At 55.5% G+C, this 113,026-nt stretch carries 116 protein-coding genes, 3 tRNA genes, 1 other RNA gene and 1 other annotated feature (2 of these 121 only partly in view); of the genes, 58 read left to right on the plus strand and 62 right to left on the minus strand.

Going from position 1 to position 113,026, the window contains the following annotated elements:
• From astA to spy, 5 genes are all read left to right on the plus strand, one after another.
• A protein-coding gene (gene astA, locus HFD87_RS04025) for an arginine N-succinyltransferase (RefSeq protein ID WP_033757454.1) crosses the window boundary here: on the plus strand, positions 1-142 show its final stretch. 890 nt of this gene lie to the left of the window's left edge; the window shows 142 of its 1,032 coding nt (coding positions 891-1,032); its start codon lies off the left edge, out of view; it ends in the stop codon at positions 140-142.
• Complete coding sequence (gene astD / locus HFD87_RS04030; protein WP_045140422.1) at positions 139-1,608, plus strand: succinylglutamate-semialdehyde dehydrogenase; 1,470 nt, start codon at positions 139-141, stop codon at positions 1,606-1,608. Before astA ends, astD begins: the two co-directional genes overlap by 4 nt.
• On the plus strand, positions 1,605-2,933 hold the full coding sequence (gene astB, locus HFD87_RS04035; RefSeq protein WP_167422977.1) for an N-succinylarginine dihydrolase: 1,329 nt from the start codon (positions 1,605-1,607) through the stop codon (positions 2,931-2,933). Before astD ends, astB begins: the two co-directional genes overlap by 4 nt.
• 50 nt (positions 2,934-2,983) lie before the next feature.
• Complete coding sequence (gene astE, locus HFD87_RS04040; protein ID WP_022625762.1) at positions 2,984-3,979, plus strand: succinylglutamate desuccinylase; 996 nt, start codon at positions 2,984-2,986, stop codon at positions 3,977-3,979.
• A gap of 308 nt (positions 3,980-4,287) precedes the next feature.
• Positions 4,288-4,782, plus strand: coding sequence for an ATP-independent periplasmic protein-refolding chaperone Spy (gene spy, locus HFD87_RS04045; protein ID WP_010245731.1), 495 nt, complete (start codon positions 4,288-4,290; stop codon positions 4,780-4,782).
• A 73-nt stretch (positions 4,783-4,855) separates the two neighbouring features.
• Here the strand turns inward: spy and cho are convergent, their stop codons facing one another.
• The 5 genes from cho to HFD87_RS04070 form a co-directional block, all read right to left on the minus strand.
• A complete protein-coding gene (gene cho, locus HFD87_RS04050) occupies positions 4,856-5,716 on the minus strand; it encodes an excinuclease Cho (RefSeq protein WP_010245728.1) in 861 nt (286 codons plus the stop codon).
• 67 nt (positions 5,717-5,783) lie between these two features.
• Positions 5,784-6,674 carry an aromatic amino acid DMT transporter YddG gene (gene yddG, locus HFD87_RS04055; RefSeq protein ID WP_163639477.1) on the minus strand — a complete coding sequence of 297 codons (891 nt, stop codon included), beginning with the start codon at positions 6,672-6,674 and terminating at the stop codon, positions 5,784-5,786.
• 60 nt (positions 6,675-6,734) lie between these two features.
• A complete protein-coding gene (gene nadE, locus HFD87_RS04060; protein ID WP_010670018.1) occupies positions 6,735-7,559 on the minus strand; it encodes an ammonia-dependent NAD(+) synthetase in 825 nt (274 codons plus the stop codon).
• A 118-nt stretch (positions 7,560-7,677) separates the two neighbouring features.
• Entirely contained in the window at positions 7,678-8,880 is a 1,203-nt protein-coding gene (locus HFD87_RS04065) for a multidrug effflux MFS transporter (RefSeq protein ID WP_167422978.1), read from the minus strand.
• 46 nt (positions 8,881-8,926) lie between these two features.
• Entirely contained in the window at positions 8,927-9,133 is a 207-nt protein-coding gene (locus tag HFD87_RS04070) for a hypothetical protein (RefSeq protein WP_167422979.1), read from the minus strand.
• Positions 9,134-9,182: 49 nt separating this feature from the next.
• Between HFD87_RS04070 and osmE the strand changes: the two genes are divergently transcribed.
• Complete coding sequence (osmE, locus tag HFD87_RS04075) at positions 9,183-9,518, plus strand: osmotically-inducible lipoprotein OsmE (protein ID WP_010245718.1); 336 nt, start codon at positions 9,183-9,185, stop codon at positions 9,516-9,518.
• A 66-nt stretch (positions 9,519-9,584) separates the two neighbouring features.
• On the opposite strand, the gene HFD87_RS04080 is transcribed toward osmE, so the two are convergent.
• From HFD87_RS04080 to hxpB, 6 genes are all read right to left on the minus strand, one after another.
• Positions 9,585-9,977, minus strand: coding sequence for a DUF6515 family protein (locus HFD87_RS04080; RefSeq protein ID WP_167422980.1), 393 nt, complete (start codon positions 9,975-9,977; stop codon positions 9,585-9,587).
• Positions 9,978-10,165: 188 nt separating this feature from the next.
• The gene (locus HFD87_RS04085) at positions 10,166-11,557 is read right to left on the minus strand and encodes an L-cystine transporter (protein WP_010670021.1); all 1,392 of its coding nucleotides are present in this window, start codon (positions 11,555-11,557) and stop codon (positions 10,166-10,168) included.
• Positions 11,558-11,708: 151 nt separating this feature from the next.
• Positions 11,709-12,299, minus strand: coding sequence for a metal-dependent hydrolase (locus HFD87_RS04090; RefSeq protein ID WP_010245708.1), 591 nt, complete (start codon positions 12,297-12,299; stop codon positions 11,709-11,711).
• Positions 12,300-12,439: 140 nt separating this feature from the next.
• Positions 12,440-13,201: a 2-dehydro-3-deoxy-D-gluconate 5-dehydrogenase KduD gene (gene kduD / locus HFD87_RS04095; protein ID WP_010245706.1), complete on the minus strand. Its 762-nt coding sequence runs from the start codon at positions 13,199-13,201 to the stop codon at positions 12,440-12,442.
• A gap of 16 nt (positions 13,202-13,217) precedes the next feature.
• Entirely contained in the window at positions 13,218-14,054 is an 837-nt protein-coding gene (kduI, locus tag HFD87_RS04100; RefSeq protein ID WP_167422981.1) for a 5-dehydro-4-deoxy-D-glucuronate isomerase, read from the minus strand.
• A 173-nt stretch (positions 14,055-14,227) separates the two neighbouring features.
• On the minus strand, positions 14,228-14,896 hold the full coding sequence (gene hxpB, locus HFD87_RS04105; RefSeq protein WP_010670023.1) for a hexitol phosphatase HxpB: 669 nt from the start codon (positions 14,894-14,896) through the stop codon (positions 14,228-14,230).
• A gap of 146 nt (positions 14,897-15,042) precedes the next feature.
• Between hxpB and HFD87_RS04110 the strand changes: the two genes are divergently transcribed.
• Positions 15,043-15,579 (plus strand): YniB family protein, encoded by a 537-nt coding sequence (locus tag HFD87_RS04110; RefSeq protein WP_167422982.1) that lies wholly within the window; start codon positions 15,043-15,045, stop codon positions 15,577-15,579.
• Between the two features lie 12 nt (positions 15,580-15,591).
• Here the strand turns inward: HFD87_RS04110 and HFD87_RS04115 are convergent, their stop codons facing one another.
• Complete coding sequence (locus HFD87_RS04115; protein ID WP_033757473.1) at positions 15,592-16,485, minus strand: fructosamine kinase family protein; 894 nt, start codon at positions 16,483-16,485, stop codon at positions 15,592-15,594.
• 78 nt (positions 16,486-16,563) lie between these two features.
• On the minus strand, positions 16,564-16,881 hold the full coding sequence (ghoS, locus tag HFD87_RS04120; RefSeq protein ID WP_167422983.1) for a type V toxin-antitoxin system endoribonuclease antitoxin GhoS: 318 nt from the start codon (positions 16,879-16,881) through the stop codon (positions 16,564-16,566).
• Between the two features lie 350 nt (positions 16,882-17,231).
• Here ghoS and HFD87_RS04125 point away from each other — a divergent pair, with 350 nt between their 5' ends.
• The 15 genes from HFD87_RS04125 to HFD87_RS04195 all read left to right on the plus strand — a co-directional run bounded on the left by HFD87_RS04125 (position 17,232) and on the right by HFD87_RS04195 (position 31,036).
• Positions 17,232-17,993 (plus strand): YdiY family protein, encoded by a 762-nt coding sequence (locus HFD87_RS04125; protein ID WP_010245689.1) that lies wholly within the window; start codon positions 17,232-17,234, stop codon positions 17,991-17,993.
• A gap of 246 nt (positions 17,994-18,239) precedes the next feature.
• Positions 18,240-20,168, plus strand: coding sequence for a threonine--tRNA ligase (gene thrS / locus HFD87_RS04130; protein ID WP_010245687.1), 1,929 nt, complete (start codon positions 18,240-18,242; stop codon positions 20,166-20,168).
• A gap of 3 nt (positions 20,169-20,171) precedes the next feature.
• Entirely contained in the window at positions 20,172-20,723 is a 552-nt protein-coding gene (gene infC, locus HFD87_RS04135) for a translation initiation factor IF-3 (protein ID WP_029519030.1), read from the plus strand.
• A 99-nt stretch (positions 20,724-20,822) separates the two neighbouring features.
• On the plus strand, positions 20,823-21,020 hold the full coding sequence (gene rpmI, locus HFD87_RS04140) for a 50S ribosomal protein L35 (protein ID WP_010245683.1): 198 nt from the start codon (positions 20,823-20,825) through the stop codon (positions 21,018-21,020).
• Between the two features lie 42 nt (positions 21,021-21,062).
• Positions 21,063-21,419, plus strand: a complete 357-nt coding sequence (rplT, locus tag HFD87_RS04145; RefSeq protein WP_003853267.1) for a 50S ribosomal protein L20 — start codon at positions 21,063-21,065, stop codon at positions 21,417-21,419.
• A gap of 117 nt (positions 21,420-21,536) precedes the next feature.
• Positions 21,537-21,662: a sequence feature (Phe leader region), on the plus strand.
• On the plus strand, positions 21,542-21,586 hold the full coding sequence (pheM, locus tag HFD87_RS04150; protein ID WP_106120997.1) for a pheST operon leader peptide PheM: 45 nt from the start codon (positions 21,542-21,544) through the stop codon (positions 21,584-21,586). It overlaps the preceding feature by 45 nt.
• Before the next feature lie 71 nt (positions 21,663-21,733).
• A complete protein-coding gene (gene pheS / locus HFD87_RS04155; RefSeq protein ID WP_010245680.1) occupies positions 21,734-22,717 on the plus strand; it encodes a phenylalanine--tRNA ligase subunit alpha in 984 nt (327 codons plus the stop codon).
• A gap of 14 nt (positions 22,718-22,731) precedes the next feature.
• On the plus strand, positions 22,732-25,119 hold the full coding sequence (pheT, locus tag HFD87_RS04160) for a phenylalanine--tRNA ligase subunit beta (RefSeq protein ID WP_163637134.1): 2,388 nt from the start codon (positions 22,732-22,734) through the stop codon (positions 25,117-25,119).
• Positions 25,120-25,123: 4 nt separating this feature from the next.
• Positions 25,124-25,426, plus strand: a complete 303-nt coding sequence (ihfA, locus tag HFD87_RS04165; protein WP_003853259.1) for an integration host factor subunit alpha — start codon at positions 25,124-25,126, stop codon at positions 25,424-25,426.
• Between the two features lie 179 nt (positions 25,427-25,605).
• Complete coding sequence (gene btuC, locus HFD87_RS04170; RefSeq protein WP_167422984.1) at positions 25,606-26,589, plus strand: vitamin B12 ABC transporter permease BtuC; 984 nt, start codon at positions 25,606-25,608, stop codon at positions 26,587-26,589.
• Positions 26,590-26,639: 50 nt separating this feature from the next.
• Complete coding sequence (locus HFD87_RS04175) at positions 26,640-27,185, plus strand: glutathione peroxidase (protein ID WP_010670029.1); 546 nt, start codon at positions 26,640-26,642, stop codon at positions 27,183-27,185.
• A complete protein-coding gene (gene btuD / locus HFD87_RS04180; RefSeq protein ID WP_167422985.1) occupies positions 27,186-27,935 on the plus strand; it encodes a vitamin B12 ABC transporter ATP-binding protein BtuD in 750 nt (249 codons plus the stop codon).
• Positions 27,936-28,003: 68 nt separating this feature from the next.
• Positions 28,004-28,462, plus strand: coding sequence for a C40 family peptidase (locus HFD87_RS04185; RefSeq protein ID WP_010245666.1), 459 nt, complete (start codon positions 28,004-28,006; stop codon positions 28,460-28,462).
• A 295-nt stretch (positions 28,463-28,757) separates the two neighbouring features.
• Positions 28,758-29,504: an EAL domain-containing protein gene (locus HFD87_RS04190; RefSeq protein ID WP_061704014.1), complete on the plus strand. Its 747-nt coding sequence runs from the start codon at positions 28,758-28,760 to the stop codon at positions 29,502-29,504.
• A gap of 80 nt (positions 29,505-29,584) precedes the next feature.
• Positions 29,585-31,036, plus strand: a complete 1,452-nt coding sequence (locus HFD87_RS04195) for a YdiU family protein (protein WP_167422986.1) — start codon at positions 29,585-29,587, stop codon at positions 31,034-31,036.
• A 7-nt stretch (positions 31,037-31,043) separates the two neighbouring features.
• Here the strand turns inward: HFD87_RS04195 and HFD87_RS04200 are convergent, their stop codons facing one another.
• Positions 31,044-32,090, minus strand: coding sequence for a 3-deoxy-7-phosphoheptulonate synthase (locus tag HFD87_RS04200; protein WP_010670032.1), 1,047 nt, complete (start codon positions 32,088-32,090; stop codon positions 31,044-31,046).
• Between the two features lie 151 nt (positions 32,091-32,241).
• Complete coding sequence (locus HFD87_RS04205) at positions 32,242-33,069, minus strand: pyruvate, water dikinase regulatory protein (protein WP_010245652.1); 828 nt, start codon at positions 33,067-33,069, stop codon at positions 32,242-32,244.
• 437 nt (positions 33,070-33,506) lie between these two features.
• Here HFD87_RS04205 and ppsA point away from each other — a divergent pair, with 437 nt between their 5' ends.
• Complete coding sequence (gene ppsA / locus HFD87_RS04210; RefSeq protein ID WP_010245649.1) at positions 33,507-35,891, plus strand: phosphoenolpyruvate synthase; 2,385 nt, start codon at positions 33,507-33,509, stop codon at positions 35,889-35,891.
• 69 nt (positions 35,892-35,960) lie between these two features.
• Here ppsA and rprA read toward each other — a convergent pair.
• An RNA gene (gene rprA, locus HFD87_RS04215) (antisense sRNA RprA) lies at positions 35,961-36,068 on the minus strand.
• A 292-nt stretch (positions 36,069-36,360) separates the two neighbouring features.
• Entirely contained in the window at positions 36,361-37,479 is a 1,119-nt protein-coding gene (ydiK, locus tag HFD87_RS04220; RefSeq protein WP_033771631.1) for an AI-2E family transporter YdiK, read from the minus strand.
• A gap of 205 nt (positions 37,480-37,684) precedes the next feature.
• Here ydiK and HFD87_RS04225 point away from each other — a divergent pair, with 205 nt between their 5' ends.
• The gene (locus HFD87_RS04225; RefSeq protein WP_010670034.1) at positions 37,685-40,738 is read left to right on the plus strand and encodes an FAD-binding and (Fe-S)-binding domain-containing protein; all 3,054 of its coding nucleotides are present in this window, start codon (positions 37,685-37,687) and stop codon (positions 40,736-40,738) included.
• A 33-nt stretch (positions 40,739-40,771) separates the two neighbouring features.
• On the opposite strand, the gene HFD87_RS04230 is transcribed toward HFD87_RS04225, so the two are convergent.
• A complete protein-coding gene (locus tag HFD87_RS04230) occupies positions 40,772-41,176 on the minus strand; it encodes a hypothetical protein (protein WP_010670035.1) in 405 nt (134 codons plus the stop codon).
• Positions 41,177-41,564: 388 nt separating this feature from the next.
• Between HFD87_RS04230 and sufA the strand changes: the two genes are divergently transcribed.
• The 7 genes from sufA to HFD87_RS04265 are packed head-to-tail and all read left to right on the plus strand — an operon-like array spanning position 41,565 to position 48,227.
• Entirely contained in the window at positions 41,565-41,939 is a 375-nt protein-coding gene (gene sufA / locus HFD87_RS04235; protein WP_010245637.1) for a Fe-S cluster assembly scaffold SufA, read from the plus strand.
• Between the two features lie 7 nt (positions 41,940-41,946).
• Positions 41,947-43,440 carry a Fe-S cluster assembly protein SufB gene (sufB, locus tag HFD87_RS04240; RefSeq protein ID WP_010245634.1) on the plus strand — a complete coding sequence of 498 codons (1,494 nt, stop codon included), beginning with the start codon at positions 41,947-41,949 and terminating at the stop codon, positions 43,438-43,440.
• Positions 43,441-43,482: 42 nt separating this feature from the next.
• The gene (sufC, locus tag HFD87_RS04245; protein WP_167422987.1) at positions 43,483-44,229 is read left to right on the plus strand and encodes a Fe-S cluster assembly ATPase SufC; all 747 of its coding nucleotides are present in this window, start codon (positions 43,483-43,485) and stop codon (positions 44,227-44,229) included.
• Entirely contained in the window at positions 44,204-45,484 is a 1,281-nt protein-coding gene (gene sufD, locus HFD87_RS04250; RefSeq protein ID WP_052271702.1) for a Fe-S cluster assembly protein SufD, read from the plus strand. The genes sufC and sufD overlap by 26 nt, the downstream gene beginning before the upstream one ends.
• Positions 45,484-46,707 (plus strand): cysteine desulfurase SufS, encoded by a 1,224-nt coding sequence (sufS, locus tag HFD87_RS04255; protein WP_167423093.1) that lies wholly within the window; start codon positions 45,484-45,486, stop codon positions 46,705-46,707. Before sufD ends, sufS begins: the two co-directional genes overlap by 1 nt.
• A gap of 21 nt (positions 46,708-46,728) precedes the next feature.
• Positions 46,729-47,145 (plus strand): cysteine desulfuration protein SufE, encoded by a 417-nt coding sequence (gene sufE / locus HFD87_RS04260; protein WP_010245623.1) that lies wholly within the window; start codon positions 46,729-46,731, stop codon positions 47,143-47,145.
• A gap of 56 nt (positions 47,146-47,201) precedes the next feature.
• A complete protein-coding gene (locus HFD87_RS04265) occupies positions 47,202-48,227 on the plus strand; it encodes a L,D-transpeptidase family protein (protein ID WP_010245620.1) in 1,026 nt (341 codons plus the stop codon).
• Between the two features lie 81 nt (positions 48,228-48,308).
• On the opposite strand, the gene HFD87_RS04270 is transcribed toward HFD87_RS04265, so the two are convergent.
• The 6 genes from HFD87_RS04270 to HFD87_RS04295 form a co-directional block, all read right to left on the minus strand.
• On the minus strand, positions 48,309-48,545 hold the full coding sequence (locus HFD87_RS04270) for a major outer membrane lipoprotein (RefSeq protein WP_003853216.1): 237 nt from the start codon (positions 48,543-48,545) through the stop codon (positions 48,309-48,311).
• Between the two features lie 304 nt (positions 48,546-48,849).
• Positions 48,850-50,262: a pyruvate kinase PykF gene (gene pykF, locus HFD87_RS04275; protein WP_010245613.1), complete on the minus strand. Its 1,413-nt coding sequence runs from the start codon at positions 50,260-50,262 to the stop codon at positions 48,850-48,852.
• Positions 50,263-50,606: 344 nt separating this feature from the next.
• Positions 50,607-50,683 (minus strand) — tRNA-Val (locus tag HFD87_RS04280).
• A gap of 11 nt (positions 50,684-50,694) precedes the next feature.
• Positions 50,695-50,771: transfer RNA gene (locus tag HFD87_RS04285), tRNA-Val, on the minus strand.
• Between the two features lie 3 nt (positions 50,772-50,774).
• A tRNA-Val gene (locus HFD87_RS04290) sits at positions 50,775-50,851 on the minus strand.
• Between the two features lie 152 nt (positions 50,852-51,003).
• Positions 51,004-52,377 carry an MATE family efflux transporter gene (locus HFD87_RS04295; RefSeq protein ID WP_022625743.1) on the minus strand — a complete coding sequence of 458 codons (1,374 nt, stop codon included), beginning with the start codon at positions 52,375-52,377 and terminating at the stop codon, positions 51,004-51,006.
• A 202-nt stretch (positions 52,378-52,579) separates the two neighbouring features.
• On the opposite strand from HFD87_RS04295, the gene HFD87_RS04300 reads away from it, so the two are divergent.
• A complete protein-coding gene (locus tag HFD87_RS04300; protein ID WP_010245607.1) occupies positions 52,580-53,239 on the plus strand; it encodes a riboflavin synthase in 660 nt (219 codons plus the stop codon).
• A 336-nt stretch (positions 53,240-53,575) separates the two neighbouring features.
• Here the strand turns inward: HFD87_RS04300 and cfa are convergent, their stop codons facing one another.
• Both cfa and punC read right to left on the minus strand, forming a co-directional pair.
• Entirely contained in the window at positions 53,576-54,724 is a 1,149-nt protein-coding gene (gene cfa, locus HFD87_RS04305; protein ID WP_167422988.1) for a cyclopropane fatty acyl phospholipid synthase, read from the minus strand.
• A 310-nt stretch (positions 54,725-55,034) separates the two neighbouring features.
• On the minus strand, positions 55,035-56,237 hold the full coding sequence (gene punC, locus HFD87_RS04310; RefSeq protein WP_033771637.1) for a purine nucleoside transporter PunC: 1,203 nt from the start codon (positions 56,235-56,237) through the stop codon (positions 55,035-55,037).
• A 107-nt stretch (positions 56,238-56,344) separates the two neighbouring features.
• Here punC and punR point away from each other — a divergent pair, with 107 nt between their 5' ends.
• A complete protein-coding gene (gene punR / locus HFD87_RS04315) occupies positions 56,345-57,250 on the plus strand; it encodes a DNA-binding transcriptional activator PunR (RefSeq protein ID WP_010245598.1) in 906 nt (301 codons plus the stop codon).
• On the opposite strand, the gene purR is transcribed toward punR, so the two are convergent.
• Positions 57,247-58,272 (minus strand): HTH-type transcriptional repressor PurR, encoded by a 1,026-nt coding sequence (purR, locus tag HFD87_RS04320; protein WP_010245595.1) that lies wholly within the window; start codon positions 58,270-58,272, stop codon positions 57,247-57,249. The genes punR and purR overlap by 4 nt on opposite strands.
• A 281-nt stretch (positions 58,273-58,553) precedes the next feature.
• On the opposite strand from purR, the gene HFD87_RS04325 reads away from it, so the two are divergent.
• Positions 58,554-58,643 (plus strand): YnhF family membrane protein, encoded by a 90-nt coding sequence (locus tag HFD87_RS04325; RefSeq protein WP_010245592.1) that lies wholly within the window; start codon positions 58,554-58,556, stop codon positions 58,641-58,643.
• 45 nt (positions 58,644-58,688) lie between these two features.
• On the opposite strand, the gene HFD87_RS04330 is transcribed toward HFD87_RS04325, so the two are convergent.
• A complete protein-coding gene (locus HFD87_RS04330) occupies positions 58,689-59,486 on the minus strand; it encodes a C40 family peptidase (RefSeq protein ID WP_010245589.1) in 798 nt (265 codons plus the stop codon).
• Positions 59,487-59,851: 365 nt separating this feature from the next.
• Here HFD87_RS04330 and HFD87_RS04335 point away from each other — a divergent pair, with 365 nt between their 5' ends.
• On the plus strand, positions 59,852-60,187 hold the full coding sequence (locus HFD87_RS04335; protein ID WP_170933470.1) for a Grx4 family monothiol glutaredoxin: 336 nt from the start codon (positions 59,852-59,854) through the stop codon (positions 60,185-60,187).
• Positions 60,188-60,230: 43 nt separating this feature from the next.
• Here HFD87_RS04335 and rnt read toward each other — a convergent pair whose 3' ends face one another.
• The 4 genes from rnt to HFD87_RS04355 all read right to left on the minus strand — a co-directional run bounded on the left by rnt (position 60,231) and on the right by HFD87_RS04355 (position 63,288).
• Positions 60,231-60,899, minus strand: coding sequence for a ribonuclease T (gene rnt / locus HFD87_RS04340; RefSeq protein WP_010245582.1), 669 nt, complete (start codon positions 60,897-60,899; stop codon positions 60,231-60,233).
• A 120-nt stretch (positions 60,900-61,019) separates the two neighbouring features.
• Entirely contained in the window at positions 61,020-61,427 is a 408-nt protein-coding gene (gloA, locus tag HFD87_RS04345; RefSeq protein WP_010245580.1) for a lactoylglutathione lyase, read from the minus strand.
• 116 nt (positions 61,428-61,543) lie between these two features.
• On the minus strand, positions 61,544-62,641 hold the full coding sequence (locus HFD87_RS04350) for an alkene reductase (RefSeq protein WP_167422989.1): 1,098 nt from the start codon (positions 62,639-62,641) through the stop codon (positions 61,544-61,546).
• A gap of 50 nt (positions 62,642-62,691) precedes the next feature.
• On the minus strand, positions 62,692-63,288 hold the full coding sequence (locus HFD87_RS04355) for a TetR/AcrR family transcriptional regulator (protein WP_010245576.1): 597 nt from the start codon (positions 63,286-63,288) through the stop codon (positions 62,692-62,694).
• A gap of 174 nt (positions 63,289-63,462) precedes the next feature.
• Here HFD87_RS04355 and HFD87_RS04360 point away from each other — a divergent pair, with 174 nt between their 5' ends.
• From HFD87_RS04360 to HFD87_RS04375, 4 genes are all read left to right on the plus strand, one after another.
• Positions 63,463-63,702, plus strand: coding sequence for a DUF1289 domain-containing protein (locus HFD87_RS04360; RefSeq protein WP_010245573.1), 240 nt, complete (start codon positions 63,463-63,465; stop codon positions 63,700-63,702).
• Between the two features lie 68 nt (positions 63,703-63,770).
• Entirely contained in the window at positions 63,771-64,667 is an 897-nt protein-coding gene (locus HFD87_RS04365; protein ID WP_033757493.1) for an aldo/keto reductase family oxidoreductase, read from the plus strand.
• A gap of 84 nt (positions 64,668-64,751) precedes the next feature.
• Positions 64,752-65,270 carry a superoxide dismutase family protein gene (gene sodC / locus HFD87_RS04370; protein WP_010245567.1) on the plus strand — a complete coding sequence of 173 codons (519 nt, stop codon included), beginning with the start codon at positions 64,752-64,754 and terminating at the stop codon, positions 65,268-65,270.
• A 130-nt stretch (positions 65,271-65,400) separates the two neighbouring features.
• A complete protein-coding gene (locus HFD87_RS04375; protein ID WP_010245563.1) occupies positions 65,401-65,868 on the plus strand; it encodes a hypothetical protein in 468 nt (155 codons plus the stop codon).
• Here HFD87_RS04375 and HFD87_RS04380 read toward each other — a convergent pair whose 3' ends face one another.
• The 3 genes from HFD87_RS04380 to HFD87_RS04390 are packed head-to-tail and all read right to left on the minus strand — an operon-like array spanning position 65,869 to position 68,965.
• Positions 65,869-67,869 (minus strand): FUSC family protein, encoded by a 2,001-nt coding sequence (locus HFD87_RS04380; RefSeq protein ID WP_167422990.1) that lies wholly within the window; start codon positions 67,867-67,869, stop codon positions 65,869-65,871. It abuts the gene before it with no gap.
• Entirely contained in the window at positions 67,866-68,723 is an 858-nt protein-coding gene (locus tag HFD87_RS04385; protein ID WP_033771647.1) for an HlyD family secretion protein, read from the minus strand. The genes HFD87_RS04380 and HFD87_RS04385 overlap by 4 nt, the downstream gene beginning before the upstream one ends.
• A gap of 5 nt (positions 68,724-68,728) precedes the next feature.
• A complete protein-coding gene (locus tag HFD87_RS04390) occupies positions 68,729-68,965 on the minus strand; it encodes a DUF1656 domain-containing protein (RefSeq protein ID WP_010245554.1) in 237 nt (78 codons plus the stop codon).
• A 150-nt stretch (positions 68,966-69,115) separates the two neighbouring features.
• Here HFD87_RS04390 and slyA point away from each other — a divergent pair, with 150 nt between their 5' ends.
• Entirely contained in the window at positions 69,116-69,553 is a 438-nt protein-coding gene (gene slyA, locus HFD87_RS04395; protein WP_010245551.1) for a transcriptional regulator SlyA, read from the plus strand.
• Positions 69,554-69,593: 40 nt separating this feature from the next.
• Here slyA and slyB read toward each other — a convergent pair whose 3' ends face one another.
• Positions 69,594-70,061 (minus strand): outer membrane lipoprotein SlyB, encoded by a 468-nt coding sequence (gene slyB, locus HFD87_RS04400; RefSeq protein WP_010245548.1) that lies wholly within the window; start codon positions 70,059-70,061, stop codon positions 69,594-69,596.
• Between the two features lie 282 nt (positions 70,062-70,343).
• Between slyB and anmK the strand changes: the two genes are divergently transcribed.
• Positions 70,344-71,465 (plus strand): anhydro-N-acetylmuramic acid kinase, encoded by a 1,122-nt coding sequence (anmK, locus tag HFD87_RS04405; protein WP_167423094.1) that lies wholly within the window; start codon positions 70,344-70,346, stop codon positions 71,463-71,465.
• Positions 71,466-71,511: 46 nt separating this feature from the next.
• Here the strand turns inward: anmK and HFD87_RS04410 are convergent, their stop codons facing one another.
• The 3 genes from HFD87_RS04410 to HFD87_RS04420 all read right to left on the minus strand — a co-directional run bounded on the left by HFD87_RS04410 (position 71,512) and on the right by HFD87_RS04420 (position 73,808).
• Entirely contained in the window at positions 71,512-71,745 is a 234-nt protein-coding gene (locus tag HFD87_RS04410) for a DUF4060 family protein (RefSeq protein WP_010245542.1), read from the minus strand.
• A 229-nt stretch (positions 71,746-71,974) separates the two neighbouring features.
• Positions 71,975-73,186 (minus strand): diguanylate phosphodiesterase, encoded by a 1,212-nt coding sequence (locus tag HFD87_RS04415; protein ID WP_132498541.1) that lies wholly within the window; start codon positions 73,184-73,186, stop codon positions 71,975-71,977.
• A gap of 100 nt (positions 73,187-73,286) precedes the next feature.
• The gene (locus HFD87_RS04420) at positions 73,287-73,808 is read right to left on the minus strand and encodes a GNAT family N-acetyltransferase (protein ID WP_061901480.1); all 522 of its coding nucleotides are present in this window, start codon (positions 73,806-73,808) and stop codon (positions 73,287-73,289) included.
• A 289-nt stretch (positions 73,809-74,097) separates the two neighbouring features.
• Between HFD87_RS04420 and HFD87_RS04425 the strand changes: the two genes are divergently transcribed.
• Positions 74,098-74,331, plus strand: coding sequence for a hypothetical protein (locus tag HFD87_RS04425; protein ID WP_010670048.1), 234 nt, complete (start codon positions 74,098-74,100; stop codon positions 74,329-74,331).
• A gap of 151 nt (positions 74,332-74,482) precedes the next feature.
• On the opposite strand, the gene HFD87_RS04430 is transcribed toward HFD87_RS04425, so the two are convergent.
• Genes HFD87_RS04430 through HFD87_RS04440 form a run of 3 tightly spaced genes read right to left on the minus strand, consistent with a single transcriptional unit; the run spans position 74,483 to position 76,329 of the window.
• On the minus strand, positions 74,483-75,631 hold the full coding sequence (locus HFD87_RS04430) for a nitrate/nitrite transporter (RefSeq protein WP_167422991.1): 1,149 nt from the start codon (positions 75,629-75,631) through the stop codon (positions 74,483-74,485).
• Positions 75,628-76,167, minus strand: a complete 540-nt coding sequence (locus HFD87_RS04435) for a TetR/AcrR family transcriptional regulator (protein ID WP_010670050.1) — start codon at positions 76,165-76,167, stop codon at positions 75,628-75,630. The genes HFD87_RS04430 and HFD87_RS04435 overlap by 4 nt, the downstream gene beginning before the upstream one ends.
• Before the next feature lie 3 nt (positions 76,168-76,170).
• Positions 76,171-76,329: a hypothetical protein gene (locus tag HFD87_RS04440; protein ID WP_022625733.1), complete on the minus strand. Its 159-nt coding sequence runs from the start codon at positions 76,327-76,329 to the stop codon at positions 76,171-76,173.
• Between the two features lie 380 nt (positions 76,330-76,709).
• Here HFD87_RS04440 and HFD87_RS04445 point away from each other — a divergent pair, with 380 nt between their 5' ends.
• The gene (locus tag HFD87_RS04445; protein WP_010245525.1) at positions 76,710-76,982 is read left to right on the plus strand and encodes a hypothetical protein; all 273 of its coding nucleotides are present in this window, start codon (positions 76,710-76,712) and stop codon (positions 76,980-76,982) included.
• A gap of 114 nt (positions 76,983-77,096) precedes the next feature.
• Here the strand turns inward: HFD87_RS04445 and HFD87_RS04450 are convergent, their stop codons facing one another.
• The 4 genes from HFD87_RS04450 to treZ form a co-directional block, all read right to left on the minus strand.
• Complete coding sequence (locus HFD87_RS04450) at positions 77,097-77,861, minus strand: SDR family NAD(P)-dependent oxidoreductase (protein ID WP_010245522.1); 765 nt, start codon at positions 77,859-77,861, stop codon at positions 77,097-77,099.
• Between the two features lie 126 nt (positions 77,862-77,987).
• Positions 77,988-80,063 (minus strand): glycogen debranching protein GlgX, encoded by a 2,076-nt coding sequence (gene glgX / locus HFD87_RS04455; RefSeq protein WP_010245519.1) that lies wholly within the window; start codon positions 80,061-80,063, stop codon positions 77,988-77,990.
• Positions 80,064-80,122: 59 nt separating this feature from the next.
• Entirely contained in the window at positions 80,123-82,651 is a 2,529-nt protein-coding gene (gene treY, locus HFD87_RS04460; protein ID WP_167422992.1) for a malto-oligosyltrehalose synthase, read from the minus strand.
• Positions 82,648-84,432 carry a malto-oligosyltrehalose trehalohydrolase gene (gene treZ, locus HFD87_RS04465; RefSeq protein WP_010670053.1) on the minus strand — a complete coding sequence of 595 codons (1,785 nt, stop codon included), beginning with the start codon at positions 84,430-84,432 and terminating at the stop codon, positions 82,648-82,650. The genes treY and treZ overlap by 4 nt, the downstream gene beginning before the upstream one ends.
• Before the next feature lie 425 nt (positions 84,433-84,857).
• Between treZ and HFD87_RS04470 the strand changes: the two genes are divergently transcribed.
• Positions 84,858-85,154, plus strand: a complete 297-nt coding sequence (locus tag HFD87_RS04470) for a hypothetical protein (RefSeq protein WP_167422993.1) — start codon at positions 84,858-84,860, stop codon at positions 85,152-85,154.
• Positions 85,155-85,208: 54 nt separating this feature from the next.
• On the opposite strand, the gene HFD87_RS04475 is transcribed toward HFD87_RS04470, so the two are convergent.
• Positions 85,209-86,465: a mechanosensitive ion channel family protein gene (locus tag HFD87_RS04475; RefSeq protein WP_010670055.1), complete on the minus strand. Its 1,257-nt coding sequence runs from the start codon at positions 86,463-86,465 to the stop codon at positions 85,209-85,211.
• Between the two features lie 222 nt (positions 86,466-86,687).
• Here HFD87_RS04475 and HFD87_RS04480 point away from each other — a divergent pair, with 222 nt between their 5' ends.
• Entirely contained in the window at positions 86,688-88,346 is a 1,659-nt protein-coding gene (locus HFD87_RS04480) for a methyl-accepting chemotaxis protein (protein WP_010670056.1), read from the plus strand.
• A gap of 68 nt (positions 88,347-88,414) precedes the next feature.
• On the opposite strand, the gene katE is transcribed toward HFD87_RS04480, so the two are convergent.
• Positions 88,415-90,679, minus strand: coding sequence for a catalase HPII (gene katE, locus HFD87_RS04485; protein ID WP_010245500.1), 2,265 nt, complete (start codon positions 90,677-90,679; stop codon positions 88,415-88,417).
• A 389-nt stretch (positions 90,680-91,068) separates the two neighbouring features.
• Between katE and zinT the strand changes: the two genes are divergently transcribed.
• Both zinT and HFD87_RS04495 read left to right on the plus strand, forming a co-directional pair.
• Complete coding sequence (gene zinT, locus HFD87_RS04490) at positions 91,069-91,716, plus strand: metal-binding protein ZinT (protein WP_167423095.1); 648 nt, start codon at positions 91,069-91,071, stop codon at positions 91,714-91,716.
• Positions 91,717-91,820: 104 nt separating this feature from the next.
• The gene (locus tag HFD87_RS04495) at positions 91,821-92,105 is read left to right on the plus strand and encodes a helix-turn-helix transcriptional regulator (RefSeq protein WP_010245485.1); all 285 of its coding nucleotides are present in this window, start codon (positions 91,821-91,823) and stop codon (positions 92,103-92,105) included.
• Positions 92,106-92,210: 105 nt separating this feature from the next.
• Here HFD87_RS04495 and HFD87_RS04500 read toward each other — a convergent pair whose 3' ends face one another.
• The gene (locus tag HFD87_RS04500) at positions 92,211-92,576 is read right to left on the minus strand and encodes an MmcQ/YjbR family DNA-binding protein (protein ID WP_010245482.1); all 366 of its coding nucleotides are present in this window, start codon (positions 92,574-92,576) and stop codon (positions 92,211-92,213) included.
• Positions 92,577-92,677: 101 nt separating this feature from the next.
• Between HFD87_RS04500 and HFD87_RS04505 the strand changes: the two genes are divergently transcribed.
• Positions 92,678-93,688 carry a UV damage endonuclease UvsE gene (locus tag HFD87_RS04505; protein WP_033767127.1) on the plus strand — a complete coding sequence of 337 codons (1,011 nt, stop codon included), beginning with the start codon at positions 92,678-92,680 and terminating at the stop codon, positions 93,686-93,688.
• Here the strand turns inward: HFD87_RS04505 and HFD87_RS04510 are convergent.
• The 3 genes from HFD87_RS04510 to HFD87_RS04520 all read right to left on the minus strand — a co-directional run bounded on the left by HFD87_RS04510 (position 93,681) and on the right by HFD87_RS04520 (position 96,004).
• Positions 93,681-94,544, minus strand: coding sequence for a glucose 1-dehydrogenase (locus HFD87_RS04510; protein ID WP_167422994.1), 864 nt, complete (start codon positions 94,542-94,544; stop codon positions 93,681-93,683). The genes HFD87_RS04505 and HFD87_RS04510 overlap by 8 nt on opposite strands.
• A 64-nt stretch (positions 94,545-94,608) precedes the next feature.
• Positions 94,609-95,457, minus strand: coding sequence for a manganese catalase family protein (locus HFD87_RS04515; protein WP_132498555.1), 849 nt, complete (start codon positions 95,455-95,457; stop codon positions 94,609-94,611).
• A 289-nt stretch (positions 95,458-95,746) separates the two neighbouring features.
• Entirely contained in the window at positions 95,747-96,004 is a 258-nt protein-coding gene (locus HFD87_RS04520) for a biofilm development regulator YmgB/AriR family protein (protein WP_022625723.1), read from the minus strand.
• A 541-nt stretch (positions 96,005-96,545) separates the two neighbouring features.
• On the opposite strand from HFD87_RS04520, the gene HFD87_RS04525 reads away from it, so the two are divergent.
• Positions 96,546-96,770: a hypothetical protein gene (locus HFD87_RS04525; protein ID WP_010245468.1), complete on the plus strand. Its 225-nt coding sequence runs from the start codon at positions 96,546-96,548 to the stop codon at positions 96,768-96,770.
• A 109-nt stretch (positions 96,771-96,879) separates the two neighbouring features.
• On the opposite strand, the gene HFD87_RS04530 is transcribed toward HFD87_RS04525, so the two are convergent.
• Positions 96,880-97,131, minus strand: a complete 252-nt coding sequence (locus tag HFD87_RS04530; protein ID WP_010670062.1) for a hypothetical protein — start codon at positions 97,129-97,131, stop codon at positions 96,880-96,882.
• A gap of 335 nt (positions 97,132-97,466) precedes the next feature.
• Here HFD87_RS04530 and umuD point away from each other — a divergent pair, with 335 nt between their 5' ends.
• From umuD to HFD87_RS04550, 4 genes are all read left to right on the plus strand, one after another.
• Complete coding sequence (gene umuD, locus HFD87_RS04535; protein WP_010245460.1) at positions 97,467-97,886, plus strand: translesion error-prone DNA polymerase V autoproteolytic subunit; 420 nt, start codon at positions 97,467-97,469, stop codon at positions 97,884-97,886.
• A gap of 2 nt (positions 97,887-97,888) precedes the next feature.
• The gene (gene umuC / locus HFD87_RS04540; protein ID WP_010245457.1) at positions 97,889-99,157 is read left to right on the plus strand and encodes a translesion error-prone DNA polymerase V subunit UmuC; all 1,269 of its coding nucleotides are present in this window, start codon (positions 97,889-97,891) and stop codon (positions 99,155-99,157) included.
• Between the two features lie 151 nt (positions 99,158-99,308).
• Complete coding sequence (locus tag HFD87_RS04545) at positions 99,309-99,584, plus strand: hypothetical protein (RefSeq protein ID WP_033767133.1); 276 nt, start codon at positions 99,309-99,311, stop codon at positions 99,582-99,584.
• A 185-nt stretch (positions 99,585-99,769) separates the two neighbouring features.
• Positions 99,770-100,384, plus strand: a complete 615-nt coding sequence (locus tag HFD87_RS04550; RefSeq protein WP_167422995.1) for a TetR/AcrR family transcriptional regulator — start codon at positions 99,770-99,772, stop codon at positions 100,382-100,384.
• A 551-nt stretch (positions 100,385-100,935) separates the two neighbouring features.
• On the opposite strand, the gene HFD87_RS04555 is transcribed toward HFD87_RS04550, so the two are convergent.
• The 4 genes from HFD87_RS04555 to HFD87_RS04570 form a co-directional block, all read right to left on the minus strand.
• Positions 100,936-101,208, minus strand: coding sequence for a hypothetical protein (locus HFD87_RS04555; protein ID WP_022625718.1), 273 nt, complete (start codon positions 101,206-101,208; stop codon positions 100,936-100,938).
• A gap of 443 nt (positions 101,209-101,651) precedes the next feature.
• A complete protein-coding gene (locus HFD87_RS04560; RefSeq protein WP_010245445.1) occupies positions 101,652-101,882 on the minus strand; it encodes a YgdI/YgdR family lipoprotein in 231 nt (76 codons plus the stop codon).
• Between the two features lie 15 nt (positions 101,883-101,897).
• Positions 101,898-102,131, minus strand: a complete 234-nt coding sequence (locus HFD87_RS04565; RefSeq protein ID WP_039391948.1) for a YgdI/YgdR family lipoprotein — start codon at positions 102,129-102,131, stop codon at positions 101,898-101,900.
• Between the two features lie 373 nt (positions 102,132-102,504).
• Positions 102,505-102,708 (minus strand): hypothetical protein, encoded by a 204-nt coding sequence (locus HFD87_RS04570; protein WP_003848989.1) that lies wholly within the window; start codon positions 102,706-102,708, stop codon positions 102,505-102,507.
• 189 nt (positions 102,709-102,897) lie between these two features.
• Between HFD87_RS04570 and HFD87_RS04575 the strand changes: the two genes are divergently transcribed.
• The 4 genes from HFD87_RS04575 (at position 102,898) to pdxY (ending at position 106,226) form a co-directional block, all read left to right on the plus strand.
• The gene (locus HFD87_RS04575) at positions 102,898-103,212 is read left to right on the plus strand and encodes an MliC family protein (protein WP_010245432.1); all 315 of its coding nucleotides are present in this window, start codon (positions 102,898-102,900) and stop codon (positions 103,210-103,212) included.
• 25 nt (positions 103,213-103,237) lie between these two features.
• Positions 103,238-103,894 (plus strand): pyridoxamine 5'-phosphate oxidase, encoded by a 657-nt coding sequence (gene pdxH / locus HFD87_RS04580; RefSeq protein ID WP_010245431.1) that lies wholly within the window; start codon positions 103,238-103,240, stop codon positions 103,892-103,894.
• Positions 103,895-104,034: 140 nt separating this feature from the next.
• The gene (gene tyrS, locus HFD87_RS04585; RefSeq protein ID WP_010245429.1) at positions 104,035-105,309 is read left to right on the plus strand and encodes a tyrosine--tRNA ligase; all 1,275 of its coding nucleotides are present in this window, start codon (positions 104,035-104,037) and stop codon (positions 105,307-105,309) included.
• 56 nt (positions 105,310-105,365) lie between these two features.
• Positions 105,366-106,226 carry a pyridoxal kinase PdxY gene (gene pdxY, locus HFD87_RS04590; protein WP_010245428.1) on the plus strand — a complete coding sequence of 287 codons (861 nt, stop codon included), beginning with the start codon at positions 105,366-105,368 and terminating at the stop codon, positions 106,224-106,226.
• Between the two features lie 32 nt (positions 106,227-106,258).
• Here the strand turns inward: pdxY and gstA are convergent, their stop codons facing one another.
• Both gstA and dtpA read right to left on the minus strand, forming a co-directional pair.
• Positions 106,259-106,864, minus strand: a complete 606-nt coding sequence (gstA, locus tag HFD87_RS04595; protein WP_033757533.1) for a glutathione transferase GstA — start codon at positions 106,862-106,864, stop codon at positions 106,259-106,261.
• A 151-nt stretch (positions 106,865-107,015) separates the two neighbouring features.
• Positions 107,016-108,512, minus strand: a complete 1,497-nt coding sequence (gene dtpA / locus HFD87_RS04600; RefSeq protein WP_010245419.1) for a dipeptide/tripeptide permease DtpA — start codon at positions 108,510-108,512, stop codon at positions 107,016-107,018.
• Positions 108,513-109,181: 669 nt separating this feature from the next.
• Here dtpA and HFD87_RS04605 point away from each other — a divergent pair.
• A complete protein-coding gene (locus HFD87_RS04605) occupies positions 109,182-109,877 on the plus strand; it encodes a CTP synthase (RefSeq protein WP_050680533.1) in 696 nt (231 codons plus the stop codon).
• 39 nt (positions 109,878-109,916) lie between these two features.
• Here the strand turns inward: HFD87_RS04605 and HFD87_RS04610 are convergent, their stop codons facing one another.
• The 3 genes from HFD87_RS04610 to HFD87_RS04620 all read right to left on the minus strand — a co-directional run.
• A complete protein-coding gene (locus tag HFD87_RS04610) occupies positions 109,917-111,260 on the minus strand; it encodes an enolase C-terminal domain-like protein (RefSeq protein ID WP_158149340.1) in 1,344 nt (447 codons plus the stop codon).
• Positions 111,238-112,581, minus strand: a complete 1,344-nt coding sequence (locus HFD87_RS04615) for an MFS transporter (RefSeq protein WP_022625714.1) — start codon at positions 112,579-112,581, stop codon at positions 111,238-111,240. The genes HFD87_RS04610 and HFD87_RS04615 overlap by 23 nt, the downstream gene beginning before the upstream one ends.
• A 257-nt stretch (positions 112,582-112,838) precedes the next feature.
• Positions 112,839-113,026 carry the 3' portion of an HPP family protein gene (locus HFD87_RS04620; protein ID WP_010670074.1) on the minus strand. The gene runs 532 nt beyond the window's last position, so the window shows 188 of its 720 coding nt (coding positions 533-720); its start codon lies beyond the right edge, outside the window — the gene reads right to left on this strand; it ends in the stop codon at positions 112,839-112,841.

Consider the following 113,026-nt stretch of genomic DNA (forward strand, 5'->3'; position numbering starts at 1 on the left):
CCAGTTCCGTGTGGCGCTGATTCCGGCAAAGGCTGACAGCGACAGCGTGCAACTCACGGATGAACAGATGCAGGCGCTCCATTGCCAGCCGGGCGACAGCCTGCGCGTGGTGACGCTCTGCAAAGAGGAGAAAACAGCATGACACATCTGATAAATGGACAATGGCTGGACGGTGACGCTGAGATTCTGACGAAAGCGGATCCGGTCAGCGGCGAGACGTTATGGCAGGGCCAAGCGGCCTCAGCCGCTCAGGTCACCGCAGCCTGTGAGGCGGCGCGCGACGCATTTCCAGCCTGGGCCAGACGCCCGCTGGCGGAACGGCAGGCGATCGTTGAGAAATTTGCCGCCGGGCTTGAGGCGCATAAAACGGCGCTGGCGGAAACCATTGCCCGTGAAACCGGCAAGCCGCGCTGGGAAGCGCTGACCGAAGTGGGCGCGATGATCAACAAAATCGGCTTTTCGGTGAAGGCATACCATAGCCGCACCGGTGAACAGCATGAAGGCGAAAGCTCCCTGCGCCACCGCCCGCACGGGGTGCTGGCCGTGTTTGGTCCCTATAACTTCCCGGGACATCTGCCAAACGGCCATATTGTTCCGGCGCTGCTGGCGGGCAACTGTGTGGTATTTAAACCCAGCGAACTGACGCCGCTGACCGCCGAAAAAACCGTTGAGCTCTGGCTGGCTGCGGGCCTGCCTGCCGGCGTGCTGGCACTGTTACAGGGCGGACGTGAGACTGGTCAGGCGCTGGCCAACTGTCAGCAGATTGATGGCCTGCTATTTACCGGCAGCGCCCATACCGGCTATCAGCTGCATCGCCAGTTTGCCGGTCAGCCTGAAAAGATGCTGGCGCTGGAGATGGGCGGTAACAATGCCCTGATTGTTGAAGATCCGGCGGACACTGATGCGGCTGTCAACATCACGTTGCAGTCAGCCTTTATAACCGCCGGTCAGCGCTGCACCTGCGCGCGGCGTCTGCTGGTCAAACGCGGCGATGCAGGGGATGCGTTTCTGCAGAGGCTGGTGGAGGTGGCGGGGCGACTGCAACCCGCCGCCTGGAATACTGAACCGCAGCCGTTTATGGGCAGCGTGATCTCCACCGGCGCAGCAGAGAAGATTATGGGTGAGTGGCAACGGCGGGTTGAGGCGGGCGGCGAGGTGCTGCTGGAAATGCGCTGGCCGGATCGCCACAGTGCCATCCTGACGCCAGGTATTATCGATTTAACCGGCGTGCAGGGCATTCCGGATGAAGAGGTCTTTGGTCCGCTGTTAGGCATAGTCCGCTATGAGACATTTGAAGAGGCGATAGCGCTGGCTAACCAGACCCGTTATGGCCTGTCGTGTGGATTGATCTCGCCTTCACGCCAGCAGTTTGATCAGCTGCTGCTTGAAGCGCGTGCCGGTATCGTCAACTGGAACAAACCGCTGACCGGCGCAGCCAGTACCGCACCGTTTGGCGGCATTGGTGCCTCGGGCAACCATCGCGCCAGCGCCTGGTATGCGGCGGACTACTGCGCCTGGCCGATGGCCTCGCTGGAGACGCCTGACCTGACGCTGCCCGCCACGCTGTCGCCGGGCCTCGATTTCTCCACCCAGGAGACGACGTCATGAAGGCAACCGAGGCCAACTTTGATGGGCTGGTGGGGTTAACACACCACTATGCCGGGCTGTCGTTTGGCAACGAAGCCTCGACCCGCAATCAGCTGCAGCCGTCGAACCCCCGTCTGGCGGCAAAGCAGGGGTTGCTCAAGATGAAAGCGCTGGCCGATATGGGCTACGTGCAGGGGGTGATCCCGCCGCATGAGCGGCCCAATATTGCGGCGCTGCGCCAGCTCGGCTTTGGTGGCAGCGATGAGCAGGTGCTGGCTGCGGCCGGGAAAAATGCGCCGGGATTACTCTCCGCCGTCAGTTCAGCCTCGGCGATGTGGGTCGCCAATGCTGCCACGGTCTCACCGTCAGCGGACAGCCTTGATGGCCGGGTTCACCTGACGGTGGCGAACCTTAACAACAAATTCCACCGTGCGATAGAAGCGCCGGAAACGGCCTGGCTGCTGCGTTCCATCTTCCGCGACGATCGCCATTTTGCGGTGCATGATGCCTTGCCGCAGGTGGCGATGTTTGGCGATGAAGGGGCGGCGAACCATAACCGACTGGGTGGCGCTTATGGTGAGCGCGGCGTGCAGCTGTTTGTCTATGGCCGCGACAGCAGCCATGAGGGCAAAACCCCGCAGCGCTATCCGGCACGTCAGACCCGGGAAGCCAGCGAGGCGGTCGCCCGTCTGCATCAGCTCTCACCGGAAAGCGTGCTGTATGCGCAGCAGAATCCTGCGGTGATCGATCAGGGCGTGTTCCATAACGATGTGATTGCGGTAAGTAATCAGCAGATGCTCTTCTGTCACCAGCACGCCTTTGTTAATCAGCCTGAACTGCTGGCGCAGCTTCGGTCGCGCGTTCCCGGTTTTGTGGCACTGGAAGTGCCGGAAAATCGGGTGTCAGTGAAAGATGCGGTAGAGACCTATCTGTTTAACAGTCAGTTGCTGAGCCGTCCCGATGGCACCATGATGCTGGTGCTGCCGGAGGAGTCACGTCAGCATCCGGGTGTCTGGCGCTATCTCTGTGAACAGGTTGAGGCTGACACGCCACTCAAAGCCCTGAAGGTGTTTGATCTGCGCGAAAGCATGTATAACGGGGGTGGTCCAGCCTGCCTGCGTTTGCGGGTGGTGCTGACACCACAGGAGCAGCAGGCAGTGAATCCGGCGGTGCTGATGAACGATCGGCTCTTCAGCACGCTGAATAACTGGGTTGACCGTCATTACCGCGATCGCCTGACCCAGGCCGATCTGGTCGACCCAGAATTGCTGCGTGAGGGACGCGACGCGCTGGATGAACTGACGAAGCTGCTAGACTTAGGAAATGTATATGCATTTCAGCAGTGAAGGAGGGGGCAGCACAGGCTGCCGCCTGCTCAGGGCGAAAAGGAGGAACGATGCAGGACTTTTTACAGCAAACGCTCTCCGGCGAGGTGCCGCGTAAGCGTAGTGGTGAAACGGCGCATCTTCGCTGGCAATGGTTGTATCACGGCATACTGTTGATGGAGCCGACGGTGCCGGTTAAACAGGCGCTGGTGCTCTCTGCCGGGATCCACGGCAATGAAACAGCCCCGGTAGAAATGGTGAACCAGCTGGTTAATCCGCTGCTGCGGGGCGAAAAGCCATTACAGCAGCGCATGCTGGTGATTCTGGGTAATCCCTCAGCGCTACGCGCCGGTAAGCGCTATGTGCGTTATGACATTAACCGGCTGTTTGGCGGACGCTGGCAGCAGATTGATGATGGTGATGAGGCACGCCGCGTGCTGCGGCTGGAGCAGGCGCTGGAGACCTTCTGGCAGCTGGGCGAGTGCGATGAGACGCGCTGGCATCTCGACATGCACACGGCTATTCGTGGCTCTTATCATCCTCAGTTCGGCGTAATGCCGCACAATGAACGGCCCTGGCCGCCCGCGTTTCTTGACTGGCTCGCCGCTGCCGGGCTGGAAGCGCTGGTGTTCCATCGCTCGCCGGGCGGCACCTTTACCCACTTCAGCTGCGAGCACTTCGGTGCGGCCAGCTGTACCCTGGAGCTGGGCAAAGCGCTGCCGTTTGGCGAAAACGATCTCAGTCAGTTCAGTGCGGCACAGCAGGCGCTGGCGTCTTTACTCTATGGCGAAGCGCTGCCTGCGGCGGCGGTTAGACCGCGTCACTATCGGGTCGCGCAGCAGATCACCCGACTGAGTGAGCACTTTACGCTGCATATGTCGCCGGAAACGCTGAACTTTACCGCGTTTCCACAGGGGACGTTGCTGGCGGAAGATGGTAGCACCCGCTATTACGTGCAGCAGGCGCGGGAATATGTGCTGTTCCCTAACCCCAACGTGGCCGCCGGGCTGCGTGCCGGACTGATGCTGATTGAAGAGAGCGAACAGACCCAGGCGCTGCCGGTCTGATAGCGGTTGTTAACAGCGCAGACCATCGGCGCTAAAAAACCGACAGGAAAAGTGGAAGATCGGCTTCCGCTTTCCTGTCGTAACCCTTACACTCCTCCATGATTTCTGCCAAATTCGCTTTAAATTCATAAACATTTTCAATTCCTCACGCCTTTCTTCTTATTCTCTTCATGATTGCCCGATTTTTATCTTTTATGCTTTCACGGCTTTACTCAGGCTCTGAGTAGTTGACGTTCAGCGTCGTATGCTTGTTTCCGAAGACGCGACAGAGTGCTGTCGTCATTATCATGAATTATAAGGACACTATTATGCGCAAACTGACTTCCCTTTTACTGGCTTCTTCGCTGGCGTTTGGTGCAGCCAGCGCCGTCCATGCAGCCGCTGACAACCTGACTCCACCGCCAGCAGGCAGCGAAAAAGCGATGCACAAGCCGCCAATGCGCCACGGCATGGAGATGATGTTTAAAGGTCTGAACCTGACCGACGCGCAGAAAACTCAGATGCGCGACATCATGAAAGAGAGCCACAAAGATATGAAACGCCCGTCACTGGACGAGCGTCGTGCGGCCCACAGCATTATTGCCTCTGACAGCTTCGACCAGAGCAAAGCAGAAGCACAGGCAGAGAAGATGTCCGCCAATGCCAAAGAGCATGCGCTGAAGATGCTGGAAACCCAGAACAAGCTCTATAACGTGCTGACGCCGGAGCAGAAAAAACAGTACAACGCTAACTTTGAAAAGCGTCTGACTGAGAAAGGCCCGCACGAGGGCAAAATGGCACCGCCAGCAGAACCGGCTGAATAACACTCGTTAAGCGAACGGTCTGAGACCGCCGGCGCTGTCCACTGAAGGTGAGTGGGCAGCGTCGGCGGTTTTTTTATAGCGGCAGAATAGGGTAGGCACCTGACAGAATCGGGCGGCAGAGGATTTTGTAGCCGTCGTGATCAAAACCGCCTTTGGGCCGCTGCAGTTTTCTGGCCTCATCCATGCTGCTGACCGAACCGAGATAGAACCAGTGGTCGATAACGTGGATCTGCGTCATCTCTTTGCCTTCCTCCACCAGCCCCACGGCACCCTGCCATGGCCAGCAGAACACCCGCACGTTTTCCAGCGCCTCCAGCAGTCGATCCTGATGATCGCTGACCGGCTCTTTTCCACAGCAGGCCCCGGCGCAACGGCGCAGTGCCGAGCGGAAGCAGCCTCGCCCCGCACTCAGCGCTTCCAGACCCAGCAGGCCATGACAGAGCTGATACTCATCCGCGAGCTGCTTGAGCCGTTCCAGCGCGGCGAAGCGACTGCGATAGAGCCCAAACAGGTTGGGGGACTGGCTGAAATCGAGGTCTTTTGCATAGACCACATTCGGTTTGCCGTCGGTAATCTGCAATGAACAGAGCTGCCGGTTTTTGCGCAGTCGCTTATTGAACAGCGGCTGCTGGGTTTTGATCATCTGCGCTTCCAGCAGCAGCGCGCCGAGGTCGCCCGCGGTAGGGATCCAGCTTACACGCCGCGACTGGCGCAGCATTTTCGCCTCATCCGGGGTGCGGAAATGGGACATCACCCGCGAACGCAGATTCACACTTTTACCGATATAGAGCGGCAGCGACTCACTTTCGCCATGAAAGGTATAGACGCCAGGATGATTTGGCAGGCCTTCCAGCCACTCACGCAGGTGTTCGGGATATTGATAAATTGCATTCGCGTCGGGTTCGGGGCGAAGTATGGCAGAACGTCTGACCAAGATGGACTCCATTTACTGGTTGTCCATACAGCATAACAGGCAGGTGAAATGATCGCCAGCCGTCTGGTTACAGAGACCGTGTTGCCCGCCAGCAGATCAGCGAGCCGAGCGTGATCATCGCCACGCCCTGCCAGAAGGCCAGCGGCGGCGTCAGGCCCAGCCACAGCGAACCCATCAGGGCCGACAGCACCGGCGTAAAATAGGAGGCGGTGGCCAGCAGCGTCAGATTGCCCTGCTGAATTCCGTGATTCCAGGCGGAATAGGCGATGGCGGTGGAGAGCCCGACAAACAGCACCTCCAGCAGCGGCACCAGCGTAAAGGTCATCGGTGCAGTGTGATCGCTGAAGGCATATTTCAGCCACAGCGCCAGTGCAGTCAGGATAAAAAACAGCGTGACGCCATTAGAACCACGGGCAAAGCGGCGGGTGAGATTGTTGTAAAGCGCCCAGGTCAGGGCGGCGATAAAGGCCAGTGCATAGGCGACCGGGTTGCGCAGCATATTCTGCCACAACAGCGCGGGCGATCCGCTGCCGCTGCCTTTCATTACCCAGACGATCCCCAGCAGCGACAGCAGCAGTCCTGGCCATAGCCAGACACGGAAACGCTGCTGATTAAACGGGATGGCCAGCACGATGGTCAGGCAGGGCCAGAGATAGTTAATCATCCCCAGCTCCAGCGACTGGCTGCGATCGCAGGCCAGCCCGATGGCCAGCGCCAGACAGATTTCATAGCCGACAAAGAGTACACCGCCCAACCACAGGTAGATGGCGGGCATTGCGCCGGGTCTGGGTAGACCCCGGGTAAGGCAAAGGAGACACGCCGTAGTGGTGTAGATCAGCGCCGCGCCGCCGGTGGCGCCAAAGGCTTCACTGACGCTGCGCAGCAGGCCAACGGTCGTACTCCAGAGCAGAATGGCGACAAGCCCGATGAGGGTCGCGCGCGAAACGGTGGCAGGCATGCAGCGATCAACAAAGTCAGTGAGAGAAGCCTCCCTTGCCGCGACAAGGGAGGGGCAGGATTACTTCCAGAAGTCGTCGAATACCGTGATCGGCGGACGACGTTTGTGCTCGGTTTTCTGATACCAGCCTTCGATGATGCGGGCGCTGTCAGGATTGATGCTTTTGCCTTCCAGGTAGTCATCAATCATCTCATAGGTGACGCCCAGCGCCACTTCATCCTGCAGGCCTGGACGATCATCTTCCAGATCGGCAGTCGGTTTCTTCAGATAGAGATGCTCCGGGCAGCCAAGGTGTTTCAGCAACTGCTTGCCCTGACGCTTGTTCAGGCGGAACAGGGGATTGATGTCCGTGCCGCCATCGCCATACTTGGTGAAGAAACCGGTCACGGCTTCAGCCGCGTGATCGGTGCCGACCACTACGCCTTTGGTCATGCCGGCGATGCTGTATTGCGCTTTCATCCGCTCACGGGCTTTTTCATTGCCGCGGACAAAATCGGAAAGCGTAATACCCGCCTCTTTCAGCGCGCGCTCACTGGCCAGCACCGACTCTTTGATGTTTACCACCAGCGAACGGTCGGGTTTGATAAAGGCCAGCGCGTCCTGACAATCCTGCTCATCCGCCTGCACACCATAAGGCAGACGCACGGCAATAAAGGTGTAGTCGTTATCACCGCTCTCCTGACGCAGTTCGGTGATCGCCCGCTGTGCCAGCGCGCCCGCCAGGGTTGAATCCTGACCGCCGCTGATCCCCAGCACCAGCGTTTTCAGGCCGCTGTGGCGTTTCAGGTAGGCTTTAAGAAAATCGATGCTGACGCGCACTTCCTGGTCGGCGTCGATAGTGGGCTTCACACCCAGGGCTTCAATAATTTCCTGCTGCAGTGACATGAACTTCTCCTCAGGTCAGTGGCCTGTCGGCTCGATGCGAACGTTTTATTAAAGCTAACGTGCCTTTGCGAAAACAACAAGCCAAAGCGGTAACTGATTGCCGTGAAACGTTGCGAAATCAGTGAGTTTTTACCTCCGGCAGCGGTTTTTTCGCCAGCACGTTAAACATCAGAATCGCCGTCATAAAGCAGCCAAAAATGGTGGCGCACATGCTCAGCACCGAGGTGCCGCCGATGCCGGTAATCGGCACGGTAATCGCACCCAGCGTGAACATCGTAACGCCTATCACTGCAGAGGCGCTGCCAGCGCGATGGCCCTGACTCTGCATCGCCAGGGACGAGGCGGTGGTAGCGATAACGCCGTTGCTGGCAATGGTAAAGAACAGTGCCACCAGCAGCAGCGCTAAGGGAGCATGCAGCAGCGCGGCCAGCAGCAGCAGACTGGAGGCGACAAAGGCCAGCGTCAGTCCGCCTTTCAGCACCCGATATTCGCCCCACAATGGACAGAGGCGGGCGCTGGTCTGTGAAGCAATCACCAGGCCAAACCCGTTGGCCGCAAAGCAGAAGCTAAAGGCCTGAGGCGAAAGACCATAGAGTTGCTGCAGCACGAACGGCGAGGCACCGATGTAGGCGAACATGCCGGACATCATAAACCCCTGGGTCAGGCAGAAGCCCATGAAGGGGCGATGGGTAATCACCTGACCCAATGCCGCGTAGGCGGAGAATATTGATCCTTTACTGCGGCGTACCTCAGGCAGGGTTTCATGCAGCTTCCAGCGCGCCAGCAGGATCAGCAGAATGGCAATGCCGCCCAGCACCATGAAGATGCCGCGCCAGTTTAAAATCGTCATCAGCACGCCGCCTAATACCGGTGCGCCGATCGGTGCCAGACCGTTGACCAGCATCAGCAGAGCGAAGAACCGCGTCAGCTCGTGGCCGCTGTACATATCGCGTGCAATTGCCCGTGACAGCACCGCACCGCCCGCACCTGCTAACCCTTCAAATAGCCGCGCCAGCAGCAGCTGGTTAATATCCTGCGCCAGCGCACAGCCCATCGAGGCGATAAACAGCAACACCAGTGACAGAGTCAGCGGGCGCAGGCGGCCGAACTTATCGCTCATCGGGCCAAAGAGCAGCTGGCCAAAGCCGAGACCTAACAGGCCAGCGGTCAGACTCAGCTGCGCGGTAGCGGTTTCGGTATGCAGATCCTGGGCCATTTGTGGCAGTGCAGGCAGATAGAGGTCGATGCAGAGCGGGCCCAGTGCGGCCAGCAGGCCCAGCGTAATGGCATAAACCAGGCGATTGGAGTGTACAGGGGTCATTTATCCTCGGGATTGTCAGCGATGGGGTAAACAGAAAGCGGGTAAGTCAGTGAAAAACAGCGTCCGGTAACGTGACATTTACGTCAATCTGCGACTGCGCGGATGACGGTGCGGTCTCTGAAAACGGGGCGCTATCGGGTGCCTGTTTTGCCGGGCAGTATACGTCTGCGTTGACAGCAAAACAGCCTTCTTTACGAAATCCTGACATTTGACAGGCCACTAATTGTTCGTCATAAACTTGATAAATCAGCATTTATGTTCCAGGCTTGTTTCCACATGGACAATAAATGAGGAACAACAAGATGAATAAAGTGATGGGATGTATCGCTGCGGCGCTGACGCTGGCTGCACTGTCTGGTTGTACGACTTACGATCGTGCGGAAAGCTACGTGACTAAGCCAGTGGTAAAGGATGTTAAAAAGGGTATGACCCGTGATCAGGTTCGTCAGATCGCCGGTACGCCTTCTACTGAAATCACCATGGTTCACGCGCGCGGCACCTGCCAGACTTATGTGCTGGGTCAGCGCGACGGTAAAGCTCAGACTTACTTCGTGAGCTATAACGACACCGGCCGTGTCATGAACTACGGCTTCCAGAGCTGTGCGGAATATGACACCGATCCGCAGGTTCAGCAGTAACTCATAGCACCCCTGAATAGCAAACGGCCCGTCATTATGACGGGCCGTTTTTCGTTGTGGCGCTGACTACAAACCTGCCGGACGTGGCACCTCAACATAATCGCCATCTATCTGCCGCTGGTAGAAGTGGCCAGCCTGCACATAGAAGCGTTTGCCGTTAAAGTCGAGTACCCGCATTTCACTGCTGACCCGCGACTCTGCAGGCGGCTCTGTCACCACATACTCATCGCCGTGACGCTGATAATAATTGCCATTGAGCAGATAGTAGGTCAGTCCGCCTGTCAGCACCGCGGTTGCGGCTTCAGGCAAAAAGCGCACCGGCTCGGGTCCGCCCCAGTGTGGCCCGTGGCCGCCATGGCGATCCCATCCACCCGGCGGGCCCCAGTCGCCAGGATGGGCGAAAGCCAGAGCGGGTGTCAAAAGCGTCAGCGTCAGAAGCGAGGCGATTATCTTTTTCATCAGGTGTTCTCCTCATAAGACTGGCTGCAGAATTCGCTTTTTATCGGGCAAAGACAAGCACTAAAGCGGCGATTTTTCGCCTGTTTACCATGCTTAACGCTTTCTTAACGGCGTCGCCATTAATGGGGGAGATTATGGAGAAGAAGGGCGGGAATAACCTGGCGCGGGCGCGCCAGGTTCAGAGCAGATTAGCGGTGCGCCAGTTCGGCGTTGTCGTCGCTTTCCAGGACGCGCTTATCGGTCAGACCTAACCAGCGGCTGGTCAGGGAACCGGCGGTCATGGAACCGTTGACGTTCAGGGCAGTACGACCCATATCGATCAGCGGCTCAATGGAGATCAGCAGCGCCACCAGGGTGACCGGCAGGCCCATCGCAGGCAGGACAATCAGCGCCGCGAAGGTTGCACCACCGCCGACACCGGCAACGCCTGCTGAGCTCAGCGTCACGATCCCGACCAGCGTCGCAATCCACAGCGGGTCAAACGGGTTGATCCCGACGGTTGGCGCAACCATCACTGCCAGCATGGTTGGATAGAGACCGGCACAGCCGTTCTGGCCGATAGTGGCACCAAAAGAGGCCGCGAAGCTGGCAATCGACTCAGGCACGCCAAGACGACGGGTCTGGGTTTCCACGCTCAGCGGAATGCTGGCTGCGCTGGAGCGGCTGGTAAAGGCGAAGGTAATAACCGGCCACACTTTACGGAAGAAGCGCATCGGGTTGATACCATTTACCGACAGCAGCAGGGCGTGGACTCCAAACATGATGGCCAGACCGAGGTAAGAGGCGACCACAAAGCTGCCCAGCTTGATGATGTCCTGCAGGTTAGAACCGGCAACCACTTTGGTCATCAGCGCCAGCACACCATAAGGCGTCAGCTTCATCACTAAACGCACCAGCTTCATGACCCAGGACTGCAGCGTATCGATCGCGACCAGCACGCGCTGACCTTTAACTTCATCATCTTTCAGCAACTGCAGTGCAGCCACGCCCAGGAAGGCGGCGAAGATGACGACGCTGATAATCGAGGTCGGACTGGCTCCGGTCAGATCGGCAAACGGGTTTTTCGGGATAAAGGAGAGCACCAGTTGCGGCACGGTCAGGTCAGCCACTTTGCCGACATAGTTGCTCTGGATCGCACTGAGACGCGCAGTCTCCTGCACGCCCTGAACCAGACCTTCAGCGCTCAGGCCAAACAGGCCGGTCACGAAGACGCCGACCAGCGCCGAGATCGCGGTGGTAAACAGCAGTACGCCAATCGTCAGTACGCTGATTTTTCCCAGCGACGAGGCGTTATGCAGACGGGCAACCGCACTCAGAATGGAAACGAACACCAGCGGCATTACGACCATCTGCAGCAACTGGACATAGCCATTACCGACGATATTAAACCAGCTGATAGACTCTTTGACCACTGCGCTGTTTTCGCCGTAGATCAACTGCAAAACCAGGCCGAACAGTACGCCGATTACCAGACCGGTCAGCACTTTTTTCGACAGGCTCCAGTTCTGACGGCTGAAGCGAGAGAGCAATACCAGCAGCACCACAAAGGCTACGATATTAAGCGTAAGAGGAAGGTCCATACTGAAACTCCAGAGTAATGCGGCCTTTCGCTCTGGAAAGGCCGCATAATGTTAATCACGAATTAAGACAGCAGGAATGGTAACAGCAGGCGAAGAGGGTGCCTTATATCCAAATGGCATGGTTTATAACTTAAAGGCGTTTTGTGCTGATTTATTGCGCAGTATGACTGGAAATCAACCGTCCGACGCCATTTTGTAGCGTATCGAACAGCTGTGACGGCCAGCCGTTTGCACCAAAAGATGGCATGCCCACCGGAAACCAGAGCGCATATCCCACCAGTCCCAGGCACAATGCCCGCTCAAGCTGGTTGCCTTTCTGGCTGCGCAGAATCGGCAGCCGGAAGCGCCAGCGGCAGGGCCACAGCAGTGGAACCCCGGCAGGCGTCAGCATATCGGCCACAATATGGCTAAGGTAGCCCAGCGTCAGACCCTGTAAGACATCAGGCGGTATCGGCGACGACTGGGGCAGGTTTATCTGAAAAAGCCATAAACCGGCGGCTATCGCCAGCAAACTGTGGGTAAAGCCGCGATGGCCGAACGCGCGCGCAATTGGATGAGAGAGCCAGCGCAGTCGCTGTCCCAGCAGAGATTTAGGGTGATCGATATCGGGCAACAGACATGTCAGCAGGGCTGAGGGAACAAGATGCCACCAGTCGGCCTGCGCCAGCACCGGTGTCAGCTCAGCACGCTTCGCAAAGATAGCGCTGGCAATGGCAAAAATGATGTGGCCTTCGCCCGTCATGATAGAACCTGGTTGCAAAGAAAACTGTCGATGCATCCAGTATAGGGATTTATCCAGTAAATGAGAACATGTGACGCTGTAACGAAGCATGAATATTATTAACAAGGCGGACAGCGATGAAACACTGTCCGCCAGTAAGATTAACGCGCCAGCCAGCCGCCATCCACCGCCAGGGTGTAGCCATTCACGTAGTCAGACGCGGAAGAGGCCAGGAAGACTACCGGGCCCATCATGTCATCCGGCACGCCCCAGCGGCCTGCCGGAATACGGCCCAGAATCTCTTCACTACGCGACTCATCATTACGAAGCTGTTCCGTATTGTTGGTGGCCATGTAACCGGGAGCGATGGCATTGACGTTAATGCCATGTTTTGCCCACTCGTTCGCCATCAGACGGGTCAGTCCCATCACGGCACTTTTCGACGCCGTATAAGAGGGCACCCGGATACCGCCCTGGAAGGAGAGCATGGAGGCGATATTGATGATCTTGCCGCCATTACCCTGCGCGATAAACTGACGGGCAACCTGCTGCGACAGGAAAAACAGGCTCTTGCTGTTAAGGTTCATCACGTCATCCCAGTCCTGCTCGCTGAAATTCAGTGCGTCCTCACGGCGGATAATGCCGGCATTGTTGACCAGAATGTCAATTTTACCGGCAGCGGCCAGCGCCTGTTCAACCACTGAGGCCACCACGCTGGTCTGCATCAGATCGGCCTGCACCGGCCAGAACCGGCGACCCAGCGCCTCCACTTTACTTTGGGTATCATCCGGGCCATCACGGTTAACGCCGACGATATCACAACCCGCCTGGGCCAGACCCAGCGCCATACCTTGCCCTAAACCGGTATTACAGCCGGTCACCAGCGCGACTTTACCTTCCAGGTTAAACGTACTCAGTACCATGGTATTTCTCCTCTGCTCAGCGCAGTTCACTGATTTTGACGTGGTCCATGTCATCAAAGACCTGATTCTCACCCACCATGCCCCAGATAAAGGTGTAACGCTGGGTGCCGACACCGGCGTGAATTGACCAGCTGGGTGAGATCACCGCCTGCTCGTTGTGTACCAGCAGATGGCGGGTTTGCTGCGGTTGCCCCATCATGTGGAAGACGGCGCACTCTTCGCTCATATCGAAGTAGAAATAGACTTCCATGCGGCGTTCGTGGGTGTGGCAGGGCATGGTGTTCCACAGGCTGCCTTCATCCAGTTTGGTTAAGCCCATGGTGAGCTGACAGGTGGGCAACACATCCGGCACGATAAATTTGTTAATGGTGCGGCGATTGGAGGTCGCGGCATCACCCAGCGTCGCGGTGGCGGCTTCCTGCAGCGTGATTTTCTTGTCCGGGAAGGTGCTGTGTGCTGGCGCACTGTTGTAATAGAATTTGGCCGGCTGCGCAGGGTTCAGGCTGCGGAACTGCAGGTTGCGCGCACCTTTGCCGATGTAAAGTGCCTCTTCGTGACCGATTTCCCACGCTTTACCGTCAACTTCTACCAGACCCGGGCCGCCAATATTGATCATGCCCAGCTCGCGGCGTTCAAGAAAATAAGCGACGCCCAGCTGTTTTCCCATCTCATTACCGATAGTGACCGGATTATTCACCGGCATGACGCCGCCAATAATGATGCGGTCGATATGGCTGTAGGTCAGGGTGTAATCATCGGCAGTAAATATCTTCTCAATCAGGAACTCGCGGCGCAGTGCTTCAGTGTCGAGTTGCTTAGCGTGATCGCTGTGAATGCTTTGACGAACGTCCATCTCAGGCCTCTCTGCAGGTCAGGTTATTCATGCCCCAAACGGGGACGCTTTTGGCATCTTAGGCAGAGCGGGATGGGAATTCAATAAAAATGAAACGTTGTTTTATTTTTTGCGGGTCAGATCAAGTGACAGGTGCAACAGGCAATAAAAAGCCCGCCATAAGCGGGCTGATATTATCCCTGCAGATGCTGCAGGCTAAGCTGGGTCAGATTGTCCAGCCGGACATCCGCCAGCGTCCAGCGGGGATCGTCACGGTGTTCAGCGGCGGGCACCACAATCGATCGCATTCGCGCTGCTTTGGTGGCGATCATGCCGTTAAACGAATCTTCCAGCGTGACGCAGTTGAGCGGATCGATCGCCAGGCTGGCGGCGGCGTTGAGATAGACCTGCGGATGGGGCTTGCTGTAGGGCAGCGCTTCTGCTGAAGCCAGTACGTCGAAATAAGGGCGCAGATTGAAGATCTCCAGCACCTGTTCCAGCATCTTTAGCGGTGATGCGGAGGCAAGGCCGATTTTCAGCCCCTGTTCCCGGCACAGTTGCAGCGCCGTTTCCACGCCCGGCAGCAGTGGCCGCGTCTGATCCACCAGCGTCATGGCGCGCGTAATAATCCGCTCAGTGACCTCCTGCTGAGAGGGGCCATGCCAGGGCAGCGTTTCGTACCACATCCGTACAGTCTGATCGATGCGCAGACCCAGGGTATCGGGCATTTCACTGCGACGTGACAGGTCAACATCCAGCGTTGAAAAGATATCCAGCTCAGCCTGATCCCACAGAGGCTCAGAATCGATCAGTAAGCCATCCATATCAAACAGGGCGGCAAGGACAGGGCGGTGATAAGGCATCGGGGGGTCTCCTTTTAAAGTCAGCTTTACCTTACCATCATTCTTTGCTGGCGCACGCTCTGCCCGACAGGCCACGCTTTATTTGGGAAATTTCACCGTTGGCAGGTAAACTGACGGCAAATTGGATTCCGGGTTCAGGAGATATTATGACCTATCAACAGGCTGGCCGTATCGCCATCCTCAAGCGAGTGGCAGGCTGGGTGCTCTTTTTAGTGGCGCTGCTGTCGACCATTATTTCTGTATTGAGCTTTATGTTTAAGCACAGCGAAAAGCAGCCAGGCATTGATGCCGTCATGCTCGATTTCGTCCACGTCATCGTCGATATGCTGCGCTTCAATACACCGTTCCTGAATGTCTTCTGGCATAACTCGCCGGTACCGGAATTTAACGGTCAGATGAACCTGGGTTTCTGGCTGATCTACATTCTGATTTTTGTCGGGCTGGCACTGGAGTCGTCAGGCGCGCGGATGGGACGTCAGGCGCGTCACGTCAAAGAAGGCATTGAGGATCAGATGATTCTGGAGCAGGCAAAAGGCAGTGAAGGGCGTAGCCGTCAGCAACTGGAAGAGAAGTTGCGCGTACCTCGCCACACCATCTTCCTGCAGATCTTCCCGCTCTATGTCCTGCCGGTGGTGATTGCGATAGCCGGTTATTTTGCGCTGTCGCTGCTGGGCTTTATCTGACCGCGAGCTTTGTCAGGCCGGTCTGGCCTGACTGGCGCCCAGCGCATCCTCATCCAGCAACTGGCCAATGGCGAACTGTGCATCGCCTGGCCAGTGCCCGCCAAAGACGTTAGCCCGGTTGAGCAGATAGTAGAGCTGGTAGACCGGCAGACGCTGCGAAAAACCATCCGGTAACGGCCACACCGCCTGATAACCGTCGTAAATCTGGCGAGGCAGGTCAGGGTACCAGCTCAGCATAGCTAAATCGCACTCACGGTCGCCCCAGTAACAGGCAGGATCGAACAGCCAGGGGCCACTCTCACTGCTGGCGCAGTTAGCCGGCCAGAGGTCGCCATGCAACAGCGACGGCTGCGGATGATGTGACGCGAGCACCCGCTGCACGCAGGCAACGATCAGCTCTGTATCCCCGTACTGAATTCCCTTTTCCGCTGCCAGTTGCAGCTGCCAGCCAATGCGCTGTTCAGCAAAAAAAACCGACCAGCGGCGCAGCCAGCTATTGGGTTGGGGCGTCGTGGTGATGTTATTGTCGAAATCGAGGCCGAACTGCGTCTGCTCGCTCCACTGATGCAGATGCGCCAGTTGCTGACCGAGCTGATATGCACTCTGCTCATCAAGCGGCTGTGGCCTGATATATTCCAGCAGCAGAAAGCTCTCCTCGCGATGATGACCCACACCATAGACTTTAGGCACCCGAACCGTGCCGGTGCGCGCCAGCAAATCCAGCTGGTCTGCTTCCCAGGTAAAGAGCGACAGCATATCGCGGCTGTTACTTTTGACGAAGACGTCGTGATCACCGTAGCGGATCTGCCAGGTGGGATGGATATCACCCCCCGCGAGGGCGTGACGTTGAGTGATTTCGGCGTTGCCTAACTGCTCGCTTAACAGACGACTAATGGCTGACCACATTGGGCTATCCTCGTTATTCGCTGCGTAAGTTCGATTGTATTGCGTAAATATTCACCAAAAACCGCGCAATTGCACCCTTTATTCTGGCGCTGAGGTGGCAGGGCGATGATCGGCAGCATCGCGCAGATACTCTTCGAAGGTCGTGACGGTCACCTCGGGTTCCTGACCCAGCGCGCTTTCACCGGCCGCAGTGACCTGCTGACGCAGCTCCTCAGCCTCCAGCGTGCTGACGATGCCATAGCTGTTCGTATCGAGTTCATGTGGATGGCCGTCGTCATCTGTCATCGTGGTCGTGAAACCTGCGGCGGTCATTGCGCTGGTCAGTTCCAGGATGTCACTTAAGCCCGACTCCTGATAGTGAAAGGTCACGATATAGCGGGTTAAGGTGTTGCTCATGAGGCACCTCCGGGGAAGGGAAACTGAACTGAGCGTAGACCATGGTGAAAAATCAGGCGAATTATGAAGGAGATGCTGCGTGTGTGACGTGATGCATAGCGTAAATTCGTGTCAGGAGCCAGCAGCATAACGTAAAAATCTTCTGCCGTTGCGTCTGGCTTTTCATTTGGGCAGCACTATAATGCGCCACGTTAATAAGATGAGTCCCAATTAACAGGGGTTGTCAGGGCGATTCCAGGCATTTTGTGTAAGTTAATAATTTTTTACAAAACTTACCGTAAATTGCATTGAATGCCCGGCAAAACGCTTCAGACTCTCCGTTTTTTAAACAGTCGCACGGATCACATTTAATGAAAGCCTATAACAAGCTGTCTGCTGTTCTTTTGCTCTCCGCCGGAGCTTTTTGTCACCAGGCAATGGCCGATAACGCCGTATTTACGTCAATGGATGACCCTTCAACAGCTAAAAAGCCGTTTGAAGGTTCTGCTGCTGCGGGATATCTGGCGCAAACCGGTAACACCACCAGTTCATCAATGACGGCTCAGACCAATATGACCTGGTATCAGTCATCTATGGCTTACAGCTTGTGGGGTAACGCAGCCAACACCTCGTCAAACGATGAGCGCTCTTCTGAAACATACAACATCGGTGGTCGTTCACGTTACAACCTCAACTCGTATGACTACCTGTTTGGACAGGCGAGCTGGTTAAGCGATCGTTTCAATGGCTACGATTCACGCGACGTGCTGACAGCCGGTTACGGTCGTCAGATTCTGAATGGACCGGTGCACTCGCTGCGTGCGGAATTGGGTCCGGGTGTACGTTATGACGATTATCACGCGGGTGGTCATCAGACCAAAGCGCTGGGCTATGGCGCAGTCAGCTATCAGTGGCAGCTGACCGACACCACTAAATTTATTCAGGGCGTGTCAGTGCTGAGCAGCTTTGGAGAAGACACCACGGTGAACTCCGAAACTGGTCTGCAGGTGGCGATCAACAGCCACTTCGCGCTGAAGCTGGCTTACAACGTCAGCTGGAACAACAATCCGGCGGAATCTGCGCCTGATCGCACCGATACCAAAACCTCAATCATGCTCTCTTACGCTATGTAAGCGCATTTTTGCAGCAGCATTCACAGCGGTCTGACAGTGTGTCAGGCCGCTTTTTTTTGATTTCTCCAGGGCTTAGCGAAAAAGGCATGGGTTTTTCTCGCCGGGGAAAACTGCTATCATCGGCCCCGCACTGAAATCCTGGCGACATTCCGACAATGTGGGTCTGATATCACGCCGGGTCACTAATTTTACATTACGTTGCATGTAGGCTTTCGTGTGGCTTACCACTGCAAATAAGGATATGAAATGCCTGTAATTACGCTTCCTGATGGCAGCCAGCGCGTGTTTGACCGCCCTGTCAGTGTGATGGATATTGCGCTGGACATCGGTCCTGGTCTGGCGAAAGCCTGTATCGCTGGGCGTGTTAACGGTGAACTGGTTGATGCTGTTGATCCCATCACTGAAGATGCCGCCGTAGCGATCATTACCGCTAAAGATGAAGCGGGTCTGGAAATCATCCGTCACTCCTGTGCGCACCTGTTAGGGCATGCGATTAAACAGCTGTGGCCGGATACCAAAATGGCGATTGGCCCGGTCATTGATAACGGCTTCTATTATGATGTCGATATCGATCGTACCCTGACCCAGGAAGATATCGACCTGCTGGAAAAACGCATGCATCAGTTGGCTGAAACCAACTACGATGTGGTGAAGAAGAAGGTCAGCTGGCAGGAAGCTCGCGACGTCTTTGCGGCGCGCGGCGAAATTTACAAGACCACCATTCTTGATGAAAACATCAGCCATGACGATAAGCCTGGCCTGTATCATCACGAAGAATATGTCGACATGTGCCGCGGTCCGCACGTGCCGAACATGCGGTTCTGCCATCATTTTAAACTGCAGAAGATCTCCGGTGCCTACTGGCGCGGCGACAGCAACAACAAAATGCTGCAGCGTATTTATGGCACCGCATGGGCAGACAAAAAGCAGCTGGCAGCCTATCTGCAGCGTCTGGAAGAGGCGGCGAAGCGTGACCATCGTAAGATTGGTAAGCAGCTGGATCTCTATCACATGCAGGAAGAAGCACCAGGCATGGTCTTCTGGCATAATGACGGCTGGACCATCTTCCGCGAGCTGGAAGTGTTTGTCCGCAGCAAGTTAAAAGAGTACCAGTACCAGGAAGTTAAAGGTCCATTCATGATGGATCGCGTCCTGTGGGAAAAAACCGGGCACTGGGAAAACTATAAAGAAGCGATGTTCACCACCTCATCTGAGAACCGTGAATATTGCATCAAACCGATGAACTGTCCTGGGCATGTTCAGATCTTTAATCAGGGTCTGAAATCCTACCGTGATCTGCCGCTGCGTATGGCAGAGTTCGGCAGTTGTCACCGTAATGAACCCTCAGGTGCGCTGCACGGCCTGATGCGTGTTCGTGGCTTTACCCAGGATGATGCACACGTCTTCTGTACTGAAGAGCAGGTGCGTGACGAAGTGAACAGCTGTATCCGCATGGTTTATGACATGTACAGCACCTTCGGTTTTGAAAAGATTGTGGTGAAGTTATCCACCCGTCCTGAGAAGCGCATCGGTACGGATGAGATGTGGGATCGTGCCGAGGAAGATCTGGCTGCGGCGCTGAACGAAAACAATATTGAGTTTGAGTTCCAGCCAGGCGAAGGCGCGTTCTACGGTCCTAAAATTGAGTTTACTTTGTACGATTGTCTTGATCGCGCCTGGCAGTGCGGAACAGTTCAGCTAGACTTCTCCCTGCCAAAACGCCTTGAAGCAACCTACGTGGGTGAAAACAATGATCGTCAGACGCCAGTGATGATTCACCGTGCGATTCTGGGGTCAATGGAGCGTTTCATCGGTATTCTGACCGAAGAATTCGCCGGTTTCTTCCCAACCTGGCTGGCACCGCTGCAAGTCGTGGTAATGAATATTACCGACGGACAAGCAGAATATGTTGAGTCTTTGACGCGTAAGCTGCAGAATGCTGGCATTCGTGTGAAGGCAGACTTGAGAAATGAGAAGATAGGCTTTAAAATCCGCGAGCACACATTACGTCGCGTCCCTTATATGTTGGTCTGCGGTGATAAAGAGGTGGAATCTGGCAAAGTTGCCGTTCGCACCCGCCGTGGTAAAGACCTTGGGTCGATGGATGTCGATGTGTTTGTTGAGAAACTTCAACAAGAGATTCGCAGCCGAAATCTTCAACAATTGGAGGAATAAAGTATTAAAGGCGGAAAACGAGTACTACCGACGCGTCCGAACAAAATCAACAGTGAAATCCGCGCAACTGAAGTGCGCTTAACAGGCATGGATGGCGAGCCGATTGGCATTGTCACATTACGCGAAGCTTTGGAAAAAGCCGAGGAAGCGGGCGGCGACTTAGTCGAAATCAGCCCGAATGCCGAACCGCCGGTCTGCCGCATCATGGATTACGGCAAGTTCCTCTATGAAAAAAGCAAATCTTCTAAGGAACAGAAGAAGAAGCAAAAAGTTATTCAGGTTAAGGAAATCAAATTCCGTCCTGGAACCGATGATGGCGACTATCAGGTCAAACTACGCAACCTGATTCGCTTTCTGGAAGAAGGCGATAAAGCCAAAATCACGCTGCGTTTCCGCGGTCGTGAGATGGCGCACCAGCAGATCGGTATGGAAGTGCTTAACCGCGTCCGTAAAGACCTGTGTGAAGATCTGGATTTGGCCATTGTCGAATCCTTCCCTTCGAAGATCGAAGGCCGCCAGATGATCATGGTGCTCGCTCCTAAGAAGAAACAGTAGGCTTTCAAGTAACACTAACCGCGCAGCGTTCGCGCTGTGCGGTTAACTGTTCGCCTGTCTGGGTCATGTTATTAACAATGCGAAGTGGATATTTTTAAAATGCCAAAGATTAAAACTGTACGTGGTGCGGCTAAGCGTTTCCGCAAGACCGCTTCTGGCGGCTTCAAGCGTAAACACGCAAACCTGCGTCATATTCTGACCAAAAAATCTACTAAGCGTAAACGTCACCTGCGCCCTAAAGGCATGGTGTCAAAAGGCGATCTGGGTCTGGTAATTGCCTGCCTGCCGTACGCATAAGTAATTTTTTCATTAAATCAGAATATTAAACAGGAGAGCTAAATGGCTCGTGTAAAACGTGGTGTAGTTGCTCGCGCACGTCACAAAAAAATCTTAAAACAAGCTAAAGGCTATTACGGTGCACGTTCACGTGTTTACCGCGTTGCCTTCCAGGCTGTTATCAAAGCTGGTCAGTATGCTTACCGTGACCGTCGTCAACGTAAGCGTCAGTTCCGTCAGCTGTGGATCGCGCGTATCAACGCAGCGGCTCGTCAGAACGGCATGTCTTACAGCCGTTTCATCAATGGTCTGAAAAAAGCAGCCATTGAGATTGACCGTAAGATCCTGGCCGACATCGCGGTATTCGATAAAGTGGCATTCTCTGCACTGGTCGAAAAAGCGAAATCAGCCCTGGCGTAAGTCAGATGGAAAAGGGAGCTTGCTCCCTTTTTTATTGCCTGTAACTTACGCAAAAGATTGACATTTTCGTCGCTGAGCATTTCAATAGACCCCCTGTATCGCATGACAAGGTAACCGCAAGCATGAACGCTGCTATTTTCCGTTTCTTTTTTTACTTTAGCGCCTGACATCCAGGGGCTTTTGCGCATAAGAAAAGAAACGAAAAATCGCGCTAAAAGCCTCCCTCGTGGAGGCTTTTTTGTTTCTGGCGCTAGCATATTGGACCGGCAGGTCCCAACGAGAACTGACCAGCCTGACTGGAAAAAGAGGAAACTATGTCCCAACTCGCAGAACTGGTGGCCAGCGCCACGGCGGCCATCGACGGGGCGACGGATATCGCCGCCCTTGACGCGGTGCGCGTCGAATACCTGGGTAAGAAAGGACATCTGACACTGCAGATGACTACGTTACGCGAGCTGCCAGCCGAAGAGCGGCCGGCAGCGGGTGCGGTAATCAATGAAGCGAAGCAGCAGGTCACCGAGCGTCTGAATGCGCGCAAAGATGCCCTGGAAGCTGCGGTGCTGAATGCCCGTCTGGCTGAAGAGACCATTGATGTCTCTCTGCCTGGCCGTCGCATTGAGAATGGCGGCCTGCATCCGGTAACCCGCACCATGGATCGCATTGAGACCTTCTTTGGTGAGTTAGGCTTTGGCGTCGTAACCGGTCCAGAAATTGAAGATGATTACCATAACTTCGATGCGCTGAATATTCCTGCCCATCACCCGGCCCGTGCCGATCACGACACCTTCTGGTTTGACGCCACGCGCCTGCTGCGTACCCAGACGTCCGGCGTGCAGATCCGTACCATGAAGGCTCAGCAGCCGCCGATTCGCATTATTGCGCCGGGCCGCGTCTACCGTAACGATTACGATCAGACCCATACCCCGATGTTCCATCAGATGGAAGGGCTAATTGTGGATAAAAACATCAGCTTTACCAACCTGAAAGGCACGCTGCACGATTTCCTGAACAACTTCTTCGAAGAAGATCTGCAGATTCGTTTCCGTCCCTCCTATTTCCCGTTTACTGAGCCATCAGCAGAAGTAGACGTCATGGGTAAAAACGGCAAGTGGCTGGAAGTGCTGGGTTGCGGCATGGTCCACCCTAACGTGCTGCGTAATGTCGGCATCGATCCGGAAGTCTACTCCGGTTTCGCCTTTGGTATGGGCATGGAGCGTCTGACCATGTTGCGCTACGGCGTGACCGATCTGCGTGCCTTCTTTGAAAATGATTTACGTTTCCTCAAACAATTTAAGTAAGGGCAGGATATCCAATGAAATTCAGTGAACTCTGGTTACGCGAATGGGTAAATCCAGCCCTGGACAGCGCTGCGCTGTCTGAACAAATCACTATGGCCGGTCTGGAAGTTGACGGCGTTGATCCGGTTGCCGGTGCCTTCCACGGCGTCGTGGTCGGGGAAGTGGTGGAGTGCGGCCAGCACCCGAATGCAGACAAGCTGCGTGTGACCAAAATCAATGTGGGCGGCGATCGCCTGCTGGATATCGTCTGTGGCGCGCCGAACTGCCGTCAGGGACTGAAAGTCGCGGTCGCCACCGTCGGTGCCGTGCTGCCAGGCGATTTCAAAATCAAAGCGGCTAAACTGCGTGGCGAGCCGTCTGAAGGCATGCTCTGCTCTTTCTCCGAGCTGGGGATTTCCGACGACCACAACGGCATCATCGAACTGCCAGCCGATGCGCCGATTGGCACTGACATCCGCACCTACCTGCAGCTTGATGACAACACCATCGAAATCAGCGTCACGCCTAACCGCGCTGACTGTCTGGGTCTGATCGGTATCGCCCGTGATGTCGCCGTCCTCAACGGTTTGCCACTGAACGTGCCGGAGATGCAGCCGGTCGCTGCGACGCTGAACGACACTTTCCCGATTCAGGTTGATGCGACAGAAGCCTGTCCACGCTATCTGGGCCGTGTAGTAAAAGGGATTAACGTAAAGGCGTCAACGCCATTGTGGATGAAAGAGAAGCTGCGTCGTTGTGGTATTCGTTCTATCGATCCGGTGGTGGATATCACTAACTACGTTCTGCTGGAGCTGGGTCAGCCGATGCACGCCTTCGATCTCGACCGCATCGACGGCGGTATCGTGGTGCGTATGGCGAAAGAGGGCGAAAAGCTGACGCTGCTGGATGGCACTGAAGCCAGCCTGCAGAGTGATACCTTAGTGATCGCCGATCATCAGAAAGCGCTGGCGATGGCTGGTATCTTTGGTGGCGAACATTCGGGCGTGAACGGCGAAACGCAGAATATCCTGTTCGAGTGCGCTTACTTTGATCCGCTCTCTATTACCGGCCGCGCCCGTCGTCATGGTCTGCATACCGACGCGTCACATCGCTACGAGCGTGGTGTTGATCCGGCGCTGCAACATACCGCACTGGAGCGTGCTACCCAGCTGCTGCTGTCAATCTGCGGCGGTAAAGCGGGCCCGATCATCGATCAGACCCATCAGGCAGCCCTGCCTGTGCCAGCGACGATCACGCTGCGTCGTGAAAAGCTGGACCGTCTGATTGGCCACGTGATCGCGGATGAGCAGGTGACTGACATTCTGACGCGCCTCGGCTGTGAAGTGACTGTGGGAGAAGGGCAGTGGCAGGCCGTCGCCCCGAGCTGGCGCTTCGATATGGCGATTGAAGAAGATCTGGTTGAAGAAGTGGCCCGTATTTATGGCTACAACAACATTCCGGATGTGCCGGTACAGGCGGGTCTGGTGATGACTCAGCATCGCGAAGCGAATCTGTCGCTGAAGCGCGCGAAAAACCTGCTGGTGGACAAGGGCTATCAGGAAGCGATTACCTATAGTTTCGTCGATCCGAAAATTCAGCAGCTGCTGCACCCGGGTGAGGAGGCGCTGTTGCTGCCGAGCCCAATCTCCAGCGATATGTCGACCATGCGTCTCTCACTCTGGACCGGCCTGCTCAGCGCGGTAGTCTACAACCAGAACCGTCAGCAGAGCCGCGTGCGCCTGTTTGAGAGCGGCTTACGCTTTGTGCCGGATACCCAGGCAGATTTGGGCATCCGTCAGGATCTTATGCTGGCTGGCGTCATCAGCGGTAACCGCGTTGAAGAGCACTGGGATCTGGCGCGTCAGACAGTTGACTTCTATGATTTGAAAGGCGATTTAGAATCGCTGCTCGATTTAACCGGCAAACTGGATGACATCAGCTTCCGTGCTGAAGCGAATCCGGCGTTGCATCCAGGACAGAGCGCGGCGATTTATTTGCATGATGAACATATCGGATTTATCGGCGTGGTTCATCCTGAGCTGGAACGTAAGCTTGATCTCAATGGCCGCACCTTAGTCTTTGAACTGCTTTGGAATAAGGTCGCAGACCGCGTCCTGCCTGACGCGCGCGAGATTTCTCGCTTCCCGGCGAACCGTCGTGATATTGCCGTTGTGGTGGCTGAAAACGTCCCCGCAGCAGATATCATCGCGGAGTGTAAGAAAGTTGGCGTAAATCAGGTAGTTGGCGTAAACTTGTTTGACGTGTACCGCGGTAAGGGCGTTTCTGAGGGCTACAAGAGCCTCGCAATCAGCCTGATTTTGCAGGATACCAGCCGGACACTCGAAGAAGAGGAGATTGCCGCGACCGTTGGCAAATGCGTTGCGGCATTAAAAGAGCGATTCCAGGCAACCTTGAGGGATTGAACCTATGGCGCTTACAAAAGCTGAGATGTCAGAGTACCTGTTTGAGAAACTCGGGCTGAGCAAACGCGATGCCAAAGAGTTAGTTGAGCTGTTTTTCGAAGAGGTACGTCGCGCTTTGGAGAATGGAGAACAGGTAAAACTGTCTGGGTTTGGTAATTTTGACCTGCGTGACAAAAACCAGCGTCCTGGCAGAAACCCGAAAACGGGTGAAGATATTCCGATTACTGCGCGTCGCGTAGTAACGTTCCGCCCAGGACAGAAGCTGAAAAGCCGCGTAGAGAACGCTACACCCAAAGAGACTGACTGAATTTCAGCGTTTCAAAAAGGCCGCGCAAGCGGCCTTTTTTCATGGTTTCAGTACGCAGTAATCCCGCTTCCCGCGCCCGTTAATCTCCCTGACGGCAAAGAGCAAACCGCCTCATCTGCCTTTCTTTTTTCTGCAATCCCTCTACAATCAAATCTCTGTTTTCTCAGCTAATCCCGCTTATGTCTCTGCTCGACCAGCTCGCGCGCCAGGCCGACCAGCGCGGCCAGAAATGGCTTATTGTGTTAGCACTTATGCTCTCTGCACTGCTCTGTCTCAGCCTGTGTGCCGGTGACAGCTGGATCGCGCCCTCAGACTGGTTCACGGAAAGCGGCAGGCTCTTTGTCTGGCAGTTGCGGCTGCCCCGCAGCCTGGCGGTGGTGCTGGTCGGTGCGTCGCTGGCGGTATGCGGTGTGGTGATGCAGGCGCTGTTTACAAATCCGCTGGCGGAGCCCGGCCTGCTCGGCGTCTCGAACGGTGCCGGTATTGGCCTGGTGCTTGGCGTGCTGCTGGGCAGCGGCTCGCTGTGGAGCCTCGGGCTGGCGGCGATGGCCGGTGCGCTGATTATTACGCTCATCCTGCTGCATTTTGCCCATCGTCAGCTCTCGGTCACCCGACTGTTGCTTACCGGCGTGGCGCTGGGGATTATCTGTAGTGCCATCATGACCTGGGCGGTCTACTTCAGTACCAGCCTCGATCTGCGTCAGTTGATGTACTGGATGATGGGGGGATTCAGCGGGATTGACTGGCGCTATGGCTGGATGATGCTGGCGCTGCTGCCGGTGATGCTGGCCCTGGGGGCGACCGGGCAGATTCTTAATCTGCTGGCGCTGGGCGAGACATCTGCCCGCCAGCTCGGACTGTCTCTCTTCTACTGGCGTAACCTGCTGGTGCTCGCCATGGGCTGGCTGGTCGGCATCAGCGTCGCGATGGCCGGTGCTATTGGCTTTGTCGGACTGGTGATCCCGCATCTGGTGCGTATGAGCGGCATCAGCGATCACCGTTATCTGCTGCCGGCATCGGCGCTGGCTGGCGCCGGTGTATTACTGGCAGCCGATATTGTGGCACGCCTGGCGCTGACGTCGGCGGAATTACCGATAGGCGTCGTGACGGCGACACTGGGCGCGCCGCTGTTTATTATTTTACTGGTGAAATCTTCACGCTAGCTTCGGCTGGCGACTCTGCATCCACAACAGCATCCACAACAGGAAACAGCATGAACATTTATCAAACTGAACTGGTTACGCTCGATGGGGAAAAAACCACGCTGTCACAATGGCAGGGCAAGGTACTGCTGGTGGTCAATGTTGCCTCGAAATGTGGTCTGACGCCGCAATATGAAGAGCTGGAGAATCTGCAGAAAGCCTGGCAGGATCAGGGCTTCAGCGTACTCGGTTTTCCCTGCAACCAGTTTCTGGAGCAGGAGCCGGGCAGCAGTGAGGAGATTAAAACCTTCTGCAGCACCACGTATGGCGTCACGTTCCCGATGTTTGCCAAAACCGAGGTGAATGGCGCAGGCCGTCATCCGCTCTATGCTCAGCTGATCGCTGCCCGACCTGACGCGGTGCGCCCGGAAGGCAGCGGCTTTTACGAGCGTATGGAGAGCAAAGGACGCGCGCCGAAAGAGCAGGGCGACATTCTGTGGAACTTCGAAAAATTCCTTATTGGCCGTGACGGCAGCGTGATCCAGCGTTTTGCACCTGACATGACGCCGGAAGATCCGATCATTCTGGAAACCATTAAGCAGGCGCTGGCAAAATAGATGCTGTTGCGCCTGCAACAGGCCGCCGTCCCCGGACGGCTGCTGCCACTGACCGGTGAGCTTGCCGCCGGTCAACTGCTGCACGTGGCAGGCCCGAACGGTGCAGGCAAAAGCACCTTACTCAGCGTGATTGCGGGACTGCAACCCGCCTCCGGCACGGTGCTGCTGGACGAACAGCCGCTGAGTGACTGGAATGGCGCAGCGATGGCCCGGGTTCGCGGCTGGCTGCCTCAGCAGCAGGCACCGCTGAGTCAGATGCCGGTCTGGCACTATTTGCGTCTGCATCTGAAACAGGCGGGGGGGCAGACAGACGATCGCCTCAGCACGCTGCTGAAACGGCTTCAGCTGCCGGATAAGTTATCGCGTTCACTGACCCGGCTCTCCGGTGGTGAATGGCAGCGCGTCAGGCTGGCGGCGGTTTGTGTGCAGATTGATCCCCACATCAATCCACACGGGCGGCTGCTGATCCTTGATGAGCCCATGACCGCGCTGGATATCGCCCAGCAAAAAGCGGTGGACGATCTGATTGCCGACCTGTGCGCGGCGGGCATCAGCGTTATCGCCAGCAGTCACGACCTCAACCACAGCCTGCAACAGGCGGATCGGGTCTGGCTGATGGATAAGGGAGCGTTGATTGCGCAGGGTGAACCGGCTGAGGTTCTGACGCCGCAGCGCCTGACACCGATCTACCAGATTGCTTTCCGGCAGCTTGAACTTGAAGGACGCACGCTGCTGACCGTATTGCCCTGACACTTGCTACCCGGCGGGCTTTACCGCTACATTAAGCCGGTTGCAACTTCTGATAAGGACATTTGGCGATGCGCCTGGGTTTGCTGATTTTAGTTCTGCTGCTGACGGGATGCAGTCATCACGCTCCGCCGATTAATGGCCGTCTTTCCGATTCGATCACCGTGATTGCGGAACTGAACGATCAGCTCGGTAACTGGCGTGGGACGCCTTATCGCTATGGCGGCATGAGTCGTAACGGGGTTGACTGCTCCGGCTTTGTCTATCTGACTTTCCGCGATAAATTTGCGCTGCAACTGCCGCGCACCACCTCAGCTCAAAGCGATATCGGCACCCGAATCAGCAAAGACGAGCTGCTGCCAGGCGATCTGGTCTTCTTCAAAACCGGTCGCGGGGAGAATGGCCTGCATGTGGGCATTTATGACACCGATAATGCCTTTATTCATGCCTCAACCAGCCAGGGCGTCATCCGCTCCTCGCTCGACAATGTCTACTGGCGAAAAGTGTTCTGGCAGGCCCGTCGTATTTAAACGCAGGTCCGGGGAATCAGACTTAAGTCCAATTTTAAATAGAGTTAAAACAGAGAGTAAAAGGTTTATTTTAAATGACAGTTATTGAGCGTGGGTTTTAATAAACATAATAAACGCTTATTTAATTCCACTAATAACCGCTGTTTTATCGCTACTATTTGGCTTAAGGGTGATCGCCTGCTGCCAAACGGCAATGGAAGAGTAAAGAAGTTCGTCTCTTCAATGATTTGGCACTATTGCCTGCGCCTGACCATTACTATACGATATCCCCATCGCCGCATATTCTGGCATTAAAATGAAAATTCATCTTTCGGCCGACTATCAGTCGGAAATCTGGTTTTATCCTGTCTGTGATGTTAATGGGCGACTGACTGCTGTCGAGCTGGTCACGCAGTTTGTGCATGAAAGTGCCCCCATCACCCTGCCGCAGGATCTGTTGCTGCCGCAGCTCGATGAGTCGCAGCAGCTGCGCCTGCTGCAAAGTCAGATTGGATTGCTGGAGCAGAATCGCGGCTTTTTTGAAGCGCATTCCGTGTCAGCATTTATACGTATTGATGAAGGCATGGCCCGGACGCTGCTGGCCAGCGAATTAGTGATGCGCAAAATAAACCAGTTGCCATTCATTCTGTTGAATATCACTGAAACGTTTCCGCAACTAAAACTGGGAAAAAATAATCCCCTGCTGGCAAGCCTGCATGCTGAGTTTAATTTAGCGATTTCTCATTTCGGCGCGGGTAAGACCCCCTCTAATGCGGTCTACGATAATTTATTCAGCTGCATCTGCCTGGACAAAGAGTTTATTCATTCGCTGGCAAAGCGCGCTTCATTCGTGCCATTTATTCAGAGCATTATCGATAATTTCCGCGCCCATTGTGACCGGCTCATTATTTGTGGCATTGATGACGACGTGCTGCTGGATAAAGTCAGCCAGCTGAGCGGTGCTGAGTTTCAGGGTGCGCTCTTCCCGGTGGTAAAATCTGACGCGCTGCATTCACTGATCTGCGCCGACGATCGTGTGCCATCCGCGCAGCATCCCGGCTGATACTTCCTGTTAATCCCCGCTATCAGCGTTACACTAGAGGACTAACCTTAAGTAACGCTGAGCATCGCATGGGAGAAACAATGTCCTCAGGCAAGGCCTCTTTTGACAACACCTGGTTCCGTGAACTTACCGGGTGTTACACCGCGCTGAACCCCACGCCACTGGCAGGCGGACGCCTGCTGTATCATAACGCACCGCTTGCAGCCTCAATGGGGCTGGATAGCGCGCTCTTTGCCGATAAGGGTCATGCCGTCTGGCACGGTGCCGCACTGCTGCCCGGCATGCAGCCGCTGGCGCAGGTCTACAGCGGCCATCAGTTTGGCGTCTGGGCGGGCCAGCTTGGCGACGGGCGCGGCATTCTGCTGGGTGAGCAGCGTCTGGAGGATGGCAGCAAGCTGGACTGGCATCTCAAGGGCGCAGGCCTGACGCCTTATTCCCGCATGGGGGATGGTCGTGCCGTGATCCGTTCCAGCGTGCGTGAGTTTCTCGCCTCGGAAGCGCTGCATCATCTGGGCATTCCCACTACGCGTGCGCTGACCCTGTCGATAGGTGATGAGCCGGTCTACCGCGAAACAACAGAGCGTGGCGCGATGCTGATGCGCATTTCACCGAGTCATCTGCGTTTCGGTCATTTCGAGCATTTCTTTTACAGCCAGCAGCAGGAGAAAGTGCAGCAACTGGCCGACTACGCCATTCGCCATCACTGGCCGCATCTGGACGCTGAAGCAGACCGCTATCAACAGTGGTTTACCGACATTGTGTTACGCACTTCGCGTCTGATTGCGCTGTGGCAGAGCGTGGGCTTTGCTCATGGAGTGATGAACACGGACAACATGTCGATTCTGGGTCTGACCATCGACTATGGCCCCTTTGGTTTTCTGGATGATTATCAGCCTGACTTCATCTGTAATCACAGTGACTATCAGGGGCGCTACAGCTTTGAAAATCAGCCAATGATCGGCATGTGGAATCTTAACCGGCTGGCACATGCGCTGTCGGGTCTGCTGACCACCGAGCAGTTGCGGACGGCACTGAGCGCCTACGAACCTGAACTGATGCGGATCTGGGGCGAACGGATGCGGGCGAAACTCGGTCTGCTGACGCAGCAGAGCAGCGATAATGAGATTCTGACCGATCTGCTGGCACTGATGACGCAGGAGCATAGCGATTACACCCTGACGTTCCGCCTGCTCAGTGAGACGCAACAGGCTGACAGCCGTTCACCGCTGCGGGATGAGTTTATTGATCGTGAGGCGTTTGATAGCTGGTATCAGCGCTACCGCAGCCGTCTGATGGATGAGCAGGTCAGCGATGCAGAACGTCAGGCCGTGATGAAGGCGGCCAATCCGGCGGTGATTCTGCGCAACTATCTGGCGCAGCAGGCGATTGAAGAGGCGGAGCGGGGAGAGCAGGGGGCGCTGGCACGTCTGCATCAGGCGTTACAGCAACCCTTTAGCGATCAGACAGCCGCTGAATATCGTCAGCGGCCGCCAGACTGGGGCAAAACCCTGGAGGTGAGCTGCTCCAGCTGATGCAGACTCAGAGGCGGTGAGAAACCGCCTCGGCCAGCAGGGCGAGCACCTTTTCGCTCTCCTGCCAGCCGAGGCAGGGATCGGTAATCGACTTGCCGTAGACCAGCGGTTCGCCGCTGACGACTTTCTGATTGCCCTCTTCCAGGAAGCTTTCAATCATCACACCGGCAACGGCCTGCGATCCCGCTTTAATCTGTTCTGCCACCTCTGCCGCGACATCCATCTGACGACGATGCTGCTTCAGGCAGTTACCGTGACTGAAGTCGATCACCAGTTGCTGTGGCAGATTAAATGCCGACAGACTTTCGGCCGCGGCGGCAACATCACTGGCATGATAGTTAGGCTGTTTGCCGCCACGCAGGATCACATGACCATGCGGGTTGCCGCTGGTCTGATAGATAGTCATCTGGCCCAGCTTATCGGGCGAAAGGAACATGTGGCTGGCGCGCGCGGCGCGAATCGCATCCACGGCAATCTGTACGTTACCATCGGTGCCATTTTTAAAGCCGACCGGGCAGGAGAGGGCCGATGCCATTTCGCGGTGGATCTGGCTTTCGGTGGTGCGTGCGCCAATCGCGCCCCAGCTAATCAGATCGGCAATAAACTGGCCGATCACCATATCCAGGAATTCCGTGGCGGTAGGCAGGCCCAGCGCGTTGATATCAATCAGCAGCTGGCGGGCGATGCCTATGCCGCGGTTCACATCGTAGCTCCCATCCAGATCCGGATCGGAGATTAAGCCTTTCCAGCCCACTACGGTGCGCGGCTTTTCAAAGTAGGCGCGCATCACAATCTCCAGCCGATCTTCATAGCGGCGGCGTAACGCGTTCAGACGCTCAGCATATTCCAGCGCCGCTTTCGGGTCGTGCAGCGAGCAGGGGCCAATCACCACCAGCAGGCGGGGATCTTCACCCGTCAGAATACGGGCAATACGTTTACGGGCAGCGGTGACATTGTCGGCAATTGCCGGAGAGACAGGATGCTCAGCCGCCAGGCTGGCGGGGGTAATCAGACTACCAATGCGTGCGGTACGCAGTTCGTCGGTTTTGTTCATGGGTTTCTCGAAAACGGTTCTTCGCAGCGGTGAAATACCGGGAAGTGATGGTGGTCACAATAAACCATTAGTCTGCGAATTCAACCCGGAATTTAATAATGAAATCAAAAGCGACGGCAGCGCCGCTTTACAGTTCAGCGCCGGTTACCCATCAGTACATGCGGCGAGTCAGGCCCATAATGTCGAGAATTTTGGTCGCAATCTCCTCCACGGAGTAGTTGGTGCTGTTGAGATAGCGGATCTGATGAGTGCGAAACAGCGCTTCCACTTCGCCCACCTCCAGCCGGCACTGACGCATCGAGGCGTAACGGGTATTTTCCGCCCGCTCCTGACGTATCGCAGCCAGCCGTTCCGGGTCGATGGTCAGCCCGAACAGTTTATTCTGATGCGCGCGCAGCGCGGGCGGGAGTTTAAGGTTATCCATATCGTCGGCAATGAATGGATAGTTGGCGGCGCGAATACCAAACTGCATTGCCAGATAGAGGCTGGTGGGGGTTTTGCCACAGCGCGAGACGCCTAACAGAATCACCTGCGCATCTTCCAGCCCGCGCAGCGAGATGCCGTCATCATGCGCCAGGGTGTAATCGATGGCCGCGATACGTGCGTCATATTTACCCAGGTTACTGGCATCCAGTCCATGGGTACGGTGTGCCACCGGCGCGGGCGATAACCCCAGCTCCTGCTGAAGCGGGGCGACCAGCGCCTGGACGATATCCTGACAAAAGCCGTCACTCTGTACGATGATGTCGCGCACTTCCGGCGTCACGATGGAGAAAAAGACCAGCGGCCGGACACCGCTCTGCTGATAGAGCGCGTTAATCTGGGCTTTTACCGCCAGCGCACGCTGAACATTTTCCACAAACGGCAGCGTCAGGCTGGTGATATTGACCGGAAACTGCGACAGCACCGCATGACCCAGCACCTCAGCCGTAATGGCTGTACCATCGGAGATATAAAAAACGCTTCTGTCAGTTGTCATAACGAAATCAGCCTCAGACAAGAGTGAGCATTCAGCATGGGCCATGCGATTAAATAAATCATCTCTGATTTTAATTTCTGGAATGTCTGTCCGGATTATTTGTCTGTCGTTTCATCACGATACTAAAAATGAAAGGGTGGCTCGTTGAGCGAGCATTCTTTTTAATCCGTCGTTAAGCCGCAAATAGCCACGCAGTTGTTGCGCAACAAAACAGAATGCTTAAGTGGCTGAAAATCTGCCATTTCCTGTGGCATCAATCATTTAGAGAAAAAAGGCGACTTTGCGCAACAGCAAAATAAAGCGCTCACAATTCTGAAACTGTGGCTGAAATTCTGCTTTAACGATTCAACAGATCGTTATTGAGAGGGTGATATGCCAGGCTGAAGACAGATTACTCCCTGTGTCCATTCATTGATAATTGATAAAGGATAAGCTCAATGTCCAGTAAAGGCGAACAGCCACTCGTGCTCTGGTATAACCAGCTTGGCATGCATGATGTTGACCGGGTGGGGGGCAAAAATGCCTCTCTGGGTGAAATGATTACTAATCTGTCGTCGCTGGGCGTTTCCGTGCCCAACGGTTTCGCGACCACATCCTACGCCTTTAACCTGTTCCTCGATCAAAGCGGGCTGAATCAGCGCATTTATGCGCTGCTGGATGAGACCGATATTGATGACGTTGATGCGCTGGCAAAAGCGGGTAAGCAGATTCGTCAGTGGGTCGTGGAGACACCGTTCCTGCCCGAGCTGGAGTCCGCCATTCTGGACGCCTATAAGCAGCTTTCTGCTGATGATGATGCCGCGTCGTTTGCCGTACGCTCCTCTGCAACCGCAGAAGATATGCCTGATGCCTCTTTTGCCGGCCAGCAGGAAACCTTCCTGAATGTACAGGGCATCGACGCCGTCATGGTGGCGGTAAAGCATGTCTTCGCCTCGCTGTTTAATGACCGCGCTATCTCCTACCGTGTGCATCAGGGCTATGACCATCGTGGTGTTGCGCTCTCAGCGGGAATACAGCGCATGGTGCGTTCAGACCTGGCCGCCTCGGGTGTGATGTTTACCATTGATACCGAGTCCGGCTTTGATCAGGTGGTCTTTATCACCGCCGCACTGGGGCTGGGGGAAATGGTGGTGCAGGGTGCCGTTAACCCGGATGAGTTCTATGTGCACAAGCCAACCCTGGCAGCCGATCGTCCGTCGATTGTGCGCCGCAATATGGGCTCGAAAAAGGTTCGCATGGTCTATGCCGATTCCCAGGCGCATGGCGAGCAGGTGCGGATCGAAGATGTGCCTGAGGCCGAACGCGACCGTTTCTGCCTGAGCGATGAGGAAGTGCAGGCGCTGGCGAAGCAGGCGGTGCTGATTGAACAGCATTATCAGCGCCCGATGGATATTGAGTGGGCCAAAGATGGGCACACCGGCAAACTGTTTATTGTTCAGGCGCGCCCTGAAACCGTACGCTCAAATGGCCAGGTAATGGAGCGTTACACGCTGCAGGGGCAGGGCAGCGTTGTCGTGGAAGGTCGTGCTATCGGTCATCGTATTGGCGCTGGCGTTGTGAAGGTCATCCACGATATCAGCGAAATGAACCGCATAGAAAAAGGCGATGTGCTGGTGACCGACATGACCGACCCGGACTGGGAACCGATCATGAAAAAGGCGTCAGCGATTGTAACTAACCGCGGCGGACGGACCTGTCATGCTGCGATCATCGCGCGTGAGCTGGGCATTCCGGCAGTGGTGGGCTGTGGCGATGCCACTGACCGGCTGAAAGAGGGGCATAACGTCACGGTCTCATGTGCCGAAGGTGATACCGGCTACGTTTATGATCAACTGCTCGACTTCGACGTCACCAGTTCGCAGGTCGATTCACTGCCTGAACTGCCGCTGAAGATCATGATGAACGTGGGCAACCCCGATCGCGCCTTTGATTTCGCCTGTCTGCCTAACGAAGGCGTGGGTCTGGCGCGGCTGGAATTTATCATTAACCGTATGATCGGCGTCCACCCTAAAGCGCTGCTGGAGTTTGACCAACAGACGCCGGAGCTGCAGCAGCAGATCCGTAAAATGATGAAAGGATTTGATGATCCGGTGGAGTTTTACATCGCTCGCCTGACTGAAGGAATTGCCACGCTTGGCGCCGCTTTTGCGCCGAAACGCGTAATTGTCCGACTTTCTGACTTTAAAACCAATGAATATGCCAACCTGGTGGGTGGAGAACGCTACGAGCCGGAAGAGGAAAACCCGATGCTGGGATTCCGGGGTGCGGGTCGCTATGTCGCTGACAGCTTCCGGGACTGCTTTGCACTGGAGTGCGAAGCGGTGAAACGTGTTCGCAACGAGATGGGCCTGACAAACGTCGAGATTATGGTTCCGTTTGTGCGCACCGTTGAGCAGGCGAAGGCTGTGGTGGAAGAGCTGGGGCGTCAGGGACTGAAGCGCGGCGAGAACGGGCTGAAGATCATTATGATGTGCGAGATCCCGTCAAATGCCCTGCTGGCGGATCAGTTCCTGGAGCACTTCGATGGCTTCTCTATTGGCTCAAACGACATGACTCAGCTGACGCTGGGGCTGGACCGCGACTCTGGCGTCGTCTCCGCGCTGTTTGACGAGCGTAACGAGGCCGTGAAGATGCTGCTTTCAATGGCCATAAGGGCCGCGAAGCAGAAGGGGAAATATGTCGGAATCTGCGGGCAGGGACCGTCAGACCATCAGGATTTCGCCGCATGGCTGATGGAAGAGGGCATCGACAGTCTGTCACTGAACCCGGACACGGTGGTGGAGACCTGGGTGAGTCTGGCGCAGCTAAATAAAACAGCCTGATACGGGTTGTTAGCACTCTTCAGGGCCCGCTATGCGGGCCTTTTCTGTTTATATCTGGTCAGATTCAGGCAAAAAAAAAGCCCATCACAGGGGATGGGCAAAGACTACACACAGCAATTCTTTACTCTACTCAGGGGAATGAGATTGTCTGAAAATCATCAGGTTGATTTCGAACATAGGAAACATGTTATTCATACGGCTGGCTGTCGTCTTTAAGAATCCTCTTATTAGTTTAAAGCCAATAATCTTTTGTGACCTTTACTTCGCCATTTGGCTTAAGAAACAGTGCAGAAAGTAATCTTTTTTGGCCCGAAAAGGTCACTTTCAGGCCAAAGGTGGCTTTTTTCTTAAAAATCGCTAATGGAAAACAGAATTTATCTGATCTGAGAGAAGGGGTGCGGTTAATCATCATTAACCGCACTAATCAATGCTTATGGGGGGTAGCGGCGCAGCGGGTTATTGCATCCCATCATACAGCAGGCGGGGTATCCTCGTGATCCGCCAGGGCATCAGCCACGGCCAGTTGGTCACTATCCGGGGCAGGCGCTTCATGAACCCAGACGGAAACCAGACGATAAGAGACCGCCAGAACCACTGGCCCGATAAACAGACCAATCATCCCGAACGCAAACAGTCCACCAATAACACCAGAAAGAATCAGGATCATCGGCAGATCGGCACCCATACGGATCAGCATCGGACGCAGCACGTTATCCATCGTGCCGACCACACAGCTCCAGACCAGCAGCACCGTTCCCCATGTTGTATCTCCGCTCCAGTAGAGGTAGATAATGGCGGGAACCAGCACCAGTAGCGGGCCGAGCTGTACCAGACAGCAGAGGATCATCAGTACCGTCAACAGCGTGGCGTAAGGAATGCCGGAGATCGCCAGACCGATACCGCCCAGCACGCCCTGCACCAGCGCCGTCACCACTACGCCAAGCGCCACGGCACGAATGGACTGCGCCGCCAGCAGTACGGCGGCATCACCGCGCCGTCCCGCCATGCGGAAAGCAAAGTGACGAATGCCCTGGGCAGCCTGTTCGCCACGCCAGTAAAGCAGCACGCTGAACAGTAACATCACGCCCAGATGGATCATAAAGCGTCCGAAATGACCGGCCTGCGCGACAAAAAAGCCGGTGGTACGGCCGATATAGGGCTGTATTTTTGCCATGACGCCGGCACCGCCGCTCGCCACCAGCGTGTCATAACTGACATAAAGCTTCTTGCCGACCATAGGTACATCGTTGAGCCATAGCAATCGCGGCATCATATGCCCCTGGGTAACCCAGGCAATTACCGGCGCGCTGTTATCAATCAGGCTGCTGACCAGCAGGGCGATAGGGATAATAAACAGCAGCAGCAGAAGCAGTGTCATCACGATCACCGCCAGGGAACGGCGTCCCCATAACAGTCGCTGGAATTTCAGCATCAATGGCCAGGTGGCAATCACCACCATACTGGCCCAGGCAAAGCCCAGAATAAACGGCTGCACGACCCATAAACAGGCGACAATCAGCAGCAGAATGAACATCAGGGTGAAGAGTATTTGCGGTAAATCCATATCCCGGTACTGGCTTTTCATCATTGACTCATAACCTCGTCTTAATCCTTCATTTTCAGGCATTCGGATGCCCGTTTTTATCATGATCTATTTGCTGAGGTTTAAACAGAGTTGCGGAGAAAGGTTTTTGCCTTTTCTGAAAAAAGGGCAGGCGCAGGAAAAATATGATAAAACGAGAAATCGCTAATCTATAAACGCAAACGTTTACAACACCTTCGGTCAGACAATCATGATCCCACAGATTTCGCAGGCACCGGGCCTCGTTCAACTGGTGCTGACGTTCCTTGAGTCGTTGAAAGAGCAGGGTTTTACCGGTGACATGGCAACCAGCTATGCCGACCGGCTCTCACTCTCCACCGATAACAGCATCTATCAATTGCTGCCCGACGCGGCGCTCTTTCCGCGCTCGACTGCGGATGTTGCGCTGCTCGCCCGCGTGGCCGGAGAAGCGCGCTTTGCCAGCCTGGTATTTACCCCGCGCGGCGGCGGTACCGGCACCAACGGTCAGTCGCTGAATCAGGGGATTGTGGTGGATATGTCGCGCTACATGAACCGTATCCTGGAGATCAATACCGATGAGGGCTGGGTGCGGGTTGAAGCGGGGGTGATCAAAGATCAGCTTAACGCCTGGCTGAAGCCATTCGGCTTTTTCTTCTCGCCGGAGTTATCCACCAGTAACCGTGCCACGCTGGGCGGCATGATTAATACCGATGCGTCCGGCCAGGGCTCACTGGTCTATGGCAAAACCTCGGACCATGTGCTGGGCCTGCGCGCCGTGCTGCTGGGCGGCGATATCCTTGATACGCGTCCAATGGCCACCGCGCTGGCTGAAACCCTGGCGCAGACGGCGACGCCCGAAGGCCGGCTCTATCAGCAGGTGCTGACGCGCTGCCGCGAGCATCGTGCGCTGATTCTGGAAAAGTTTCCAAAGCTGAATCGGTTCCTGACCGGATATGACCTGCGCCATGTATTCAGCGACGATATGCAAACCTTTGACCTGACGCGCCTGCTGTGTGGTGCAGAGGGAACGCTGGCCTTCGTCACGGAAGCGCGGCTTGATATCACGCCGCTGCCTAAAGTGCGCCGACTGGTGAATATCAAATATGACTCCTTTGACTCCGCCCTGCGCAATGCGCCTTTTATGGTGGAAGCGCAGGCGCTCTCGGTAGAGACCGTTGACTCTAAGGTGCTGAACCTGGCGCGCGAAGATATTGTCTGGCACTCGGTGCGTGAATTGATCGCCGATGTACCCGACAAAGAGATGCTGGGTCTGAATATTGTTGAGTTTGCCGGTGACAACGCCGCGCTGATCGATCAGCAGATTGAACAGCTTTGTGGCCGCCTTGACGCACTGATGGCGCAGCAGCAGGGCGGCGTGATTGGCTATCAGTTCTGTAACGACCTGGATGGCATTGAACGCATCTATAACATGCGTAAAAAAGCGGTGGGTCTGTTGGGAAATGCCAAAGGCCGGGCTAAACCGATTCCCTTTGTGGAAGATACCGCGGTTCCACCGGAAAAACTGGCGGACTACATCGTCGAGTTTCGCGCGCTGCTCGACAGCCACGGGCTGAGCTACGGCATGTTTGGTCATGTTGATGCAGGTGTACTGCATGTGCGTCCGGCGCTGGATATGTGCGATCCGCAGCAGGAGATGATGATGAAACAGATCTCCGACGAAGTCGTGGCGCTGACAGCGCGCTACGGCGGTCTGCTGTGGGGTGAACATGGCAAAGGATTTCGAGCCCAGTACAGTCCGGCATTCTTCGGTGAGACGCTGTTTAACGAATTGCGCCGCATCAAAGCGGCCTTTGATCCGCTCAATCGCCTGAATCCGGGCAAGATCTGTACGCCATACAACAGTAATGATGAAATGATGCAGGTCGATGCGGTGAAGCGCGGAACCTATGATCGTCAGATTCCGTTAACGGTCCGGGATGAATGGCGTGGCGCGATGGAGTGTAACGGCAACGGGTTGTGTTTTAACTTTGATGCCCGCAGCCCGATGTGTCCCTCCATGAAGATCACCCGCAACCGCATTCACTCGCCCAAAGGGCGGGCAACGCTGACGCGGGAGTGGCTGCGGCTGCTGGCCGGGCAGGGCGTCGATCCGCTCACCCTGGAAAAGCAGCTGCCCGAAAATCGGCTGTCGCTTCGCACTCTGATTGCCCGTACCCGCAATAGCTGGCACGCCAGCAAAGGGGAGTATGACTTCTCGCACGAGGTGAAAGAGGCGATGTCGGGCTGTCTGGCCTGCAAAGCCTGCTCCACCCAGTGTCCGATTAAAATTGACGTGCCCGCTTTCCGCTCGCGCTTCTTACAGCTCTACCACACCCGTTATCTGCGTCCGGTCAGCGATCACCTGGTGGCTGCAGTGGAGGGCTACGCGCCGCTGATGGCAAAAGCACCGAAAGTGTTTAACTTCTTTCTGCGCCAGCCGTGGCTGAAAGAGATAAGTAAAACCCATATCGGTATGGTCGATCTGCCTCTGCTTTCGGCCCCAAATCTGAAACAGCAGCTCAGTGGTCATCCCGCCATGAACATGACGCTGGAGCAGCTGGAAGGGCTGTCAGCCGCTGAACGCGCAAACTGTGTGCTGGTGGTGCAGGATCCTTTTACCAGCTTCTATGAGGCGCAGCTGGTTAACGATTTTGTCAGGCTGATTGAGAAACTGGGCTACCGGCCCGTGCTCCTGCCATTCTCGCCAAATGGCAAAGCGCAACATGTGAAAGGTTTCCTGCACCGTTTCGCCCGCACGGCGTCCCGCACCGCCGATTTCCTGAATCGGGTGGCAAAACTGGGGTTGCCCATGGTCGGCGTCGATCCGGCCACGGTGCTCTGCTATCGCGATGAGTATCGTCAGACGCTGGGCGAATCACGCGGCGACTTTAACGTCCTGCTGGTACATGAGTGGTTAGAGCGTGCACTGGCAGAGCGTGACGTGCAGGCCACGGGCGGAGAATCCTGGTATCTGTTTGCACACTGCACCGAGGTGACCGCGCTGCCCTCCACACCGAATCAGTGGCAGGCGATCTTCTCCCGTTTTGGCGCGAAGCTGGAGAACATCAATGTTGGCTGCTGCGGTATGGCAGGCACCTACGGTCACGAAAGTAAGAACCTTGAAAACTCGCTGGGGATCTACGCGCTCTCCTGGCATCCCCAGCTTCAGCGACTGCCACGCCAGCGCTGCCTGGCCACCGGCTATTCGTGCCGCAGTCAGGTCAAGCGTGTCGAGGGCAACGGAATGCGTCATCCGCTTCAGGCATTGTTAGAGCTAATGTAAAAAAATTGTGCGCGACGTCACGCCCTGGCTGGATTAGAATATCCAGCCTGCGTGACGCATGAAGTCACTTTGCAGCGCAGTGGCCTGGTTCCACTCCCCGACCATTGCCAGTTGATGGCAGAGGCGGGTCAGGGACAACCGCGCCAGTTGATAAGCCTGAAGGCGAAACAGGCGATCGCGATCGCTGTTTCCCATCTCCTGCACCAGTCGGTGATGCAGTTTACCCATGGCATGCAGGTAACTCTGGTCGTCACCGTTCAACTGGCAGATTTCTGCCATATCCTGACAGGCATCGTTAAACTGACGTAGCTGATGAATCGTGCAGTCGGCCCGGTCGAGTTTTGCCTGCGCCATATAAAAGTCGACGGTGATATCACGCACCGCAAACTGATATTCGTCGATTTTGTGCTGCAGCCAGGCTGAGACAGAAAGCGTCATAACGCCACCCTGAATGTGAATGATAATAATTATCATATTCAATTGAGCTGTGATTGCAATTGGCGGGCAGAAAAATTTATCGATTTATCCTGCCTGTCGGTATAATCGGAAATAACAATCTGTTTACATCGCAGAAAGGCGTAACCTATCAATAAGCATTTTTATCAAAAATGGTTATTTAAAAAAGAGTGATTTATTAATAGGTTAACACTGGCTTATTTATGCTGACGCGCTCACCACAAGGTGAGCTGAAGAGGCTATGCTTAATAATTAAGCAAATAAAACCGCACAAGATGATTATCCCTGCAAAACAAGAGGTTGAAGTGATTGGTCAGATCACTACCATAGGGGGATAGCCTGAAAAGGTCCGGACTCAAGAGGTATCAACATGGCATCCGTTAATACAGACTCTTTCTCACCCGACGATTTTGTCTGGAAAGGGCTGACGCTGACTGAAACCGCAGCGCAACAAATTCTCAATCTGGCGGCTCAGGACCCCGATGTCAAGGGTCTGCGGCTCGGCGTAAAACAATCCGGCTGCGCCGGGTTTGGTTACGTCATGGATCTGGTGAAAGAGCCAGTCGAGGATGATTTGCAGTTCTCATTCCATGGCGCAACGCTGTTTGTGCCGCTACAGGCGATGCCATTCGTTGATGGCACCGAACTGGACTACGTTCGTGAAGGCCTGAATCAGATTTTTAAATTCAATAACCCTAAAGCTCAGCACGCCTGCGGGTGCGGTGAGAGCTTTGGCGTCGAGTAAGTGAAATATGTCACGACACAGCGAAACATCTGACGATGTACAAATCTGGGAAGGCAAGCTCAACTACAAAGAGGGCTTCTTTACCCAACTGCAAACCGAAGAATTTGCCAACGGCATCAATGAAGATGTGGTGCGGGCGATCTCGGCCAAGCGTAACGAGCCAGAGTGGATGCTGGAGTTTCGTCTTAAAGCGTTTCGTGCCTGGCTTGAAATGGAAGAGCCACACTGGCTGAAAGCGCACTACGAAAAACTCGACTACCAGGATTACAGCTACTACTCCGCGCCTTCCTGCGGCAACTGTGATGACAGCTGCGCATCAGAACCCGGTGCACTGCAGGCATCAGGCAGCGCGCCAGCCAGCGATTATCTGACGCAGGAAGTGGAAAACGCCTTTAATCAGCTGGGTGTCCCGGTGCGTGAAGGCCGTGAAGTGGCGGTTGACGCCATTTTTGACTCCGTTTCGGTGGCGACCACCTACCGCGGCAAGCTGGCGGAGCAGGGAATTATCTTCTGTTCCTTTGGCGAAGCGATTCAGGAGCACCCGGAGCTGGTGAAGCAGTATCTCGGCACGGTTGTTCCGGCGAACGATAACTTCTTTGCGGCGCTGAACTCGGCGGTCGCCTCTGACGGCACCTTCGTTTATATCCCGAAAGGGGTGCGTTGCCCGATGGAGTTGTCGACCTATTTCCGCATCAACGCAGCGAAAACCGGTCAGTTCGAACGCACCATCCTGATTGCCGATGAAGACAGCTACGTCAGCTACATCGAAGGCTGTTCAGCGCCAGTGCGTGACACCTATCAGCTGCACGCGGCCGTGGTGGAAGTCATCATCCACAAAAATGCCGAAGTGAAATATTCGACGGTTCAGAACTGGTTCCCGGGCGGCGAAGGTGAGGGGGGTATCCTGAACTTCGTAACCAAGCGCGCGCTGTGTGAAGGCGACCACAGCAAGATGTCCTGGACACAGTCTGAAACCGGCTCTGCTATCACCTGGAAATACCCAAGCTGCATTCTGCGCGGGGACTATTCAGTGGGTGAATTCTACTCAGTGGCACTGACCAGCGGTCGTCAGCAGGCCGATACCGGCACCAAGATGATCCACATTGGTAAAAACACCAAATCGACCATCATCTCCAAAGGGATTTCGGCCGGTAAAAGTCAGAACACCTATCGCGGGCTGGTGAAAATCATGCCAACCGCGACCAATGCCCGTAACTTTACGCAGTGTGACTCGATGCTGATCGGTCCTGATTGCGGCGCACATACTTTCCCGTATGTGGAGACCCGCAACAATACCGCTCAGCTTGAGCATGAAGCCACGACATCACGTATCGGCGAAGATCAGATGTTCTACTGTCTGCAACGCGGTATCAGTGAAGAAGACGCCATCTCGATGATCGTGAACGGCTTCTGTAAAGACGTATTCTCGGAGTTGCCACTGGAATTTGCTGTGGAAGCCCAGAAATTGTTAGCCATCAGCCTTGAGCACAGTGTGGGCTGATGCCGTCACACGCGTTGCCGGAAGCAATGTGAAGGAATAAGTATGTTAAGCATTAAAGATTTGCAGGTCAGTGTTGAAGATAAAGCCATTCTGCGTGGCCTGAATCTCGAAATTAAACCCGGCGAAGTGCATGCCATCATGGGCCCGAACGGCTCAGGTAAAAGTACCCTGTCAGCGACGCTGGCAGGCCGTGAAGATTATGAAGTAACCGGCGGTTCGGTCAGCTTCAAAGGTAAAGAACTGCTGGAACTGGCCCCTGAAGAGCGCGCCGGTGAAGGCATCTTTATGGCATTCCAGTATCCGGTAGAAATTCCGGGCGTCAGCAACCAGTTCTTTTTGCAGACCTCGGTCAATGCGGTACGCAAATATCGTCAGCAGGAAGAGCTGGATCGCTTCGATTTCCAGGACTTCATTGAAGAGAAAATTGAGCTGCTGAAGATGCCGGCAGATCTGCTGACCCGCTCAGTCAACGTTGGCTTCTCCGGCGGTGAGAAGAAGCGTAACGACATCCTGCAGATGGCGGCACTGGAGCCAGAGCTCTGTATCCTGGATGAGACCGACTCAGGCCTGGATATCGATGCGCTGAAAATCGTGGCGAATGGCGTAAACAGCCTGCGCGACGAAAAGCGTGCCTTTATCATCGTGACCCACTACCAGCGTATTCTGGATTACATCAAGCCAGACTTCGTTCATGTTCTGTATCAGGGCAAAATCGTGAAATCTGGCGACTTCTCGCTGGTGAAACAGCTGGAGGAGCAAGGTTATGGCTGGCTTACCGACGAAGAGTGATTCTGCGCTGCAACAGTGGCATCACCTGTTTGAGTCGCGCGGCGACGTGCGTTCTCTGCAGGCACAGCAGCACTGGCAGCAACTGATGCGCGTTGGCCTGCCAACCCGCAAGCACGAAAACTGGAAGTACACGCCGCTGGACACCTTACTGTCACAGCAGTTTGTACTGCCTGACGCGCCGCAGACCCTGAGCGCTGAACAGGTTGATGCACTGGCGCTGCCGCTGGATGCGATCCGTCTGGTCTATGTTGACGGTCAGTTCCAGCCAGCCTTCAGCAGTCGCGACTGCGAACTGTTTGAGGTTCAGCACAGCGTGGCCGCCGAGCGCCGTCCGCTGCCTGCTGCGGTTCAGCCTGAAGTCTTCCTGCATCTGACAGAGAGTCTGGCAGAAGAGGTGACGACCCTGCGTCTGGCACGCGGTAAATCCGCTGCGCGTCCGGTCTATCTGCTGCATATCACCAGCGGTCAGCAGACGGGTATGAACACGGTTCACTATCGTCATCACCTGCAGCTGGAAGAGAGTGCCGAAGCGGAAGTGATTGAGCACTACGTTTCACTGGATGAGCGCGCCCATTTCACCGGCACGCGCTTTACCTTTGCGGTTGGCGACAATGCAAAACTGACGCACACGAAGCTGGCCTTTGAAAGCAGCGCCAGCTATCACTTTGCGCATAACGATCTGGTCATTGGCAATGATGGCCAGGTCAGCAGCACCAGCTTCCTGCTGGGTGCCGGGCTGTCGCGTCACAACACCAGTACCCAGCTGAATGGCGAAAACACCACGCTGGCTATCAACAGCCTGGTGCTGCCGGTGAAACAGGAAGTGGCGGATACCCGTACTTACCTGGAGCACAACAAGGGCCACTGCGTCAGCCGCCAGATGCATAAAACCATCGTGCGCGACAAAGGCCGTGCGGTGTTTAACGGCCACATTAAAGTGGCACAGCATGCGCTGAAGACCGACGGGCAGATGACCAACAACAACCTGTTGCTGGGCAAGCTCTCAGAAGTCGATACCAAACCGCAGCTGGAAATTTATGCGGATGACGTCAAGTGCAGCCACGGTGCCACCATCGGTCGTATTGATGATGAGCAGATGTTCTACCTGCGTTCGCGCGGTATTGAGCAGGATGCTGCACAGACCATGATTATTCATGCGTTTGCCGCAGAACTGACCGAAACACTGGAAAATGAGGTGATGCGTCAGGCCGTGCTGCAGCGTATCGCGCAACGTTTTCCCGGAGGCGACATATGATGAACTTCGATCTCGAACGCGTCAGGGCTGATTTTCCTATCCTGAAGCGTGAGGTCAACGGTCATCCGCTGGCCTATCTTGACAGTGCGGCCAGCGCACAGCGTCCACTCTCGGTAATTAACGCCGAGAGTCATTTCTATCAGCACGGCTATGCGGCCGTGCATCGTGGTATCCATACGCTGAGCCAGCAGGCGACCAGCGACATGGAGAACGTGCGCGATCAGGCTGCCCGTTTTATCAATGCGCAGTCACAGGAAGAGATTGTCTTCGTCAAAGGCACCACCGAAGGCATCAATCTGGTGGCGAACACCTGGGGCAGCAGTAACCTCCAGGCTGGCGATAACCTGATCATCACTGAGATGGAGCATCACGCCAATATCGTTCCATGGCAGATGCTGGCCCAGCGCACCGGCGCAGAAGTGCGCGTCCTGCCATTAAATGACAACGGTGAGCTGGCGCTGGAGCAACTGGCGGGGCTGATCGACAGCCGTACGCGGTTGCTGGCGGTGACGCATGTTTCAAATGTGCTCGGCACGGTTAACCCGGTTAAATCGATCGTTGCTCAGGCAAAAGCGGCTGGCGTCATCACGCTGGTGGATGGTGCCCAGGCGGTGATGCATGACAAGGTTGATGTGCAGGATATCGGCTGCGACTTCTACGCCTTCTCCAGCCATAAACTCTATGGCCCGAACGGCGTGGGTATCCTCTACGGCCGTAAAGCGCTGCTGGATCAGATGCCACCATGGGAAGGGGGCGGTTCAATGATTGAGCGCGTCATGCTGCCCACCGGCACCACCTGGAACAGTGCGCCGTGGCGCTTTGAAGCGGGTACGCCGAATACCGGCGGCATTATTGGCTTTGGTGCGGCGATGGCCTATGTGCAGGCGCTGGGACTGGATACGATTCATCAGCGCGAGACGGCACTGATGAACTATGCGCTCGATAAGCTGGGCACCGTTCCGGATATCCAGATCTACGGTCCGCAGTCACGAGCTGGCGTTATCGCCTTCAATCTCGGTAAACACCACGCCTACGATGTTGGCAGCTTCCTGGATCAATATGGCATTGCCATCCGCACCGGACATCACTGCGCGATGCCGCTGATGCAGCATTACAATGTACCGGCGATGTGCCGTGCCTCCTTCACGTTCTACAACAGTGAAGAGGAAGTAGATCGTCTGGCTGCCGGTTTGACGCGCATTCATCGTCTGCTGGGCGGCTGAACAGTTTTAACGGAGTCCCTGATGGCGAATTTGCCTGAAAAAGAGAAACTGGTTCGCAACTTCAACCGTTGTGCTAACTGGGAAGAGAAGTACCTCTACATTATTGAGCTGGGTTCAAAGCTTCCGGAATCTTCTGAAACCTTACACCAGCCGGAGAACGTGATTTCGGGTTGTCAGAGTCAGGTGTGGATCAGAATGACCCCGCAGGCGGATGGTTCCATTGCGTTTGAAGGCGACAGCGATGCCGCTATCGTTAAAGGTTTGATTGCTATCGTATTTAGCCTCTATCAGAACCTGCCGCCCGCCGATATCCTGGCGCTGGATGTGCGCCACTGGTTTGGTGAACTGGCACTGATGCAGCACCTGACGCCCACCCGGTCGCAGGGGCTGGAGGCGATGATTCGGTCTATTCGCCATACCGCTCAGAACCTCAGCTAAGTTACACTCCACAGACGCCATCCGGCGTCTGTTTTTTTATCTGACGAGAAAATTGCATGAAACCTGCTTTACGTTTAGCCGGTGCATTGCTGCTGACCTGCTTTGGGCTCTCTGCACCCGCGTTCGCCACCGAATATCCGCTGCCACCACCTGACAGTCGCCTGATTGGCGAAAACGTCCTGACTCAGGTTCCTGACAATAAACAACCTCTGGAAGCGATTGCGGCGCGCTACCAGGTCGGCCTGCTGAGCATGCTGGAGGCCAATCCCGGTACCGATCCCTGGCTGCCCAAAGCGGGCACCCAGCTGACGGTGCCACTGCAGATGATCCTGCCCGATACGCCGCGCGAAGGGATTGTGGTGAATCTGGCCGAGCTTCGTCTCTATTACTATCCCAAAGGGGAGGATAAGGTCATTGTCTATCCCATCGGCATTGGCCAGCTGGGTGCGGCCACGCCAGTGATGGTGACGCAGATCAGCCAGAAGATCCCTAATCCTACCTGGACGCCCACGGCGAACATCCGCAAACGCTACGCTAAAGAGGGCATTACGCTGCCTGGCGTGGTCCCCGCCGGACCGGATAACCCGATGGGGCAGTTTGCCATGCGTCTGGCGCGCGGCACCGGCCAGTATCTGATCCATGGCACTAATGCGAAATTCGGCATCGGCATGCGCGTCAGTTCAGGCTGTATCCGTCTGCGTTCAGAAGATATCGAAGCGCTGTTTAACTCAGCCCCGAAAGGGACGCGGGTACAGATCATCAATCAGCCGGTGAAATATGCTGTAGAGCCGGATGGGAAACGCTACGTGGAAGTGCATCAGCCGCTGTCACGCAACGATAAGGACGATCCACAGACCATGCCGATTGCACTCACTGCCGGAGTGAAGCAGTTTATGAAAAGTGAGAAGAGTGATAGTGCCCTGATTAAAGCCAGCTTAGCGCGACGCTCAGGCATGCCTGTGCTGGTCAGCAGTGGGGAGCCGGTGCAGAGTGATACCGTGCCGCCTGCGGGGCTGGAGAGCGCATCTGTGGGGGCTGATATCCCGGTGACACAGGCTGAGGGCAACGCGGTTCAGCCCTGAACGGATAAGTGCCTGTGAAGGGCACTGAATTCGGAGCAAAAAAAATGGCGCCATAAAGGCGCCATTTTTAAACCAGAACTCTTACTTACGGTAAGAGTGAGCCTGGTTGTCCAGACGCTGGTTAGCGCGTGCTGCGTCATCTTTAGCAGCCTGAACGTCTGAACGCACTGCGTTCACGTCGTTGCTCAGCTGGTCAACTTTAGCGTTCAGAGTCTGAACGTCTGAAGACAGCTGGTCGATTTTAGCGTTGCTTGAGCAACCAGCCAGCATAGTTGAAGCCAGAACTACCGCGCCCAGTACCAGTTTAGTACGATTCATTATTTATACCCTCTAGATTGAGTTAATCTCCATGTAGCGTTACAAGTATTACACAAAGCTTTTTAAGTTGAGAATAAATTTTTGATGAGAAGATGCTTAAATTTGATCGTTCGCTCAAAGAAGCAGCGAATCACAGAATATGATAAAAAAATTTAGCGAAAACAGAGAGATTTAATCGGATTAACCTTAATATTAAGAGTATTTGAATAGTTATTTTCGATTGGAATTTTCTGACATTTGGTTTAAGTAGAAATAAAAAAAAGCGCCCGATAAAGGCGCTTAAAAATAATGGTCAGAGAGAGTTTTACAGAACGTGTACAGAAGCGGTGTTGGTAGTTCCGCTTGGTACTAATGCACCTGACACCAACACCACGACATCGCCTTTCTGGCCGTAGCCACTTTCCAGCGCCGCTTCTTTACCCAGACGATAGAAATCGTCGGTTGAAGCGATCTCAGTCACCAGACGTGTCTCAATCCCTTTGCTCAGGATCAGCTGACGGGCAGTCATCGGATTGGTGGTCAGCGCCAGGATGGTCGCGTTCGGGAAGTATTTACGTACGGCTTTAGCAGATTTACCCCCTTCAGTAGCAACCACAATCAGTGGCGCTTCCAGCTTCTCAGCGGTCTCTACAGCACCACGGCAGACGGCTTCTGTGATACGCATTTTGCGGTTATCACTCTGGCTGTCGATGCGGGACTTCATCACGCGATCGGTACGCTCACAGATGGTCGCCATGATGGTGACCGACTCAAGCGGATAACGGCCTTTGGCGCTCTCACCTGACAGCATGACAGCATCGGTACCGTCAAGAATGGCGTTTGCCACGTCACCGGCTTCTGCGCGGGTAGGGCGCGGGTTCTTGATCATGGAATCGAGCATCTGGGTAGCCGTGATGACCACTTTGCGTGCTTTATTACATTTTTTGATCATCATCTTCTGCGCGAAGATCACTTCTTCAACCGGGATCTCAACGCCCAGGTCGCCACGCGCAACCATGATGCCGTCTGAGGCTTCGAGGATTTCGTCGAAGTTGTTCAGGCCTTCCTGGTTTTCGATTTTGGAGATGATCTGGATATGCTCGCCGCCGTTCTGTTTCAGGTGCTCGCGAATTTCCAGCACGTCTGAACGTTTACGGATGAAAGAGGCGGCGACGAAGTCTACGCCCTGCTCACAACCAAAAATCAGGTCGCGCTTATCTTTTTCGGCCAGTGCTGGCAGCTGGATAGAGACGCCTGGCAGGTTAACGCCTTTATTTTCGCCCAGATCGCCATTGTTCAGGACTTTACACACCACGGTATTTTCAGTGACTTCGGTCACTTCCATACCAATCAGGCCATCATCGACCAGCACCGTGTTGCCGATTTTCAGGTCAGCAGTGAAACCCGGGTAGGTCACCGCAACGCGCTCGCTGTTGCCAATCACGCTCTGGTCTGTAGTAAAGGTAAAGGTCTGACCCGCTTTCAGAGCCGCATCGTTGCCGCCTTCCAGTTTCATGGTGCGGATTTCAGGGCCTTTGGTATCCAGCAGAATAGCGGCCTGACGGCCGGTTTTTTGCATAACGGCACGCATGTTGGTGATGCGTTGGCCATGCTCAGCGTAGTCGCCGTGAGAGAAGTTAAGACGCATAACATTCATGCCAGCTTCAAGCAGCTGAGTCAGCATCTCTTCGGATTCGGTTTTCGGGCCGATTGTACAAACGATTTTAGTCTTTTTCATGACGGATTTTCTGTAAGTTGTGATGGATGAATAAGGGCGGAATCCGATGGCAGCGCATCGAAGTGAAATTTCTGATTGAGACTGAAATGGGCAGTACTGAGTAAGAATAGGTGACGAAGGCCAGGCGTGCAGGGAAGTTGTGCGGTTACGGTTGGTAACCACCACGCTGTTGTTGCGCAAATCATTTGAGTTATCGCAGTAAGCACGTGATCGCTGAAACCTTTCAAGTAAGCAACGCGGGACAGTATAGACGCTAAGTATGCGAAAACCAATCAAAAAGCAGAAGGGGGAAGCGATGCAGATCAATAAAAGTGGAGTTGCGCAAGCTGAAGGAATTCTGAAAGTGGTGCGCTCTAATGGACTCGAACCATCGACCCCCACCATGTCAAGGTGGTGCTCTAACCAACTGAGCTAAGAGCGCATACTGAATATTGGTGCGTCCGAGTGGACTCGAACCACCGACCCCCACCATGTCAAGGTGGTGCTCTAACCAACTGAGCTACGGACGCACTTGGTGCGCTCTAATGGACTCGAACCATCGACCCCCACCATGTCAAGGTGGTGCTCTAACCAACTGAGCTAAGAGCGCAACATGCTGTCAGGGCGACAGCGGGGACGAATATTAACGGCAGCGTGTGAGGCTGGCAAGGGGAAAATAGTTTTTTCGCCATGACTGCACAGCAACTGTGCTAACCGTCGTTTTTTTCGTCATTGCGGGCCATGAATGACCCGCCTCGAACGTTATCGCGCTGCACGCGTCAGGATAATCTCCGCCGGTGATTGCTGTAACCGTCTGATGCGCCAGATCATCATCACCGCAGCCGAGGTCAGGCCGATAATAAAGCCGCACCAGAAGCCCGCAGGTCCCATGCGCGGCACCACCCAGTCGGTCAGCGCCAGCAGATAACCGGCTGGCAGTCCCAGCAGCCAGTAAGCAATAAAGGTAATAAAGAAAATCGACCGCGTATCTTTATAGCCGCGCAGGATCCCGCTGCCAATCACCTGTATCGAGTCTGAGAACTGATAAATTGCCGCCAGCAGCATCAGCTGTGCCGCCAGCGTCACCACTTCAGGGTTGTCGTTATAGAGCAGGGCAATCTGATGACGGAACGTCACGGTAAAAATGGCGGTTAGCGCCGCCATGCTGATGCCTACACCCTGTGCGGTCCAGGCCGCGACCCGTGCCTGCTCGGTGGAGCCCTGACCCAGACGATAACCGACGCGGATGGTGGTCGCGACACCCAGCGACAGCGGCAATACAAACATCAGTGAACTGAAATTCAGCGCAATCTGGTGGCCGGCCACGTTAACGATGCCCAGTGGCGAAACCAGCAGGGCGACCACGGCGAACAGCGTGACCTCAAAGAAGAGCGCCAGCGCCACCGGCAATCCCAGCGTCATCAGGCGGCTCAGAATCGGACGGGAAGGGGGTGACCAGCGGCTCTCCATACGGATATCGCGCATGCTACCCATCCGGCGCACCCAGAAGCGCATGCAGATAAACATCACCCAGTAGACCGAGGCGGTCGCCACGCCGCAGCCGACACCGCCCAGGGCGGGCATGCCGAAGTGGCCATAGATAAAGACATAGTTGAGCGGGATGTTGAACATCAGGCCTAAAAAGCCCAGCACCATGCCGGGTTTGGTTTTCGACAGCCCCTCGCATTGATTGCGGAGCACCTGGAAGAAGAGGTAGCCAGGCGCGCCGAACAGCAGGGCATGCAGATAGCCTTCTGCCTTCAGCGCCAGCACTGGATCAATGTCATGCATCGCCCGGATAAGATAACCGGCATGCCACAACAGCACCATAATCAGCAGGGAGACGAAAAAGGCGAGCCAGTATCCCTGGCGGATCTGTTCACCGATGCGTTCGCGGCGGCCAGAACCATTGAGTTGCGCAACGGTGGGCGTCAATGCAAGCAGAAGACCATGACCAAACAGGATGGCCGGTAGCCAGACAGAGGTGCCGACAGCAACGGCGGCCATATCCGTGGCGCTGACTGCGCCGGCCATAATGGTATCCACAAATCCCATTGCGGTTTGAGCCACCTGAGCAAGGATGACCGGAATCGCAAGGGCCAGCAATTGACGCGCTTCTGTTAAATACTTCTGCACGTTAACACCTGACTTATTGAATGAATTAAAAGGGGCAGGAAGCCCGGGGAATTTCGCGAGCTAGTGTAACTGGCATAACAGAATTCGCCAATCTTTGTCACACAATGCGGTTTGCTCCGCTATAAAGCGGCGGTGCGGGCTGAAATCTAACAGCCGACCTGAGCTGTGATAAACTAGCGTAAACTTCGCAGAGGCAAAGACTATGTTTACCGGTATTGTGCAGGGCACCGCAGAAATCGTGTCCATTGAAGAGAAAGAACTGTTTCGCACCCACACTGTCCGCCTGCCGGAAGAGCTCTTACCGGGTCTGGCGCTGGGCGCATCCGTAGCCCATAACGGTTGCTGTTTAACCGTAACGGCAATTGAAGGCGACCGCGTCAGTTTTGATTTAATTAAAGAGACATTGCGGGTGACTAACCTTGGCGATTTACGTCAGGGCGATGTGGTCAATATTGAGCGTGCAGCGAAATTCAGCGATGAAATAGGCGGACATCTGATGTCTGGTCATATTATGACCACCGCTGAAATCTGCAAGATTATCCAGTCAGAACATAACCGCGAGGTCTGGTTTAAAATCCAGGATGCGGCGCAGATGAAATATATTCTGCATAAAGGGTTTGTCGGCATCGACGGTATCAGCCTGACGGTAGGCGATGTGACTAAGACTAAGTTCTGCGTCTATCTGATCCCGGAAACGCTGGAGCGTACCACGCTGGGGGCGAAGACCTTTGGCGATCGGGTGAATATTGAAATCGATCCGCACACGCAGGCAATCGTGGAGACCGTTGAGCGGGTGTTAGCACAGCGCGATGCCGCGGCGGCGATGAGCATGCTGACCGGCCAGTCAAAGACAGAGAGTTAATAAAAGGCGCGTAAGCACCGCAGACAGCCCAATCGGTTTTACTCTGTCAGCATTATAAAAGCGCAGGGCGCCGGCTCAGAAGAGGAAAGCGTCCCGCCGCCCGGATAAAAACGCCGGGAGCGTTTTTGAACAACGCAAAGCGTTGGCCCGGCAACGGGCGTACCTCAGGGATGAGGTGCGTAATCGCGTGGGCCGGGCGTGTCAGGGATGACGGGTTTTGCGACTTTCCGATCTGACCCCGTTCCTTGCGCAACGCTCCCTGTTAAAGCAAAACAGGCCCTTCTTTTCAAGTGTTCAGCCGGGGCAGCGCCTTCTTAATTGCCCGCTTTTTAACCCCTACCGCGCCACCCGTAATCCCCCCTCAACACCGCGACTGAACACGATCTGCCACAGCTGAATATCACGCGCCCGGAAGGCACCGGCACAGGCATTCAGATAATAGGAGAACATCCGTTTAAAGCGTTCGCCATATTTATCGGCCAGCTCTGGCCAGGCCTGCAAAAAGCGTTCATGCCAGGCCATCAGTGTTTTATCGTAGTCTGCGCCGAAGTTGTGCCAGTCTTCCAGAATAAAATGGGGTTCGCTGGCATCGGCCACATGGCGCACCGAAGGCAGGCAGCCGTTGGGGAAGATATATTTATCGATCCAGGGATCGACACTCATATCGGTTTTAATCGCGCCGATGGTGTGAAGCAGGAAAATACCGTCAGGCTTTAAATTACGATCGACCACGTCAAAATAGGTCGCGTAATTTTTCGGTCCGACATGTTCAAACATACCCACCGACACAATACGATCAAACTGCTCATTCAGATCGCGATAATCCTGCAACAGAATCGTGACGTCTAATCCGCTACAGCGCTGCTGCGCCAGTTTCTGTTGTTCGGCGGAAATCGTTACGCCATGCACTTTAACGCCATAATGACGTGCGGCAAATTCCGCGAGTCCGCCCCAGCCACAGCCGATATCCAGCAGTGTCATTCCGGGTTCCAGCGCTAATTTACGGCAGATCATATCCAGCTTGGCTTCCTGCGCCGTCGCCAGTGTCGTCGCCTCTTTCCAGTAGCCACAGGAGTATTGCATGTAGGGATCGAGCATCAGTGAAAAGAGATCGTTGCCCAGGTCGTAATGCTCTTTACCGACAATCCACGCCCGTTTTTTTGACTGCAGATTGGTTAAGCGTGCGGCGGCAATGCGCAGCGTATCTTTGAAGTGATGAGGCAGCTGCTGATCGAGTTTATGTTTAAGTACCTGATGGAAGAAAATATCCAGCCGGTCACACTCCCACCATCCATCCATAAAGCTCTCACCGAGCCCAAGAGAGCCCTCCTGCAGAACACGTTTAAAAAAACCAGGATGATTAATATGAATATCCCAGGGACGTGAACCATTAATTTCGATATCCGCTTTTTCCAGCAGTTCATGAACGATGCGATACCAATGGTTTTCTTCGAGGCTCACTTCTTCTGCATAAGATGAACTCATAGATTTTCCACCACCTGTCCAATCTGAACCTGAACAAAGAGTAGCCAATTTATTCAGGCAATGAGAAACGATGCGGATGGCTCCGCAAACCGGTTATCTGTGTGATACAGAGGACTGGAACAGCCTGCAGCAGGTCGGGTAAGGTGAGAATAACGCGCGCGAATACCGTCCCGGCAGCAGGGTGCCAATCAGATTATTACGTTATTATATTGTTGATTTATTACAGATTTGTTGACCCGGATGAGTATATGCTCACGCGGGTCAATATTCAATAACTTATTGTTAGGGCGCTAACTAAAAAGTCAGTGTGTCACTGATTATCCTGGCAGGCAGTTTGCGCAGAGGCAACAACAGTTTGTGCGCTTGCGGCACGCTGCATGGCGTAACCCAACAGCGCCAGCACAATTGTCACCGTCATCATCAGTGTGGTGGTAAATAGCGGCTGAGTTAAGCCGGCCGACACCGCCAGGCTGGCAGCGAAACAGAGTCCTAACTGCAGTGTATTCTGCAACGCGGCGGCTTTACCGGTAGCGGTTGGGAAGGGCATCAGCGCACTGGACACCACAATCGGATAGATCGCGCCGTTAGCCAGCGCCATACCGCAGAACGGTACCATCAGACTCACCAGCGTGCTGCTGCCAGCAAGCGCAACAGCAAACAGCGCCAGAATGCTCAGGCTGTAGACGGCCAGCAGCCAGGGCAGCAACTGTGCGCCGTTAAAGCGGTTGAGCAGGGTGCGACAGCCGAAGCCACCAATTAAAAAGGCGAGCGTCTGGGGCACATAACTCAGACCGATATCGGCGGGCGACAGACCCAGATCCGCCAGAATAAAGGGCGATCCGGTCAGCCAGGCAAAGAAGCTGGCTGAGCAGGCGGAGTAGATCAGCACGTTGCCGCTGTAGACCCGTGATTTAAGCAGCGTGAAAAAGCCGGGCTGCGCACCTTTTTCTCCCGCGGCCTTGCGCACGGTGGGCAGACGCAGCGTGGTCAGAATCAACGCCACCGCAATCAGGGTCAGCACCAGGAAAATCGAACGCCAGTGGAAGTGGCCGATCAGCCAGGCACCCAGCAGCGGAGCCAGCGCCGGAGAGAGCGCAACCAGCGGCATAATGGTGGCAAAGACTTTGTTAGCGCGCGCTGCAGGATAGCGATCCACCACCAGCGCCTGCCAGCTTACGGCAGCGGCACAGACGCCAATCGCCTGGACAAAACGCAGCGCCAGCATCAGATAGATATCGTTCACCCACAGCATGCCTGCGCAGCCAGCGCCAAACATGGCCAGTCCGGACAGCAGCACCGGTTTACGGCCGATGCGATCGGAAAGCGGTCCCCAGAAGAGCTGACCCACGGCGAAGCCGCCCAGGAAGAGACTCATACTGGCGCTAATCAGACCGGGTGAAGTGTTAAAGGTTTGCTGCATCGCACCAAAGGCGGGCAGGTACATATCAGTGGCTAAAAAGCCCAGCATGCTCAGCAGGGCAAGGTAGGGCATAAACCCTTTATTCGACAGCATCTGATTCTCATTTTTGCAGGATAAACGCGGCAGAGTGTAAAAGGTGCGTTTGCTGCTGTGAAACGGTAATATTTGCCGATTGCTGTTAAAATTTTTGAAGGCAGATTATGTGGTCAGAATATGCATTAGAGGTGGTTGACGCTGTCGCCCGTGGGGGGAGCTTCAGCGCCGCCGCGCAGGAGTTACATCGGGTGCCCTCTGCCATCAGCTATACGGTGCGTCAGCTGGAAAACTGGCTGGCGGTACCGCTGTTTGAACGGCAGCATCGCGAAGTGGTTCTGACCCCGGCGGGTGAGCATTTTGTCCGGGAAGGACGCAGCGTCATCAAAAAAATGCTTGCCACCCGACGACAGTGTCAGCAGCTGGCTAACGGCTGGCGCGGCCAGCTAAGCATTGCCGTTGACCGTATCGCTAAACCTCAGCGCACCCGGCAGCTGGTCAAAGATTTCTATCGCCACTTTCCCGATATGGAGCTGATTATCAGCTATGAAGTCTTTAACGGCGTCTGGGATGCGCTGGCCGATGGCCGGGTGGAAGTGGCGATTGGTGCCACTCAGGCGATACCGGTGGGCGGACGTTTTGCTTTTCGGGATATGGGCACGCTTAACTGGCGCTGCGTGGTTGCGCCCGACCATCCTCTGACACAGGCGAGCCAGATAGATGATGACACGCTGCGTAGCTGGCCGTCCCTGGTGCTGGAAGATACTTCACGCGCGCTGCCGCGTCGTATGACATGGACGCTGGATAACCAGCGCAGGCTGGTGGTGCCGGAGTGGCAAACCGGGCTGGAGTGCGTGCAGGCGGGATTGTGTGTGGCGATGGTGCCGGGCCATCTGGCCAGGCCACTGCTCGACAGTGGCGAGCTGGTTGAACTGACGCTGCCGGTGGCGTTTCCGGACAGCCCATGCTGCGTCAGCTGGGCAGAGGATCGCGCATCACCGGCGACAGGCTGGTTGCTCAGCTATCTGGGTGATGCGCAAACGCTTAATCAGGAGTGGTTAAGCGAGCATTAACGGCGATAGTCGCGGAACGGGCCATCGGCCACGGAACGGCGCTCAATCAGCGTGGGATGGACCTCAATCGTTTGTGACACTTCGCGCTTACTGGTAATGCGGTCCAGCAGCATTTCCAGCGCTTTCTCACCCAGCTGGGCTTTAGGCTGATGCACTGTGGTCAGGGCCGGTGCGAAATAGCGGGCGTTGCGCACATTATCATAGCCGATCACCGAAATATCCTGGGGGACGCGCAAACCCATCTCGTCGGCGGCGCAAATCGCGCCCATCGCCATGATGTCACCGCCACAGAACACCGCCGTCGGACGCTGCTTCTGCGACAGGATCTGCTGCATCGCCTGATAGCCCGACTCCGGCTCAAAGTCACCCTGCACAATCCACTCGGCGCGTGGCTGAATACCCGCTTCTTCCATCGCCTTCAGGAAACCGGCATGACGTCCGCCACCGGTGTTACGCTCCATCTGGCCGGGGATTGCACCAATATCCCGGTGTCCGCGTTCAATCAGATAGCGTCCCGCCAGATAGCCGCCCTGAAAAGCATTATCCAGTACCGTGTCGGTGAAGTCGGCGCGCGATTCACCCCAGTCCATCACCACCATCGGGATATTGCGGTTCTCTTCCAGCATCTGCAGCAGATCGTCCGGATATTCAGAGCACATCACCAGCAGCCCATCGACGCGTTTCTGCGCCATCATGCTGAGATAGGCGCGCTGTTTTTGCAGATCGTTATGCGCATTACCCAGAATCAGCGTATAGCCTTTGTCAAAGCAGTGATTTTCAACCGCTTCGATAATTTCAGCGAAATAGGGCGCTTCGCTGGAGGTGGCAAGCAGGCCCAGCGTTTTGGTGTGGTTCACTTTCAGGCTGCGCGCCACGGCGCTCGGCGAGTAGTGCAGTTCTTTAATCGCCTGCCAGACCGCGTTGCGCGTCTCTTCAGCCACAAAGCGGGTTTTATTGATGACGTGCGAAACGGTGGTCGTTGAGACGCCAGCGCGTTTCGCCACATCTTTAATTGTTGCCATGGAAATCGGACTCCGGTGCTTATCTAACTCTATGATAAGCGTAGTGTTAAACGTTTGCGTCTGCTCAGGGTTTTTTCCGCAAAGATGCAGCTTTCATGGCCAGGAAACAGGCCGCTGGCGGCGTAAAAGCGCCTGAAAACGTGCGCAAACGGAATCAGGGTTGCGCGCGTTGCGCAACAAAGGCGGGATTCTAACAAGGCTGAACGGATAAAACGAGATTTTTACCGGGCCCTGTGGGAAAATGCGATACCCCTACTGATTGTGTGACTAAGGAGCAAGCAATGAGTACCGATCTTAAACTGGCTTTAATGACCACCGCGGGCTGTCTGCTGATGATTGTGGCCTTTAGTTTTACCGCTATTCTGCACTAAAAAAAAGCCGGGATTATCCCGGCTCTCTTCTGGTTGTTCTGCTGCTCAGCGTATGGTTTTTGGCGTCATCACCCGACGGGCACCAATATAGTGGCGCTGCCAGTAATCTTCTCCTAACGCGCTGATCTGAATATCTTTGCCGGTGCGTGGCGACTGGATAAACTTGCCATCACCCAGGTAAACGCCGACATGGTCCGCAGTACCACGACCATTGATACGGAAGAAGACCAGATCGCCTTTCTCCAGCGACTCACGCTTGATCGGCGCGGCATCACGCAGGTGGTACATCTCGTTAGCGGTACGTGGGATCTTAAACTTCACCAGATCTTTATAGGCGTACCAGACCAGGCCGCTGCAATCGAAACCGGTATGGGGAGAGGTGCCGCCCCACTGATAGGGTTTACCCAACTGACCCATCAGCTTGGTCATCGCGGTTTCGCGGGCCTTCTGGTAGCGCTGACGGTGAGATTTGCTCATCTTAATCGTGCCGGTCTCGCTGGTGGTGACCTCAGCGGTTTTCAGCAGGCGCTGATGACCATAACGTTTTTTCTCTTTGTTCTTACTGAGACGGGCGGTTTTTAGCGAGGTCTTCTTAGCAGGCGTCTGTTTCGCGGTGAGTTCGACTTTTTTCAGTTTTTTTGTTTTTAGTTTTTGAACCGGGCTGAGGCGAGTCTTTTTCGTCACCGTTTTGACCGGGCGACGCTTGCGACGCTCATCGTCGCGCGCACTCTTTTTCTCTGCTTTATGCGTACTGACGTTCACCGGCGCGTGAGGCGACGCAGCGGCGATGTTGAAAAACAGTTGCGCAAAGGCCAGCATGAAAAACGTAATGATTAAACGCATAGTCCGTTGATTAGTTAAGTTGTCAGGGCCACTACGCACCGCGACAAAGTTGAGATTAATCTGATCCAGGATCAGCGCCCAGGCCATTCTAGTCCAGTTCTTTTAAAAACTGTAATGCCTTTTAATATTAATCTTTGCAACCCACGCAATTGTGCTGAAAATGAACATTTTCAGCGTCTTATATCAACGAAATTATTACGAATTATTAATCTGTTACCTGCTGTTAATAATCAGGAATTCAGGTGTTCCGGAGCAGGACTTAACAATGATGGCGATTTAATCGGGCAGCGATCAAAATCTCGTTTTCAGTCACGCTGCGAAGTCGCTACAATAAACAAACACGATGTGACGAATTAAGGAAGGCAATTATGAGTACTGTAGAAAAAATTCAGCGCCAGATCGCAGAAAACCCGATCCTGCTGTACATGAAAGGTTCCCCGAAACTGCCAAGCTGCGGTTTCTCTGCACAGGCGGTGCAGGCGCTGTCAGCCTGCGGTGAGCGTTTTGCTTACGTGGATATTCTGCAGAACCCGGACATTCGTGCCGAGATGCCGAAATTCGCTAACTGGCCAACTTTCCCGCAGCTGTGGGTCGATGGCGAGCTGGTCGGTGGATGCGACATCATCGTTGAGATGTTACAGCGTGGTGAACTGCAGACGCTGATCAAAGAGACCGCAGAAAAATTTAAAGAAGCAGAATAAAAAAAGGCCGACATCACGTCGGCCTTTTTCATTGCGGCATCCCTTATGCGGATGTCGTGGCTTCTGCATCGCCTTCCGCGAAGGGCAGTGGCCAGCCGCCTAACCGTTTCCAGCGGTTCACCAGCTCGCAGAACAGCGTTGCCGTCTGCTGAGTGTCATAGAGCGCCGAATGCGCCTGCGTGCTGTCAAACTCCATTCCCGCCGCAATACAGGCCTTCGCCAGCACCGTCTGACCCAATACCAGTCCACTCAGGGCCGCGGTGTCAAAGGTGGCAAACGGGTGAAACGGATTGCGCTTCAGGCTGGCTCGTTCCGCCGCCGCTGACATAAAGTTCAGGTCGAAAGTGGCATTGTGCGCCACCATAATGGCGCGATTGCAGCCGCTGTCTTTAATGCCCTTGCGCACCATTTTGAAAATGGCGTGCAGCGCCTCATATTCACTGACCGCGCCGCGCAGCGGATTGCTGGGATCGATGCCGGTAAAGGCCAGGGCTTCGGGATGCAGCAGCGATCCGACAAAAGGTTCGACGTTGAAATGCAGCGTCTGGTCAATCTGAATCCATCCCTCTTCATCCATCTTCAGCGTGATAGCGGCAATCTCCAGTAACGCATCGGTTTGCGCATTGAAACCCGCGGTTTCAACGTCGATCACCACCGGATAGAAGCCACGGAAACGTTGATTGAGTGCATTAGGGGAATTCGATTCAGACATCAGGATCTCGTTGCAGAAAAAGGGCAGCGCGTATTATGGCAAAAAACGGGGCCGGGTGCAGCAGATGAAGCGCAGAGAAGGGGATTCAGCCCACCCGACCGGGCAGGCTGACAGGCAGGTTTAGTTGCCGAGGCCGTTACCGGCATCTTTGTTTTCGATCAGCTCGATTTTGTAACCATCGGGATCTTCAACAAAGGCAATAATGGTGGAGCCGCCTTTAACCGGGCCAGCTTCACGCGTCACATTGCCGCCATCTTTGCGGATACGTTCGCAGGCCGCTGCTGCGTCATCAACGCCCAGCGCAATATGCCCATAGGCATCACCGAGGTCATACTTATCGACGCCCCAGTTGTAGGTCAGTTCGATCACCGCACCTTCGCTCTCGTCGGTGTAGCCCACAAATGCCAGGGTATATTTGTATTCGGTGTTTTCGCTCTGACGCAACACGCGCATGCCCAGCACACGGGTGTAGAAATCGATTGAACGTTGCAGATCGCCAACGCGCAGCATGGTATGAAGTAAACGCATAACATCCTCTTTTAAATAAAACGCCATCGCCCGATGACCCAGGCGCTAAGTATAGCGATGAAAATCGCCATTGAATAATGGCTGCCGTCATCATCCCGGACGGCAGCCCGAACCGGTTAAAGCGTCGGGTAGTCGATATAACCTTCCGCGCCGCCGCCGTAGAAGCTTTCCGGACGCTGTGGATTGAGTGGGGCGTCCTGCTGCAGACGCTCAACCAGATCCGGGTTAGCAATGTAATCGCGACCAAACGCAACCGCATCGATCAGGCCGCGACCAATCAGGTCATCCGCTTTCTCAACGGTATAGGCACCGGCACCAATGATGGCACCCGGGAAGAGATCACGCACTTTCTGACGGAAAGCGTCGGTGTAAGGCTGACCGCCGGCCCAGTCTGGCTCAGAGAGGTGCAGATAGGCGATGTTGCGTTTTGCCAGCTCGCCGATATACCACAGCGCCGCTTCCTCTTCATCCGGGCCGTTGTCCAGATTCTGGAAGCTGCCGATAGGTGAGACGCGAATACCAATGCGATCGGCTGACCAGTTAGCGATCACCGCATCAACCACTTCCAGCGCAAAGCGACCGCGTTTTTCGATGCTGCCGCCATATTCATCAGTACGCTGGTTTGAGCCAGGAGCCAGGAACTGGTGCATCAGGTAACCGTGCGCCGAGTGCAGCTCAAGCAGGTCAAAGTCCGCTTCACGCGCGTTGGCCGCAGCCTGGCCAAAATCTGCCACAATCTGCTTAATCTCTGGCACTGTCAGCTCACGCGGCGTTGAGGTATCTTCGCGATAGACGCTGCCATCTTCAGCACGCAGTGAGGTACGGGTGCCAGCGGCAATCGCCGATGGCGCAACCGGTGCTTTGCCTTCCGGCTGCACGCTGTTATGTGAGATACGACCGGTGTGCCATAACTGTACTGCGATGTGACCGCCAGCCTGATGCACGCCTTCGTTAATCGCTTTCCACGCTGCAATCTGTGGCTGAGTATGTAAGCCTGGCGCACCGGCATAGCCTTTCGCCTGGAAAGAGATCTGGGTCGCTTCGGTGATGATCAAACCGGCGCTGGCGCGCTGGCGATAATATTCAGCCATCATCGGGGTAGGGATGTCGCCTGGCTCAATGCTGCGCAGACGGGTCAGCGGTGCCATAAATACGCGGTTTGGGACGGTAATTGCACCGACTTTTAGCGGACGAAACAGCTGGGTACTCGCCATAATAGCTCCTGATTAGTAGACCAGTCGTCTACAAACATGTTTTTTAAAAATCAGCGGCGTTCAAGCCACTGTTCGATGGTACTCAATGCCAGACGCAGTGGCTGCGCCTCGCGGGAAATTTTGCTCTGCAGGCTGGCACCCAGCCACAGCAGCGACAGCAATTCCGCCATCTGCGCGGGGGGCTGCGGCAGGCTCAGCGACTCCTGCTGCTCTGCGGCAATCAGGGTCCGGGCGTAGAGTGCCGTGATCTTTCCGGCACCCTGCTGCAGTGCATCACGCATCGGTTCTGAGAGATCGCACACCTCAGCGGAGACTTTGACGCCCAGACAGCCTACGATGTGGCCCTGCTGAACAAACAGATCAACGGCAGCACGAAAGTGGTTAAGCAGACGCTCCCGCGGCGTGCCTTCGGTCTGGTTAAGCTGCAACGCCACATCCTGCAGGAAACGCGCAAAATAGCGCTCCAGTAACGCCACGCCAAACGCCTCTTTAGAACGGAAGTAGTAGTAGAAGGAGCCTTTCGGCACCGCCGCCTGCGTCAGCAGTTCGCTGAGGCCCATTCCGGTAAAGCCGCGTTGCAGACAGAGTTGCTCACCTGTCTGGAGCAGGTGTTCGCGGGTTTCGTTGCGTTGTAGCGTCTTATTCATGGCAGTGAGATTAGTAGACCAGTCGGTCTAATGCAACGCAACTCTCACTATTTGGCACAGAGTGTTCACTCCTGAGTCAAAGAACAGGATAATTCTGACCGGGTGGGGCTTACTTCCTGCGCAACCAGGCTACGCTTTTTACTGGACTGTTTATTCTGTGAATCCGGAGGCGTGGTGGCCGAGCAGCTTGAGTTTTTCCCGGTTCCCAGCCCCTGTCGCGGCATCTGCCAGACGGATGCGCGCGGCTACTGCCTGGGATGTTTACGCAGCCGCGATGAGCGGTTCAACTGGCTGCGCTTTAGCGATGCGCAAAAGCGTGAGGTCATTCGTCTTTGTCAGCAGCGGCGTCAGCGTCTGCAACGGCAACAGAAAGGTGAGGAGCCACACGCGCCCCAACAGCCGGAGTTATTCTGACGACTTTGCGCTTTCCGTTATACTCTCTGACACGCTAATTTCAGCCAACGCGCAACAGGGAGATCGTCATGTTAGAACCGCAAGCCATCGCTTCACAGGGGCCCGATTTTTCACCGCTGGTCATGGGGTACTGGCGTCTGATGGAGTGGGGGATGTCGCCACAGGAACGGGTCGCCTTTATTGAGCACCATGTGAGGCTCGGCATCACCACCGTTGACCATGCGGACATCTACGGTGACTACCAGTGTGAGGCGGCGTTTGGCGAGGCACTGAAACTGGCACCCGGCTTGCGCGACCAGCTACAGATTGTCACCAAGTGCGGCATCGCCACCCGCGCCCAGCCTGAGCATCAGATAGGCCACTACATTACCGACAAACGTCATATCCTGCAGAGTGCTGAAAACTCACTGCGCCATATCCACACCGATCGTCTCGACCTGCTGCTGATCCATCGTCCCGATCCGCTGATGGAGGCTGACGAGGTGGCCGAAGCCTTTATGGCGCTGCATCACAGCGGCAAGGTTCTGCATTTTGGCGTCTCTAACTTCACACCATCACAGTTTTCCCTGCTGCAATCCCGTCTGCCGTTCTCGCTGGTGACAAATCAGCTGGAGATCTCACCCGTGCAGCAAAGTGTGCTGCTGGATGGCTCGCTGGATCAGTGTCAGCAGCTGCGTATTCGTCCGATGGCCTGGTCCTGTCTGGGTGGCGGTCGCCTGTTTAACGATCCCCATTTCCAGCCGCTGCGTGACGAACTGGAAGCCGTGCGGCAGGAAACCGGTGCCACCAGCCTTGAGCAGGTGGTCTATGCCTGGATACTGATGCTGCCATCGCGCCCGCTGCCAATCATCGGCTCAGGTAAAACGGCGCGGGTCAGCGAAGCCGCCGGAGCACTGAACTTATCCCTGTCGCGTCAGCAGTGGTTCCGTATTCGCAAGGCGGCGCTGGGATTTGATGTGCCCTGAAGCGTAAAACTGCGTCAATCTCCGGCAAAATAGTGCAATAGCGACCAGACTTATCTCAAACCCTGGTATGCAAATGGAGTCACCATGAAAATGAAAGCAGTTGCCCTATTCGCACTGATCGCCTGCGGCTCAGCACAGGCTGCCAGCGAGCAGGTTACGATCCATCAGGTTACCGCTGAAGGGATTGGGAAATCGCTGGGCACCGTTAAGATTGACGAGACACAGTATGGTCTGCAGTTCACGCCGGATCTGCAGGGCCTTCAGCCGGGCATTCATGGTTTCCATGTTCATGCTAAAGGCAGCTGTGAACCGGGCGAGTCTGAAGGCAAAGTGGTCGCCGCCGGTGCGGCGGGTGGTCACCTTGATCCAGCCAACAGCGGCAAACATCTGGGGCCTTATGCAGAGGGGCACCTGGGCGACCTGCCCGCGGTCTATGTCGATGACAAAGGCAGCGCCACTTATCCGGTGCTGGCGCCGCGTCTGAAATCGTTAAAAGAGATCAAAGGCAAAGCGCTGATGGTGCACGTCGGCGGTGACAATCATGCTGACCATCCTAAACCGCTGGGCGGTGGCGGGGCACGCTACGCCTGCGGTGTAATCTGAGTTTCCGGGCGGCAGGCGATGGCCGCCCGCTTTTCTCCTGCCTGTTTATGAATTGTTGTACCATCCCTGACATTTCCCCCCTATGATATTGATTCAGGTAAGAAAGCGTGATGGGGAAAGGAGCAGGAAAATGAAATTCAAGGGCGCATTACTGCTGTGTCTGCTGCTGGTGGGATGCGATAAACCCAATGATACGCAACTGGTCACCGAAACCGGACGCGAACTGCAGCGCACCATCGATACCAACCCAATGCGTATCACCTGTGAAAAGATCGCGAAGGGTCGTGAATGGCTGAGCCGCAACATGGTGCGTAAGCTGGAAGCGCAGGGTTGCGATCAGGTCTTTCGCAGCGCCACCGAAACCAATTTCACGGATAGCACTATTTATCGCCGCACCATGACTATGGTGTGCGGTGGCATTCATGGTCAGAGTTTTACCGGTACCGAACTGACACGCCGGTTTATCTTCTCACCCGATGAGAAAGTGCTGGTGATTGAACCGATGACCGAAATGGATAAAACCCGCTTCGAAGGCCATAAAACGCTGCAACAGCTGCAGGATGATTTTAACCGGCAACAGCAGCAATATTGCCAGTGATCACTCCGGCACCGCCTGCTTCAGCTGTGCCAGTGAACAGCGTAACCGCCAGATAATCCCCGCCAGCTCGCTGGCCTCATTGCTTTCCAGTGCCAGTAACGCGGTGATGGTCTCCTCCAGTTGCGTCAGCATTCGATCCAGCGAGCTGTGGCGCACGCCGCGGCTGCTGATAATCTGCTGTAAGTCTTGCAGGCAGTGATCGCGAAACCCCATCAGTGCGGCTGAACCGGCGCGCCATTCACGCAGCTGCCAGACGATATGCGAGCAGTTAAGCAGCACCACGCCCCAGCGCAGTAGCCAGACGCGTGCCTGCTCGTCCCGGCTGTGACTGAGCTGGCTGATACGGTGGTAAATCTGCGATTCGAAGCGGCTCTCGCTGAGCCGGGGCCGCTGCCGCAGCTGATCGAGAAACGCCAGCCGCAGCGCCCGGATATGCCGTCGGCTGCGCCGCGCATCGGAGCTGGGTCGCAGAATCTGGAACGCCAGCCAGGCGAGCAGCACCCCGCAGACTTTGGCGATGTTATCGTTAAAGAAGTCCTGATAATCCCATGTGGGCGGATTAGTCACCGCGATAAACGAACCCATAAAGACGATGAACTGTCCCCACATCCCGGCGCGCTGCTTCTGCTGCAGCTTAAAGAGTTGCAGCGTCACCAACAGCGGGAACAGAAACAGTAAAAACTGCCACAGCTGACTGATCTGCACCATCAGCCCAAACTTCATCACAAAACTAAACGCAAACAGCCACAGCAGGGTCTTCAGCAGCAGCGTGACGCTGCCGCCAGGTGAGGGTGATGAAGCGTAGAGCACACAGGCAATGGCGGTTAAGGTGAGCGCGGCGGCACCGGAAGACCATTGCGTATTGATCCAGAAGGCGCAGCCCAGCACGATAACGCAGAAGGTACGCAGGGCGCTCCAGCCCGCCTCGGCGCTGTCACTGTCGCGCGCCAGCGCCGGAACCGGCGGTGGCTGAAAGCGGGTGTCGGCATCGGCGCGATCCAGCAGGCGGATCCAGCGCAGCACGTTGAGGTACATCCAGCAGAAGTAGCGCAGCCGCTGACAAAAAGCGCGCTGCCGGTAGTCGCCATCCGCTGCCGGGGTCACGCTGCGCAGGATTTGCGCCAGACGATATTTATCACACGCCGGTTTCGCCAGCTCCGCCAGCAGTTGTTGCAGCGCGTCAAACAGCGCCTCTGGCGCGTCGGGCCAGTTCAGCAGCATGCGTCGCAGGCTGGAGAGCACGCTGGTGAGTCGCAGCTGCTGGTGCAGCACATAGTTCAGCACGTTGTTCTGTCGGCGAAAGCGGTAATGGCTCCAGAACGCCTGAATCCGCAGCAGATTCATGGTCAGGATCTGGCTGATGACATTTTCATGCGCGGTCCGGATGGTCTCGCTGGCTGAGGGCTGCAGCAGTAACACCGCATGTTCCAGCAGCCGGGCATGCATCTGTTTCAGTGAGGTAATCAGCGTCTCACCATCGGAAGTACTCGGCAGTACCATCATCATCAATCCGGCGCAGAGAATGCCGGAGATCACCTCGCAGACACGTGCCTGAGCGATGGTCCATAGCGAGGTGATATCGGTGATGTTAACGCTGCTAAAGGCGATGATGGCGGCGGTGTAGCCCGCCAGCGAAAAGGCGTAGGCAACGTTATTCTGGTAGTGATTCGCTATGCCGGTACAGAGCGCCAGCCAGCCGGCAATGGCAAAGGTAAACAGCCACGGCTCATTAAGCGTATGTCCGGCGATCAGCAGCGCAGCGCTGGCCCCCATCAGACTGCCAACGATGCGCCCCAGACTTTTACTGATCGCGCCGCCGACGGTGGGAAAGCTAATCACGGCGGCAGAGGTCATTGCCCAGTACGGCTCATCCAGATCCAGTCCGTAGGCGATGCTCAGCGCCAGGCACATCGCAATAGCGTTGCGCAACGCATAGCGCCACTGGCCGGCGTTCGCCTTAATCCAGGGCAGTTGATCCCAGGCCAGCCACTGAAAATTCATGGCTGGATGGTGATGGTGCAGCTGGTTCCCGCCACCAGGTCTGCATCGGCAGGGAGCGGGTCGAGACGAATACGCACCGGCACTCGCTGCGCCAGCCGCACCCAGGGCACGTTGGGTTTGATATCGGGTACCAGGCCGCTGTCGGTCTCAATGCTTTGGTCATAGATGGCGCGGCCAATGCTATCCACCTGACCCTGCAGCCGCATGCCATTGCTGTAGAGCACCACCTGGGCCGCTGCGCCTGGGTGAATATGGCGCAGTTTGGTCTCTTCGAAGTAGCCCATTACGTAGTAAGAGTGGCTGTCGACCAGGGCAAACAGAGGCGAACCCGCGGTGGCATAGTTGCCGGGACGCAGCGTCAGATTGGTGATCCAGCCATCCGCCGGTGCGGTCAGCGTCGTCTGCTGCAGATTCCAGCGCGCCCGTTCCCACTCCGCCTGTGCCGCTTTGGTGCTGGCGGCCGCCGCGCCGGCGCTTAATCGCGCGGCATCAAGGTCCTCTGCGGAGATGATGTTGCGCGGCAGGCTGCTGCGACGGTTAAATTCATGCTGCGCTTTCGCGAGATCCGCCTGCGCTTTGCTGAGCTGGGCGGCGGCATTGTCGAGCGCGATCTGCCACGGCACCGGGTCCAGCGTTAACAGCTGCTGGCCCTGATGCACAAACTGATTGTCTTTGACCTTCAGTTGCGTAATTCGTCCCGACACCTGAGGCGTGATATCCACCAGCTCTGCCCGTACTTTCCCGTCACGGGTCCAGGGCGACTGCATGTAGTAGTTCCAGAGCCAGCCAGCGGCCAGCAGCGCCAGGGCAAACACGATCAGCGTGGAGAAGTATTTTACCGCGTTAAATTTCATATCGATTATCCGTGACCGATTAGCCAGAGTGCGGCGGTAACGCACAGCACAAACAGGGAGAGATCAAACAGGGTGGGATGCCAGACATCGCCGGAGTAGATCCAGCCACGCACCAGAGGGTGGATCAGCAGCCAGAAAAAGAAGCCGAGGATCACCGCTTTGAATATCGGCGGGAAAAACAGTGAGGCGCCCACCACCAGATCGGTCAGCGGATTCGCACCTGAAAAAGCAGGAGTGAGCACGTGATAACATCCTTCGTTAACCCAAACAGCAGAGTGAAAGCGCTGCCACGTTATGGTGGCCTGGTCCGGGATTTGTAATTTGTCCTGTAAACTCGCAGAATAGTGTAAAATCTGGCTTGATAGCTAGCAAGCTAATTATAAGGAGATGAAATGGATACGCCCCTCGGAACGGATTTATCTCGCCTGGTGCGCATCTGGCGCGCGTTGATTGATCAGCGGCTGAAGCCGCTTGAGCTGACTCAGACTCACTGGGTGACGTTGCACAATATTCATCAACTGCCGCCCGAACAGTCGCAGATTCAGTTAGCCAAGGCGATTGGTATTGAACAGCCTTCGCTGGTGCGCACGCTGGATCAGCTGGAAGAGAAAGGATTAATCACCCGTTCGACCTGCGCCAACGATCGTCGTGCCAAGCGCATTAAGCTGACGCAGCAGGCCGAGCCGATAATCGAACAGGTTGAGAGTGTGATTGATGAGACGCGGGACGACATTTTGTCCGGCATTAGTCGGGAAGAGATCAGTCAGATGGTGACGCTGATCGCCCGGCTTGAGAAAAACATTCTCGAACTTCAGCATAAAGAGAAATAAAAAAACCGACGCCCAGGCGTCGGTTTTTTGTTTAGCTTCATTAGCGAGGTGAAACCGTCACCTGGCTGCCGTTGGATGCCATCACAACACGCTGGCCAACAGAGTAACGCGTGGCGGCCTGTTTCTGAACCACCATGATGGTGTTGCCATCATCCTTACGGATTTCCAGCTCAACGCCATCGGTTTTATTGACTGCGCCCTGTACGCCCTGGCCTGCTACGCCACCCAGAACCGCACCACCGGCTGTCGCCAGGCTACGTCCGCTGCCGCCACCAATGGTGTTACCCAGGAAGCCACCCAGCACCGCACCACCGATAGCACCGATGACATTGCTCTCATCGCCGCCCTGGATTTTCACCGGACGTACTGAGACTAAGGTACCGTACGAAACGCTCTGCACCTGCTTAGCTTCACTGGCACTGTAGGTATCACCCGACAGCGTACTGGTATTGCTACAACCTGCCAGCATCACACCGGCCAGAGCGACCACAATTACACGCTTAATCATTTGAAACTCCTTTAGTCGAGAAGGTGCCACGTTTACCGCTGTATCCTGCTCACAGTATAAGACACAAACCTGGCAAATTAATCCCTGTCCGAATAAAACACGGCTGGACGAAGCATAGACTATGCAGGATCAACAATAATTCAATCGTGGATTAAAAATAGTCCCATTACGTTATCAGTCAGCACGATTGGATAAAAAGAATTTAATCATAGAATTAGCGATCATTATTTGTCAGGCTAACCGCAGATGAATTGCACTTCCGGCCGGAAGTAAGGAATGGCTATGAAATCAGGACGCTATATTGGGGTAATGTCAGGCACCAGCCTGGATGGAGTGGATGTGGTGCTGGCTGCCATTGATGAAAATATGGTGGCGCAGCAGGCCAGCTACTGCCATCCGATGCCACCAGAACTGCGTCAGGCGATTCTGGCGATATGTCAGGGACAGTCCCTGACGCTGTCGCAGCTCGGCCAGCTTGATACCCGCCTCGGCCAGCTGTTTGCTGAAGCGGTAGTGACATTAATGAAGCGCGAATCGCTTGAAGCCAGCGATATCACGGCGATTGGCTGTCATGGTCAGACCGTCTGGCATGAGCCGCAGAGTGACGCACCCAATACGCTGCAGATTGGCGATCATAATCAGATCGTGGCGGCCACCGGCGTCACCGTGGTAGGGGATTTCCGCCGCCGTGATATGGCGCTGGGCGGGCAGGGCGCGCCGCTGGTGCCTGCCTTTCATCAGGCGCTGCTGATGGATGCCACTGAACGCCGCATGGTGCTGAATATTGGCGGCATCGCCAATCTCTCGCTGCTGATCCCGGGTCAGCCGGTGCGCGGCTTCGATACCGGCCCCGGCAATATGCTGCTGGACGCCTGGATCTGGCGTAATCAGGCTCAGCCGTATGACAAAGATGCGCAGTGGGCGCGCAGCGGGTCGGTGATTCCGGCACTGCTGGAGGCGCTGCTACGTGAGCCCTGGTTTGCGTTGCCGCCGCCGAAAAGCACCGGGCGCGAACATTTCAACCTCAGCTGGCTGGAGCAGCATCTGCGCTATTTCCCGGGTCTGGCTGCGCAGGACGTGCAGGCTACGCTGGTCGAGCTGACCGCCATCACCATCACGCAGCAGGTGTTACTCAATGATGGCTGCGACCGTCTGCTGGTGTGTGGCGGCGGCAGCCGCAATCCGCTGCTGATGGCACGACTGGCAGCGCATCTTCCGGGAACGGAAGTAACGACTACCGATGCGGCGGGTGTCAGTGGTGACGATATGGAGGCGCTGGCGTTTGCCTGGCTGGCTTTCCGCACGCTCTCCGGCCTGCCGGGCAATCTGCCTGCGGTGACGGGCGCACGGGAAAAAAGCGTGATTGGCGCAATCTTTCCGGCGAATTCACTCTACCGACGCTAAGCGGGGAGTCGGGGGCAATCTGCCCCCGCAGGATTACAGGTGGCCGTCAGGCGGCGCCGGAGAGATGCGTCAGGTTGCGAACGCCAGTAATCACCGAGGCAACCATGGTTTCACGTCGGGTAATCACCTCAACCTGATAAAACCGGCTGCGGTAGGCGATGGAATAGATAACGGGATGGTACTTATTACCTTCTCCGTAGCGGGAGTAGTGCGCTTCAAGCGCACGAGTCGCTGCGAGAATATGGGAGGGTTCTTTATCACCGCGGATGATTTGCTTCATTCAGTTCCTCAAATGCTGTCCCTGGAGTCACGTCGCACGCATGGCGCGTAGCGCTGGCCTAAACACTGAACATCTGACTGCTAAACATTTAATCACTGACTGGGTAATGACTGACTCTGCCGCGGGAAGATGACAGAAAGATGATCCCCCGAGGCTGTTAATTATTTAGCAGCCGCCGGGTGATCCAGCAAGGCAGGAAATCGCAAATTCATCCAAATAGCAGAGGCGGTCAGATCAGCTCCGGCCAGGCTACGGCCGCAACGCCATTGAGTACAGGTTTTGAGAACAGAAAGCCCTGAAACTGGGTCACGCCTGCCGCTTCAAGCCACATCCACTCTTCCGGCTGTTCAATACCCTCGGCGATAACACCGATCTCCAGCGAGGAGCAGCATTTCAGAATGGCATGAATGATCGCCTGCTTCGGCCCACTTTTATGCACATCAGCGATGATGGTTCGGTCGATTTTAATCTTGTCGGGCTGAATGCGCGTCAGCAGCGACAGGCCGGCAAAACCGGCACCGAAATCATCCAGCGCCAGGCTGATGCCGGCCGCCTTCAGCTGCCTGATGGCGGCTTCAAAGGCCTCAGGCTGCGAGATAATTTCATTCTCGGTGAATTCAACCATGATCTGCTCTGGCACCAGTCCCTGCGCAGCAATCTCATCCAGCAAAAACGGGACGGCGTCGGGCACTTCCACCAGCGTCATCGGCAGCAGATTGATCGACAGAGTCATTCCCTCAATCCCCAGCTGCTTCGCCTGGGCGAAGGCGATCTTTTTCGACCTCAGATCGAGCTGATAGAGCTGCTCACGTGACAGTCGGGCAAAATAGTCGAGCGGCGATTCACCGTGCGGGCCGCGCAGCAGCGCTTCCAGCGAGACGATTTCGCAGGCGAAGGGGTCAACGATCGGCTGAAAAGCAAAGCTGACCTCATCCGCAGCCACCAGCGATGCGTTGCCTTCACGCTGTTCTGACTCGTCACAGATAAACGTCCAGCCGCTGGCGGCCGGGATCTCAAAATAGTTCTCTTTTTCCCGCGCTTCGACAAAGGTGCGCAGGAACTGCAGTGCGCGATCGGCATAGGTCAGCTGATACTTTGTGGTGCACTTTGCCAGCACCGCCTCCAGTACCGTCTCTTTATCATGCAGCCGCAGATCGAACAGCTCCATACCGACGTGGCCAAAACGGCGTGCCGGGGCGTAATCGCGCAGCAGTTCGACCAGATTATGGTGGCGTGGATCCTGGCAAATCCGGCTGTAAACTGCATTGACCGCCGCCTCCGGACCTTCCAGCAGCTGGAAAAAATGCGTGCCATTGAATAATAAAATTCCGGTGACGCTTGAGGATTTATTGATTTTATTCGCTTTCCGCGCCAAACCATTCAGGATCTCAAGCGGCACATGTTCAGTAATGTGGCTGCGATAGATGATTGTCGACAACATAAAGGTTTCCGGAATTTTTTATTTTTTGTTATGGCACCTTACCAGAAGCTTCTTCCGGGGAAAACGAGGGCCAGTACGTCTTTCTCACTCTGACTCTGTTTTAATCAACCGGCAGCGTGGTATTGCCCGTTCCCAGAGAGCGCTGCATAAAAACGGTATCCAGCCAGCGACCCTGTTTAAAACCTACCGAGCGCAGGATACCTGTCATCTCAAAGCCTGCGGCGCGATGTACGGCAATCGAGCCCTGGTTCTCGCTGTCGCCGACGTTGGCGATCAACTGGCGGAACCCTGCCTGCTCAGCCCAGCGGATTACATGGTTTAACAGGCGCGAACCGACTCCGCGCTTCTGAAATCCGGGATCGATATAAATTGAGTCCTCCAGCGTATGCCGGTAGGCATGGCGCGGGCGATAAGGCGTCAGATAGCAGAACCCACGTACTTCTCCGTCGCTGACAGCGATAAACCACGGCAGGCCCGCCTGCTGAATCTTCCGCATCCGCTCGCCAATCTCTGCCGCGTCGGGCGGCACTGTCTCAAATGAGCCGGTGCCGTTAAGGACATGCCAGGCGTAGATCTGCTGAATCGCCGTGATGTGGCGTTCATCTGCCTCAAAAATTTCCATTATGCGGTTTTGCCCCGAAAGTCTGCACCTGGTGGAAAAACAACGGTATAGCGGGCGATGTGAGGGCGCAATATAAATATTACGCGCTCATGAAATTTTATGAGTGCGTCGTTCGCCAGGATTATTCCTGGCAGGAAGCAGATAAAAAATCACGTCGGTTTAGTGCCACTACTGAATGGTAATTAAGCCTATTCTGAAAACAGCGTCAGCCGGATGATCCGGGCCGGCGTTAAGGCTATTATCTTCGCGATTCTGATGGGGTTGATTTATTAACTGGAGGCGCAGCGTGATGCGATTTGTTGATTTTCTGAATAGTAAGCAGGGGCTGCGTGCAGCAAGAAATCACTGCTTTGAATTAAATGGTGTGGTACTGGGCCATTTTACTGCGTTATTCCTGCATGATAACCAGATTATTTTTACCAAAGATGGTAAGCAGTGTGCTGTGCCTTATTATCTGGGTCCCGAAGAAGATTTGCTTCAGCAGAAAATAAATCCACGCATTAAAAATATCCGCGCGATCTGAACGGACGCCGCGATGAGTTTATCGCTTCAGCCATAACACCTGCGTAATATTTCCTCATTCTCCGGGCGATAATATTGGCACTGTCTGGTAAATAGCATCGACGCTATTTCTAACTTCCCTGTTTTCTGCCAACCCATTCGTTTACGCCTGCTTATTTAGCCGACTCGCTGCTGTTCTGCGCGGGTGCAATAAACAGCAGCAGCAGGGCGCTGACCGCAAACAGCGTCAATGCCGTACTGGCACCCAAAGAGGCGTAGAGCTGACCAAACAGCAGCGATCCCGCTACCTGGCCCACCGCCAGCATAAAAAACAGGATGCCGACGCCGGTCGCCGGATCTTCAGCAGTGGCGCGTGCGCCCCACACCAGCAGCACGCCCGATAGCGTGACGTAACCTGCGCCACAGCAGGCAACCGCGATCGCTAAACCGGTGGATTCGCCCCGACTCCAGGCCAGCACCAGCAGTGGCACTGCCATCCCGCACAGTGAGAGCCGGTATACACCCTTCAGCCCGATACGGGCAGCGACCGGGCCGGTTGCCGCACCCACGATGCCTGCTCCTCCGGCAATCAGCCAGAGTAAGCGGGCGGTCTCTTCATCCACACCGACATGCTGTCGCAGCAGCGCTGACCCAAAGCTCCACCAGGCTGCACTGACCAGACCCGAAATCAACGCAATACTCATCAGCCGATGCATGGAGCGGCGATACAGCCGCTGGTGCCAGTGACGCACTCTGGTGGGACGACTGGCGGCGTGACCCGATAACACGCGCATCACCGGCAGCACACAGGCCAGCGACAGCAGAGCGAACAGCAGACAGGTGGCACGCCAGCCGCCGGGCAGAACGCTCAGGATGACCACCGTCAGGATAATGCCCGCGCTAGTGCCGGCATTGATCAGGGTATTGATGCGCGGCTGACCTGCAGCAGGAATTCGATCGCTGACCGCCGCCGCCAGAGCAGGTGAAGCCAGACCGGCACTCAATCCGGCAATAAAGAGTCCGGCCGCCAGCAGCAGCGTTGATGAGGCACAGGCGAGCAGCAGCAGACCCGCCGTCGCACTGAGTGAGGCCAGCAGCGCCGTCAGCCGGGTGCCATAGCGATCTGCCAGCGCGGCTGCGGTAAGAATAGTGAGGCAATATGCCACAAAGCTGCAGGCTGACAGCATACCCGCCTGCTGCGGGCTGAAGGGGATCTCCGCTGAGATAGCGGGCAGCATCAATCCCCATGAGAAGCGTGCCATGCCATAGGTCACGGCGATCAGGCTGAAGCCGGTCAGCGCCAGCGCGATGGGCGATCTCATCCTGTCGCCCTGTTCTGAAGTAACTGACTGACGACCTGCGCCGCCTGTTGAGCAGCGGCGGGACCGGTAATCAGCGCCGTGGTAATGGCACCCTCAAAGAGTATCCAGATAGCATCACTCAGCGACTTATTTTCAGCACCGCGCAGATGCGTCACACAAAGGGTGATATAAGCCCGCATCGTGGCCCGGAAGGCTAGCGCCTGAGCGGCCAGTTCACTGTCCCGCTCGGCATACTCTCCCCAGGCTTTAAGAAAGAAGCAGCCACGGGCACCGTTCGCTGCCGTCCACTCGCCCAGCACCCTGAACAGATGCGCTATCGCATCAGGCTGTTGCGGTGGCAGCAGATCGGCCATAAAGCGCTGCTCGCGCGCGTCGAGTACCGCTGCGGTCAGCGCTTCGCGTGAGGCGAAGTGATGATAGAGCGTGCGGGTAGAGACGCCCGCTTCGCGACAGATATTGTCGGTGCTGGTGGCGTGGAAACCGTGGGTGTAGAAGAGCCGCTCGGCGGCCTGGATGATATCGTTTCTCTTTTTCATGCTTTAAAAGTAAACCGATCGTTTTACTTTTTCAAGCCGGTCGCTGTTAATTACGCCCGCTGGTATTGATAAATCCCTGATGCCAGGGGAGCTGGCGTTCCGCTTAAAGGCACGCTGTGCACCACTTTCACTCTTATTCAGGTTCAGTTTATCAATACTCATAAATACCCCTGCGGGGATGATATTTTTCAGCTTCTGCTCTAATCATATCTGAGTAGCGCGTCACCCCTGGCGCGCAGGTTGATTTTATAAGGTATTGTTTTTAAGGTATTGTTTTGATTTTTTCTTTTTTAATGATGCATTAGCAGTATAAATGTAAGCGGGGCGACAGTGAGGGTGAGGGCGTTACAGCGCGTGGAATGCCTGAAGCGACATAAGCAATGAAAAAGGGCATATTCTCAAAGTCAGCCAGACTCACGCAATAAAGTGGTTTTAGGGATAATTCTCAGTTAGTTTAATAAAGCTTCAGATTACAAAAAAAACCTCTTACGAATTTTGGTTCGTTTTTTAAGATACATACAGCAACTATCAGGATGACTACCATGCTCAAAGCCAGCTACTATTATCTGTGCCCGCGTCCCATGGGTGGATGGATTTTACACAAAGAAGGTTGCGTTAATCTGTCAAAGAACGATAAACGCGTTTTTATTGGTTCGCTTTATACCCGCCAGCAGGCGCTGGCCGTGGCGAAAGTTCATCACGCTAATGCCATACTCTGTAATGCCTGCCTGAGCACTTTTATTTGCCCGACCAGCAGCACGGCAATTAAACCTGCACGCGCGGCAACGCCAACCCGCCATACGCCAAAACATTAATTTGTATGCAGGGAGTTATTGTTCTGCTGTGGCAGAAGCATAATAAAGGGAATTAATGCTGCGGGCCGGTTAGAATAAAAAAAGGCAGCGTAAAGACGCTGCCCTGTTCTTTATTTAAGCCTGTTTAGGCTGGCCATTTGAAGCGGTAATTCCGCCATCAACCGGCAGATTAACGCCGGTAATATAACTGGCTTCATCGCTGGCAATAAAGAGAATGGCACGGGCGATATCATCCGCTTCACCGGCCCGGCGCAGTGGAATACGGTCGTAAAAGCGCTCCAGCAGCGCCTGATCCTGTTTGGCATCTTCGGTCAGATCGGTAAAGGTAAAGCCGGGACAGATTGCATTGACCCGTACGCCATCTGCGCCGTAGTCCATCGCCAGCGCACGGGTGAAGTTGGTAATCGCCCCTTTAGCCGCGTTGTAGATGCTCATGCCCCAGTCGCCGCCTAAGCCGGAAACGGAAGAGATGTTAACCACGTTGCCTTTGCTCTTTAACAGGGCAGGCATGAAATAGTGTACGCCGTGGAAAACTCCATCAAGGTCAGTTTTCATCAGGGTTTTCCATGCGTCGAGATCGACCTCATGGATGCGGCCCTGCACGATGACGCCGGCGTTATTTACCAGCACGTCAACACGGCCATACTTCTTCAGGACGGTTTCTGACAGCTGTTTAACCTGTGCGGCTTCTGAGACGTCGCAGGCAGCCACCAGGTGATCGCCGGGCGTCATGTCGGCCAGCGTCTCTTCCAGTTTCTGCGCGGTACGGCCCACCAGCACCACTGATGCACCCTCTTCAGCGAAGCGTTTTGCGCTGGCTTCGCCAATGCCGGATCCGGCACCTGTCACAACCACAACTTTCTGCGTAAATCTGGACATTATGCCTCCTTTTCAGCATCAATTCTCACTGTTAACAACCGGTTAAGCCTGGCAGCAATCGCCAGAAACACAAGCGCAGCGCGAAATGCGCTGCGCCAGATGACTGCTTTTTAACCGGGTGAGCGGCTATGGACGTCTGAACAGGGCGAAGCTGCGTCCTTCCAGTTCGAAATCCTTCTCTTTGGTGATCACCAGACCGCGCTTCGCGGTGTCGCTGGTGGTCAGTTCCAGCACCCAGCCGCCTTCACCAAACTGCGGGATCTGGAACGGTACATTGCCTTCAAACGGATTGAACAGCATCAGGACGTCGTGCCAGATGCCTTCCTCGGTCTGGAGGTCCGGTCGGCCGATATAAACCCCCAGCGTTGAGCCTTCGTCCCACTGCTCAGCCTGCTGGAAGCCGCCACCGGCGTTAAACCATTTGATATCCATGCCATCACGCCAGTTTTCACGGCGCAGTAACGGCTGCTGAGCACGTAACGTCAGGATCTGGCGGGTGAACTCGCGCAGCGCCTCGGCAGATTCCGGCAGGTTATCCCAGTGTACCCAGGAGATTTCGCTGTCCTGGCAGTAGCCATTGTTGTTGCCCATCTGGCTGCGGCCAAACTCGTCGCCCGCCAGCAGCATTGGCGTACCGTGTGAGAAGATCAGCGTGGCGAGGAAGTTGCGCTTCTGACGCTCGCGCACCGCGTTGATGCCTTCATCATCGGTCGGGCCTTCAACTCCGTAGTTGTAGGAGCGGTTGTCGTTGTGGCCGTCGTTGTTGTCTTCGCCATTCTCCGCGTTATGTTTGTCGTTGTACGACACCAGATCGTTGAGGGTGAAGCCATCGTGCGCGGTGATAAAGTTGACGCTGGCCCATGGACGACGACCGTGCTGATCGTAGAGATCGCCGGAACCCAGCAGGCGGGCAGCAAAGTCTGTGGAGACGTTGTTGCCTTTCCAGTAGTCACGCACCGTATCGCGATACTGATCGTTCCATTCTGCCCAGCCTGGCGGGAAGCTGCCCACCTGATAGCCGCCCGGACCGATATCCCAGGGTTCACCAATCAGCTTTTTCTGCGACAGGACCGGGTCCTGCATGATGGCATCGAAGAAGCCGCCGCGCGGGTCAAAACCATCAGGCTCGCGACCGAGAATGGTACCCAGATCGAAACGGAAGCCGTCGATATGCATTGATTCTGACCAGTAACGCAGCGAATCGAGCACCATCTGCAGTACACGCGGATGCGAGGTGTTGACGGTGTTACCGGTACCGGTGTCGTTGATGTAATAGCGATGCTGGTCTGGCAACGTACGGTAATAGGAGAAGTTATCGATGCCTTTAAACGACAGCGTTGGCCCCAGCTCATTCCCCTCGGCGGTGTGGTTGTAGACCACGTCAAGGATCACCTCAATACCGGCATCATGGAAGGCTCGCACCATGTCACGGAAGCCCTGAATACCGCGCGGCCCGAAGTAGCGGGTGGCGGGGGCAAAGAAGTTCAGCGTGTTATATCCCCAGAAATTTTTCAGCCCTTTATCCAGCAGGTGCTGGTCATCCGGGAACCAGTGTACCGGCAGCAGTTCGACCGAGGTAATGCCCAGGCTTTTGATGTAGTCGACGGTCGATTTGTGGCTCATGCCGTCAAAGGTGCCGCGCATTTCAGGTGGCAGGGCGGTGTTGAGCTGCGTGAAGCCCTTAACATGGGTTTCATAGATGACGGTTTTCGGCCACGGCACATTCGGGCGGTTTTTATCCTGCCAGTCGAATTCGTTGGGATCGATCACCCGGCACTTTGGCGTAAACGGCGCGCTGTCGCGGCTGTCGAAGGTCAGATCTTTATCGTCATGATAGAGATCGTAAGCGAAGTGCGCCTCGTTCCAGGCGATGTCTCCCGCCAGTTCACGGGCGTAGGGATCGAGCAGCAGCTTGTTCGGGTTAAAGCGATGACCATTTTCCGGGTCATAGGGGCCATAAACGCGATAGCCATAGAGCGCACCGGGCTGCAGGCCCGGAATATAGCCGTGCCATACTTCATGGGTATATTCCGGCAGCTCCAGACGGGCAATTTCCGTTTTACCGCTGGGATCGTACAGACAGAGTTCAACCCGCTCGGCGTGGGCGCTGAACAGGGCGAAGTTCACGCCCTGACCATCAAAGTTGGCCCCCAGTAAATGGCTGTATCCCGCCGTAATTTCAAAACGCTGACTGTTTGACATTTATGCCTCGTTATTCAATGAACAGATTGACGCGTAATAAAAAAAGTTCTTTCCGGAATTCACTGTGCCACCAGCACGGCACACCACTGCGATGCCAGCCCGGTAAGCGGCAACTGGTCGCCCGCAGCCACCGTTTTACCGGTCAGCACATCCTGGTAGCGGCGCTGGCCCAGTGCGGTGGGCAGCGCAATGACCGTGTCAGCCCAGCGCGCAGCGGGCGGCTGGTCGAGATTCGCCGGCAGCTGGTTAAAGACCCGGCGTGACACAACCACTATCACCGCCTGATCCTGTCCGGTGCGGGCAAAGGCCAGCACATTATTCTGCTGCTCGCCCTCTGCCGACAGTGCCAGATAGTCACCGTGGCGGAACAGGTCAGGCTGCTGCTGACGCAGCCTCAGCAACTTCACAATCGCCTGCTGATTGACCTGACCACGCAGCCAGTGCGCCTCGCTGCCGTCGTGCTGTGGCGCGTTAAGCATCGCCGCCAGCGCGTCGAAATCGGGTTCGCGGCGGTTATCCGGATCGACCAGGCTGAAGTCCAGGGCCTCGCTGCCCTGATAAATATCGGGTACGCCAGGCGCCGTAAGCTTCACCACAGTCTGGGTCAGACTGTTGACCAGACCGGCACGCAGAAAGGGTTGCAGCGACTGGCAGAAGTCACTGAGGAAGGTGCTGTTGGCGGGCGCAAGCAGGTGACGGGCATAGCCCAGCACTGCCTCCTCATAGGCGTCGTTGTTGTCGGCCCAGTCGGTACGCAGCTTGGCTTCACGCAGCGCTTTTTCCACATAGACCACAAAGCGGGCTTCCAGCGCCGCCAGACCTTCCGCATCCTGCGGCTGCAGGGTGGTTGGCCAGACGCCCGCCAGCGCTTCATACAGCATCCACTCCACGGCCGGTTCAGGTGCCGGACCATCTTTCAGGCGTACGACCTGATCGTGGTTCATCTCCCGCCAGCGGTTGACGCATTCCGCCCAGCGTTGCGGCGCTTCGGTAAGGGTATAGAGTCGCGCACGCGCATCTTCACCGCGCTTGGTGTCGTGCGTAGAGGTGCCCGACAGCGCATCGGGCTGATGTTCGCGCCGCGCCTGCATTTCAGCGTGAAACTGATCCAGCGAGAAGTGGCGCGCCAGCGGTTCAGCGCCGACTTCATTCAGTGCCAGCGCCATGTGCTGACGGAAGAAGAGGGTATCTTCCACCGATTTCGCCATCAGCGGTCCGGTCAGCTGCTGGAAGCGGGTGCGGAATTGCGTGGCATCGTCGCGAGCGGAGTCGGCAACCTCTGCGCGCAGAATATGGGTCAGGAAATCAAGCGCCTGACTGTCGGGCGCATGGGCACTGGCTTTCACCTCGCTGACCACCTGTTGCAACAGCGCGGTGTCGGCTGGGGTCAGGCCCTGCGGCGTACCGTAGGTGCGATAGACCGGGAACGCCACCAGCAGTTCACGCAGCGCATTCTTCAGTTCCGCTTCCGGCTGTGGCGTGCCTTCTGCGTCGGCAATCTTCAGTGCCAGCTGCAGTAATCGGTTAAATTCACCGGCAAAATTGCGGTTTGCCATCAGCAGTTTGGCGGCGCGCAGCTCCGCTTTCATATCAACGGTTTTACCGATGACGGCCTGATACGCTTTGCGCAGTCCGCTCAGCTGATCGCTGTCGACCAGCAGATTGGCGAGTGCGGCCATAAATTCATATCCGGTGGTGCCGGAAACTGGCCATGCATCAGGCAGCTGTTCATTGTCACCCAGGATTTTCTCCACAGTGAGATAGCAGTCGGGACCGGCCGCCTGGCGTAACTGTTCCAGATAGCCGTGCGGATCGGCCAGGCCATCCACGTGGTCGACGCGTAAGCCCTGCACCGCACCGCTGTGAACCAGTTCCAGGATCAGCTGATGCGCGGCATCGAAGACCGTTTTGTCTTCCACGCGCACGCCTACCAGACCGGTGACTTCAAAGAAGCGACGGTAGGAGAGATCGTTGGGCGCATCGCGCCACGACATCAGCCGCCACGGCTGCTGGTCATGCAGTTCAGCAATCTCCGCCGCGTCGCGCAGGGCGAGTACCGCTTCTTCCCGATCCTGCCAGGTATCAGGTGCCAGCGGATAGAAATTGTCGAAGTAGGCCAGCGCCGGTTTGCCGGTCTGCGGATCGCGCTTCACGCTGATCTCGCCGTTGGCCAGCACCGCCTCAAAGGTGTCATCGAGGAACGGCAGCGTCAGGCGGCGTGACCAGTCGATATCGAAGTAATGCGCATAGCGGCTCTGTTCGCCATGCTCAATGACGTCGCGCCACCACGGGTTCTCCAGCGAGGCGGCCATGTGGTTGGGCACGATGTCGAGGATCAGCCCCAGCCCGGCCGCTTTCAGCGCGGCAGCCATGCGATCGAATCCTTCACGGCCGCCAATCGCCGGCTCGATCTGGTTAACGTCGGTCACGTCATAGCCGTGGGTCGATTCAGCAGTAGCGCTGAAGATCGGTGACGCGTAAAGATGGCTGATACCCAGCTGTTTCAGGTAGGGCACCAGCGCCGCCGCACGGTCAAACGTCATGCCGTTGCGGAACTGGATGCGGTACGTTGCGGTTGGAATATTCATTCTGCTTCTCTCTTAGCCAGACGTACCACGATAGCGTTGGGAATCAGTTCGCTGGCGGCCTGCGGCCAGGCAAACAGCGTTTCGCCTGGCAGATCGGGGATCGGCTGTGTGCTGTTGCCGACGTTCAGCGCCAGTGACAGCGTGCCCTGCGGGAAGTCCCAGCGCACCGCGAGGAAACCTTCCGCCGTTTTCACCACCTGACCGGCATCGCCACCGGCGGTCTGCAACAGCGGCACGATATGTTGCTGACGCAGGGCCAGCAGCTGACGCGTCAGCGCCAGCCACTGCTGACCTTCCGGCGTTTCTGTTCGCTGCCAGTTAAGCTTCGACTGTTCAAAGGTGGTGACATCGTTGGGATCCGGCACAGTTTCGCCGTGACCGGCATGGCCTTCAAACTCTCTGGCGCGACCTTCACGCACCGCTTTGGCCAGATCGCCGTGGAAATCGGTGAAGAACAGGAACGGCCGGGTTTCGCCATACTCTTCACCCATAAACAGCAGCGGAATATGAGGCGAGACCAGTAACATCGCCAGCAGCACCTGGGTGCGCTCTGCGCCGGCCAGGCTGATGAGCCTTTCGCCCTGCGCACGGTTGCCCGTCTGGTCATGGTTCTGGATGAAGTCGACAAAGGCGACCGGCGGCTGGCTGCTGCTTTTCACGCCGCGTGGCTCGCCCGACTGCGGCGAGACTTCGCCCTGATAGACAAAGCCTTCTGCCAGCGCCCGCGCTACCCGCTGTTCCGGCTGGTCGGCGAAATCCTGGTAATAGGCGTGGCTTTCACCGGTTGCCAGCACATGCACGGCGTTGTGGAAGTCATCGTTCCATTCGCCGGTAAACAGCGGAGCGTCCCCGTTTTCGTCACGCGGATGCAGGAAGGTGACGTTACGGCAATCTTCGGTGGTCAGATGAATAGGGCGATCGGTAATCGAGGCGCGGATGCGCTCAGCAATGTCAATCAGCACATGCTTGTCGCTGGGATCGTCAATCTGATCGATGGCGTCAAAGCGCAGGCCATCCAGATTAAACTCCTGCAGCCAGTAGAGCGGCGCTTCCACGATATAGCGGCGCACCGCATCAACGTCATAGGCGATACCGGCGCCCCACGGCGTCTGGCGCTCTTTGTGGAAGAAGTCTGGTGAGAGCAGCGGCAGATAGTTGCCCTCCGGGCCGAAGTGGTTCAGCACGATATCCAGCACTACCGACAGACCGTGGCCGTGTGCTGCGTCAATAAAGGCTTTAAAATCATCGGGTGTGCCGTAGGCAGCATGCGGTGCATAGAGCAGCACGCCATCGTAGCCCCAGCCGCGATTCCCGCCGAACTGCGACACCGGCAGCACTTCAATCATGGTAATGCCGGTTTCAGCCAGCGTTGGCAGCTTCTCAATCGCCGCCCGGAAGGTGCCCTCAGGCGTAAAGGTGCCGATGTGCAGTTCATAGACCACCGACTCCTGCCATGGACGACCCTTCCAGCTCGTGTTCTGCCACTGATAAGCGTCAGGATCGATCACCAGCGACGGGCCATTGACCTCTGCTTTCTGAGCGCGGGCGGCGGGATCGGGCACCGCTGTACCATCGGCCAGCACATAATCATATTCGGCATTGGCTGCCACACCAGCGACCTGAGTTTCAAACCAGCCGTCAGCCTGCGGCGTCATCTCAATGTCTTTACCGGAGAGCCGCAGCGTCACGCGTTGCTGACCGGTTGCCCAGAGGCGGAAACGCACCTCGTCGCTGGCAACCCGTTCAGCGCCCCAACTTTTAAAAAAAGATTTGGATTCCATTCAGTTGCCTCATTTAGCCTGGAAATGCGCGATGGTGGCCACCGCACGAAAAGGATGTCGATGACGCAAGCGTCAAAAATCTTAAAGCTATCAGCGAGACCAGGAGGCCAGGTGGGCTGGCGCGTCTCTTCAGTCAGAAAGCCGGACTGGTATTCAGCGTGGTGTGGCGGAAAACGGGCCGTGAGACCGCTTCCACGCGGCATACAGTGAGTAATCATAGACTAAGATGTTGCAATCGCAGGGCGGCAGGGGGTGGAGAGGCATTAATTTGCGTTAATTGCTGTGAATCTGCATCCGGCGGGGCGAAAGCAGGAGCCAGGCGCAGAAAAGCCTGCCGGATGGCGCCGATTCGCTATAAGCTTATGCGCGATGGCGCAGGTCGCTCCGGATGACCTGCGGCGCTGAACACTTCAGAAGGATGTTACGTGAGGAAAAGAGTTCTGTTAGCCGCGTTGTTGTTGCTGGTCTCCGCCTGTTCTAACCGGGTCGGACACAGGCTGGACAGCGCTAATCTGCAGCAAATTCATGCCGGTCAGACCACCAAAGCCCAGCTGATCGCGCTGTTCGGTCAGCCTGACAGTGAAACGCCTTACCCGGACGGGCAGCGGTTGCTGAAGTGGACCTACAGCGAGGCGCGCACCCTGAATACCACCGAAGGGCAGACGCTGACCGTGCAGATGAAAAATGACAAAGTGCTGAACTATGCGCTGAGTAAAAGTTAATGCGCTGAGCAAACGTGAATCACGGCGGCGGCAGATCGCCACCGCGCATTCTGGTTACTGCCCGCTGCTCTGCTGTGCATCCCGGCTGTCGGGGCGCGGCTGAGCCAGACGGGCAAAATCGGATCCTGCCGGATGCTGATAAATCTGCAGCTCAAAGTGGCGGGCCATCGCGTAGATATACTCAAAAATCGCTGCCTGAGTATTTTCATAATCGGCCCAGAAAATAGAGGAGGTGAAGCAGTAGATCTCTACCGGCAATCCATCCGGCGACGGTTTCAGCGGTCGCACCACGATATACATCTCTTTCTGAATGTCGTCACGCTGCGCCAGCCAGGCGGTCAGGTATTTACGGAACACCATCAGATTGGTGATGCCGTTCTCCATAAACCAGCGGTCGCCCACGGCATTGATATCACGCCCATCCAGCAGCTCAGTGATCGATTCGCCAGCGAGACGGATCTGGCTCATCGCCTGCAGCATCTCCTGATTCACAAAGGTGATCGACTTCTGATCAAGATAAAAGCTGCGCATGATGCGGCGTGCGCCCGAGGAGAACATCGCCTGCCAGTTGGTGTAGGTCTCGGTCAGGAAGTTCTTGGTCGGGATGCGCGAAATGGTGTTGTCCCAGTTGCGGATGGTGATGGTATGCAGGGCAATATCGATCACTTCACCACTGATATTTCTGTCCGGCATCTCAATCCAGTCGCCCAGTTGCAGCACATCGTTAGAGGAGAGCTGAATATTCGCCACCAGCGACAACAGCGTATGCTGGAAGATCAGCATCAGCACCGCGGCGACCGCACCCAGCGAGGAGATGATAATCGCCGGTGACTTGTTGGACATAATCGCCAGAATCATGATCGCGGCGATAATATGCACCAGAATTTTTCCGATCTGGATATAGCCTTTGATCGAGTGATTCTTGCGTTTTGATTTGCGCGAATAGGAGTTGTTAACAATCTCCAGCACTTCGTTGAAGAAGATCGACAGATAGACAAAAAACAGGATGCCGCAGATGGTCTGAATCGCCACTTTCAGATTTTCAGGCAGGCCCGGCATAAACTGCAGGAAATTGTAGACCACAATCACCGGCACAAAATTTGACAGCTTCTGAGAGAGGCGGACATCTTTATCCAGCGGCACGCCCTTTTTGTGGCTGCTGAAAAAGACCTTCCTGATCACTTTGACGATGAAAAATTTGCAGATCAGGTGAGTGACCATCCCGGCCATAATCAGCAGCAACAGGCTGAAGCTGATCGACAGTACCCTGTTTCCCTCAATAAAACTCATCAGACTCTGAATGTAATGCATGATAACCACGTGCAAAAAAGATAAGGGGCGAATTCAACCACAGCACGGGGACGGTTGTTAAGCGCCGAATGCGTTCAGGCTGAGCCGCACCGCTTTTTTTGCGTAACGGCGCGCTGGCAGCACCCTCCATCCTGCGGATTGTTACCCTCTCTGGTGCAACACTCAGATAAACGCCGCGCTGGCCGATAACAGCTTTATCTCCTCTGATATGAGCCTGCGGACATGCTTAAAAATCTTAAAATCACTCACGGTATCGCTGCTGTTCTGGTGGTCTTTGTGACGTTACTGACCCTGACCGGATTTCTGTTCTATAACGGCGTCTCAAAAGCCGACAAAAACTTCGTGGCGGCAGAGCAGCTTACGCTGCAGCAGCAGCATCTGAGTGACGCGGTAAAAACCCTGATTAAAACCCGCGTCACCATCAACCGCGTGGCAATCCGTTTCCTGAAAAATCAGCAGGATCCAAAATCACTGGCAGCCATGGCTGCGCTGCTGGAGCAGGCTGGAAAGTCTGCTGCTGCTGCCGATGCGGACTTCAAAGCCTGGCAGGCGCTGCCGCGCAAAGAGGGCCAGGGTGAAGCCCAGGCGACGCAGGTGCAGACCGCCTACCAGCAGATGCGTGACACCATGCTGGCCTCCATTACCTTTCTGAAGCAGGGCAACTATGCGGGCTATGGCAACCTTGAAGCGCAGGCGGCGCAGGACCAGCTCGACAGTGCTTATGAGGCCTGGCGTGCAGTGAACATCCAGCTGATGAAAGCGTCCTCGGAGCATAACCAGCGTAGCCTGACGGATGCGCTCTGGGCGCTGCTGACTATTGGCCTGATCACCGGCGTGATTGGGGTCGCGGTCTGGATTGGGCTGCAGAAATTGCTGATTGGCCCACTGGGCAGGCTGACCGGCCATATGCGCGCCATTTCGGGCGGTGATCTGACCTCTGATATTCAGCATGAAGGCCGCAATGAGATGGGACTGCTGATTCAGGAGCTGCAACAGATGCGCGATGCGCTGGTGGTGACCATTACCTCGGTCGATGACGCCACCCGCTCTATCTTTACCGGTGCAGCGGAAATCTCAGCGGGCAGCACCGATCTCTCTTCCCGTACCGAACAGCAGGCTGCCGCGCTGGAACAGACCGCAGCCAGTATGGAGCAGCTCACCTCAACGGTGAAACTCAATGCAGACAATGCGCAGCAGGCGACCACGGTAGCGAAAGAGGCTTCAGCCACGGCCATGCAGGGAGGTGAGACTGTCGCCCGGGTCATCGCCAACATGGATCAGATCAGCGAAAGCTCGAATCAGATCGCCGGTATCATCGCCATTATCGACAGTATTGCCTTCCAGACCAATATTCTGGCGCTGAACGCCGCCGTTGAAGCCGCGCGTGCCGGTGAGCAGGGTCGTGGATTTGCAGTGGTAGCGGGTGAAGTGCGCTCGCTGGCCGGGCGCAGCGCCAGCGCCGCGCAGGAGATCCGGGGACTGATCGACCGCTCAGCCGAGCGGATTAAAACCGGTGCCGGTCATGCTTCTCAGGCGGGCGTCGCGATGGAGAGCATCGTGACGTCGGTGAGTCGTGTCACGCAGCTGATCGAAGAGATCGCGGCCTCCTCGACTGAACAGACCCGTGGCATTGAGCAGGTCTGCAAAGCGGTCTCGGAAATGGATGGTGTGACGCAGCAGAACGCCGCGCTGGTGGAGGAGTCCGCGACTGCTGCCGCCTCACTGGAAGAGCAGGCAAGCTACCTGCGTAAAACGGTATCGGTATTCAAAACCGGCACTCTGCAGGTGGCGTTCTCTGCTGCGCCGGTGGCGAAAGCCCTTGCCGTGCCAAAACTTCAGCCTGCCCGCCTGGCGGACAACGATAACTGGCAGACCTTCTGATAAAAAAAACCGCCCCGAAGGGCGGTTTTTTATTTTGTGACGCGGCATGCAGCATCATGCCGCTGACATCAGGCCGGGACGGACTGTGCCTTCTGGCTGCGCGACCAGACGCGGTGCGCTTTCATCGCCTGAGTGAACTCAGACATCAGCGCGCTCTCCGCCGAGTCGCCCTGCACAATACCTTCTTCCTGATCCGCATCCTCCAGACCAAACTGTGCTTTAAAGCGGCGCGCTTCGCCCACCAGACCAATCACCTTGAGGTGCTTGTAGGCTTCCAGCAGGAAGTAACGGGCATCGCCGCTCAGCAGCAGGGCATCGATATTGCCATCCGGCACCATCACCGCATCAAAGGTCAGAGAGGGCAGACCGGCGAACGTCGCATCGACCGGCAGCACTGAACCGTCATCGGCGCGCACCTGGCCCATATGCGGAGCCAGCAGTTTGGCGTGAACACCCACCGCTTTCAGCGCCTGCAAAATCGCCAGCACATCAGCCGCCTTCACACCATCGCTGAGCAGCAGTGCGACCTGGCGACCTTTGATCTCGCCATCCGGAATGGCGTAGAGGCTCAGGCTGTCATCTTTGGTCAGGCCATTCACCGGCGCAGGCGGCTGAATGTTGAGCTGCTCATCCGTCAGAGCGAGTCCCAGGTTATCCGCCACGCCCTGCGCCAGTTTAGTATCGATGCGTGCCAGATGATCCACCACACGCTCACGGATATAAGCACGCGCCACTTTACTCAGTTCAAACGAGTAGGCGCCAATGATGTGCTGCTGCTCGACCTCAGTCTGGCTCAGCCAGAACAGGCGCGGCTGCGCATAGTACTCACCAAATGAGGGGCTGCGCTCGCGCACTTTATGGCCCTCAATCCGCTCCTGATAGCTCTCGAAGCCGCCGCCTTCTGCAGCAGGTGGGGTTTCACGCGGCCAGTTATCGTTGATCGAGTTCGGCTCGTAGTTCGCCGGATTGGTGTCGATATCCTGACGATGCATGCCCTGGCGCTGGAAGTTATGGTACGGGCAGGTAGGACGGTTGATCGGGATCTCATGGAAGTTCGGTCCGCCCAGACGACTGATCTGCGTATCGGTATAGGAGAACAGACGACCCTGTAACAGCGGATCGTTGGAGAAATCGAGGCCCGGCACGATATGACCCGGGTGGAACGCCACCTGCTCGGTTTCAGCAAAGAAGTTATCCGGATTACGGTTAAGTACCATCTTGCCGACAATCTCAACCGGCACCAGCGCTTCCGGGATCAGCTTGGTGGCATCCAGAATATCGAAGTCAAACTTGAACTCATCCTCTTCCGGGATCAGCTGCAGGCCCAGTTCATATTCCGGGAAATCACCCGCTTCAATGGCTTCCCACAGATCGCGGCGATGGAAATCGGGATCGCGACCGGTCAGTTTCTGTGACTCGTCCCATAGCAGCGACGCTTTACCGGCCACCGGCTTCCAGTGGAAACGGACAAAGGTCGCTTTACCTTCAGCGTTAATCAGGCGGAAGGTGTGAATACCAAAACCTTCCATGGTGCGATAGCTGCGCGGAATACCCCGGTCAGACATCGCCCAGATAACGTTGTGCATGGTTTCCGGCTGCAGAGAGACGTAATCCCAGAAGGTGTCATGGGCGCTCTGACCCTGCGGGATTTCGTTATGCGGTTCCGGCTTAACGGCATGCACAAAGTCAGGGAACTTATGCGCATCCTGAATAAAGAACACCGGTGTGTTGTTGCCCACCAGGTCAAAGACACCCTCTTCGGTGTAGAACTTGGCGGCGAAACCGCGAATGTCACGCACGGTATCAGCCGATCCGGCACCGCCCTGAACCGTGGAGAAACGCACGAAAACTGGCGTGGTCTGCTCGGGATCGCTGAGGAACTGCGCTTTGGTCAGATCTTTCAGGGAGCGGTAAGGCTGAAAATAGCCGTGTGCGGCAGAGCCACGGGCGTGAACGATACGTTCCGGGATACGCTCATGGTCAAAGTGCGTGATTTTCTCACGCATAATAAAGTCTTCCAGCAGCGTCGGACCGCGCGAACCGGCACGCAGTGAGTTTTGATCGTTGGCAATGCGTGTGCCCTGGTTGGTGGTGAGGGCGCGGTCGGTGCCGTTTTTGCGGCTGGCTTCAAGCTGGTCAAGTTTGGCGTTGTGCGTCTGAGGCGCTTTCAGACTGCCTGGGGCGGTGGGCTGCTTGCCTGGCGGAGTCGGTTCGGCTGGGGGCTGATGCGAACCATCTTTTGGTGCCAGTGAACCCAGACCCGGCTCTGAGGATTCCGGACCTGTGGTCGGGGCGCGCTCGCTCAGGGGTTTCTTCTCTGTTTCTTTCGACATTAATTCATGCTCCAGCTGTTATTTTACTTTCGACGACACTAAATATAGAACAACCTGAACAATACTGAGGTTAAATCGGGCATTTAACTGTGACGACTGTGCCTTTTTTGTCCGCCAGAAATGCGCACTTATCTCTCAATCCGGATTATCGCTTCGCTTATTCATGCCTTGTGCCGTCTGGCTTAACGGCGTTCCAGCCCGCGCCTGCTATACGGAAAGTGAGCTTTCAGAGGATGCAGAACCTGACGCCGCTGGAGGCGTTCATTGCCTGATGCAAGGCATTAACCGATTAATAAAATTAATGCTGGCGTTTGCTGCTTTTGGTTGAAGTTAGAAATGTTATATCATAACATTTCATTTTGTAACGTTGACCGGGGTATCAGACTTTGATGAATCATGCAGGTAAATGGATTGGGCTACTGGGCGCACTGTTAGTCAGCCAGCCGTCGCTGGCACACGGCACGCATGCACATGGAAAACCGCTGTCAGCCCTGGAGCAGAAAGCGGCAGAAGGGGTTTTTGCTGACAGCGATGTGAAAGATCGTCCGCTCGCTGACTGGGATGGCCTGTGGCAGTCGGTTTATCCGCTGCTGCAAAGCGGGGAGCTGGACTCGGTCTGGCAGAAGAAAGCGCAGCAGGATCACAGCAAAACGGCAGAGGAGTATAAAGCGTATTACCGCAAGGGCTACGCCACCGACGTCGATACCATCGGTATTGAAAATGGCGTGATGGAGTTCCACATCGGCGACCAGGTCAGCGCCTGCCACTACCGGTATGCGGGCCACAAAATCCTGACCTATGCCTCAGGTAAAAAAGGGGTGCGCTACCTGTTTGAATGCCAGGACGCGGGCAGCAAAGCGCCGAAATATGTGCAGTTCAGCGACCACACCATCGGGCCGCGTAAATCTGCCCATTTCCATATCTTTATGGGCAACGATTCTCAGCAAGCCCTGCTGGCGGAAATGGATAACTGGCCGACCTATTACCCTTACCAGATGATGAACTCACAGGTCGTGGAGGAGATGCTGCACCACTGAGTGCCGTGATCGGATGACCCGCTGGTCAGGGCGGGTACAGAGCGGTTATGCTCAGTTTATCCGGTGGGATAGCCGGGCGCACCGTTTAGAGGAGATGTTAAACGATGAGTAAGAAATCAGTTGCGTGGACGACGGCCCGCAAAGAAATTTTATCTGATCCGGCTGTTCGCGAACATTACGAGGCAGAAGTTCGGGCAGAGCACCTGCGCGAGCAGTTAGCCAAATGGCGGGAAAGCGCCGGAATGACCAGCGCTCAGGTCGCGGAGGCGCTCGGTGTCAGCCCGTCGGCAGTGTCACGCACCGAGCGTCGCGCAGATAAAGCCACAGTTGAAACACTCGCCCGCTATGCCCGTGCCTGTGGCGTTGAAAATCCCCAGATCTCTCTTTGATTGAGAGATGACGGCAGGTGCCAGAACAATGCTGGCCCTGCTATTTATCTTGCCTGCTATCAAGCAAACTTTCTTTCCGGTGCACACGTATCCCCTCCACGGGTTTTATCCCACCCAGGCCGGGCGGCGCGAGGCGGGTATACCCTTAACCACACGCTGATACGAATCCTCAACCAGCTGCTGAATCAAGCCAGGCGAGAGGTCGTCACCGGGATAGGCCGTGATCCAGTGACGTTTATTCATATGATAACCGGCGGTGATCGAGGGATAGATCACCCGGTGCAGCTCCGCCTGCTGCGGTTCGCATTTCAGGGTGATAATCGGCACACCCCGTAGTTCGGTCAGCAGTAAAAACACTTTTCCACACACTTTATAGACCTGATGTTCCGGCCCGAATGGATAGCTGCATTCAGCGGCGGGCAGCCGCTCAGCCGCTTCAATGGCGATGCGCTGGATCTCATGGCCCTGCATAGTGAGTCTCCCTGTAATTATTCAGCCTGAGTCTGCGGCCCGCGACTGGCTGGTCGCCAGGGGCCTGTTACACTTCTGATAAGCATAAATCAGGAGCAGACATGAAATTAGGCTTTGCATGTAAGTATCTCAACAGCGATGGCAAACAGTTTTTCCCGTTTCGCGCCACCACCCGTAAACGGTTTCTGAGTTTATCGCACGATGAACGCAATCAGCTGATCTATGAGATTACCGTCACCAACCTCAACAATCTCTACCTGACGCTTGAGCATCTGGCCACCTTACCTGAGCCACTCAGGATGATGCGTATTGGCAGCGATCTGTTACCGCTCTATACGGTTCCCGAGGCCACGCCACTGTTCACCGAATTTCTGCCCGAACTCTATCCGCTCTTTGCCCGCTGTGGCGAGCTGGCGCGGGCGCATCATATCCGTCTCTCATTCCATCCAGGACAATATACCGTGCTCGCCTCCGATAATCCCGATGTGGTGGTGCGCGCGCTGGAGGATGTGGAGTATCACACGCTCTGCGCCTGTCTGATGGGATATGGCAAGACCTTCCAGGATTTTAAAATCAACATTCATATGAACGGCAAGGCGGGATTCGACGGTTTCAAACGGTCGTTTAATCAGCTCAGCCCGGAAGCGCGGCGGATGCTGACGGTGGAAAATGATGAGATCTCCTGCTCGCTGGATGACGTGCTGCAGGCAGCACCGCTCTGTCCGGTGGTGCTGGATATTCACCATCACTGGGTAAAAGAGAGTGAGTTTATTCAGCCGGATGACGCGCGTGTTGCCAGAGTGATCGATTCGTGGCGCGGCGTGCGGCCGGTGCTGCACTATTCGATTTCGCAGGAGGGGATGATTCCGCAGGAGGGCTGGCCCGATCAGCAGCAGCTGGGCGTGAGCAAAAGCAAGCTGCGGGCGCACTCTGATTACTTCTTTAATCCGACGCTGAATACGTGGGCACTGTCGTTTCAGGATTTCGATATCATGTGCGAAGTGAAAATGAAGAATCTGGCGCGGGAACAACTCTACCAGTGGGGGATAACGCAGAAGCTGATAGCTAATCCCCTGGCCGAAGCGACCAGGGAATCGGCGAACGTTAAATAATGGCCACACCGCCCGTCACGGCGATGGTCGCTCCTGAAATGTAGCTGGCTTCATCACTGGCCAGCATCACATAGGTTGCAGCCAGTTCTGCAGGCTGACCGGCACGCTGCAGCGGCACTTCGCTGCCAAAGTTCTTCACCTGTTCAACCGGCATGGTCGACGGGATCAGTGGCGTCCAGATGGGGCCAGGCGCGACCGCATTGGCACGGATACCTTTTTCAGCTAGTAAGGCTGCCAGGCCGCCAGAGAAATTAATAATGGCGGCTTTGGTGGCGGAGTAGGCGAGCAGCTTCGGTTTCGGCTGGTCAGCATTGATCGAGGCCGTATTTATGATCGATCCACCAGCAGGCATATGCCGTGTTGCCGCTTTAGTGATGTAAAACATCGCGTAAAGGTTGGTCTTCATGGTCCGGTCAAACTCTTCGTCGCTGATCTCATCCAGCGATTCGCGCGTCATCTGATACGCCGCGTTGTTCACCAGAATATTAATCTCACCAAAGGCTTCGACGGCTTTATCGACCAGGGCGTTGCAGTGTGACGCCTCAGTAATATCGCCAGGCACCAGAACCGCTTTCTGTCCCGCTTCTTCAACCAGCCGGGCGGTATCCTGCGCATCCTCATGTTCATCAAGATAGGAGATCAGGACATCGGCCCCTTCCCGGGCAAAGGCAATGGCGACGGCCCGGCCAATGCCGGAATCGCCACCGGTAATAATGGCTTTTTTCCCCGCCAGGCGGCCGGAGCCCTGATAACTCTGCTCGCCGTGATCGGGCTGAGGCTGCATAGCCGCGGTAGTGCCAGGCCAGGTCTGCTGCTGTTCGGCAAAAGGGGGTTGTGGACGCTGAGTGGATGACATGACTATTCCTCCGTCAAAAGGTGGGACAAGCCTGTCAGGGCATCAAACCCTGACAGGCGAGTAATTACAGTTTCGGTGGTGTAACGCCGTCAATCTGCTCAGACTGCGCACCAGAACCGGGACGGGCATTGCCGAGCAGTGGCTCATCGCCCAGCATATCTGGCTGCTGTTTCGCGCTGAACTGACCATGGCCATCGTAAGCCGGGCCACTGCTCCAGCGACCTTCCGGCAGCGGTTTATCCAGCGAGGTATTCAGACAGTAGTAAGAGTGCTCCTGCGCCTCATGCTCCTGCGGGAAGCTGTTCGGGATCGGCAGCGACGCGTTCAGTCCGCCCATCTCTTCGATCACCGCCAGCCACTGCTGCTGGTGCATAGTGTCACGGGCGATCAGGAAGGAGAGGAAGTCCTTCATGCCCTTGTCTTCCGTCATATTGTAGAGCCGGGTAGCCAGTACGCGGCCCGTGGCTTCTGCGGTGACGTTAGCCAGCATATCGGCCGCCACGTTGCCGGAGGCATAGATATGACTCATATCAAAAGGCATGCCGTTGGCGTTAACCGGCATCGCTGCCAGACCGGAAGAGAGGATATGGCGCGGGTTCATTCCACCCAGAATTGCATTAACCACCGGATCTTTCGCTGACGCTTCCTGGTAAGAGAGCGGGGCGCCTTCAAGGTTAAGCGCCACGGCGTAGCCCAGCATTTCGATATGGCTCAGCTCTTCGGTAGCGGTCGAGATCAGCAGATCACGAATCCGCACATCACCGCGCGCGCCCATCGCCTGGAAAAAGTATTGCATCGCTACACGAATCTCACCTTCGACGCCGCCGATGGCCTGCTGGAGCAGCATGGCAAATTCTGGATCGGGTTTCTCTACACGAACCGGGAATTGAAGTTTTGATGAATGATGAAACATGATTATTTTCCTCGACTGTGTTTGCAGTGGATGCAGAAAAAGCCTGGACACAGATATCGGATAAATAAAGCGAAACGACAGCAATTAACCGGAATTTCAGGTTGAATAAATGGCGAAAACGGTGTTTTCCGGAGCTATATCTGGTCCGGTGGGGCAGGCAATCTTAGCGGTGTGAAGGGGACAAGTGATTCAGAGCAGGAGGAATAAAAAAAGCCCCATAACAGGGGCTGATTCCGGACGGGAAAAGCATCCATGCTAATTCGCGTTCCCTCATAACAGACACAGATTTTTAGCTGTCGCTGGTCGCCGAAGCGCGCTGCAGAACATGTTCAAGCGCCTGACGGTAAATATCCTGCTTAACCACGTCACGCTCACTCTCCAGGCGGTGAATCAGGCCCAGCACAATATCTTTATCGGATACATGGGTTTTCGCATGGGCGAGCTCGGCATGGACTGCGGCGATAACCTGTTTTTCAGTGGTCAGCGCTGTGCCAGAGTTCATGAAGTAATCAGAAATCTGAGACTCTGTATTCATCGTTGTTTGCATGTCAGGCCTCATAAGAAATGGGGGGAAGAACGCGTCGATTCAGATCCGGTTACCGGCTGACGCAAAAAAAAAATGCATCTGAAGGTGGAAATCCACAACACCTTCAGATGCGGTGCAAAGCACCTTTCGTTACAAGTGATTTAACATCACGAGACAAAGTTATACAAGAATCGCAAAGTTGTACAATGAAATTTGACAAAATTTAACTGGTCGGTGGTGTATATAAAAAGCATGTTTAAAGTGAAAAAAGAGGTTTTCGATGGTTAATTGAATAAATACAGTGGGTTGGTGAGATTTTCAGAGGGGTGGCGATTTTCAGACCAGCAGGCTGGGGATTGTGCTGACGACACATAAATGCGTTAAAATCGCTTTTTTCCGCAGATTTCAGCCAAAGTTGTACAGGTTTCAGCGCTGGAAAAGTGGCGGGTGCGATTGTGCTGCTGCAATCCTGGCCGTCTGACAGGCCATGCCGCATAATTCACTTCCCACGCCTGATGCAGAAGGCTAAGGTTGACCCCTTATTTATCACAAGGAAATGATCATGGTTCACGACTATTTCGCAATTCCGCCTGCGGGCATGACTCAGGAACAACATAAACGTTCGGTCGCCGTGGCTGCTGCTCTGTCAGTGGCAAAAGAGTCCGTCAGCGCCTCCACCTCTGCAACCGGCTCAAAAACCGCCTGGGATCTGCAGGCCGTGGCGAATGAAGTTGCTAATCTGGCCGACGCGATTCAGGATGCGCTGGAGAGTGACAGCGAGGTGTAAATACTAACCGGTATCGTCTGAGGCTGCTGCGGAGGCGGTGCAGGACAGGGCGGTGGCAGCGTTCAGGAGCCGGTAAAGTCCGGCAATCGGACGCTGCCGGAAAATCCGCTTATTCCATTGCGGGTGGCTCATATTTAATATACTGACGCAGGGCATCATGGATAGCCTGGTTATTGCCCTCTTCCAGACCGCGTTCGGCATACTCTTTCGCCAGCGCCGCCAGTACATCGTCAAACTTCCCTTTGTAATTGAGATTATTCAGCGCAATTTGCTGACCGAGTATCGCTTTTAATACCGTAGTCTCAACCCTTAACTGCGCAACTGCCTCTTCAAGATGTTTGATTCGATCGTCGTCTGCCATAATCCCTCCATGCTTAAAAAAGCAGAATAACCAGCCCGCCCGTAATATTCAAACCTCTCCGAATGCCAGAGAAGCGTTGTCAGATTTTCCTTAAGTAAAAATAATCAGCCGGTGAATTTATAAGATTCTTTACTGTAAGAAGAAATCGACGCTATTCCGGCGGTGCGGCGAAAGTAACCCGTTTCCGCTTACTCTGACGGCAATGCGAAAAAACGTTTAAAAAAAAGTGCATTACCATCAACCCTTTCGCTTAAAGATGTTCCATGTCACTTGATTAAAAGGGGGATTAGCTATTACTGTGTTTATATACAGTAATCTGAAAAAGGAGCGAAATTATGGAATTCATTAAACCTGCGGACATTCGTGCCGTTATGCCTTTACCGCTATATATCGAACGTGTGCCGTGCGGGTTTCCATCCCCGGCGCAGGATTATGTCGAACAACGTATTGATCTCAATGCGCTGATGGTCCAGCACCCCAGCGCCACCTATTTTGTCCGGGTCAGCGGCGAGTCAATGATTGAGGCGGGCATCAATGATGGTGACATGCTGGTGGTCGACAGTTCACTCACCGCCTCACACGGCGATATTGTGGTCGCCGCGGTCGAAGGTGAATTCACCGTTAAACGTCTCCAGCTTCATCCCTGTCTGCAACTGATGCCGATGAATACCAAATTTAAACCGATCGCTATCCAGACCGAAGATGCGCTGGAGGTGTTTGGCGTTGTGACCTTTGTTATTAAAGCGACCCACTGACCATGTTCGCGCTGGTCGACGTAAACAGCTTTTACGCGTCGTGTGAGACCGTTTTCCGGCCCGATCTTAAAGGTAAACCGGTAGTAGTGCTGTCGAACAACGACGGCTGCGTGATTGCGCGCAGCGCCGAGGCAAAGAAAGTCGGCATCAAAATGGGCGCGCCCTATTTTAAGATGCGTGAAGAACTAACGCGTCACGCGGTGCAGGTCTTCAGCTCAAATTATGCGCTCTACGCCGACATGAGCCATCGGGTGATGACCATACTGGAAGAGATGGCGCCGTCGGTGGAGATCTACTCGATCGACGAGGCGTTTATGGATCTCACCGGCGTGCAGAACTGTATGGCGCTGGAGACCTTTGGTCGCCAGGTCAGAGAACGAATAGGCAAAGAGACCCATCTGACCGTGGGCGTCGGCATTGCACAGACCAAAACGCTGGCCAAGCTGGCGAATTTTGCGGCCAAAAAGTGGAGCAAAACCGGCGGCATTGTCGACCTGTCGGACCCTGAACGACAAAAAAAGCTGCTGGCGCTGATTGATGTGGCGGAAGTCTGGGGCGTGGGTCATCGGATCGGCAAACGGCTCAACGCCATGGGCGTCATGACGGCGAAAGATCTGGCCGATCAAAGCACCGAGGCCATCCGCAAACAGTTCAGCGTCGTGCTGGAGCGCACTGTCAGAGAGCTGCGTGGCGAATCCTGTCTGGAGCTGGAGTCAGTGACGCCGGTAAAACAGCAAATCATGTGTTCGCGTTCGTTTGGCAGCCGTATCTCCGACTACGATCAGATGCGCGAGGCTGTCTGCGCGTATGCCGAGCGCGCGGCGGAGAAGCTGCGCCGTGAGAATCAATATTGCCGTCAGGTAGGGGTATTTGTGCGCACCAGTCCGCATGCGACTGACGAACCCTTTTATGGCAATCAGTCGATGGAGCAACTGCTGATTCCGACGCAGGACACACGCGACATCATCAGAGTTGCAATGGCGTGCCTGGATAACATCTGGATTGAGGGACATCGCTATATGAAGGCCGGCATCGTGCTGGGGGATTTTTTCAGCCAGGGCGTGGCTCAGTTTGATCTGTTTGACGAACATCAGCCACGCCGCAATAGCGAAGAGCTGATGAAGCTGATCGACACAGTCAACAAGCTCGGCAGCGGGAAGTTGTGGTTTGCCGGGCAGGGGATCAACAAAGCCTGGTCGATGAAACGCGAGATGCTGTCGCCTGCCTATACCACCCGGATAACCGATCTGCCTGTGGTTGCGCTTAAGTGAAGGCTGACCCGATGTTCCTCTGCTGCTGAAGCCGCGGCCTCTGCTAAAAGCTTTTTTTATCACGCGATTAAAGTGGCAGGAAGTTATGCTTTGCCTGACCCGATGAGTAGTTTTTCATCGGGTATTTTAAGCAAATTACCAGGTAAATATAATGGATTTCAGGCAGTTTGAAGCCAGAGTGATGCTCTGGCCCGCAATACATTTCACAGCAATCATAAAATCCCGCCATCATGACGAATATGAGATTTATGCGATCGACGATAACAGCAATATAAAAACCCGACTCTTTCTCTGTTTTGCTGACAATGAAAACCACGCCAGCCTGCTTATTAAGCAATTTACGTTATGGCTGATAAAAATAAACGCGCTGAAGCGCAGCCAGCAGCGGGAAAAAGGCCGCACAGAGACAACATCCTTATCTGAATGAACCGCGTCCGGCTTGCACCGCAGACCAGACGGCGGCTGGTCAGACAGCGGCGAATCATATTAATGCGTCCGGGAAATAACGGACCGTCTGCGCGTGACGGGTGACGGACGGCCTGGCTTGTTACCCGCGCCTGGGATAGAATCGCCACTGATTTTGACAGCAACACACCCCCCAGGCCGGTAGCAATGATCACGACAGCCAAAACGTATAAAAACAAAGAGCGGGGACGCCCCAGAGAGTTCGGGATCGAACAGGCTCTGGATCACGCCATGATCGTTTTCCGGCAAAAAGGGTATCACGCGGCCTCAATGAACGATCTGGGTGAGGCGATGCATCTCTCCGCAGGCAGCATCTATAAGGCGTTTAAAGATAAGCGCTCGCTCTTCCTGCTGGTATTCGAACGCTATCTGTTGCTGAGAAATAGTGAGTTGCACCGTCGTCTGGCACCCTGTGCCAGCGGGCGGGGGAAAATAACCGAGCTATTGCAATTCTACCTGGATTCGGCACGTGCCACAGAAGGGCGTTGCGGCTGTCTGGTCGTCGCCAGCGCGATTGCGCTGCAGACGATGGATCAGCCACTCGCGCAGCGCATTGATGAGGTCGTTCAGCGTAATCAACGCTTCCTGGTCTCGCTGCTGGAGCTGGGACAACAGGATGGATCTATCGATAACACGCTGGACAGCGAGGCGGCAGCCGGTTTAATTCTCTGTATTGCTTTTGGATTGCGGGTGTCAGGTAAGGTCAGCGATGTGACTAACGAAGAAAAGACGCTGGCGCTGGCATTGAAAGTACTGGGGTAACCAGGCAAGGCCGCTCAATCAGTAAACAGACTTCCCGGACCTGGGCTTCCAGACAGAGAAATTCTGCACTTTCCTTTCCCCCCATCTGATTATGTGCCAGGCTTTCACGCTTTATCCTGTAGCGAAGAAAATTAAGGCGCGTTTCGTGAAAACCTCAATCTTACTGACACTTGTGGCAGCCATTGGCTGTTCTGTTTTTGCTGCCCGTGGTGGGTTTGAAACCCCTACAGCGAAACATCCAAAAACGCTGCAGGTGACTGAAAACGGGGAGCCGCTGACGCGCTGAGCGTGACGGCAGGTGGGGAGAAGCCGACGAAGGCCGGTTAACGGCCAGATGGCAGGCCGATGAGTGCAGAGCAATAGCACTCATCAATCTGCGTGGAAGCCGTTTCAGGCCGACACGGGAGCCGGGTGCAGAGCGTTGCAATTCACGTTCTGGTCACGTTCTGGCCGACATGCACTATTCCACTGCCACGCTGTCCCTGCTTCTCTGGCTGAGAGGCCAGGCGCGCGCCCGGCACCCAAAATAAACAGCAATGACCCGCACATAACTAACGATAATCTTTAAGATTAACCGGCGCCTGTCCGGTCTCGACCAGCCAGTTTAATTCGGCACGGTCGCGCGTTGAGGATTCGATAAAACCTTTGAGCCAGTTCCGCGCATCGGCAATCTGCGTGACCCGCTCATCGTTGCGCTCCTGTTCGGCCATTTCGCTCAGCTGGCGAATCAGTGCTACCAGCGTAATCTCCTGTTCGTCAAAAGCCAGATTAATTGCAGCTTCACCAAGAATCATATGACCCGTTGTTTTGTCGTGATAAACCATCTGCACCCTCCTGATTAAGTAGCGATATAAAGAGTCTAGTTAAAGGCGCTCTGGACTAAAAGGTGGGAAACAGCAGGGCGCTATGATTAAAATTTACCGAAAATAAAGTGAACCTTTAATCGAGGCGGTAAACCACTCATATCAAAGCATAAAAACAGGCTGAGGTTTTTTGTGAGAAATAAGCTGAGCTATTATGCTGGTTAAAAAAGCTGGGAGTTGCCGGAAATTCAGATAAGGGCGGAACGGCGCATTTCGTTATCAGATTATTATCTGCACCACTATCCGCACGGTTGCCTGCCATATTATGGCCACGCCGCAGCGGATATTTCTGATTTATAAACCACCGGGGAATAAAACCGGGCCTGTGCGCCACTTCGTGCCAGGCGCAGACAAAAATAAAGCCGCTCGTGGGCGGCTTTATTCATCGGGCAACAGCGATCGGATTATTTCTTCGGTACTTCAGAGACCGCTTTAACGTCCGCTTTATTAATCTGCTGCTTCACGCCATTTGCATCGGTATAAGCCAGCAGGCCGGCATCCGATTCAGAAGGCTTGCCATCACTAATAATGGTGCGTCCATCGTTAGTCTGAATCGCATAACTGGTACGGGTGCAGCCGGTTAATACGGTCATACCAATCAATGCGGCGAGAGGTAAAATCAGCGCTTTTTTCATCTTATTCACCTTATATTAGTTGTCGAGTTCACTCATATTACTGATCTCATTACGATTGATCTGCTCAGTTTTTCCTGTCTGAGCATCGCGGTAAGAAACCAGACCAGTATCTGAATCAATCTGCGGTTTGCCATCGGTGACAATCGTGCGGCCATCGGTGGTCTTAATCGACTGGTTTGAGGCACAACCTGCCAGCGTACCTAAAGTGAGAGCCAGCAACGCGACGGCTGACAGGGATTTCATTTTCATTTTCATTTTTTCTGCTCCATGAAGTATATCCGAACGTTTACAGCATAGTCGGCTTTATCAGGTTTGCTGGCCCTGTCGCGTCTCGCTGCCTGTTTTTTAAACAAAACCGGAGTGTGTGGTGCTGATTAGGGGGGATGACGGCGTGAAATAGCATTTATTGCAAATGTACCCAGCCGTTCTGTGCCATTTCAGCAGAGGATGCGCTGTACCGAAATAAGGTCGATGCTGATGCGGGAAATAAGCACGGCAGCCAGAGCGGATATTTCCGTAAAAGCCAGAATAGCGGTGCGGAAATAGTCAGCATGTGGGTGAATGTCTGGCGGGATTCACAGGTCCGATACCCTGAAGGCTATCGGACCCGTGGAGAAGGGGATCAGAGGATGGAGTCTTCGCCCGCTTTGGCGGCCGCTTTTTCTGCTTTCATGGCGCTGACCGGGTCTGATGCGCTCAGCCAGCGGTCAAATTTCTGGTAGGTGTCGATAAAGGTTTTAAAGTAGCTGCTGGCGATGGTGGCATTCTCTTTGTGGTTCATAAACGCCACTGCCAGCTTAAATGCATCTTCGTTATCAAATTTCATGTTTGTCTTCCTCGCTTAAGATCTATAGAGCGTAGCCTGAGAACGCGGCCTGTGCATTCAGACAACCGTCTGAAAAGGCGTAATAATTCAGCCTGACTGACAGCATCTGCCAGATTGGCGTGGATTCCCACTTACTTCGCGCGCAATCCTTCTTATAATGCCAGCTTCACTCGTGAAGGAGACCCGCTTATGTTGAAAGGATTAACCGTTGCCGCGGTGCTACTGCTGTCAGGCTGTAGCCTGATGCATAAACAGCCGCCGTCGCCGCAGACCCTGCACTATCGCTGCGGAACCATGCCCCTGACCGTGACGCTGGACGAGGCGCAGCAGCAGGTCAGTTTCATCATGGATGGGCAGCCTCTGACGCTGAAGCAGACGGTATCCGCGTCCGGCGCACGCTACAGCGATAACACCTATGTGTTCTGGTCCAAAGGAAACGGCGCATTTATCGAACGTAACGATAAAATTGTCGTGAATGATTGTGAGCTGCAACCTGCCAGCTGACTTGTTATCTGAATAGGCGAGCATTATGAGCGACAGCGAAACGCTACACACCATTGCCCATCTGCGGCGTGAATATACCCGCGGTGGATTGCGTCGTAAGGATCTGCCGGACGATCCGATCGCGCTGTTTGAACAGTGGCTAAGCCAGGCCTGCGAGGCAAAACTGCCCGATCCTACCGCCATGACCGTGGCAACCGTGGATGAGCAGGGCCAGCCATGGCAGCGTATCGTGCTGCTGAAGCACTACGATGCGCAGGGCATGGTGTTTTACACCAACCTCGGCAGCCGTAAGGCGCTACAGCTGGCGCACAATCCGCGCATCTCTCTGCACTTCCCGTGGCACTATCTGGAGCGTCAGGTGATGGTGCTGGGTGAAGTGGAAAAACTGTCGCCCCTCGAGGTGCTGAAATATTTCCACAGTCGTCCGCGCGACAGTCAGATTGGTGCCTGGGTGTCGAAGCAGTCGAGCCGTATTTCGGCACGCGGTATTCTGGAAGGAAAGTTCCTGGAGCTTAAACAGAAGTTCCAGCAGGGCGAAGTGCCGCTGCCCAGCTTCTGGGGTGGCTACCGGGTGAAATTTCACACGATGGAGTTCTGGCAGGGTGGCGAACATCGTCTGCACGATCGTTTCATCTATCAGCGCGATCACGACGGCTGGAAAATCGACCGTCTGGCACCCTGAATCTGCGCGATTCGCCCCTATCAGCGCTGGCACAGAAAGCGTCAGCGCTTTATGCTATAGCCCTGATTTTTTTCGATTCCGCAACTCAGCGGAAAGCTGTGTACCAGCATAGGTGCAGTCTGATCAATTTGGAGTCAGTAATGACCAGCAGTAACCTGATACAACAATTGCAGGAGAGGGGCCTAATCGCCCAGGTGACGGATGAAGACGCGTTAACAGAGAAACTGGCGCAGGGGCCAATTTCGCTCTATTGCGGCTTTGACCCCACTGCTGACAGCTTGCACTTGGGCCATCTGGTACCGCTGCTCTGCCTGAAGCGTTTTCAGGATGCCGGCCACAAGCCGGTGGCGCTGGTCGGTGGTGCAACCGGCCTGATTGGTGACCCGAGCTTCAAAGCCGCAGAGCGTAAACTTAATACCAGTGAAACCGTCAACGAATGGGTTGAAAAGATCCGCCAGCAGGTGGCGCCATTCCTCGACTTCGATTGCGGCAGCAACAGCGCCATCGCCGCCAACAACTACGACTGGTTTGGCGGCATGAACGTGCTGACCTTCCTGCGTGATATTGGCAAGCACTTCTCTGTTAACCAGATGATCAACAAAGAAGCGGTGAAGCAGCGTCTGAACCGTGATGATCAGGGCATCTCCTTTACCGAGTTCTCCTATAATCTGCTGCAGGGCTATGACTTCGCCTGCCTGAACGAGCTGCACGGTGTGTCGCTGCAGATTGGCGGTTCTGATCAGTGGGGCAACATCACCTCCGGTATCGATCTGACCCGTCGTCTGCATCAGAATCAGGTCTTTGGCCTGACCGTTCCGCTGATCACCAAGTCTGACGGCACCAAATTCGGTAAAACCGAAGGCGGCGCAGTCTGGCTGGATGCGAAGAAAACCAGCCCGTACAAGTTCTATCAGTTCTGGATCAACACCGCAGATGCTGACGTCTATCGCTTCCTGAAGTTCTTCACCTTCCTGAGCATGGAAGAGATCAACGCGCTGGAAGAAGAGGACAAAAACAGCGGTACCGCGCCACGTGCGCAGTACGTGCTGGCTGAGCAGGTGACGCGTCTGGTGCATGGCGAAGCGGGTCTGTCGGCGGCGAAACGCATTACTGCCAGCCTCTTCTCCGGATCCGTGAGCGAAATGACCGAAGCCGATTTTGAACAGCTGGCGCAGGATGGTATGCCAACTATCGTGCTGGGCGCTGACGATGATCTGCAGCAGGCGCTGGTGAAAGCAGAGCTGGTGCCGTCCCGTGGCCAGGCGCGCACCATGATCGGCTCCAATGCCGTTTCACTGAACGGTGAAAAGCAGTCCGATGCGGAATACCGCTTCAGCGACAGTGACAAACTGTTTAACCGCTATACGCTGCTGCGTCGCGGCAAGAAACATTACTGCCTGATTAACTGGCAGTAAGATTTCAGGGCCGGTTTCCGGCCCTTTTTTATGGCAAGGCAGGACAGGGCAAACAAGTGAAAAATATTTTAGCGATTCAGTCGCACGTTGTTTTTGGTCACGCTGGTAACGCGGCGGCTGAGTTTCCGATGCGCCGTATGGGCGCAAACGTCTGGCCGCTGAATACCGTGCAGTTTTCCAACCATACGCAATATGGCCACTGGACCGGCACGGTGATGCCTGCAACGCATTTAACCGACATTGTTAAAGGCATTGCTGACATCGACCGCCTGAAGACCTGTGACGCGGTCCTGAGCGGATATCTGGGCTCGGCAGAGCAGGGCGAGCAGATTCTGCAGATTGTCCGTCAGGTCAAAGCGGCCAACCCGAATGCCTGGTACTTCTGCGATCCGGTCATGGGCCATCCGGAAAAAGGCTGCATCGTGGCGCCGGGTGTGGCGGAGTTTCACTGTAAAATGGCGATGCCTGCCAGCGACATTATCGCTCCGAACCTGCTTGAACTGGAGATGCTGAGCGAGCGCACCGTCACAGACGTCGACGCGGCGGTAGACGCTGCGCGGGCACTGATTGCCCAGGGACCACGCGTAGTGCTGGTGAAGCATCTGGCGCGTGCGGGGCGTCGCAGCGATCGCTTTGAAATGCTGCTGGTGACGGCTGAAGATGCCTGGCACATCAGCCGTCCGCTGGTCGATTTCGGTGTCCGTCAGCCGGTCGGCGTGGGCGATCTCACCAGCGGTCTGCTGCTGGTTAATCTGCTACACGGCAAATCATTGCAGGATGCGCTGGAGCATGTCACCGCAGCGGTATACGAGGTGATGCTGAAAACCCATCAGATGGGCGAATATGAACTGCAGCTGGTGGCGGCACAGGATGCCATCGCCACGCCGACGCAGCACTTCGCGGCAGAAAAACTGTAACGCATCAGGGCCGGATAACCGGCCCTGTTGACTCAGGCTAAGCCTTCCGCTTTAAGCGCCGCCTGCACCGCAGGACGTTCCGCGACACGATCAAACCACGCGCCCAGCGCCGTAAAGCCGGATAAATCCAGTCCCAGCGCTTTTGCCCAGCGCGTCACCACAAACAGATAGGCATCCGCCACGCTGAAATGCAGCCCCATCAGCCACTGTTTGTCGCGCAGTGACTCATCGACATAGCGGAATTTTGCTTCCAGCTGGCTGCGGGTCTGCGCTTTCACCTCATCGGAGTAACCGGGGCGAAACAGTGGCCCAAAGCTTTTATGCAGCTCACTGCCGATGTAGCTGAGCCACTCCACGGTGTGATAACGCGTCAGGCTGCCAACCGGTGCCAGCAGATGGCGATCGGGCTTAAGATCCGCCAGGTACTGAACAATGGCAACGCCTTCTGTCAGCACAGAACCGTCGCTGAGCTGCAGCGCGGGCACCTGGCCTTTAGGATTGATTTGGCGGAAGTCATCGCCCCGTTCAGTGATTTTTGTGGCCAGATCAACACTCACCTGAGTGAAGTCGAGTCCGCATTCACGCATAACAATATGGGGTGAGAGAGAGCAGGCACCCGCTTTGCAAAACAGTTTCATGACCAGGTACTCCTTGTTGCAATGGGATCCTTGCATAGTAAAGAGTCAAAGCGGGATTACCAGTGACAAAGATCAGGGATCTGCGAAGGGCGTTGCGGCAAGCCATAAAAAAAGCCGGGCAGAGCCCGGCTTAGCTGAAGTGCAGCGTGAATTACGCCTGCACGTTATTTTTTTTCGCGTCAGGATCCTGCGCCATGCGGTTCAGCATCGGCGCCGTAATCAGCATCAGCAGGGCGATCACCGCCGTCACGATACCAATCTGCTGGAATACGCGGCTGTAGGTCGCCAGCGAAATCAGTGGATCGGTGACGTTTTCAGGCACGGCCATCAGGTTTGCCACTTTACCGGCAATCACCGCCGCGCCAGCGGTAGTCAGGAACCAGGAACCCATGATAAAGCCCATCAGACGCTGAGGCACCAGCTGTGCCACCATCGCCAGGCCGAGGCCAGAGATCATCAGCTCACCGATACTCTGCAGCGCATAGCTCAGGATCAGCCAGTTAACGGAAACGATACCGGCATCGCTGGCGAACTTCGCACCCACCGGCAGCACCAGGAACGCAGCGGAGCAGAGCACCATACCAAAGGCAAACTTGTGCGGCATCGGCAGTTTATCGCCCAGCTTGTTGTAGAGCGCCGCCAGCAGCGGACTGGCCAGCATAATCCAGAACGGGTTTAGCGCCTGGAACTGCTCGGGGGCAAAAGTAATGCCGAGAATGGTGTGCTCAACGTTGCGGATAGCAAAGAAGTTGAGTGACGTTGGCATCTGCATATAAAGCACGAAGAACAGAATCGCTTCGACCATCAGCAGGAAGGCAACAATCATCTTACGACGTGCCGCACCCTGCAGTGCAAAGGCCTCTTTGGCAAACACCAGCACAATACCCAGGGCAATCACCGCCAGCACCAGTCGTGCGATAGACTGGTGATGCAGCATCCAGTTGGCCAGTGCAATCAGTACGACGATGCCGACCAGCGTCATCAGCAGTTTTCCGATCTGCAACGGAGCGAAATCGGGTTTAGAACCGTAATCCTTAACCATGCGTTTGCAGAACAGGAAGTTAAACAGGGTGATGATCAGACCGATAACGCACAGTGAGAAGGCTACGCTATAACCATATTTCGCCGCTAACCACGGTGTCAGCATCATTGAGAAGAGTGAACCGATGTTGATCGACATATAGAACATGGTGAAAGCACCGTCGAGACGCGGATCATCTTTGTCATAGCAGGTAGAGAGCAGCGAAGAGGGGTTTGCCTTAAACAGGCCGCTACCCACCGCGATGGTCGCCATACCGATGTAGACAATGCTGACGTTATGACCGGAGAACGCCACCAGCGCATAGCCCAGCGCCAGCACCAGGACACCCAGTACGATGACGCGTTTGGTACCCAGCACCTTATCACCGAGCCAGCCGCCAATCGCGACCAGACCATACACCAGCGCACTGAATGAAGAGAACAGGGTAATGGAGTCTGATTCAGACAATCCCAGTTGCTTCACCAGGTAAACCGCCATAATGGCCTGCAGGCCATAGAAGCCAAAACGTTCCCATAACTCAATCGAGAAGATTAAGTAGAACGCCTTCGGCTGTTTAAACGCATTGAGACTGACAGCCTCATCAGTGTGTTTGTTTGCAGTTGACACATGTACCTCAGTTTTTTCATACCCTGTTTCGGGACAGGAATTAAGTCCGCGTCATGTGAGTTTTCCATGCGCAAGATTGTTATTAGAAGGGAAAAGCGGCGACTAATTTGGCTGATTACGGGCGGCAGGGCAAGAATTTTCTGACAACCCGCCCGACCCTGGAATGTTGGGTTAAAAAACTTATAGCAAACTGTTAATTGGTTTTTAATTTTGAGTGTAGTGAAAATAGCAGCGCATAAACGCTGGATAAGCGCCTAGCACTGGAGAGTATTAACATTAACTGCTAATGCGCGGTTAACCAGATAAATAGTTTGCTGAATGATAATCAGGCAGCACTAATGGCAGGTTGCTGGTTAATTCACAGTCAATCTGCCGAATTATCGGACATTACACGCCTGGCATTGCCGCAAAAAACGTCAAATGATGATCCTGTGCACAAACAGATGATTTATTTCAGAAAGGAAAAAAAGAAACCGGTTGCGTCGTCTCGTCTGACGCGGGAGCTGAGGGGGCTCGCAGGCGCTGGCAAGATAAAAATCAGCTCAGCCTGCCGGTGACAAGCCGCCCGTGCGTGTTAAAAAACGTATCGCGATAATCCGCTTTCAGCTCGCCCTCGACAGAAAATTAACATTACTGTAACCTCTCCATTTCCCCGAGAAGGATCTGTTTATGTCGTCCCCCCTGCGTTTATCTCTGGTTGGTGACTACCGCGCCGATGCGGTTGCCCATCAGGCTATCCCCCTTGCTATTGAACGTGCTGCCCGCTGGCTGAATATCACCGCTGAAGCGGAGTGGATCGCCACTGACCGACTGGATGAGTCAGAACTGCAACTCAGCGATGCCGTCTGGGTGGTGCCAGGTAGCCCCTATCGAAATGATGCCGGCGTGTTTGACACACTCCGCTGGGTGCGTGAAACCGGAAAGCCTTTTCTTGGCTCCTGCGGTGGATTCCAGTATGCGCTGATCGAGTATGCGCGCAACGTACTGGGCTGGCAGGATGCCAGTCATGCCGAGACGGACACCGAGGGGAGGATGGTGATTGCCCCGCTGAGCTGTTCGCTGGTGGAACAGCGCGGCGCGGTGAGGTTCGGACCCGGATCACGCATTGCCAGAGCCTACGGCGTGCTGGAGAGCGATGAAGGTTATCACTGTAACTTTGGTGTTAACCCGGAATTCAGTGCAGCGCTGGGCGATAATACGCTGCGCATTACTGCCTGGGACAACGCGGGCGATGTGCGTGGCGTTGAGCTACCGGATCACCCATTCTATGTCGCGACGCTGTTTCAGTCGGAACGCGCCGCCCTGCAGGACAAAGATTCTCCGCTGGTAATTGCCTGGATGCAGGCGGCGCTGGCGCAACGCTAAACGCGATCACTCTGTGACACTGTCACAGAGTGATGCTCATCAGCGCAGCATGGCCGGACGTTTTGCGTTAAAGGACCAGTTATCGATCAGAAACTGCATGCCCAGCGCATCGTTTCGGTTTTTGTCCGGTAGCGAGTTGTAGAGCGCATGTGCCGCTTCAACCCGCGCCATATTCAGGGTAATCCCCAGCCCTGGACCCTCTGGCAGTTCCAGATAGCCATCCCGAATCTGCGGCGCATGCTGCGTCAGCTGCTGCCCATCCTGCCAGATCCAGTGGGTATCAAAGGCGGTCAGGCGATCACCGGGTGCGGCGGCCCCCAGATGCGCCACCATCGCCAGCGACACGTCAAAGTGGTTGTTTGAGTGGCAGCCGGTGGTCAGGCCCCACTCATGGCAGAGCTGCGCCACGGTGTGTGCGTTACGCATCGTCCAGAAGTGTGGGTCGGCCAGGGGAATGTCGATGGCATTGAGCTGCAGCGCATGCTGCAACTGTCGCCAGTCATTGGCGATCATATTCGTGGCAACCGGAATGCCGGTGGCCCGCCTGAATTCTGCCAGCGTTTCCCGGCCGGAATAGCCATGCTCCGCGCCGCAGGGATCTTCCAGATAGGGAATGCGGCCCGCCAGCTGTTTGCCATAATAAATGGCCTCATCCAGCGACCAGCTGGCGTTGGGATCAACCGTTACCCGGGCCTGCGGGAAGCGCGCCAGCAGGGCGTTGACCGTCTCCACTTCCACTTCGCCGTGATGCACACCGCCCTTGAGTTTGAAATCGCGGAAGCCATAGCGATCCGCTGCCGCCTCCGCCAGCCGCACCACGCCTTCCGCGTCCATCGCTTTCTCATGACGCAGTTGCAGCCAGGCATCACCACCCGCGTGGCCCGCCTGATAGTTCATGCTGGTCAGATTACGGTCGGCGATATAGAACAGATAGCCAAGGACCGGCACCCGATCGCGCTGCTTGCCGCTGGCAAGTAACTCGGCCACCGGCAGATTCAGGTGCTGACCCAGCAGATCAAGCAGCGCCGCTTCAATCGCCGCGGTGGCGTTGTAAAACTTCTCCGGGTTCATCTGCGGAATATGAATGTCGTCGGTATGCGCGGTCTGCTGGTGTCGTGCGTCGCTGGCAAACAGCGTGGCGATGGTGGCATTCAGCCGCAGGAGTTCGCTGCCCTCAATCTGCGGACGAAAGCGCTCAAGCAGCGCCAGCGTTGAAGCGTGACAGGGACTTTCGCCGACGCCGGTACGGCCAGCCGAGTCAGTCAGGATCACCAGGATACGGGTAAAGTAGCAGTTGTGTGCGCCGCCAATGTTCAGCAGCATGCTGTCATATCCGGCGACCGGCACTACCCGCATTGTTTTAATGACTGGACTGTCTGACATGTTGATTCTCCATAGGATCAAGGGAAGGCGGGGATGGCTTGCGGCGCAGCAGCAGCCACAGTCCGGTCAGCAACGAGACGCTGGTCAGGGCATAGAGACCGCCGGTAGTGGAGCCGGTCTTCATCTCCAGATAGCCAAACACCGTCGGTGCGAAGAAGCCGCCAAGGTTGCCAACGGAATTCACCAGCGCAATACCGGGCGCGACAATCGAGGCGGGCAGCTCTCCCTGTGGCATCGGCCAGAAAAAGGTCGCGCTGACTTTCGAGCCGATACAGGCCACGATCATCGCCAGGAAGCCAAACCACGGGGAACCCAGCGTGGCCATAAAGGTGCCGCAGGCCGCTACCAGCATGGCGACACCCAGCGCTTTATCGAGCTTGTCGCGGTGGCGGTCTGAAAAGCGGCTCAGCAGGTTAATGGCAATAATGGCGCACAGCCAGGGCACGGCGGTGAGAATGCCGATGCCAAAACTGCTGAAGCCCTGAATGCGCTGAATAATCTGCGGCAGCCAGAACACCAGCGTATAGCCGGTCATGGTCATAGTAAAAAAGATCGCGCAGAAGAACAGCAGGCTGCGATTACGTAGCAGCGACATTTTGCCTGGCTCGCGGTTAAGCTCGTCACGCTGCGCCTCTTCATTCTGCAGCTGCTGCACCAGCGCCTGTTTCTCCGCGGCACTCAGCCAGCGCGCCTCGCCAGGTCGTGATACCAGCACCCAGGCAGCCAGAATGCCGACCAGCACCGACGCACCGCCTTCGAGAAACATCACCCACTTCCAGCCTGCAATCCCCAGGAAATTGTGCATCATCAGGATCGCGCCGGTGATGGGGCCGGAGAAGAGAAAGGCGCCAGCGGTGGCACTCAGCACCATCGCGGTGGCACGGCCGCGCCAGGCATTGGGCACCCACTGACGGAAATAGAACAGCACGCCAGGAAAGAAGCCTGCTTCCGCTACGCCAAGTAAAAAACGCAGCAGGTAAAACTGGATCGGTGAGGTGACGAAACCGGTCAGGACCACCACCAGTCCCCAGGTAATCATAATGCGCGTCAGCCAGACGCGGGCGCCGAAGCGCTTCATCATCAGGTTGCTCGGCACCTCAAACAGCGCATAGCCGATAAAAAAGAGGCCCGCGCCCAGCCCAAAGGCCGCCGCGCTGATCCCGGCATCGGTGCGCAACTCCGCTTTGATAAAGCCAATATTGGCGCGGTCGATCTGGTTAATAATCAGCATCACCACCAGCATCGGGATGATATGGGTGAAGAACTTTTTGATGGCGGAGGCGATCAGCTCATCGTGCTGCGGGGACAAGGCGCTATCCATCGGTCTTCCTCGTGAGAAACGTAAAGAAGAGCAAAGTGTAGGGCGCTGAAAAGGCCAGCTCTATGGGCATCCGCCCAGGAGCCGATGGGCGTACGGCCTGGACGGTTGTGTTATCAATATGTTACGGAGTGGCGTGGGCGAAGCGGCAGAGTAAAAATGTGGCAGCGATCAACTTCTCAGGACCAGCGTTCAGGGGAGACCTGAATGCCAGAAGTCGCGCCGACAGTGAAAGATGTAACAGTGCGGGCAGACAGGTTTCAGCCACTGAACTGACGGCGCTGGGCAATCTCTTCAGCACGCAGCAGCAGCGCCTGCAAATCATCCTCGTCAATATCCAGCAGTTCACCGTCCTGCAAAGCCTGATGCAGATCGGCGCGCGTCAGCGGCACCGGCATGGCTACCGGATCGGGTTTAACTTCTTCCGGGGCCAGCGGATGCGGATAGC

The sequence above is a fragment of the Pantoea sp. EKM21T genome (assembly GCF_011800405.1).
Classification (GTDB): Bacteria; Pseudomonadota; Gammaproteobacteria; order Enterobacterales; family Enterobacteriaceae; genus Pantoea; species Pantoea agglomerans.

Coding starts and splice junctions, on each gene's coding strand:
- sufB (WP_010245634.1), top strand. CDS start 41,947: ATGTCACGACACAGCGAAACATCTGACGATGTACAAATCTGGGAAGGC.
- HFD87_RS04085 (WP_010670021.1), bottom strand. CDS start 11,557: ATGGACCTTCCTCTTACGCTTAATATCGTAGCCTTTGTGGTGCTGCTG.
- HFD87_RS04550 (WP_167422995.1), top strand. CDS start 99,770: ATGATCACGACAGCCAAAACGTATAAAAACAAAGAGCGGGGACGCCCC.
- kduD (WP_010245706.1), bottom strand. CDS start 13,201: ATGGTACTGAGTACGTTTAACCTGGAAGGTAAAGTCGCGCTGGTGACC.
- HFD87_RS04205 (WP_010245652.1), bottom strand. CDS start 33,069: ATGACAACTGACAGAAGCGTTTTTTATATCTCCGATGGTACAGCCATT.
- astE (WP_022625762.1), top strand. CDS start 2,984: ATGCAGGACTTTTTACAGCAAACGCTCTCCGGCGAGGTGCCGCGTAAG.
- cfa (WP_167422988.1), bottom strand. CDS start 54,724: ATGAGTTCATCTTATGCAGAAGAAGTGAGCCTCGAAGAAAACCATTGG.
- umuD (WP_010245460.1), top strand. CDS start 97,467: ATGGAATTCATTAAACCTGCGGACATTCGTGCCGTTATGCCTTTACCG.
- sodC (WP_010245567.1), top strand. CDS start 64,752: ATGAAAATGAAAGCAGTTGCCCTATTCGCACTGATCGCCTGCGGCTCA.
- sufE (WP_010245623.1), top strand. CDS start 46,729: ATGGCGAATTTGCCTGAAAAAGAGAAACTGGTTCGCAACTTCAACCGT.
- HFD87_RS04270 (WP_003853216.1), bottom strand. CDS start 48,545: ATGAATCGTACTAAACTGGTACTGGGCGCGGTAGTTCTGGCTTCAACT.
- HFD87_RS04065 (WP_167422978.1), bottom strand. CDS start 8,880: ATGACCCCTGTACACTCCAATCGCCTGGTTTATGCCATTACGCTGGGC.
- HFD87_RS04610 (WP_158149340.1), bottom strand. CDS start 111,260: ATGTCAGACAGTCCAGTCATTAAAACAATGCGGGTAGTGCCGGTCGCC.
- HFD87_RS04565 (WP_039391948.1), bottom strand. CDS start 102,131: ATGAAAATGAAATCCCTGTCAGCCGTCGCGTTGCTGGCTCTCACTTTA.
- astD (WP_045140422.1), top strand. CDS start 139: ATGACACATCTGATAAATGGACAATGGCTGGACGGTGACGCTGAGATT.
- HFD87_RS04510 (WP_167422994.1), bottom strand. CDS start 94,544: ATGTCATCCACTCAGCGTCCACAACCCCCTTTTGCCGAACAGCAGCAG.
- HFD87_RS04570 (WP_003848989.1), bottom strand. CDS start 102,708: ATGAAATTTGATAACGAAGATGCATTTAAGCTGGCAGTGGCGTTTATG.
- HFD87_RS04115 (WP_033757473.1), bottom strand. CDS start 16,485: ATGTGGTCAGCCATTAGTCGTCTGTTAAGCGAGCAGTTAGGCAACGCC.
- pheT (WP_163637134.1), top strand. CDS start 22,732: ATGAAATTCAGTGAACTCTGGTTACGCGAATGGGTAAATCCAGCCCTG.
- HFD87_RS04475 (WP_010670055.1), bottom strand. CDS start 86,465: ATGCATTACATTCAGAGTCTGATGAGTTTTATTGAGGGAAACAGGGTA.
- HFD87_RS04615 (WP_022625714.1), bottom strand. CDS start 112,581: ATGGATAGCGCCTTGTCCCCGCAGCACGATGAGCTGATCGCCTCCGCC.
- HFD87_RS04515 (WP_132498555.1), bottom strand. CDS start 95,457: ATGTTTCATCATTCATCAAAACTTCAATTCCCGGTTCGTGTAGAGAAA.
- osmE (WP_010245718.1), top strand. CDS start 9,183: ATGAATAAAGTGATGGGATGTATCGCTGCGGCGCTGACGCTGGCTGCA.
- HFD87_RS04525 (WP_010245468.1), top strand. CDS start 96,546: ATGGTTCACGACTATTTCGCAATTCCGCCTGCGGGCATGACTCAGGAA.
- rpmI (WP_010245683.1), top strand. CDS start 20,823: ATGCCAAAGATTAAAACTGTACGTGGTGCGGCTAAGCGTTTCCGCAAG.
- sufC (WP_167422987.1), top strand. CDS start 43,483: ATGTTAAGCATTAAAGATTTGCAGGTCAGTGTTGAAGATAAAGCCATT.
- HFD87_RS04355 (WP_010245576.1), bottom strand. CDS start 63,288: ATGAATAAGACGCTACAACGCAACGAAACCCGCGAACACCTGCTCCAG.
- HFD87_RS04080 (WP_167422980.1), bottom strand. CDS start 9,977: ATGAAAAAGATAATCGCCTCGCTTCTGACGCTGACGCTTTTGACACCC.
- sufD (WP_052271702.1), top strand. CDS start 44,204: ATGGCTGGCTTACCGACGAAGAGTGATTCTGCGCTGCAACAGTGGCAT.
- HFD87_RS04190 (WP_061704014.1), top strand. CDS start 28,758: ATGAAAATTCATCTTTCGGCCGACTATCAGTCGGAAATCTGGTTTTAT.
- HFD87_RS04560 (WP_010245445.1), bottom strand. CDS start 101,882: ATGAAAAAAGCGCTGATTTTACCTCTCGCCGCATTGATTGGTATGACC.
- HFD87_RS04325 (WP_010245592.1), top strand. CDS start 58,554: ATGAGTACCGATCTTAAACTGGCTTTAATGACCACCGCGGGCTGTCTG.
- nadE (WP_010670018.1), bottom strand. CDS start 7,559: ATGTCACTGCAGCAGGAAATTATTGAAGCCCTGGGTGTGAAGCCCACT.
- HFD87_RS04430 (WP_167422991.1), bottom strand. CDS start 75,631: ATGAGATCGCCCATCGCGCTGGCGCTGACCGGCTTCAGCCTGATCGCC.
- HFD87_RS04350 (WP_167422989.1), bottom strand. CDS start 62,641: ATGGCGAGTACCCAGCTGTTTCGTCCGCTAAAAGTCGGTGCAATTACC.
- HFD87_RS04425 (WP_010670048.1), top strand. CDS start 74,098: ATGCGATTTGTTGATTTTCTGAATAGTAAGCAGGGGCTGCGTGCAGCA.
- btuD (WP_167422985.1), top strand. CDS start 27,186: ATGCTGTTGCGCCTGCAACAGGCCGCCGTCCCCGGACGGCTGCTGCCA.
- HFD87_RS04495 (WP_010245485.1), top strand. CDS start 91,821: ATGAGTAAGAAATCAGTTGCGTGGACGACGGCCCGCAAAGAAATTTTA.
- pdxH (WP_010245431.1), top strand. CDS start 103,238: ATGAGCGACAGCGAAACGCTACACACCATTGCCCATCTGCGGCGTGAA.
- katE (WP_010245500.1), bottom strand. CDS start 90,679: ATGTCGAAAGAAACAGAGAAGAAACCCCTGAGCGAGCGCGCCCCGACC.
- HFD87_RS04500 (WP_010245482.1), bottom strand. CDS start 92,576: ATGCAGGGCCATGAGATCCAGCGCATCGCCATTGAAGCGGCTGAGCGG.
- HFD87_RS04555 (WP_022625718.1), bottom strand. CDS start 101,208: ATGGTTTATCACGACAAAACAACGGGTCATATGATTCTTGGTGAAGCT.
- HFD87_RS04380 (WP_167422990.1), bottom strand. CDS start 67,869: ATGAATTTTCAGTGGCTGGCCTGGGATCAACTGCCCTGGATTAAGGCG.
- HFD87_RS04415 (WP_132498541.1), bottom strand. CDS start 73,186: ATGTTGTCGACAATCATCTATCGCAGCCACATTACTGAACATGTGCCG.
- ppsA (WP_010245649.1), top strand. CDS start 33,507: ATGTCCAGTAAAGGCGAACAGCCACTCGTGCTCTGGTATAACCAGCTT.
- HFD87_RS04480 (WP_010670056.1), top strand. CDS start 86,688: ATGCTTAAAAATCTTAAAATCACTCACGGTATCGCTGCTGTTCTGGTG.
- HFD87_RS04195 (WP_167422986.1), top strand. CDS start 29,585: ATGTCCTCAGGCAAGGCCTCTTTTGACAACACCTGGTTCCGTGAACTT.
- HFD87_RS04575 (WP_010245432.1), top strand. CDS start 102,898: ATGTTGAAAGGATTAACCGTTGCCGCGGTGCTACTGCTGTCAGGCTGT.
- rplT (WP_003853267.1), top strand. CDS start 21,063: ATGGCTCGTGTAAAACGTGGTGTAGTTGCTCGCGCACGTCACAAAAAA.
- HFD87_RS04110 (WP_167422982.1), top strand. CDS start 15,043: ATGACCTATCAACAGGCTGGCCGTATCGCCATCCTCAAGCGAGTGGCA.
- rnt (WP_010245582.1), bottom strand. CDS start 60,899: ATGTCTGAATCGAATTCCCCTAATGCACTCAATCAACGTTTCCGTGGC.
- HFD87_RS04330 (WP_010245589.1), bottom strand. CDS start 59,486: ATGCGTTTAATCATTACGTTTTTCATGCTGGCCTTTGCGCAACTGTTT.
- sufS (WP_167423093.1), top strand. CDS start 45,484: ATGAACTTCGATCTCGAACGCGTCAGGGCTGATTTTCCTATCCTGAAG.
- HFD87_RS04410 (WP_010245542.1), bottom strand. CDS start 71,745: ATGAAGCAAATCATCCGCGGTGATAAAGAACCCTCCCATATTCTCGCA.
- HFD87_RS04545 (WP_033767133.1), top strand. CDS start 99,309: ATGGATTTCAGGCAGTTTGAAGCCAGAGTGATGCTCTGGCCCGCAATA.
- zinT (WP_167423095.1), top strand. CDS start 91,069: ATGAATCATGCAGGTAAATGGATTGGGCTACTGGGCGCACTGTTAGTC.
- treY (WP_167422992.1), bottom strand. CDS start 82,651: ATGAATATTCCAACCGCAACGTACCGCATCCAGTTCCGCAACGGCATG.
- yddG (WP_163639477.1), bottom strand. CDS start 6,674: ATGCCTGCCACCGTTTCGCGCGCGACCCTCATCGGGCTTGTCGCCATT.
- gloA (WP_010245580.1), bottom strand. CDS start 61,427: ATGCGTTTACTTCATACCATGCTGCGCGTTGGCGATCTGCAACGTTCA.
- HFD87_RS04265 (WP_010245620.1), top strand. CDS start 47,202: ATGAAACCTGCTTTACGTTTAGCCGGTGCATTGCTGCTGACCTGCTTT.
- HFD87_RS04445 (WP_010245525.1), top strand. CDS start 76,710: ATGCTCAAAGCCAGCTACTATTATCTGTGCCCGCGTCCCATGGGTGGA.
- ihfA (WP_003853259.1), top strand. CDS start 25,124: ATGGCGCTTACAAAAGCTGAGATGTCAGAGTACCTGTTTGAGAAACTC.
- HFD87_RS04530 (WP_010670062.1), bottom strand. CDS start 97,131: ATGGCAGACGACGATCGAATCAAACATCTTGAAGAGGCAGTTGCGCAG.
- HFD87_RS04505 (WP_033767127.1), top strand. CDS start 92,678: ATGAAATTAGGCTTTGCATGTAAGTATCTCAACAGCGATGGCAAACAG.
- HFD87_RS04420 (WP_061901480.1), bottom strand. CDS start 73,808: ATGGAAATTTTTGAGGCAGATGAACGCCACATCACGGCGATTCAGCAG.
- gstA (WP_033757533.1), bottom strand. CDS start 106,864: ATGAAACTGTTTTGCAAAGCGGGTGCCTGCTCTCTCTCACCCCATATT.
- HFD87_RS04435 (WP_010670050.1), bottom strand. CDS start 76,167: ATGAAAAAGAGAAACGATATCATCCAGGCCGCCGAGCGGCTCTTCTAC.
- HFD87_RS04605 (WP_050680533.1), top strand. CDS start 109,182: ATGTCGTCCCCCCTGCGTTTATCTCTGGTTGGTGACTACCGCGCCGAT.
- umuC (WP_010245457.1), top strand. CDS start 97,889: ATGTTCGCGCTGGTCGACGTAAACAGCTTTTACGCGTCGTGTGAGACC.
- HFD87_RS04375 (WP_010245563.1), top strand. CDS start 65,401: ATGAAATTCAAGGGCGCATTACTGCTGTGTCTGCTGCTGGTGGGATGC.
- HFD87_RS04090 (WP_010245708.1), bottom strand. CDS start 12,299: ATGACGGGCGAAGGCCACATCATTTTTGCCATTGCCAGCGCTATCTTT.
- slyA (WP_010245551.1), top strand. CDS start 69,116: ATGGATACGCCCCTCGGAACGGATTTATCTCGCCTGGTGCGCATCTGG.
- slyB (WP_010245548.1), bottom strand. CDS start 70,061: ATGATTAAGCGTGTAATTGTGGTCGCTCTGGCCGGTGTGATGCTGGCA.
- thrS (WP_010245687.1), top strand. CDS start 18,240: ATGCCTGTAATTACGCTTCCTGATGGCAGCCAGCGCGTGTTTGACCGC.
- HFD87_RS04520 (WP_022625723.1), bottom strand. CDS start 96,004: ATGCAAACAACGATGAATACAGAGTCTCAGATTTCTGATTACTTCATG.
- HFD87_RS04225 (WP_010670034.1), top strand. CDS start 37,685: ATGATCCCACAGATTTCGCAGGCACCGGGCCTCGTTCAACTGGTGCTG.
- HFD87_RS04200 (WP_010670032.1), bottom strand. CDS start 32,090: ATGAACAAAACCGACGAACTGCGTACCGCACGCATTGGTAGTCTGATT.
- tyrS (WP_010245429.1), top strand. CDS start 104,035: ATGACCAGCAGTAACCTGATACAACAATTGCAGGAGAGGGGCCTAATC.
- HFD87_RS04385 (WP_033771647.1), bottom strand. CDS start 68,723: ATGAAATTTAACGCGGTAAAATACTTCTCCACGCTGATCGTGTTTGCC.
- pykF (WP_010245613.1), bottom strand. CDS start 50,262: ATGAAAAAGACTAAAATCGTTTGTACAATCGGCCCGAAAACCGAATCC.
- HFD87_RS04175 (WP_010670029.1), top strand. CDS start 26,640: ATGAACATTTATCAAACTGAACTGGTTACGCTCGATGGGGAAAAAACC.
- btuC (WP_167422984.1), top strand. CDS start 25,606: ATGTCTCTGCTCGACCAGCTCGCGCGCCAGGCCGACCAGCGCGGCCAG.
- kduI (WP_167422981.1), bottom strand. CDS start 14,054: ATGGACGTTCGTCAAAGCATTCACAGCGATCACGCTAAGCAACTCGAC.
- HFD87_RS04365 (WP_033757493.1), top strand. CDS start 63,771: ATGTTAGAACCGCAAGCCATCGCTTCACAGGGGCCCGATTTTTCACCG.
- purR (WP_010245595.1), bottom strand. CDS start 58,272: ATGGCAACAATTAAAGATGTGGCGAAACGCGCTGGCGTCTCAACGACC.
- HFD87_RS04070 (WP_167422979.1), bottom strand. CDS start 9,133: ATGCTGATTTATCAAGTTTATGACGAACAATTAGTGGCCTGTCAAATG.
- ghoS (WP_167422983.1), bottom strand. CDS start 16,881: ATGAGCAACACCTTAACCCGCTATATCGTGACCTTTCACTATCAGGAG.
- treZ (WP_010670053.1), bottom strand. CDS start 84,432: ATGGAATCCAAATCTTTTTTTAAAAGTTGGGGCGCTGAACGGGTTGCC.
- punR (WP_010245598.1), top strand. CDS start 56,345: ATGTGGTCAGAATATGCATTAGAGGTGGTTGACGCTGTCGCCCGTGGG.
- astB (WP_167422977.1), top strand. CDS start 1,605: ATGAAGGCAACCGAGGCCAACTTTGATGGGCTGGTGGGGTTAACACAC.
- spy (WP_010245731.1), top strand. CDS start 4,288: ATGCGCAAACTGACTTCCCTTTTACTGGCTTCTTCGCTGGCGTTTGGT.
- HFD87_RS04125 (WP_010245689.1), top strand. CDS start 17,232: ATGAAAGCCTATAACAAGCTGTCTGCTGTTCTTTTGCTCTCCGCCGGA.
- glgX (WP_010245519.1), bottom strand. CDS start 80,063: ATGTCAAACAGTCAGCGTTTTGAAATTACGGCGGGATACAGCCATTTA.
- HFD87_RS04230 (WP_010670035.1), bottom strand. CDS start 41,176: ATGACGCTTTCTGTCTCAGCCTGGCTGCAGCACAAAATCGACGAATAT.
- HFD87_RS04300 (WP_010245607.1), top strand. CDS start 52,580: ATGTTTACCGGTATTGTGCAGGGCACCGCAGAAATCGTGTCCATTGAA.
- ydiK (WP_033771631.1), bottom strand. CDS start 37,479: ATGATGAAAAGCCAGTACCGGGATATGGATTTACCGCAAATACTCTTC.
- HFD87_RS04185 (WP_010245666.1), top strand. CDS start 28,004: ATGCGCCTGGGTTTGCTGATTTTAGTTCTGCTGCTGACGGGATGCAGT.
- anmK (WP_167423094.1), top strand. CDS start 70,344: ATGAAATCAGGACGCTATATTGGGGTAATGTCAGGCACCAGCCTGGAT.
- sufA (WP_010245637.1), top strand. CDS start 41,565: ATGGCATCCGTTAATACAGACTCTTTCTCACCCGACGATTTTGTCTGG.
- punC (WP_033771637.1), bottom strand. CDS start 56,237: ATGCTGTCGAATAAAGGGTTTATGCCCTACCTTGCCCTGCTGAGCATG.
- HFD87_RS04450 (WP_010245522.1), bottom strand. CDS start 77,861: ATGTCCAGATTTACGCAGAAAGTTGTGGTTGTGACAGGTGCCGGATCC.
- HFD87_RS04440 (WP_022625733.1), bottom strand. CDS start 76,329: ATGAGTATTGATAAACTGAACCTGAATAAGAGTGAAAGTGGTGCACAG.
- hxpB (WP_010670023.1), bottom strand. CDS start 14,896: ATGCCTTATCACCGCCCTGTCCTTGCCGCCCTGTTTGATATGGATGGC.
- pheS (WP_010245680.1), top strand. CDS start 21,734: ATGTCCCAACTCGCAGAACTGGTGGCCAGCGCCACGGCGGCCATCGAC.